Annotated in this window: 98 protein-coding genes and 1 tRNA gene (2 of these 99 only partly in view); 39 read left to right on the forward strand and 60 right to left on the reverse strand. The window is 70.8% G+C overall.

Annotation, left to right across the window (positions count from 1 at the left end; translation table 11 throughout):
- A protein-coding gene (locus ACFYZA_RS26250) for an endonuclease/exonuclease/phosphatase family protein (RefSeq protein ID WP_388493058.1) crosses the window boundary here: on the forward strand, positions 1-1,667 show its 3' portion. It extends 169 nt beyond the left edge of the window; 1,667 of the gene's 1,836 nt are visible here — the last part of the coding sequence; its start codon lies beyond the left edge, outside the window; the stop codon is at positions 1,665-1,667.
- A gap of 107 nt (positions 1,668-1,774) precedes the next feature.
- Entirely contained in the window at positions 1,775-2,191 is a 417-nt protein-coding gene (locus ACFYZA_RS26255) for a PPOX class F420-dependent oxidoreductase (RefSeq protein ID WP_382598844.1), read from the forward strand.
- A 150-nt stretch (positions 2,192-2,341) separates the two neighbouring features.
- Here the strand turns inward: ACFYZA_RS26255 and dapD are convergent, their stop codons facing one another.
- Complete coding sequence (gene dapD / locus ACFYZA_RS26260; protein ID WP_382598842.1) at positions 2,342-3,337, reverse strand: 2,3,4,5-tetrahydropyridine-2,6-dicarboxylate N-succinyltransferase; 996 nt, start codon at positions 3,335-3,337, stop codon at positions 2,342-2,344.
- A 10-nt stretch (positions 3,338-3,347) separates the two neighbouring features.
- Entirely contained in the window at positions 3,348-4,583 is a 1,236-nt protein-coding gene (locus ACFYZA_RS26265) for an MFS transporter (RefSeq protein ID WP_388493059.1), read from the reverse strand.
- Between the two features lie 182 nt (positions 4,584-4,765).
- Here ACFYZA_RS26265 and ACFYZA_RS26270 point away from each other — a divergent pair, with 182 nt between their 5' ends.
- Positions 4,766-5,650 (forward strand): winged helix-turn-helix transcriptional regulator, encoded by an 885-nt coding sequence (locus ACFYZA_RS26270; protein ID WP_382598839.1) that lies wholly within the window; start codon positions 4,766-4,768, stop codon positions 5,648-5,650.
- A gap of 8 nt (positions 5,651-5,658) precedes the next feature.
- Here the strand turns inward: ACFYZA_RS26270 and ACFYZA_RS26275 are convergent, their stop codons facing one another.
- Together ACFYZA_RS26275 and ACFYZA_RS26280 are read right to left on the reverse strand one after the other, a co-directional pair.
- On the reverse strand, positions 5,659-5,982 hold the full coding sequence (locus ACFYZA_RS26275) for a DMT family transporter (protein ID WP_382598838.1): 324 nt from the start codon (positions 5,980-5,982) through the stop codon (positions 5,659-5,661).
- A gap of 91 nt (positions 5,983-6,073) precedes the next feature.
- Positions 6,074-6,610 carry a TetR/AcrR family transcriptional regulator gene (locus ACFYZA_RS26280; protein ID WP_388493061.1) on the reverse strand — a complete coding sequence of 179 codons (537 nt, stop codon included), beginning with the start codon at positions 6,608-6,610 and terminating at the stop codon, positions 6,074-6,076.
- A 144-nt stretch (positions 6,611-6,754) separates the two neighbouring features.
- Between ACFYZA_RS26280 and ACFYZA_RS26285 the strand changes: the two genes are divergently transcribed.
- On the forward strand, positions 6,755-7,888 hold the full coding sequence (locus ACFYZA_RS26285; RefSeq protein WP_388493062.1) for a hypothetical protein: 1,134 nt from the start codon (positions 6,755-6,757) through the stop codon (positions 7,886-7,888).
- A gap of 7 nt (positions 7,889-7,895) precedes the next feature.
- On the opposite strand, the gene ACFYZA_RS26290 is transcribed toward ACFYZA_RS26285, so the two are convergent.
- From ACFYZA_RS26290 to ACFYZA_RS26335, 10 genes are all read right to left on the reverse strand, one after another.
- On the reverse strand, positions 7,896-9,218 hold the full coding sequence (locus tag ACFYZA_RS26290; protein WP_388493198.1) for a DUF3616 domain-containing protein: 1,323 nt from the start codon (positions 9,216-9,218) through the stop codon (positions 7,896-7,898).
- Positions 9,219-9,488: 270 nt separating this feature from the next.
- Positions 9,489-9,827 (reverse strand): metal-sulfur cluster assembly factor, encoded by a 339-nt coding sequence (locus ACFYZA_RS26295; protein ID WP_328313581.1) that lies wholly within the window; start codon positions 9,825-9,827, stop codon positions 9,489-9,491.
- Entirely contained in the window at positions 9,824-10,288 is a 465-nt protein-coding gene (sufU, locus tag ACFYZA_RS26300) for a Fe-S cluster assembly sulfur transfer protein SufU (RefSeq protein ID WP_382598831.1), read from the reverse strand. The genes ACFYZA_RS26295 and sufU overlap by 4 nt, the downstream gene beginning before the upstream one ends.
- An 11-nt stretch (positions 10,289-10,299) precedes the next feature.
- Complete coding sequence (locus tag ACFYZA_RS26305; RefSeq protein ID WP_382598829.1) at positions 10,300-11,571, reverse strand: cysteine desulfurase; 1,272 nt, start codon at positions 11,569-11,571, stop codon at positions 10,300-10,302.
- The gene (gene sufC / locus ACFYZA_RS26310) at positions 11,568-12,332 is read right to left on the reverse strand and encodes a Fe-S cluster assembly ATPase SufC (RefSeq protein ID WP_382598827.1); all 765 of its coding nucleotides are present in this window, start codon (positions 12,330-12,332) and stop codon (positions 11,568-11,570) included. The genes ACFYZA_RS26305 and sufC overlap by 4 nt, the downstream gene beginning before the upstream one ends.
- A 7-nt stretch (positions 12,333-12,339) precedes the next feature.
- Positions 12,340-12,657, reverse strand: a complete 318-nt coding sequence (locus ACFYZA_RS26315) for a bifunctional 3-phenylpropionate/cinnamic acid dioxygenase ferredoxin subunit (RefSeq protein ID WP_100574415.1) — start codon at positions 12,655-12,657, stop codon at positions 12,340-12,342.
- Positions 12,657-13,838: a Fe-S cluster assembly protein SufD gene (sufD, locus tag ACFYZA_RS26320; protein WP_382598825.1), complete on the reverse strand. Its 1,182-nt coding sequence runs from the start codon at positions 13,836-13,838 to the stop codon at positions 12,657-12,659. The genes ACFYZA_RS26315 and sufD overlap by 1 nt, the downstream gene beginning before the upstream one ends.
- Before the next feature lie 62 nt (positions 13,839-13,900).
- Positions 13,901-15,322, reverse strand: coding sequence for a Fe-S cluster assembly protein SufB (gene sufB / locus ACFYZA_RS26325; RefSeq protein ID WP_100574417.1), 1,422 nt, complete (start codon positions 15,320-15,322; stop codon positions 13,901-13,903).
- Positions 15,319-16,071, reverse strand: coding sequence for a helix-turn-helix transcriptional regulator (locus ACFYZA_RS26330; protein ID WP_382598822.1), 753 nt, complete (start codon positions 16,069-16,071; stop codon positions 15,319-15,321). Before ACFYZA_RS26330 ends, sufB begins: the two co-directional genes overlap by 4 nt.
- 380 nt (positions 16,072-16,451) lie before the next feature.
- Positions 16,452-17,222 carry a formate/nitrite transporter family protein gene (locus ACFYZA_RS26335; protein ID WP_382598820.1) on the reverse strand — a complete coding sequence of 257 codons (771 nt, stop codon included), beginning with the start codon at positions 17,220-17,222 and terminating at the stop codon, positions 16,452-16,454.
- A 111-nt stretch (positions 17,223-17,333) separates the two neighbouring features.
- Here ACFYZA_RS26335 and ACFYZA_RS26340 point away from each other — a divergent pair, with 111 nt between their 5' ends.
- The 3 genes from ACFYZA_RS26340 (at position 17,334) to ACFYZA_RS26350 (ending at position 20,267) form a co-directional block, all read left to right on the forward strand.
- Positions 17,334-18,314: an ABC transporter ATP-binding protein gene (locus tag ACFYZA_RS26340; protein WP_388493066.1), complete on the forward strand. Its 981-nt coding sequence runs from the start codon at positions 17,334-17,336 to the stop codon at positions 18,312-18,314.
- A 94-nt stretch (positions 18,315-18,408) separates the two neighbouring features.
- Entirely contained in the window at positions 18,409-19,176 is a 768-nt protein-coding gene (locus ACFYZA_RS26345) for an ABC transporter permease (protein ID WP_382598816.1), read from the forward strand.
- Between the two features lie 95 nt (positions 19,177-19,271).
- On the forward strand, positions 19,272-20,267 hold the full coding sequence (locus tag ACFYZA_RS26350) for a heme A synthase (RefSeq protein WP_388493068.1): 996 nt from the start codon (positions 19,272-19,274) through the stop codon (positions 20,265-20,267).
- Here ACFYZA_RS26350 and ACFYZA_RS26355 read toward each other — a convergent pair.
- The 3 genes from ACFYZA_RS26355 to ACFYZA_RS26365 all read right to left on the reverse strand — a co-directional run bounded on the left by ACFYZA_RS26355 (position 20,264) and on the right by ACFYZA_RS26365 (position 22,795).
- Positions 20,264-21,334 carry an amidohydrolase gene (locus tag ACFYZA_RS26355; RefSeq protein ID WP_388493069.1) on the reverse strand — a complete coding sequence of 357 codons (1,071 nt, stop codon included), beginning with the start codon at positions 21,332-21,334 and terminating at the stop codon, positions 20,264-20,266. The genes ACFYZA_RS26350 and ACFYZA_RS26355 overlap by 4 nt on opposite strands.
- A 76-nt stretch (positions 21,335-21,410) precedes the next feature.
- A complete protein-coding gene (locus tag ACFYZA_RS26360; RefSeq protein ID WP_382598810.1) occupies positions 21,411-21,752 on the reverse strand; it encodes a hypothetical protein in 342 nt (113 codons plus the stop codon).
- Positions 21,753-21,841: 89 nt separating this feature from the next.
- Complete coding sequence (locus ACFYZA_RS26365) at positions 21,842-22,795, reverse strand: heme o synthase (RefSeq protein WP_382598808.1); 954 nt, start codon at positions 22,793-22,795, stop codon at positions 21,842-21,844.
- A gap of 307 nt (positions 22,796-23,102) precedes the next feature.
- On the opposite strand from ACFYZA_RS26365, the gene tkt reads away from it, so the two are divergent.
- Genes tkt through pgl form a run of 5 tightly spaced genes read left to right on the forward strand, consistent with a single transcriptional unit; the run spans position 23,103 to position 29,705 of the window.
- On the forward strand, positions 23,103-25,205 hold the full coding sequence (tkt, locus tag ACFYZA_RS26370; protein ID WP_388493071.1) for a transketolase: 2,103 nt from the start codon (positions 23,103-23,105) through the stop codon (positions 25,203-25,205).
- A 35-nt stretch (positions 25,206-25,240) separates the two neighbouring features.
- Positions 25,241-26,359, forward strand: coding sequence for a transaldolase (gene tal, locus ACFYZA_RS26375; protein ID WP_382598804.1), 1,119 nt, complete (start codon positions 25,241-25,243; stop codon positions 26,357-26,359).
- 3 nt (positions 26,360-26,362) lie between these two features.
- Positions 26,363-27,886 (forward strand): glucose-6-phosphate dehydrogenase, encoded by a 1,524-nt coding sequence (zwf, locus tag ACFYZA_RS26380; RefSeq protein ID WP_382598802.1) that lies wholly within the window; start codon positions 26,363-26,365, stop codon positions 27,884-27,886.
- Positions 27,883-28,926, forward strand: coding sequence for a glucose-6-phosphate dehydrogenase assembly protein OpcA (gene opcA, locus ACFYZA_RS26385; protein WP_382598800.1), 1,044 nt, complete (start codon positions 27,883-27,885; stop codon positions 28,924-28,926). Before zwf ends, opcA begins: the two co-directional genes overlap by 4 nt.
- Positions 28,923-29,705, forward strand: a complete 783-nt coding sequence (gene pgl, locus ACFYZA_RS26390) for a 6-phosphogluconolactonase (protein WP_382598798.1) — start codon at positions 28,923-28,925, stop codon at positions 29,703-29,705. The genes opcA and pgl overlap by 4 nt, the downstream gene beginning before the upstream one ends.
- 105 nt (positions 29,706-29,810) lie before the next feature.
- Here pgl and pgi read toward each other — a convergent pair whose 3' ends face one another.
- The 14 genes from pgi to ACFYZA_RS26460 form a co-directional block, all read right to left on the reverse strand.
- A complete protein-coding gene (gene pgi / locus ACFYZA_RS26395) occupies positions 29,811-31,463 on the reverse strand; it encodes a glucose-6-phosphate isomerase (RefSeq protein WP_388493200.1) in 1,653 nt (550 codons plus the stop codon).
- 65 nt (positions 31,464-31,528) lie between these two features.
- Complete coding sequence (locus ACFYZA_RS26400; RefSeq protein WP_388493073.1) at positions 31,529-32,752, reverse strand: MFS transporter; 1,224 nt, start codon at positions 32,750-32,752, stop codon at positions 31,529-31,531.
- Between the two features lie 166 nt (positions 32,753-32,918).
- Positions 32,919-33,254 (reverse strand): RNA polymerase-binding protein RbpA, encoded by a 336-nt coding sequence (locus ACFYZA_RS26405; protein ID WP_003976875.1) that lies wholly within the window; start codon positions 33,252-33,254, stop codon positions 32,919-32,921.
- Positions 33,255-33,367: 113 nt separating this feature from the next.
- The gene (gene secG / locus ACFYZA_RS26410) at positions 33,368-33,601 is read right to left on the reverse strand and encodes a preprotein translocase subunit SecG (protein WP_161247466.1); all 234 of its coding nucleotides are present in this window, start codon (positions 33,599-33,601) and stop codon (positions 33,368-33,370) included.
- 107 nt (positions 33,602-33,708) lie between these two features.
- On the reverse strand, positions 33,709-34,485 hold the full coding sequence (gene tpiA / locus ACFYZA_RS26415) for a triose-phosphate isomerase (RefSeq protein ID WP_388493075.1): 777 nt from the start codon (positions 34,483-34,485) through the stop codon (positions 33,709-33,711).
- A 6-nt stretch (positions 34,486-34,491) separates the two neighbouring features.
- Positions 34,492-35,703: a phosphoglycerate kinase gene (locus tag ACFYZA_RS26420; protein WP_382600669.1), complete on the reverse strand. Its 1,212-nt coding sequence runs from the start codon at positions 35,701-35,703 to the stop codon at positions 34,492-34,494.
- Between the two features lie 121 nt (positions 35,704-35,824).
- Positions 35,825-36,835, reverse strand: coding sequence for a type I glyceraldehyde-3-phosphate dehydrogenase (gene gap / locus ACFYZA_RS26425; RefSeq protein WP_388493078.1), 1,011 nt, complete (start codon positions 36,833-36,835; stop codon positions 35,825-35,827).
- A gap of 211 nt (positions 36,836-37,046) precedes the next feature.
- Entirely contained in the window at positions 37,047-39,995 is a 2,949-nt protein-coding gene (locus tag ACFYZA_RS26430) for a M14 family zinc carboxypeptidase (protein ID WP_388493079.1), read from the reverse strand.
- A 160-nt stretch (positions 39,996-40,155) separates the two neighbouring features.
- On the reverse strand, positions 40,156-41,145 hold the full coding sequence (gene whiA, locus ACFYZA_RS26435; protein WP_161247460.1) for a DNA-binding protein WhiA: 990 nt from the start codon (positions 41,143-41,145) through the stop codon (positions 40,156-40,158).
- Complete coding sequence (gene yvcK, locus ACFYZA_RS26440; RefSeq protein WP_382600674.1) at positions 41,136-42,158, reverse strand: uridine diphosphate-N-acetylglucosamine-binding protein YvcK; 1,023 nt, start codon at positions 42,156-42,158, stop codon at positions 41,136-41,138. The genes whiA and yvcK overlap by 10 nt, the downstream gene beginning before the upstream one ends.
- Positions 42,155-43,099 (reverse strand): RNase adapter RapZ, encoded by a 945-nt coding sequence (gene rapZ / locus ACFYZA_RS26445; RefSeq protein WP_382600676.1) that lies wholly within the window; start codon positions 43,097-43,099, stop codon positions 42,155-42,157. Before rapZ ends, yvcK begins: the two co-directional genes overlap by 4 nt.
- On the reverse strand, positions 43,096-45,276 hold the full coding sequence (gene uvrC / locus ACFYZA_RS26450) for an excinuclease ABC subunit UvrC (RefSeq protein ID WP_388493081.1): 2,181 nt from the start codon (positions 45,274-45,276) through the stop codon (positions 43,096-43,098). The genes rapZ and uvrC overlap by 4 nt, the downstream gene beginning before the upstream one ends.
- A gap of 434 nt (positions 45,277-45,710) precedes the next feature.
- Entirely contained in the window at positions 45,711-46,532 is an 822-nt protein-coding gene (locus tag ACFYZA_RS26455; protein WP_382589233.1) for a hypothetical protein, read from the reverse strand.
- A gap of 5 nt (positions 46,533-46,537) precedes the next feature.
- On the reverse strand, positions 46,538-47,146 hold the full coding sequence (locus ACFYZA_RS26460) for a papain-like cysteine protease family protein (protein ID WP_388493082.1): 609 nt from the start codon (positions 47,144-47,146) through the stop codon (positions 46,538-46,540).
- A 238-nt stretch (positions 47,147-47,384) separates the two neighbouring features.
- Between ACFYZA_RS26460 and ACFYZA_RS26465 the strand changes: the two genes are divergently transcribed.
- The gene (locus tag ACFYZA_RS26465) at positions 47,385-48,308 is read left to right on the forward strand and encodes a hypothetical protein (protein ID WP_382588878.1); all 924 of its coding nucleotides are present in this window, start codon (positions 47,385-47,387) and stop codon (positions 48,306-48,308) included.
- A 110-nt stretch (positions 48,309-48,418) separates the two neighbouring features.
- On the opposite strand, the gene ACFYZA_RS26470 is transcribed toward ACFYZA_RS26465, so the two are convergent.
- Positions 48,419-48,847 carry a Rieske (2Fe-2S) protein gene (locus ACFYZA_RS26470; protein ID WP_161244424.1) on the reverse strand — a complete coding sequence of 143 codons (429 nt, stop codon included), beginning with the start codon at positions 48,845-48,847 and terminating at the stop codon, positions 48,419-48,421.
- A 180-nt stretch (positions 48,848-49,027) separates the two neighbouring features.
- Here ACFYZA_RS26470 and ACFYZA_RS26475 point away from each other — a divergent pair, with 180 nt between their 5' ends.
- On the forward strand, positions 49,028-49,924 hold the full coding sequence (locus ACFYZA_RS26475; protein ID WP_388493085.1) for a carbohydrate kinase: 897 nt from the start codon (positions 49,028-49,030) through the stop codon (positions 49,922-49,924).
- 368 nt (positions 49,925-50,292) lie between these two features.
- On the opposite strand, the gene uvrA is transcribed toward ACFYZA_RS26475, so the two are convergent.
- Complete coding sequence (gene uvrA, locus ACFYZA_RS26480; protein WP_382588883.1) at positions 50,293-53,307, reverse strand: excinuclease ABC subunit UvrA; 3,015 nt, start codon at positions 53,305-53,307, stop codon at positions 50,293-50,295.
- Positions 53,308-53,524: 217 nt separating this feature from the next.
- Here uvrA and ACFYZA_RS26485 point away from each other — a divergent pair, with 217 nt between their 5' ends.
- From ACFYZA_RS26485 to ACFYZA_RS26495, 3 genes are all read left to right on the forward strand, one after another.
- Positions 53,525-54,214, forward strand: coding sequence for a maleylpyruvate isomerase family mycothiol-dependent enzyme (locus ACFYZA_RS26485; protein ID WP_388493087.1), 690 nt, complete (start codon positions 53,525-53,527; stop codon positions 54,212-54,214).
- A gap of 21 nt (positions 54,215-54,235) precedes the next feature.
- A complete protein-coding gene (locus ACFYZA_RS26490) occupies positions 54,236-54,892 on the forward strand; it encodes an MBL fold metallo-hydrolase (RefSeq protein ID WP_382588887.1) in 657 nt (218 codons plus the stop codon).
- 234 nt (positions 54,893-55,126) lie between these two features.
- The gene (locus ACFYZA_RS26495) at positions 55,127-56,413 is read left to right on the forward strand and encodes an MFS transporter (RefSeq protein ID WP_388493201.1); all 1,287 of its coding nucleotides are present in this window, start codon (positions 55,127-55,129) and stop codon (positions 56,411-56,413) included.
- A 20-nt stretch (positions 56,414-56,433) separates the two neighbouring features.
- Here ACFYZA_RS26495 and ACFYZA_RS26500 read toward each other — a convergent pair whose 3' ends face one another.
- From ACFYZA_RS26500 to ACFYZA_RS26520, 5 genes are all read right to left on the reverse strand, one after another.
- Complete coding sequence (locus ACFYZA_RS26500; protein ID WP_388493089.1) at positions 56,434-57,414, reverse strand: TerC family protein; 981 nt, start codon at positions 57,412-57,414, stop codon at positions 56,434-56,436.
- Between the two features lie 278 nt (positions 57,415-57,692).
- Positions 57,693-59,612, reverse strand: a complete 1,920-nt coding sequence (locus ACFYZA_RS26505) for a TerD family protein (protein WP_388493090.1) — start codon at positions 59,610-59,612, stop codon at positions 57,693-57,695.
- A 174-nt stretch (positions 59,613-59,786) separates the two neighbouring features.
- Positions 59,787-60,365, reverse strand: coding sequence for a TerD family protein (locus tag ACFYZA_RS26510; RefSeq protein ID WP_382588893.1), 579 nt, complete (start codon positions 60,363-60,365; stop codon positions 59,787-59,789).
- 169 nt (positions 60,366-60,534) lie between these two features.
- Complete coding sequence (uvrB, locus tag ACFYZA_RS26515) at positions 60,535-62,667, reverse strand: excinuclease ABC subunit UvrB (protein WP_388493092.1); 2,133 nt, start codon at positions 62,665-62,667, stop codon at positions 60,535-60,537.
- A 51-nt stretch (positions 62,668-62,718) separates the two neighbouring features.
- Positions 62,719-63,585, reverse strand: a complete 867-nt coding sequence (locus ACFYZA_RS26520; protein ID WP_382588897.1) for an MHYT domain-containing protein — start codon at positions 63,583-63,585, stop codon at positions 62,719-62,721.
- Between the two features lie 238 nt (positions 63,586-63,823).
- On the opposite strand from ACFYZA_RS26520, the gene ACFYZA_RS26525 reads away from it, so the two are divergent.
- Together ACFYZA_RS26525 and ACFYZA_RS26530 are read left to right on the forward strand one after the other, a co-directional pair.
- Entirely contained in the window at positions 63,824-64,375 is a 552-nt protein-coding gene (locus tag ACFYZA_RS26525; RefSeq protein ID WP_382588899.1) for a methylated-DNA--[protein]-cysteine S-methyltransferase, read from the forward strand.
- A 73-nt stretch (positions 64,376-64,448) separates the two neighbouring features.
- Positions 64,449-65,747 (forward strand): MFS transporter, encoded by a 1,299-nt coding sequence (locus ACFYZA_RS26530; protein WP_388493094.1) that lies wholly within the window; start codon positions 64,449-64,451, stop codon positions 65,745-65,747.
- 43 nt (positions 65,748-65,790) lie between these two features.
- Here ACFYZA_RS26530 and ACFYZA_RS26535 read toward each other — a convergent pair whose 3' ends face one another.
- A complete protein-coding gene (locus ACFYZA_RS26535; RefSeq protein WP_382588903.1) occupies positions 65,791-66,201 on the reverse strand; it encodes a cupin domain-containing protein in 411 nt (136 codons plus the stop codon).
- A gap of 182 nt (positions 66,202-66,383) precedes the next feature.
- Here ACFYZA_RS26535 and ACFYZA_RS26540 point away from each other — a divergent pair, with 182 nt between their 5' ends.
- Together ACFYZA_RS26540 and ACFYZA_RS26545 are read left to right on the forward strand one after the other, a co-directional pair.
- Complete coding sequence (locus ACFYZA_RS26540; protein ID WP_388493095.1) at positions 66,384-67,298, forward strand: pseudouridine-5'-phosphate glycosidase; 915 nt, start codon at positions 66,384-66,386, stop codon at positions 67,296-67,298.
- Positions 67,295-68,215 (forward strand): carbohydrate kinase family protein, encoded by a 921-nt coding sequence (locus tag ACFYZA_RS26545; protein ID WP_388493096.1) that lies wholly within the window; start codon positions 67,295-67,297, stop codon positions 68,213-68,215. Before ACFYZA_RS26540 ends, ACFYZA_RS26545 begins: the two co-directional genes overlap by 4 nt.
- 182 nt (positions 68,216-68,397) lie before the next feature.
- Here the strand turns inward: ACFYZA_RS26545 and ACFYZA_RS26550 are convergent, their stop codons facing one another.
- Both ACFYZA_RS26550 and ACFYZA_RS26555 read right to left on the reverse strand, forming a co-directional pair.
- Positions 68,398-69,060, reverse strand: a complete 663-nt coding sequence (locus ACFYZA_RS26550) for a uridine kinase (RefSeq protein ID WP_388493097.1) — start codon at positions 69,058-69,060, stop codon at positions 68,398-68,400.
- A gap of 553 nt (positions 69,061-69,613) precedes the next feature.
- Entirely contained in the window at positions 69,614-70,345 is a 732-nt protein-coding gene (locus ACFYZA_RS26555; RefSeq protein ID WP_388493098.1) for a hypothetical protein, read from the reverse strand.
- A gap of 105 nt (positions 70,346-70,450) precedes the next feature.
- Between ACFYZA_RS26555 and ACFYZA_RS26560 the strand changes: the two genes are divergently transcribed.
- From ACFYZA_RS26560 to ACFYZA_RS26570, 3 genes are all read left to right on the forward strand, one after another.
- Positions 70,451-71,170: a DUF2293 domain-containing protein gene (locus tag ACFYZA_RS26560; RefSeq protein WP_388493202.1), complete on the forward strand. Its 720-nt coding sequence runs from the start codon at positions 70,451-70,453 to the stop codon at positions 71,168-71,170.
- Between the two features lie 139 nt (positions 71,171-71,309).
- Positions 71,310-72,656: an MFS transporter gene (locus tag ACFYZA_RS26565; protein WP_382588913.1), complete on the forward strand. Its 1,347-nt coding sequence runs from the start codon at positions 71,310-71,312 to the stop codon at positions 72,654-72,656.
- 103 nt (positions 72,657-72,759) lie between these two features.
- Positions 72,760-73,302 (forward strand): hypothetical protein, encoded by a 543-nt coding sequence (locus tag ACFYZA_RS26570; protein ID WP_382588915.1) that lies wholly within the window; start codon positions 72,760-72,762, stop codon positions 73,300-73,302.
- A 42-nt stretch (positions 73,303-73,344) separates the two neighbouring features.
- On the opposite strand, the gene ACFYZA_RS26575 is transcribed toward ACFYZA_RS26570, so the two are convergent.
- From ACFYZA_RS26575 to ACFYZA_RS26595, 5 genes are all read right to left on the reverse strand, one after another.
- Entirely contained in the window at positions 73,345-74,589 is a 1,245-nt protein-coding gene (locus ACFYZA_RS26575) for an SWIM zinc finger family protein (RefSeq protein ID WP_388493100.1), read from the reverse strand.
- Positions 74,586-77,699 carry an SNF2-related protein gene (locus ACFYZA_RS26580; RefSeq protein ID WP_388493203.1) on the reverse strand — a complete coding sequence of 1,038 codons (3,114 nt, stop codon included), beginning with the start codon at positions 77,697-77,699 and terminating at the stop codon, positions 74,586-74,588. The genes ACFYZA_RS26575 and ACFYZA_RS26580 overlap by 4 nt, the downstream gene beginning before the upstream one ends.
- A 117-nt stretch (positions 77,700-77,816) precedes the next feature.
- Positions 77,817-79,271 (reverse strand): carboxylesterase/lipase family protein, encoded by a 1,455-nt coding sequence (locus ACFYZA_RS26585; protein WP_388493101.1) that lies wholly within the window; start codon positions 79,269-79,271, stop codon positions 77,817-77,819.
- Complete coding sequence (locus ACFYZA_RS26590) at positions 79,271-80,326, reverse strand: alpha/beta fold hydrolase (protein WP_388493102.1); 1,056 nt, start codon at positions 80,324-80,326, stop codon at positions 79,271-79,273. Before ACFYZA_RS26590 ends, ACFYZA_RS26585 begins: the two co-directional genes overlap by 1 nt.
- Positions 80,327-80,336: 10 nt before the next feature.
- A complete protein-coding gene (locus ACFYZA_RS26595; protein WP_388493104.1) occupies positions 80,337-81,641 on the reverse strand; it encodes an esterase/lipase family protein in 1,305 nt (434 codons plus the stop codon).
- 341 nt (positions 81,642-81,982) lie between these two features.
- Between ACFYZA_RS26595 and ACFYZA_RS26600 the strand changes: the two genes are divergently transcribed.
- Complete coding sequence (locus ACFYZA_RS26600) at positions 81,983-82,354, forward strand: hypothetical protein (protein ID WP_382588926.1); 372 nt, start codon at positions 81,983-81,985, stop codon at positions 82,352-82,354.
- Between the two features lie 53 nt (positions 82,355-82,407).
- Here ACFYZA_RS26600 and ACFYZA_RS26605 read toward each other — a convergent pair whose 3' ends face one another.
- On the reverse strand, positions 82,408-83,307 hold the full coding sequence (locus ACFYZA_RS26605; protein ID WP_388493106.1) for an acyltransferase domain-containing protein: 900 nt from the start codon (positions 83,305-83,307) through the stop codon (positions 82,408-82,410).
- Between the two features lie 184 nt (positions 83,308-83,491).
- On the opposite strand from ACFYZA_RS26605, the gene ACFYZA_RS26610 reads away from it, so the two are divergent.
- The gene (locus ACFYZA_RS26610; RefSeq protein WP_382588930.1) at positions 83,492-83,761 is read left to right on the forward strand and encodes a DUF6343 family protein; all 270 of its coding nucleotides are present in this window, start codon (positions 83,492-83,494) and stop codon (positions 83,759-83,761) included.
- Between the two features lie 31 nt (positions 83,762-83,792).
- Here the strand turns inward: ACFYZA_RS26610 and ACFYZA_RS26615 are convergent, their stop codons facing one another.
- The 5 genes from ACFYZA_RS26615 to rpsA form a co-directional block, all read right to left on the reverse strand.
- Entirely contained in the window at positions 83,793-84,218 is a 426-nt protein-coding gene (locus ACFYZA_RS26615) for a tetratricopeptide repeat protein (RefSeq protein WP_382588932.1), read from the reverse strand.
- Positions 84,219-84,274: 56 nt separating this feature from the next.
- On the reverse strand, positions 84,275-84,661 hold the full coding sequence (locus ACFYZA_RS26620; RefSeq protein WP_388493108.1) for a DUF3592 domain-containing protein: 387 nt from the start codon (positions 84,659-84,661) through the stop codon (positions 84,275-84,277).
- 175 nt (positions 84,662-84,836) lie between these two features.
- Entirely contained in the window at positions 84,837-85,436 is a 600-nt protein-coding gene (gene coaE / locus ACFYZA_RS26625) for a dephospho-CoA kinase (RefSeq protein ID WP_388493109.1), read from the reverse strand.
- Between the two features lie 189 nt (positions 85,437-85,625).
- Positions 85,626-86,564: a PAC2 family protein gene (locus ACFYZA_RS26630; RefSeq protein ID WP_382588938.1), complete on the reverse strand. Its 939-nt coding sequence runs from the start codon at positions 86,562-86,564 to the stop codon at positions 85,626-85,628.
- A 250-nt stretch (positions 86,565-86,814) separates the two neighbouring features.
- Positions 86,815-88,314 carry a 30S ribosomal protein S1 gene (gene rpsA, locus ACFYZA_RS26635; RefSeq protein WP_100574468.1) on the reverse strand — a complete coding sequence of 500 codons (1,500 nt, stop codon included), beginning with the start codon at positions 88,312-88,314 and terminating at the stop codon, positions 86,815-86,817.
- Positions 88,315-88,689: 375 nt separating this feature from the next.
- Between rpsA and ACFYZA_RS26640 the strand changes: the two genes are divergently transcribed.
- Positions 88,690-89,529 (forward strand): class I SAM-dependent methyltransferase, encoded by an 840-nt coding sequence (locus ACFYZA_RS26640; RefSeq protein WP_388493112.1) that lies wholly within the window; start codon positions 88,690-88,692, stop codon positions 89,527-89,529.
- A gap of 216 nt (positions 89,530-89,745) precedes the next feature.
- Positions 89,746-92,241, forward strand: a complete 2,496-nt coding sequence (gene hrpB / locus ACFYZA_RS26645; RefSeq protein WP_388493113.1) for an ATP-dependent helicase HrpB — start codon at positions 89,746-89,748, stop codon at positions 92,239-92,241.
- A gap of 46 nt (positions 92,242-92,287) precedes the next feature.
- Here hrpB and ACFYZA_RS26650 read toward each other — a convergent pair whose 3' ends face one another.
- The 4 genes from ACFYZA_RS26650 to polA all read right to left on the reverse strand — a co-directional run bounded on the left by ACFYZA_RS26650 (position 92,288) and on the right by polA (position 98,309).
- A complete protein-coding gene (locus tag ACFYZA_RS26650) occupies positions 92,288-93,283 on the reverse strand; it encodes a DUF3068 domain-containing protein (protein WP_388493115.1) in 996 nt (331 codons plus the stop codon).
- 87 nt (positions 93,284-93,370) lie between these two features.
- Positions 93,371-93,526, reverse strand: a complete 156-nt coding sequence (locus ACFYZA_RS26655) for an SPW_0924 family protein (protein ID WP_107488360.1) — start codon at positions 93,524-93,526, stop codon at positions 93,371-93,373.
- Positions 93,527-93,663: 137 nt separating this feature from the next.
- Positions 93,664-95,367 carry a lytic transglycosylase domain-containing protein gene (locus tag ACFYZA_RS26660; protein ID WP_382588948.1) on the reverse strand — a complete coding sequence of 568 codons (1,704 nt, stop codon included), beginning with the start codon at positions 95,365-95,367 and terminating at the stop codon, positions 93,664-93,666.
- Positions 95,368-95,594: 227 nt separating this feature from the next.
- Entirely contained in the window at positions 95,595-98,309 is a 2,715-nt protein-coding gene (gene polA / locus ACFYZA_RS26665; protein ID WP_388493116.1) for a DNA polymerase I, read from the reverse strand.
- 245 nt (positions 98,310-98,554) lie between these two features.
- Between polA and ACFYZA_RS26670 the strand changes: the two genes are divergently transcribed.
- The 8 genes from ACFYZA_RS26670 (at position 98,555) to ACFYZA_RS26705 (ending at position 108,057) form a co-directional block, all read left to right on the forward strand.
- The gene (locus tag ACFYZA_RS26670; protein WP_388493118.1) at positions 98,555-100,846 is read left to right on the forward strand and encodes an FdhF/YdeP family oxidoreductase; all 2,292 of its coding nucleotides are present in this window, start codon (positions 98,555-98,557) and stop codon (positions 100,844-100,846) included.
- A gap of 110 nt (positions 100,847-100,956) precedes the next feature.
- Positions 100,957-101,424: a PaaI family thioesterase gene (locus tag ACFYZA_RS26675; protein ID WP_382588957.1), complete on the forward strand. Its 468-nt coding sequence runs from the start codon at positions 100,957-100,959 to the stop codon at positions 101,422-101,424.
- A gap of 137 nt (positions 101,425-101,561) precedes the next feature.
- Complete coding sequence (locus tag ACFYZA_RS26680; RefSeq protein WP_382588960.1) at positions 101,562-102,023, forward strand: hypothetical protein; 462 nt, start codon at positions 101,562-101,564, stop codon at positions 102,021-102,023.
- Between the two features lie 411 nt (positions 102,024-102,434).
- Positions 102,435-103,652 (forward strand): branched-chain amino acid ABC transporter substrate-binding protein, encoded by a 1,218-nt coding sequence (locus ACFYZA_RS26685; protein ID WP_388493204.1) that lies wholly within the window; start codon positions 102,435-102,437, stop codon positions 103,650-103,652.
- 97 nt (positions 103,653-103,749) lie between these two features.
- Positions 103,750-104,679, forward strand: a complete 930-nt coding sequence (locus tag ACFYZA_RS26690) for a branched-chain amino acid ABC transporter permease (protein ID WP_167153982.1) — start codon at positions 103,750-103,752, stop codon at positions 104,677-104,679.
- Between the two features lie 5 nt (positions 104,680-104,684).
- Entirely contained in the window at positions 104,685-106,478 is a 1,794-nt protein-coding gene (locus ACFYZA_RS26695; RefSeq protein ID WP_388493119.1) for a branched-chain amino acid ABC transporter permease, read from the forward strand.
- A gap of 5 nt (positions 106,479-106,483) precedes the next feature.
- Complete coding sequence (locus tag ACFYZA_RS26700) at positions 106,484-107,344, forward strand: ABC transporter ATP-binding protein (RefSeq protein ID WP_382589248.1); 861 nt, start codon at positions 106,484-106,486, stop codon at positions 107,342-107,344.
- Positions 107,341-108,057, forward strand: coding sequence for an ABC transporter ATP-binding protein (locus ACFYZA_RS26705; protein ID WP_382588967.1), 717 nt, complete (start codon positions 107,341-107,343; stop codon positions 108,055-108,057). Before ACFYZA_RS26700 ends, ACFYZA_RS26705 begins: the two co-directional genes overlap by 4 nt.
- A 90-nt stretch (positions 108,058-108,147) precedes the next feature.
- On the opposite strand, the gene ACFYZA_RS26710 is transcribed toward ACFYZA_RS26705, so the two are convergent.
- Positions 108,148-108,801, reverse strand: a complete 654-nt coding sequence (locus ACFYZA_RS26710; RefSeq protein ID WP_382588970.1) for an ANTAR domain-containing response regulator — start codon at positions 108,799-108,801, stop codon at positions 108,148-108,150.
- A gap of 95 nt (positions 108,802-108,896) precedes the next feature.
- Between ACFYZA_RS26710 and ACFYZA_RS26715 the strand changes: the two genes are divergently transcribed.
- Positions 108,897-108,979 (forward strand) — tRNA-Leu (locus ACFYZA_RS26715).
- An 83-nt stretch (positions 108,980-109,062) separates the two neighbouring features.
- A complete protein-coding gene (locus ACFYZA_RS26720) occupies positions 109,063-109,851 on the forward strand; it encodes a helix-turn-helix domain-containing protein (protein WP_388493121.1) in 789 nt (262 codons plus the stop codon).
- A gap of 69 nt (positions 109,852-109,920) precedes the next feature.
- Here the strand turns inward: ACFYZA_RS26720 and pyk are convergent, their stop codons facing one another.
- Together pyk and ACFYZA_RS26730 are read right to left on the reverse strand one after the other, a co-directional pair.
- On the reverse strand, positions 109,921-111,357 hold the full coding sequence (pyk, locus tag ACFYZA_RS26725; RefSeq protein ID WP_382588977.1) for a pyruvate kinase: 1,437 nt from the start codon (positions 111,355-111,357) through the stop codon (positions 109,921-109,923).
- Positions 111,358-111,523: 166 nt separating this feature from the next.
- Positions 111,524-112,216: an SIMPL domain-containing protein gene (locus ACFYZA_RS26730; protein WP_382588980.1), complete on the reverse strand. Its 693-nt coding sequence runs from the start codon at positions 112,214-112,216 to the stop codon at positions 111,524-111,526.
- A gap of 179 nt (positions 112,217-112,395) precedes the next feature.
- Here ACFYZA_RS26730 and ACFYZA_RS26735 point away from each other — a divergent pair, with 179 nt between their 5' ends.
- On the forward strand, positions 112,396-114,216 hold the full coding sequence (locus ACFYZA_RS26735; RefSeq protein WP_388493122.1) for a bifunctional metallophosphatase/5'-nucleotidase: 1,821 nt from the start codon (positions 112,396-112,398) through the stop codon (positions 114,214-114,216).
- Positions 114,217-114,235: 19 nt separating this feature from the next.
- Here ACFYZA_RS26735 and ACFYZA_RS26740 read toward each other — a convergent pair whose 3' ends face one another.
- Positions 114,236-114,553, reverse strand: the final stretch of a protein-coding gene (locus tag ACFYZA_RS26740; RefSeq protein ID WP_382588986.1) for a lysine N(6)-hydroxylase/L-ornithine N(5)-oxygenase family protein. The gene runs 1,092 nt beyond the window's last position; the window shows 318 of its 1,410 coding nt (coding positions 1,093-1,410); its start codon lies beyond the right edge, outside the window; it ends in the stop codon at positions 114,236-114,238.

Genomic DNA, 114,553 nt, shown 5'->3' on the forward strand with positions numbered 1-114,553 from the left:
CGGGCGTGACCGGTGTCGTCACCGGTGTGCGCGCCTACGGGTCCTCCAAGGGCTTCTGGTTCCAGGACACCCAGCCCGACAGGAACCCCGCGACCAGCGAGGGCGTCTTCGTCTTCACCGGCTCCAACCCGACGGTCGCCGTGGGCGACGCGGTGGAGGTCTCCGCCACCGTCACCGAGTACGTGCCCGGCGGGGCGGCCTCCGGGAACCAGTCGGTGACCGAGCTCTCCAAGCCGACCGTCACGGTCGTCTCCTCGGGCAACGCGGTGCCCGCGCCGGTCGTCATCAACGCCCGCTCGGTGCCCGGCCGGTACACGCCGAACGGCGACCCGGCGGCCGGCAACAGCGTCAACGGCCTGGCCCTCCAGCCGAAGAAGTACGCCACGGACTACTACGAGTCCCTCGAGGGCATGAACGTCCGCATCGGCACCTCGCGGGTGGTCGGCGCCACGGACCCGTACTCCGAGCTGTGGGTCACGGTGAAGCCGCAGGAGAACCGGACGGCCCGCGGCGGCTCCCTGTACTCCTCGTACAACGACCAGAACACCGGCCGGCTCCAGATCCAGAGCCTGATCCCGACCGCGCAGCAGCCCTTCCCCACCGCGAACGTCGGCGACACCCTGACCGGCAGCACCGAAGGCCCCCTGGACTTCAACCAGTTCGGCGGCTACACGATCACCGCGCGCACGCTCGGCACGGTCAAGGACAATGGCCTCAAGCGGGAGATCACCCGCAAGCAGCGCACCGGCGAGCTGGCGGTGGCCACGTACAACGTGGAGAACCTGGACCCGACCGACCCGCAGTCCAAGTTCGACGCGCTGGCGCAGGGCGTGGTGACCAACCTCGCCTCGCCGGACATCGTGGCCCTGGAGGAGATCCAGGACAACGACGGCGCGAAGAACGACGGCACCGTGGACGCCTCGGCGACCGTGAAGAAGTTCACGGACGCGATCGTCGCGGCCGGCGGCCCGGCCTACGAGTGGCGTTCGATCGACCCGGAGAACAACAAGGACGGCGGCGAGCCCGGCGGCAACATCCGCCAGGGCTTCCTGTTCAACCCGGCGCGGGTCTCCTTCACCGACCGTCCCGGCGGCGACTACAAGACCGCCGTCGGCGTCACCGGCACCAAGGGCCACCCGGCCCTGACCCTTTCCCCCGGCCGGATCGACCCGGCCAACGCGGCGTGGGGGGACAGCCGCAAGCCGCTGGCCGGCGAGTTCGTGTTCAAGGGGAAGACGGTCTTCGTGATCGCCAACCACTTCGCCTCGAAGGGCGGCGACGAGGGCCTGGTGTCGCAGCACCAGCCGGTGCCGCGCTCCTCGGAGGCCAAGCGGCTCCAGCAGGCGCAGGCCGTCAACGCCTTCGTGAAGCAGCTGCTCGCGGTCGACAAGCACGCGGACGTCCTGGCCGTCGGCGACATCAACGACTTCGACTTCTCGGGCACGACCAAGGCCCTGGAGGACGGCGGCGCGCTGCGCTCGGCCTACCGCACGCTGCCCAAGAAGGAGCGCTACTCCTACGTCTACCAGGGCAACACCCAGGTCCTGGACCAGATCCTGACCAGCCCCGCGATCCGTGGCTTCGACTACGACAGCGTGCACATCAACGCGGAGTTCGCGAACCAGACCAGCGACCACGACCCGCAGGTCATCCGCTTCCGCCCGTAGCGGTACGCGCTCGGGCGGGCGGCCGTCGGCAGCACGACGGCCGCCCGCGCGAGCGGCGGGGCGGTCAACTCCCGCCCCTGGATCCGGCGTTGATAGCGTCCTGGTCCATGACGACCAAGATCCCGAACGACACCGCCTCCGTGATCCCCGCCGGCCACGAGGACCTGCTGACCCGTCCCCTCTTCGTGCACCTCGCCACCAAGGGCCCGAACGGCGTCCCGCACGTCAACCCGGTCTGGCAGGTGTGGGACGGCGAGTTCCTGCGCTTCACCACGACGACCACGCGCCGCAAGTACAAGAACGTCGTCGCCGACCCCCAGGTCTCCGTCTCGGTCAACGACCCCGACGAGCCCTACCGCTATCTGGAGGTCCGGGGCACGGTCGAGCGCATCGACCCCGACCCGACGGGCGCGCTCTTCGACGTCCTGGCCCAGCGGTACGGGCTCGCGTACGAGAAGCCGCTGGACGACGCCGAGCACCGGGTGGTCCTGGTCGTGCGCCCGGAGCACACCACCTCGCAGTGACCCCGGGCGCCCCGCTCACACCAGGTTGCCGCCGCCGCCCACGAAGAGCACCTCGCCCGTGATGTTCGGGCGGACACCCGCGGGCGGGTGGGCAGGCCCCCGGGGTCCGGGGCGTAGCCCCGGGGGCCCCGGACTTCCGGGCGGCTCCGGCTAGTTGTGGGCGTGGAGAACCTCGTTCAGGCCACCCCACACCGCATTGTTCGGCCGCGCCTCGACCGCCCCCGTGACGGAGTTCCGCCGGAACAGGATGTTGGACGCGCCCGACAGCTCGCGGGCCTTGACGATCTGCCCGTCGGGCATGGTGACCCGGGTACCGGCGGTGACGTAGAGCCCCGCCTCCACGACGCACTCGTCGCCGAGCGCGATCCCGACCCCCGCCTCGGCACCCACCAGGCACCGCTCACCGATGACGATGCGGACGTTGCCGCCGCCGGACAGCGTGCCCATCGTGGACGCGCCGCCGCCGATGTCGGAGCCGTTGCCGACCACGACGCCGGCCGAGATGCGGCCCTCGACCATGGACGTGCCGAGCGTGCCCGCGTTGAAGTTGACGAAGCCCTCGTGCATCACGGTGGTGCCTTCGGCGAGGTGCGCCCCGAGGCGTACCCGGTCCGCGTCGGCGATGCGTACGCCCTTGGGCGCCACGTAGTCCGTCATGCGCGGGAACTTGTCCACGGACGTCACCTGGAGGTGCAGCCCCTCGGCGCGGGCGTTGAGGCGGACCGTCTCCAGGTCGTCGACCGCGACCGGGCCGAGCGAGGTCCAGGCGACGTTCGCGAGCAGCCCGAAGAGGCCGTCCAGGCTCTGGCCGTGCGGCTTGACGAGCCGGTGCGAGAGGAGGTGCAGCCGCAGATAGGCGTCGTGCGCGTCCAGCGGCTTGTCGTCGAGCGAGGCGATGACCGTACGGACGGCGACGACCTCGACCCCGCGGCGCTCGTCGGCGCCGACGGCCTTGAGCGCACCCGCGCCGAGCAGTTCGGCGGCGCGCTCGGCGGAGAGGCGCTCGGTGCCGGCCGGGCCGGGCTCGGCGACGGCCACGAGCTCGGGGGCGGGGAACCAGGTGTCCAGGATGGTGCCGTCGGCGGCGATGGTGGCGAGTCCGGCGGCCGCGGCGCCGGTCGTAGCAGTAGCAGTCGTGTCGGTCATGACCCAAAACCTAACCGGCCGCGGCCCGCCGGGGCGAACCGGTCTCAAGTGCCGGGCCCGTGTCCAGTCCGGCGGCCCCGCCGGGCAGCCGCCGCGCCCACAGCACGGCCAGGCCCGCGAGCGCGGCGAGCAGGGCGCACAGCGGCCAGAGCAGACCGGGCGCGCCGGCGTAGAGGGCGCCGCCGAGCGGCGGGGCAAGGACCTGGCCGCTGATGGAGGCGCCCGCGTACAGGCTCTGGAAGCGGCCCTGGGCGTGGGCGGGCGCCTGGTCGGCGACGTACGCGGTGGCGGTGGTCTTGTAGAGGATCTCGCCGAAGGTGAGCGACACCATCAGGGCGACGGCCGCGCCGAGCGAGGCGCCGGGCACCAGGGCCGTGTATCCGAGCCCGACCAGGAGCAGCCCGGCGCCGATCACGGGCAGCGGGGCGCGCCTGCGCAGGGCGTGTGCGGCGGGGAGTTCGAGGCAGAGGATGACGCCGCCGTTGAGGGCGATGAGCCAGCCGTACACCCGGGCGTCGAGGCCGTGGTCGCCGAGGAAGACGGGCAGGGTCGAGTACTGCTGGCGGTAGACGAGGTCGACGCAGACGATCGCGGCGAGCAGCACGAGGACCGCGGGCCGGGCCCGCAGTTCGGCGCGCAGCGGCTGCGCGTCGGCGGCGTGCGGCCGCCGGGGCGCCCCGGCGGCGCCGTGGCCGGGCAGCACCCGGGCCGCGTACGCCGCGAAGAGCAGGGTGGCGATGCCGTCGGCGACGAAGAGCCAGCCGTAGGAGAACCGGGCCGCGATCAGCGCGCCGAGCGGCGGCCCGATGGTGAACCCGGCATTGCTCGCGAAGCGCATGACGGCGAAGCCCTGGCGGCGGCCGCCCTCGGCGACGCTGACCGCGATGAGGGCGGAGTTGGCGGATCTGACCACGCCTGCGGCGTACTGGGCAAGGGGCAGCGCCGCGTAGAGCGCGGCGACCGGCAGCAGGGCGATGACGCACAGGACGCCCCCGCTGACGACGGCGCCGGCGAGCAGCGCGCGCCGGTGGCCGTAGGCGTCGCCGAACCAGCCGCCGGTGAAGTTCCCGGCCACCAGGCCGACGCCGCCGATGCCGCTGAGCACTCCGGCCTGGGCCACCGTCATCCCGCGCGGGCCGGTCAGCCAGACGAAGAGATAGATGAAGGTGAAGCTGACGACCGCGTTGAAGAAGATGCCGCAGCACAGCAGTCGCACGCTTCTTGGCACTGCGCGCAGTGTGTTCACTCCGCCCGCCCCCCGAGCTCGATACCTGAACCGGTCGTAGTGGATTCCCCTCGGAGGTGCTCGGCGAGCCCCCAGTGAGTTCCTTATGGGAACGGACTATGGCAGCATGGCCCCCGCAGGTCAACGGGGGTCGCCCAGCGGGCCGGAGACGGCCCGCTGGGCGGGCGCGAAAGGATGGGCGCATGCCTCAACGCACCCGGCTCGACGACGAGCACTGCGCCATCGCCCAGGCCCTGGACGTGGTGGGCGACTGGTGGACCCTCCTGATCGTGCGCGACACGGCACGCGGAGTGCACCGCTTCGACGCGCTCCAGCGGGAGCTCGGCATGTCCCGCAAGGTCCTCGCCGAGCGTCTGAAGCTGCTCGTGGAGTGCGGGGTGCTGCTGCGCGAGCCGTACCAGGAGCGCCCGGTGCGCCACGAGTACCGGCTCACCCCGCGCGGCCGTGCCCTGCTGCCCGTACTGATCGCGCTCCAGGACTGGGGAGACACCTGGGTGCTGGGGGAAGGAGAGACGATGGCCACCTCGACTCGGACGTCGGGCGAGACGGAGCGGGTGCGGGAGCTGGTCGGCACCCGGCTGCCGGAGCTCCAACTGACGGACTTCGACGGGGAGTTGAGGGATCCGGTCGCGTCCTCGACGCCGTACACGGTCCTGTACTGCTTCCCCGGCGCCTACGCCCGCGCCGAGTCGTACCCGCCGGGCTGGGCCGGGATCCCCGGCGCGCGCGGCTGCACCCTGGAGTCCTGCACCTTCCGCGACCAGCTGGCGCGGTTCACGGCCGCGGGCGCGAGCGTGCACGGGGTGTCCACCCAACGCCCGGACGAGCAAAGGGCGTTCGCCGACAAGGAGGCCCTGCGCTTCCCGCTGCTCTCGGACACGGACCTCGACCTGACGGCCGCACTGCGCCTGCCGACCTTCCGCACGGCCGGGGTGAGCCGGCTCAAGCGGCTGACCCTGGTGGTCGACCGGGACCGTACGGTGATCGAGGCGATCTACCCGATCACCGACATCGAGGAGAGCGTGCGGGCCGCGCTGGCCGCGGTGCTCCGGGCGGCGGGGAACTGAACCCGGCTTCAGTGCGCGGCGCCGCCGAGGTTGAGCAGCACCACTCCGCCGATGATGAGGGCGATCCCGGCGACCTTGGCGGCGGTCATCGCCTCCCCCATGAACACCATGCCGATGGCCGCGATGACGGCCGTGCCCACGCCGGACCAGATCGCGTAAGCGGTGCCCACGGACATCGACCGCAGCGTCAGCGACAGCAGGAAGAAGGCGAGCACATAGCCGGCGCCGGTGATCAGCGAGGGCCAGAGCCGCGTGAAGCCCTCGCTGTACTTCAGCGCGGACGTGGCGACGATCTCCGAGCCGATGGCGCAGGCGAGCAGGACGTAGGGCATGCGGAACAGGATATCCGGCGATGCGTACGCCCGTACACATCGTATGACCCCCGGTTTTCGGCGGACTGTCGGGGCCGGGTGCCGCCCGGGTCTACCGCAGCAGCCGGGCGAGCAGGTCGCGGGCCTGGGCCTCGTCGTACGCGCCGCCGGTGAGCAGGGCCTGGAGGCAGATGCCGTCCATCACGGCGACGAGCCCGCGCGCGGTGACCGGGTCGGTGTGGCGGGCCAGCAGTTCGGCGACGGAGTCGGTCCACTCGGCCGCGACGGGCCGCAGCGCGGGGCGGCGCAGGGCGGCGAGGTAGAGCTCGTACTCCAGCTCGGCGCGGGCCCGGTCGCCGGTCAGCCACTCGCCCATCAGGCGGGCCAGTTCGACGGCCAGGTCGGCGCCGGGTTCGTCGAGCCGCACACAGTCGCGCACCGCCGTGGCGAAGCCCTCGTTGGCCTGGCGCAGCGCCGCGACGAGCAGCTCGTCGAGCGTCTTGAAGTGGTACGTCGTCGAGCCCAGCGGCACATCGGCCTCGGCCGCGGCCGTGCGGTGGCTGAGCCCCGCGATGCCGCGCTCGGCGACGACCTGGATCGCCGCGTCGATGATGCGCCGGCGCCGGTCGGGGTCGTAGCGGCGGGCCATCAGCGGTCCCCGGTGGTTCCGGCGGTGGTCCCGGCCTGGTCACAGAGCATGCCCCCGACCGTACCCGCAGGCCGTGCGGACTACGGTAAGGCGATCGATCAGGGGACGGGACGTACGGAGACGTGCGGGAAGTGCGAGGCAGCGGTGACGCAGGACATGGGGTGGGGCCCGGGCGCCCAGGGCGGACCGCCGGGACCGCCGCCCGGCTGGGGGCCCGGCTGGGGGCCCGGCTGGGGCGGTGCCTGGATGCCGCCGCCGCCGAAGCCGGGGGTGATCCCGCTCCGGCCGCTGAACCTCGGTGACATACTCGGCGGCTCCTTCGCCGCTCTGGGCCGCCACTGGAAGCAGCTCATCGGCATGGCCCTGGTGGCCTACGGGATCGCGGCGCTGGTGCTCGGCGGGGCGGCCGCGATCGCGGTGGCCTCGGTGCACGACCACTTCGATCCCGTCTTCAACCCGGACTACGACGTGAACCCGGCGCGTTCCGACGTCGAGCCGCTGGTGATCGCCGGGGCGATCGTCGTCGTCGTGGCGATCGCGCTGTGGCTCCTGTCGATGGCGCTGATGTACTCGGCGGTCCCCGCCGTCCTCCAGGACGCGGTCCTGGGGCGCCGCAGCACCTTCGGCGCGGTGTGGCGCACGTCCTGGTCCCGGTTCCCGGCCGTGCTCGGCACCCTCGCGATCCAGATGGGAGCCATGCTGGCCGCGATGCTCCTGTTCATCGGCCTGCTGGTGACGACGGTCCTGGCGAGCTCCGGCGCCGGTCACGACGCCCCGCCGGCCGCCCTCCTCGTGCTGTTCGCCGTGGGGTTCCTCGCCCTGATCCCGGTCGGCATCTGGCTGTGGGTGCGCTACGGCTTCGCGCCGGCGGCCGCCGTCCTGGAGAACCAGGGGCCCGTCGAGGCGCTGCGCCGCTCGGGCCGCCTGGTGAAGGACGCCTGGTGGCGCACCTGCGGCATCCTGATGCTGGTCGGCATGATCAGCGGGGTGATGGGCTACTTCATCCAGCTGCCGTTCACCTACGGCGGGGTCTTCGCGGCCATGCCGCTCGCCCTGTCCGACGACTCGCACGGCGCCAAGGCCGCCGCCGTCGTCATCATGGTGGTGCTCTATCTGATCGGCATGGTGATCAGCCAGTTCCTGTCGACCACGCTGCCGCAGCTCGGTGCCGGCCTGCTCTACATCGACCAGCGCATCCGCCGCGAGGACCTGGCCCCCGCGCTCGCCACGGCGGCGGGTGTCCCGCCGGTGCCGGCCGGCCCGGCGGGGACCCGGTAGCGGCGGTTCAGCCGGTCACGGTGAACCAGGTGGCCCGGGACTTCTTCCACTCGGCGTGGGAGAGGTCCTTGGCCTCGGTGCCGTCGCCGTAGAGGTCGGCGGAGCCGTCGTCGGTGATGAACTGCGCCCGGGCCCCCGCCTGGTTCAGGTCCGGCACGTCCACCACGGCCTCCCAGCCGCCGGGGTCGCTGGTCGGCAGGTCGGCCCGCTTGACGGGGGCGTGCCCGGCGACGCCGTCCCAGGAGTAGACCGCGTACGGGTCGGAGTTGTCGTCGGCGGCCCACGACCCGGCGACGATCAGATACTGGTCGGCGGCGTTCTTGCGGATGTCGCGGATGCTGAGCCCGCCCAGGTCGAGCTGGACGGCGGCGCCGAACACCGGCTTGGCGCCGCTGCCCACCACCTTGTCGAAGTTGGTGACGGGCACGATCAGCGCCTTGCCGCCGTTCGCCGGCGGCACGAGCGGCGCCCGGAACCCGATGTACGCGGTGCTCGTGGAGCCCGGCGCGAACTCCAGGCCCTCCACGTTGAACCCGTCGATCTGCTTGGGCACCTGGCCGTCGGCGGTCGCGGCGGCGAACCCGAAGCGGTCCCCGTTGGAGCGGTCCCAGGCCACGAGGTCGTCCCGCAGCTTCTTGTACGAGCCGCCGAGCGCGAGCTGGGTGGCGGCGCCCGACCCGGTGACGGTGGTGGTGAAGACGGTGTTGCGGTCGGCCTTGTACTCGCCGTCCTTGTTGTTGCCGAGCGAGCCGGTCCAGTAGATCGTGTTGCCGACGCGGGCCGCGCCCTCGATGTCGATCTCCTTGGAGACGCCGAGCTTGGAGCTGAAGTCCCAGGTCTTCACGGGCGCACCGGAGGCCGAACGGTCGTACAGGCGCAGCGTGTTGGACTCGTCGTCGGCCACGACGGCATAGCCGCCGCCCACGTCCACGGCGGCCGAGGCGTCGCTGGAGCCGGTGAGGTAGCGGGTGTCGGCGGCGTTCCGCACGGCGGCCGAGGCCGCGTAGTGCAGCGTCTTGGTGGCGGTCTTGCCGCCGAGCCCGGTGACCTTGATGGTGAGGTCCGTGTAGCCCTGCGCGTGCGCCGCGACGGCCAGCTGCCGGCTGCCGCCGCTCCCGGTGACGGCGACGTCCCCGGTCCCGGCCACCGAACTCCTGCTGCTCGCGGAGGCGGCGACGGTGAGCGCCGAGGCGTCGGCCCCGCTCTGCGCGACGGTCACGTTGACCACGGGGTCACCGGTGGCTCCCACGGCCCCCGACAGGTAGGAGGCGGAGAGCGAGATGGTCGGCGTACCGTAACTGGCGGCGTGTGCGAGGGAGTTGGGGCCCATGACGGCCAGCGTCAGCACGCCGGACGCGGCCGCGAAGGTCCTGGCACGGCGGAGCGATGGGTGGTGCGGCACGGGGATGGCCTCTCGTCGGCGGGGTGTCGCCGAGTAGGTTCCGGTCACCCCGCCAATTGCGGGCGTACGCCACGGGTACGGCAGGCGAACGTCAGCCGATCAGGCTCCCCACCGGTGCGGCAGGCGTCCGAACAGCCCCCCGACACGAAGAGGCCCCCGGCACCGTGGGTGCCGGGGGCCTCAAGTGACAAAAGGGGCTCAGACGTTGAAGCCCAGCGCGCGCAGCTGCTCGCGGCCGTCGTCCGTGATCTTGTCGGGGCCCCACGGCGGCATCCAGACCCAGTTGATCTTCAGCTCGCTGGCGAGGCCGTCGGTCGCGGACTTCGCCTGGTCCTCGATCACATCGGTCAGCGGGCAGGCCGCCGACGTCAGGGTCATGTCCAGCGTGACGACGTTGGAGTCGTCGATGTGGATGCCGTAGATCAGGCCGAGGTTGACGACGTCGATGCCCAGCTCGGGGTCGACGACGTCGTACAGCGCCTCGCGGATCTCTTCTTCGGTCGCCGGCTTGATCGCCGCCTCCGCGTTCTCGGTCATGCCGTCTTCCTTTCGGCGAGCTCGCCCAGAGCCTGGGCCGTCGCGTCCTTCCAGGCCATCCAGCTCAGCAGGGCACACTTCACACGGGCGGGGTACTTGGAGACGCCGGCGAAGGCCACCGCGTCCTCCAGGACCTCCTCCATCGCGTCGTCGGGCTCCAGCTGGCCCTTGGACTGCATCAGCTCCAGGAACGTCTCCTGGATCCGCCGCGCATCGGCCAGGTCCTTGCCGACCAGCAGGTCGTTCAGGACCGAGGCGCTGGCCTGGCTGATGGAGCAGCCCTGGCCCTCGTACGAGACGTCCTCGATGCGCGAGCCGTCGTACTTCACCCGGAGGGTGATCTCGTCGCCGCACGTCGGGTTCACGTGGTGCACCTCGGCGTCACCGTCCCGCAAGCCCCGGCCGTGCGGGTGCTTGTAGTGGTCCAGGATGACGTCCTGGTACATCGAATCAAGCTTCACGTCTCTAACCCCTAGCCGAAGAAGTTTCGTACGTGCTCCAGACCGTCCACCAGGGCGTCGACCTCGGCGGGCGTGGAGTACAGATAGAAGGACGCCCGCGTGGTCGCGGGAATTCCGTAGCGCAGGCAGACCGGGCGCGCGCAGTGGTGGCCGACGCGGACCGCGATGCCCTCCTCGTCGAGGACCTGGCCCACGTCGTGCGGGTGGATGTCGCCGAGCGTGAAGGAGATCGCCGCCCCGCGGTCCTCGGCCGTGGTGGGGCCGATGATCCGCAGGTCGGGCACCTCGAGGAGGCGCTTGACCGCGTACTCGGTGATCGCGTGCTCATGCGCGGCGATCTTGTCCATGCCGATCGACGACAGGTAGTCCACGGCCGCGCCCAGGCCCACGGCCTGCGCGATCGGGGGCGTGCCCGCCTCGAACTTGTGCGGCGCCGGAGCGTAGGTGGAGGAGTGCATCGAGACCGTCTCGATCATCTCGCCACCGCCCAGGAACGGCGGCAGGTCCTCCAGGAGCTCCTGGCGGCCCCACAGGACGCCGATGCCGGTCGGGCCGCACATCTTGTGGCCGGTGAAGGCCACGAAGTCGGCCTGCAGCGCCTGCACGTCGAGCGGCATGTGCGGGGCGGCCTGCGAGGCGTCGATGCAGACCAGCGCGCCGACCTGCTGCGCACGGCGGACGATCGCCTCGACCGGGTTCTGGGTGCCGAGCAGGTTGGAGACCAGCGTGAAGGAGACGATCTTCGTCTTCTCGGTGATGATCTCGTTGATGTTCGACAGGTCGAGCCGGCCGTCGTCGGTCAGGCCGAACCACTTCAGCTTCGCGCCCGTGCGCTGCGAGAGCAGCTGCCACGGCACGATGTTGGAGTGGTGCTCCATCTCCGTGATGACGATCTCGGTCTCGTTGTCCACGCGGTAGGGCTCGTCGGCCCAACCCAGCATGTTGGCAACGAGGTTGAGCGACTCCGAGGCGTTCTTGGTGAAGATGACCTCGTCGCGGCTCGGCGCGTTGATGAAACGGGCGACCTTGTCACGGGCACCCTCGTACAGCGCCGTGGCCTCCTCGGCGACCAGGTACACGCCACGGTGCACATTGGCGTTGTGCTGCTCGTAGTACTCGTTGAGCGCGTCGAGCACCTGACGCGGCTTCTGCGAGGTGGCAGCGCTGTCGAGGTAGACGATCTTCTTCCCGTCGTGGACCACACGGTCCAGCAAGGGGAAGTCCTTGCGGATCGCCTCGTCCAGGAGATCGGACTTGGTGAGGAGGCCCGGCAGCTGTGTCACTCGGAAGCGCCACCCTTCGTGTACGACTCGTAGCCCTCGGACTCGAGCTTGTCGGCCAGCTCGGCGCCGCCGGACTCGACGATGCGGCCGGCCGCGAAGACGTGCACGTAGTCGGGCTTGATGTAGCGCAGGATGCGCGTGTAGTGGGTCACCAGGAGGGTGCCGACCTCGCCGTTCTCACGGACGCGGTTGATGCCCTCGGAGACCTGGCGCAGCGCGTCGACGTCGAGGCCGGAGTCGGTCTCGTCGAGGATCGCGATCTTCGGCTTGAGAAGCTCCAGCTGGAGGATCTCGTGGCGCTTCTTCTCACCGCCGGAGAAGCCCTCGTTGACGTTGCGCTCGGCGAAGGCCGGGTCCATCTGGAGCTGCTCCATCGCGGACTTGACCTCCTTCACCCAGGTACGCAGCTTGGGGGCCTCGCCGCGGATCGCGGTGGCCGAGGTGCGCAGGAAGTTGGAGACCGAGACACCGGGGACCTCGACCGGGTACTGCATGGCGAGGAACACGCCGGCGCGGGCGCGCTCGTCGACGGACATCTCCAGGACGTCCTCGCCGTCCAGCGTGACGGTGCCGCTGGTGATCGTGTACTTGGGGTGACCGGCCAGCGAGTACGCCAGGGTGGACTTGCCGGAGCCGTTGGGGCCCATGATGGCGTGGGTCTCGCCCTGCTTCACGGTCAGGTCGACGCCCTTGAGGATCTCCTTCGTACCGTTCTCGGTGTCGACGGAGACGTGCAGGTCGCGGATTTCAAGCGTTGCCATGGGGAACTCAGGACTCCTGGGTGACGGAGACGAGCACATCGTCCCCTTGGATCTGTACGGGGTATACGGGCACGGGGCGCGTCGCGGGAAGGCCGGACGGCTTGCCGGTGCGGAGGTCGAAGCTCGAGCCGTGCAGCCAGCACTCGATGGCGCAGTCCTCGACCTCGCCCTCCGAGAGCGACACGTTCGCGTGCGAGCAGATGTCGTTGATCGCGAACACCTCGCCCTCGGTCTTGACGAGGGACACCGGCGTGCCGTCGATCTCCACCCGCTTGGGGGTGTCGCTCTCCAGCTCGCTCAGCGCACAGGCTTTGACGAAGGCCATCAGACGGAAGCCTCCAGCTCCGTCTCGATCTTGGCGAGCAGGCGCTCCTCGACGTCCGGCAGACCGATCTGCTGGACGAGCTCCGCGAAGAAGCCGCGCACGACCAGGCGGCGGGCCTCCATCGGCGGGATGCCGCGGGACATCAGGTAGAAGAGCTGCTCGTCGTCGAAGCGGCCGGTGGCGGACGCGTGACCGGCGCCGGCGATCTCGCCGGTCTCGATCTCCAGGTTCGGCACCGAGTCGACGCGGGCGCCGTCGGTCAGAACCAGGTTGCGGTTCATCTCGTAGGTGTCCGTGCCCTCGGCCGAGGCCTGGATGAGGACGTCACCGATCCACACCGCGTGCGCGTCGTCGCCCTGGAGGGCGCCCTTGTACACGGCGTTGGACTTGCAGTGCGGGGTGTTGTGGTCGACCAGGAGGCGGTGCTCCTGGTGCTGGCCCTTGTCGGTGAAGTACAGGCCGAAGAGCTCGGCCTCACCGCCGGTGCCGGCGTAGGCGACCCGCGGGTGCAGCCGCACGAGGTCGCCGCCGAAGGTGACCACGAAGGACTTGAAGGTGGCGTCGCGGCCGATCAGCGCGTTGTGCTGGGCGACGTGGACGGCCTTGTCGTCCCAGTCCTGCACGGAGACGACGGTCAGCTTGGCGCCGTCACCGAGGACGTAGTCGACATTGGCAGCCAGCACCGCGTCACCGGTGTGGTCGATGACCACGACGGCCTCGGCGAACGCGCCGACCTCGATGACCTGGTGGCCGTAGGCCACGCCGCCCTCGCCGTGCACGGCGATCCGGATCGGCTCGGCGAGCACGGTGTCCTTGGGGACGGTCACGACGGAGGCCTGCGTGAAGGACGAGTACGCCTGGGCCGCGATGCGGTCCACCGGTGTGCCGGCCTTGCCGAGCCGGGCGTCGTCGCGCCCGACGGTCTCGACGACGACGCCCTCGGGCGCCTCGACGACGACCTTCACGCCGTCGCCGGTGGCGACCGCGGTGCCGTCGTGCAGCCCGCGCAGCCGCTCCAGCGGCGTGAACCGCCACTCCTCCTCACGGCCGTGCGGGACCGGGAAGTCACCGACGTCGAAGGACGGGGGGGCGCTCATGCGGGTGGCGACGGTCGACTCGGCGGCCACCGCGATGGATCCGGCGGTGGTGGAGCCCACCGGGATGTTCTGAGCCTCAGCCATGGCTGTCGTAGTGCTCTCTTCCTGAATCAGAATCTGCTCAACTGCCGGACGGGGGACGGTCGTTATCCGACCGAGCCCTCCATCTGCAGCTCGATCAGCCGGTTGAGCTCAAGGGCGTACTCCATCGGGAGTTCCTTGGCGATCGGCTCGACGAAGCCGCGCACGATCATGGCCATCGCCTCGAACTCCGTCAGACCGCGGCTCATCAGGTAGAAGAGCTGGTCCTCGGAGACCTTGGAGACGGTCGCCTCGTGGCCCATGGACACGTCGTCCTCGCGGACGTCCACGTAGGGGTACGTGTCCGAGCGGGAGATCGTGTCGACGAGCAGCGCGTCGCAGAGCACGTTCGACTTGGAGCCGTGGGCGCCCTCGCCGATCTCGACGAGACCGCGGTAGGAGGTGCGGCCGCCGCCTCGCGCCACCGACTTGGAGACGATGTTGGAGGAGGTGTTGGGCGCCATGTGGACCATCTTGGAGCCGGCGTCCTGGTGCTGGCCCTCGCCCGCGAAGGCGATGGAGAGCGTCTCGCCCTTGGCGTGCTCGCCCATCAGGTAGACGGCCGGGTACTTCATCGTCACCTTGGAGCCGATGTTGCCGTCGACCCACTCCATGGTCGCGCCCTCGTACGCCACGGCGCGCTTGGTGACCAGGTTGTAGACGTTGTTCGACCAGTTCTGGATGGTCGTGTAGCGGCAGCGGCCGCCCTTCTTGACGATGATCTCGACCACGGCGCTGTGCAGCGAGTCCGAGGAGTAGATCGGGGCGGTGCAGCCCTCGACGTAGTGGACGTAGGCGTCCTCGTCGACGATGATCAGCGTCCGCTCGAACTGGCCCATGTTCTCCGTGTTGATGCGGAAGTAGGCCTGCAGCGGGATGTCCACGTGGACGCCCTTGGGCACGTAGATGAACGAGCCGCCGGACCACACCGCGCTGTTCAGCGACGCGAACTTGTTGTCGCCGACCGGGATGACGGTGCCGAAGTACTCCTGGAAGAGCTCGGGGTGCTCCTTCAGGGCGGTGTCGGTGTCGAGGAAGATGACGCCCTGCTCCTCCAGGTCCTCACGGATCTGGTGGTAGACGACCTCGGACTCGTACTGGGCCGCGACACCGGCCACCAGGCGCTGCTTCTCCGCCTCGGGGATGCCGAGCTTGTCGTACGTGTTCTTGATGTCCTCGGGCAGGTCCTCCCAGGACTCCGCCTGCTTCTCCGTGGAACGCACGAAGTACTTGATGTTGTCGAAGTCGATGCCCGACAGGTCGGAGCCCCAGTTCGGCATGGGCTTCTTGTCGAAGAGGCGCAGACCCTTGAGGCGCAGCTTCAGCATCCACTCCGGCTCGGACTTCTTCTGCGAGATGTCGCGGACGACAGCTTCGGAGAGACCGCGCTTGGCAGCGGCGCCGGCCGCGTCGGAGTCGGCCCAGCCGAATTCGTACGTACCCAGGCCCTCGAGTTCGGGGTGGGCAGTCTCCGTGGGGAGCGTCATGCGGGGTTCCTCCCGGCTGTACTTGCGGATGCTTGCTGATGTGTGGTCTGTGGTGGCGCGCCGTGCGGGATGAACGTGGTGCAGACGCCGTCGCCGTGGGCGATCGTCGCCAGGCGCTGCACATGTGTTCCCAGGAGGCGGGAGAAGAACTCCGTCTCCGCCTCGCACAGCTGCGGGTACCGCTCGGCGGCGTGGGCGACCGGGCAGTGGTGCTGGCAGAGCTGCTCGCCCCGCTGCGGGAGAGGCGCGCCGCGCGCCGTAGCAGCGTACCCGTCGGCGCTCAGGGCCTTGGCCAGGGCTTGGGTCCGCTCCTCAGGCTCCACGGCCTCGATCGCGTCCCGGTACGTCCCGGCTTGAGCTTCGATCCGGGCCCGCGCGAACGCCGCGACGGCCTCCTCGCCGGCCGCGCCGCCGCCCGCGGACTGCTCGATCCAGTGCAGGGCGTCGACGGCGAGCTTGTCGTAGGACTGCTCGAAGGCGTCCCGGCCGCAGTCGGTGAGCGCGAAGACCTTGGCCGGACGGCCACGGGTGCGCGCCCCGTACACGCGCTGCTCGCGCGGCACGACGACCTCGTCGGCCACCAGCGCGTCGAGGTGGCGGCGGACGGCGGCCTGGGTGAGGCCCAGGCGGTTCGCGAGGTCCAGGGCGGTCGAGGGCCCGTGGTCCAGGATCGACCGCGCGACCCGGTTGCGGGTGGACCGCTCACCGGTCGCGAGTTCCTCCTGGGGAGCCTCGCCGATGTTTTTCACAACGCCATTGTTGCGTAATTCCTCAGAGCCTGACAACCCACGTCGCGATCATCGGCCGGTGCGGTGCATCACTTAGGCAAACCTAAGCTGACCTGCGGAAACGATCTTTGATCGATCAGAACGCCCCCGCATTCCCGGAATTCCCCGACCCGTGAAACGGGCCTCCGGCAGACCCATTTCCTCGGCCCGCACCCCCTGTGACCGGCCCTTTGTGCCCGCGCGGCCCACTCGCCGCCGGCCCGTGCGGACCGGGGGTGCGGCCCGGGCGCGTCGCCGGCCGCCCCGGGCCGCGCCCTCGCGGTCGCGGACGCGGCCGCCCGCGCCGGACACGGGTGCCCGCGCATCGGCCGTACGAGGAGCGGGACGGGAATCCGGGCGGCTCAGGCCCGGCGCGCCCCGCTGGTGAACCAGTACGTACCGGCCACCAGCACCCCGCCGCCGACGATGTTGCCCGGCACGGTGAACGCCAGGTTCCGCAGCAGCTCCCCGAACGTGGCGCTCCCCTCGAAGAGGCCGAGGCTGAACAGGGCCATGTTGGCCACGCAGTGCTCGAAGCCCACCGCCACGAACACCAGCACCGGCAGCCACAGCACGAAGACCTTGGCCCCGTCCCCCTTGGCCCGCGAGAACATCCAGATGCCGAGGCAGACCAGCATGTTGCAGAGCACCGCCCGCCAGAAGAGCTGACCGCCGTCCAGCGCGTTCTTCGCGTCCAGCATCTCGGTGAGCATCGCGCGGGCCGGGCCCGACGAGGTGACCCCCGAGGCGTGCACCATCGCGCCGAAGGCCAGCGCGCCGGCCAGGTTCCCGGCCAGCGACAGGACCCAGCTCGCCACCAGGTCGCGCGGCCCGGTGCGCCCCGAAAGGGCGCCCATCAGCATCACCATCACGTTGGACGTGAACAGCTGCGCACCGGCGAACATCACGATCGTCAGGGCGATCGGGAAGACCGCCCCTTCGAGCAGCCGGGTCGCCGCCGAGTGCGCGGCGACGAACGGCGAGATCGCGACGAGCAGCAGGACCTCGCCGACCCCGATGTAGGCGCCGGCCAGCATCGCGGAGACGAAGTAGCGCGGCGGGTTCCCCAGGTCGTGCGCCTTGTGGGCGGCCTGACCCGTGGTCTGTTCGACGTTCTCCGCGAGGGTTATCACCCTTCGACGCTACGGTCCGCGCACGGCCGCCGACGGCCGAAAAGGTCACCACTGCGAGGACCCGGGCCCCCGCGCCGGAGGGACCTTGGACCCGGCCTAGACTTGCCGTTCATGAAGAGCGAGCCCGCCCTGCCGTCTCCCGGCCACCGCCCCTCAGGGAGACCCCGCGGGTCGCATCCCGTCGTCGAGGTCAGCGGCCTGGTCAAGCGGTACGGACCCAAGACCGCCGTGGACGGCCTCGACCTCACGGTCGGCGCGGGCACCGTGACCGCCGTCCTCGGACCCAACGGCGCAGGCAAGACCACCACCATCGAGATCTGCGAGGGCTACCGCCGCCCCGACGCGGGCACCGTCCGCGTCCTCGGCCTCGACCCGGTCGCCGACGCGGCACTGCTCAAGCCCCGCGTCGGCGTGATGCTCCAGTCCGGCGGCGTCTACTCCGGCGCCCGCGCCGACGAGATGCTGCGCCACATGGCGAAGCTGCACGCCCACCCGCTGGACGTGCCCGCCCTCATCGAGCGCCTGGGCCTCGGCAGTTGCGGGCGTACGACCTACCGCAGGCTCTCCGGCGGCCAGCAGCAGCGCCTGGCGCTCGCGATGGCCGTCGTCGGCCGGCCCGAACTGGTCTTCCTCGACGAGCCGACCGCGGGCCTCGACCCGCAGGCCCGCCGCGCCACCTGGGACCTGGTGCGCGAACTGCGCGCCGACGGCGTCTCGGTGGTCCTCACCACGCACTTCATGGACGAGGCCGAGGCCCTCGCGGACGACGTGGCCATCGTCGACGCGGGCAAGGTCGTCGCCCAGGGCTCCCCCGAGCAGCTCTGCAAGGGCGGCGCCGAGAACACCCTCCGCTTCACCGGCCGTCCGGGCCTCGACCTCGGCTCGCTCCTCAAGGCCCTGCCGGACGGCACCGCCGCGGCCGAGCTGACCCCGGGCGCCTACCGCATCACCGGCACCATCGACCCCCAGCTGCTCGCCACCGTCACCACCTGGTGCGCCCAGCACGGAGTGATGCCGGACGGCATCTCGGTCGAACGCCACACGCTTGAGGACGTCTTTCTTGAGCTCACGGGCAGGGAGTTGCGCGCATGATCCGGGTCCACACCGACACCGCGACCGGCCGGGGGTCCGGGGGTTGTCCCCCGGGAGAACACAGTCTTGAGCTCACGGGCAGGGAGTTGCGCGCATGAGCGCTGGTACGTACGCGCCGAAGCCGGGGGCGGCCCCGCTCGGGCGGATGATCGGGGCGCAGACCGCCCTGGAGACGCGGATGCTGCTGCGCAACGGGGAGCAGCTGCTGCTCACCGTGATCATCCCGAGCCTGCTGCTCGTGCTGTTCTCCACCGTCGACATCATCGACACCGGGCGGGGCAAGTCCGTCGACTTCCTCGCGCCGGGGATCCTCGCGCTCGCCGTGATGTCGACCGCGTTCACCGGCCAGGCCATCGCGACCGGCTTCGAGCGGCGGTACGGGGTGCTCAAGCGGCTCGGGGCCTCGCCGCTGCCGCGCTGGGCGCTGATGGCCTCCAAGACGCTGGCCGTCCTGGTCACCGAGGTGCTCCAGGTCGTCCTGCTCACCGTGATCGCCTTCGCGCTCGGCTGGTCCCCGCACGGCAGCCCGCTCGCGGTGCTGCTCCTGCTGGTGCTCGGCACCGCCGCGTTCTCGGGGCTGGGTCTGCTGATGGCCGGCACCCTGAAGGCCGAGGCGACACTGGCCGCGGCCAACCTGGTGTTCCTGCTGCTCCTGGTGGCGGGCGGGGTGATCGTACCGATGGACAAGTTCCCCGGCGGCGTCCAGTCCGTGCTGAACCTGCTGCCCATCTCGGCCCTCTCCGGCGGGCTGCGCGACGTGCTCCAGGACGGCGCGTCGATGCCGTGGGGCAACCTCGCGATCCTCGCGGTGTGGGCGGTCCTCGGGCTCGGCGCGGCCGCTAAGTTCTTCCGCTGGGAGTGAGCCCTGAGCCGGCCCGGGAGTGACCTTCGTCCCGGTCCGGCCGGGTAGGCCCCCCTCGTGAAAACATGCACAAACAGGCGCCTACGATAGGGCCCATGCCGAAATGGACCCGGGCCGATCTGGCCGAGGCGGCGCGCAATCCGCTCGCCTACATCGCCGAGCGCTGGACGCCCACGCGGCGGACCGTGGAACGCGCCGCGCTCATCGCCGTCGTCATGGCCGTCGTCATCGTGGTGACCGGCGGCGCCGTCCGGCTCACCGGCTCCGGGCTCGGCTGCCCGACCTGGCCGCGGTGCACCGACCAGAGCCTGACGCCGACCGACGCGATGGGCTTCCACGGCATCATCGAGTTCGGCAACCGCATGCTGACGTACGTGCTGTGCGCGGCGGTCGGCTGGGCGATCATCGCGGCCCGCGCCGCCAAGCCCAGGCGGCGCTCGGTGACCCGGCTCGGCTGGGCCCAGTTCTGGATCGTCATGGGCAACGCGGTGCTCGGCGGCATCGTCGTCCTGGTCGGCCTCAACCCGTACACGGTGGCCGCGCACTTCCTGCTGTCCACCGCCCTGCTGGCGGTCGCCGTACTCACCTGGCAGCGCGCCCGCGAGGGCGACGGCGCCCCAAGGCCCTTGGTGGGCAAGGCAGTTGTGCAGCTGACCTGGCTGCTCGTGGCCGCCGCGGGCACGCTGATCGCGGTCGGCACCATCGTCACCGGCGCCGGCCGGCACGCGGGCGACACCAGCGAGGTGTACCGCATCCCGCTCGACTGGACGATGATCACGCAGCTGCACGCGGACCTCGCCTGGATCGTGGTGGCCCTCGCCGTCGCGCTCTGGTTCGTCCTGAAGGCCGTCGACGCCCCGGCCGGGCCGCGGTCCCGGGCCCGTGACCTGTTCCTGGTGCTCATGGGCCAGGGCGTGATCGGTTACGTCCAGTACTTCACCAAGACGCCGGAGATCCTGGTCGGCCTGCACATGTTCGGCTCGTGCCTGGTGTGGATCGCCGTGCTGCGCGTGCTGCTCGCGCTGCGCGAGCGCCCCGAGGCCACCGCCGAGGTCCCGGCCCCGGCGGACTCCGCCCTGGCCAGCGCCTAGAGCCCGTAGACGCGGCGGGCATTGCCCGCCGCGATCAGCCCGGCGACCCGCTGGGCGTCGGCGCGCGACCAGGCGCCGTCGCCCACCCAGCCGCCGAGCACCCGGCCGAGCGCCTCCGAGAAGAGCCGGGCGCCCACCACGTGCAGCTCGGGCAGGCCGCGCGCCCCGCTGGAGTAGAGCAGCTTCCCGAACGGGGCCAGCTCCAGGATCTCCGCGAGCACGGCCGCGGCCCGCGCCCCCGTCCGCACCAGGGCGGGCCCCACGTCCGCGTACACATGCGGGTGGACGGCGGCGAGGTGGGCCGTCTGGCGGTGGTACGGGTAGCCGTGCAGCAGGACCAGATCGGTGCCCAGCCCGGCCGTCGCGGTCGCGAATCCGGCGAGCAGCATCGGGTCGCTCATCCCCACCTGGAGCTGGAGCGGCCGCCCGGCCGCGACCGCGCTCCACAGCAGGTGGCGCAGGAGCACGGGGTCCTCCAGGCGGCCGTGCTTGCGCCGGCCCGCCAGCCACCGCCCGGCCGCCCCGCGCACCTCCCCCGGGCCCGGCGGCTCCGGGTCCAGGTCCTCGCGCCCGCCCGCCACCGAGGCGAACGCGACGGCCGTGTGGGCCGCGGTGTGCACGGCCTCGGCGAGGTTGGCGAGGAAGGACTCGACGGTGCCCGAGGTGTCGGCGACCTGCTCGGCGAGGAGTTCGAGGCGGACGATCTCGTGGGCGTCGGCCGCGCCGGCGGCGGCGATCTCGTGCGGGGACGTCAGGTCGCCGGGCAGCCCGGTGTCCACCAGATAAGTGGAGATCCCGGAGCCCCTCAGCAGGCGCCTGCCCGACTCCAGTACGCCGAGTTCACGACGGCGGGCCAGATAGCGGGCCGGGGCGCAGTGCGGCTCCAGGTCCAGGAGCGGGGGGCACCAGCGGCGTACCGCGAAGCCGGTCTGGGTGTCGAAGAACGTGGTGCCGGGCGCGGGCAGGGTTCCGGTGCGGCCGAGCGCCGTCTCGAAGGTGCCGAGGCCCAGCTCGGTGCGCAGCACGCCGTGGCAGTACTGGTCCACCAGGGTCGGGGTGTCGATCATCCGGGGCTCCCTGCGGTGGAGGCGCTAGTACCCCTCCTAACGGGTGAGCCCCGGATCGGTGTTGCTCGGCTGCCGCTCAGCTGTTCTTCGGACCGCCGAGCTGAATGCCGGCCATGCGGCTCCACTCGTACGGGCCGGTCCTCACCTTGGCCGCGAACTCCCCGTCGAAGTCCTCGTGGACGGTGATCCCGGACTTCTCGACGGCGCTCCGGGCGATGGCGTCGCTCGGGGCCACCAGGTCGCCCCAGCCGCCGTCCTCGCCGACCAGGACGATGCGTGCGCCCTTCTCGCCGATGTACGCGATCTGGCCCTCCGCGCCGCCGTGCTCCTTGGCGAAGGAACCGATCTGCCGGGCCAGCCGGTCCGCCCGCTTCTCGGCCCGGGCGGCCTGCTTCTCGTCAACCTGGGTGTCTGCCATGCCGCGATGCTACTAGCGGGTAGCCCCGGGAGCGACAAGAGGGGCCAGTGGCTTGCGCCACGGCCCCTCAAGGGATGCGAACGGGTGGGTCAGCGCAGGAACGGGTCCACCGCGACGGCCACGAACAGCAGCGACACATAGGTGATCGACCAGTGGAACAGCCGCATCTCCTTCAGCTTGGTGCCGGTCGCCTCGGACTTGGCGCGGTTCTGCAGCGCGTGCGCCTCCCACAGCCACCAGCCGCCGGAGACCAGCGCCACCGCGGTGTAGAACCAGCCGGTGTAGCCGAGCGGGGTGAGCAGCAGCGAGACGGCGACCATCACCCAGCTGTAGATGACGATCTGACGGGCCACGACCTTGTTGGAGGCGACCACCGGCAGCATCGGCACGCCGACCCGCGCGTAGTCCTCCTTGACCTTCATGGACAGCGGCCAGTAGTGCGGCGGCGTCCAGAAGAACATGACGAGGAACAGGATGACCGGCGCCCACGACATCGAGTTGGTGACCGAGGACCAGCCGATGAGCACCGGCAGGCAGCCCGCGATGCCGCCCCAGACGATGTTCTGCGAGGTCCGGCGCTTGAGGATCATCGTGTACACGACGACGTAGAAGAGCAGCGCGCCGAGCGACAGGGCCGCCGACAGCCAGTTGACCAGGAGGCCGAACCACAGGGTCGAGATGACGGCCAGCGAGATGCCGAACACCAGGCACTCGCGCGGCGAGACCATGCCGGTCACCAGCGGGCGCTGCGAGGTGCGGTCCATCAACGCGTCGATGTCGCGGTCGATGAACATGTTCAGGGCGTTTGCGCCGCCCGCCGAGAGGTATCCGCCCAGTGTGGTCGCGAAGACCAGCCACAGCGGAGGAACGCCCTGCTCGGCCAGGAACATCACCGGAATGGTGGTGATGAGAAGCAGTTCGATGATTCGTGGCTTGGTCAGCGCCACAAAGGCCTTGACGCGGGCCCCGAATGGCCGATGGCCCCCCGGGCTGGGAGTCAAGACGACCCCTGCGGGTCGGGACTCGACGGCCGTCACGCACACCCCTGACAGAGAATTCCCAGCAAGTCCCCGGTGATCCGGGACGTTCCCGGACGTGAAGGCCCGGTAAAGACTTGCGCGTACCACGCCACTGTAGACGTTGCCCATACGCCGCCATCCCCGGGGGTGGGGTCGTGTTGAGGGTGGTTCGCCGAGAGGCGGATTTCGCCGGTCCCCGGCACCCTGAAGGTGTCCGTCTCAACGTGCAGTCAGTCGAAAAAATGAGCGTTCCGTCAGGGGTAGGCTCGACAGCGCCCGGTGCGCCCTCAGTCACCGGGATTCGACATGTGGAGAGGAGCCCTGACTCAGGGTGAGCACCAAGCCGACCACCACAGACCTCGAGTGGACCGAGCTGGACCAGCGGGCCGTCGATACCGGCCGAGTACTGGCCGCGGATGCCGTACAGAAGGTCGGCAACGGCCATCCCGGTACGGCGATGAGCCTGTCCCCGGCCGCGTACACCCTCTTCCAGAAGGTGATGCGCCACGACCCGGCGGACGCCGACTGGGTCGGACGCGACCGGTTCGTCCTTTCCGCGGGCCACTCGTCACTGACCCTCTACATCCAGCTGTACCTGGCCGGCTTCGGCCTGGAGCTGGACGACCTCAAGGCCTTCCGCACCTGGGGCTCCAAGACCCCCGGTCACCCGGAGTACGGCCACACCACCGGCGTGGAGACGACGACCGGCCCGCTGGGCCAGGGTGTCGCCAACGCGGTGGGCATGGCGATGGCCGCCCGCTACGAGCGCGGCCTGTTCGACCCGGAGGCGGCCCCCGGCACCTCCCCGTTCGACCACTTCGTGTTCGCCATCGCCGGTGACGGCTGTCTCCAGGAGGGCATCTCCTCCGAGGCGTCCTCGCTCGCCGGCCACCAGAAGCTCGGCAACCTGGTCCTTTTGTGGGACGACAACCACATCTCGATCGAGGGCGACACCGAGACCGCCGTCTCCGAGGACACCCTCAAGCGGTACGAGGCCTACGGCTGGCACGTCCAGCGCGTGGCCCCGAAGCCGGACGGCGACCTGGACCCGGAGGGCCTGTACGACGCGATCGAGGCCGCGAAGGCGGTGACCGACAAGCCGTCGTTCATCGCGATGCGCTCGATCATCGCCTGGCCCGCGCCGAACGCCCAGAACACCGAGGCCGCGCACGGCTCGGCCCTCGGCGACGACGAGGTGGCCGCCACCAAGCGCGTCCTCGGCTTCGACCCGGAGAAGTCCTTCGAGGTCGCCGACGAGGTGCTCGCGCACACCCGCGAGGCTCTTGACCGCGGCCGTGAGGCCAAGGGCGAGTGGGAGAAGACCTTCGCCGCCTGGCGCACCGCGAACCCGGAGCGCGCCGCCGACTTCGACCGCATCAACGCGGGCGAGCTGCCCGAGGGCTGGGAGTCGCACCTCCCCGTCTTCGAGACGGGCAAGGCGGTCGCCACCCGTGCCGCCTCCGGCAAGGTCCTCCAGGCGCTCGGCGCGGTCATGCCCGAGCTGTGGGGCGGCTCCGCCGACCTCGCCGGCTCGAACAACACGACCATCGACAAGACGTCGTCGTTCCTGCCGGCCGGCAACCCGCTGCCCGGCGCCGACCCGTACGGCCGCACCGTGCACTACGGCATCCGCGAGCACTCCATGGCCGCGGAGATGAACGGCATCGCGCTGCACGGCCACACCCGCATCTACGGCGGCACCTTCCTGGTGTTCTCCGACTACATGCGCAACGCCGTGCGTCTGTCCGCCCTGATGCACCTGCCGGTGACGTACGTGTGGACGCACGACTCGGTCGGTCTCGGCGAGGACGGCCCCACCCACCAGCCGGTCGAGCACCTGGCCTCGCTGCGCGCGATCCCCGGCCTCAACGTCGTCCGCCCCGCGGACGCCAACGAGACCGCCATCGCCTGGCGCGAGGTCCTCAAGCGCTACACCAAGGTGTTCGGCAAGGGGGCCCCGCACGGCCTCGTGCTGACCCGCCAGGGCGTGCCGACCTACGACGTCAACGAGGACGCCGCCAAGGGCGGTTACGTACTCCTCGACGCCGAGGGGCCCTCCGGACAGACCACGGACCCGCAGGTCGTGCTCATCGGCACCGGTTCCGAGGTCCAGCTCGCCGTCGGCGCGCGCGAGGAGCTCCAGGCCGCCGGCATCCCGACCCGCGTGGTCTCGATGCCGTGCGTCGAGTGGTTCGAGGAGCAGGACCAGGCGTACCGGGACAGCGTGATCCCGCCGTCGGTCAAGGCGCGGGTCGCGGTCGAGGCCGGCATCGGCCTGACCTGGCACCGCTTCGTCGGTGACGCGGGCCGCATCGTCTCGCTCGAGCACTTCGGTGCTTCCGCCGACGGCAAGGTGCTGTTCAAGGAGTTCGGCTTCACCGCCGAGCACGTGGCCGCCGCCGCCCGGGAATCTCTCGCCGCCGCCGCACGCTGACGCCGGTACACGAACTAGTAGGAGATGCATTTCTCATGACAGACGCACTCAAGCGCCTCTCCGACGAAGGCGTCGCGATCTGGCTCGACGACCTGTCGCGCAAGCGGATCACGTCCGGCAACCTGGCCGAGCTGATCGACCAGTCGCACGTGGTGGGCGTCACGACCAACCCGTCGATCTTCCAGAAGGCGATCAGCCAGGGTGACGGCTACGACACCCAGCTGACCGACCTCGCGGCCCGCAAGGTGACCGTCGAAGAGGCCATCCGCATGATCACGACGGCTGACGTGAGGGACGCCGCCGACATCCTGCGCCCGGTCTTCGACGCCACCGACGGCCAGGACGGCCGGGTCTCCATCGAGGTCGACCCGCGCCTGGCGCACAACACCCGGGCGACCGTCGCCGAGGCCAAGCAGCTGGCCTGGCTGGTGGACCGCCCCAACACGCTCATCAAGATCCCGGCCACCAAGGCGGGTCTGCCGGCGATCACCGAGACCATCGGTCTCGGCATCAGCGTCAACGTCACGCTGATCTTCTCGCTGGAGCGCTACCGCGAGGTCATGGACGCCTACCTGTCCGGCCTGGAGAAGGCCAAGGAGCGCGGCCTGGACCTCTCGAAGATCCACTCCGTGGCGTCCTTCTTCGTGTCCCGCGTGGACACCGAGATCGACAAGCGCATCGACGCCCTGGGCACCGACGAGGCCAAGGCCGCCCGCGGCAAGGCCGGTCTCGCCAACGCGCGGCTCGCCTACGAGGCGTACGAGGAGGTCTTCTCCTCCGACCGCTGGAGCGCGCTGGACAAGGCGCACGCCAACAAGCAGCGCCCGCTGTGGGCCTCGACCGGCGTCAAGGACAAGGCGTACAAGGACACCCTGTACGTGGACGACCTGGTCGCGCCCAACACGGTGAACACCATGCCGGAGGCCACCCTCGAGGCGACCGCCGACCACGGCCAGATCACCGGTGACACGGTGACCGGCACCTACGAGCAGGCCCGCGCCGACCTCGACGCCGTCGAGAAGCTCGGGATCTCCTACGACGAGGTCGTGCAGCTGCTCGAGGACGAGGGCGTCGAGAAGTTCGAGGGCGCCTGGAACGACCTGCTCAAGTCCACCGAGGCGGAGCTCAAGCGCCTCGCACCCTCGGAGGCGTAAACCTTGTCAAGCAGCAATCCGCTGCGTGACGCCGCAGACCGACGGCTCCCGCGCATCGCGGGGCCGTCGGGCCTGGTGATCTTCGGCGTCACGGGCGATTTGTCCCGTAAAAAGTTGATGCCCGCCGTCTATGACCTCGCCAACCGCGGTCTGCTGCCGCCGGGCTTCTCCCTGATCGGCTTCGCCCGCCGCGAGTGGCAGGACGAGGACTTCGCCCAGGAGGTGCACGACGCGGTCAAGGCGCACGCCCGTACGCCCTTCCGCGAGGAGGTCTGGCAGCAGCTCATCCAGGGGATGCGCTTCGTCCAGGGCGACTTCGACGACGACGACGCGTTCGAGACGCTGAAGTCGACGATCGAGGAGCTCGACAAGGCGCAGGGCACGGGCGGCAACTTCGCCTTCTACCTCTCGGTGCCGCCGAAGTTCTTCCCCAAGGTCGTCCAGCAGCTCAAGAAGCACGGGCTCGCCGACCAGAAGGCCGGCTCCTGGCGCCGCGCGGTCATCGAGAAGCCCTTCGGCCACGACCTGATCTCCGCGGAGGAGCTCAACCAGGTCGTGCACGAGGTCTTCCCGCCCAACGAGGTCTTCCGGATCGACCACTACCTGGGCAAGGAGACCGTCCAGAACATCCTGGCCCTGCGGTTCGCGAACACCATGTTCGAGCCGCTGTGGAACCGCTCCTACGTCGACCACGTGCAGATCACGATGGCCGAGGACATCGGCATCGGCGGCCGGGCCGGCTACTACGACGGCATCGGCGCGGCCCGTGACGTCATCCAGAACCACCTGCTCCAGCTGCTCGCGCTGACCGCGATGGAGGAGCCCGCCTCCTTCGACGCGGACGCGCTCGCGGCCGAGAAGACCAAGGTGCTCGGCGCCGTGCGGCTGCCCAAGGACCTCGGCAAGGACACGGTCCGCGCGCAGTACGCGGCCGGGTGGCAGGGCGGCGAGAAGGCCGTCGGCTACCTCCAGGAAGACGGCATCGACCCCAAGTCGAAGACCGACACCTACGCCGCGATCAAGCTGGGGATCGACAACCGCCGCTGGGCGGGCGTCCCGTTCTACCTGCGCACCGGCAAGCGTCTCGGCCGGCGCGTCACGGAGATCGCGGTGGTCTTCCAGCGCGCTCCGCACTCCCCCTTCGACCACACCGCGACGGAGGAGCTGGGCCAGAACGCCCTGGTCATCCGGGTGCAGCCGGACGAGGGCGTGACCGTGCGCTTCGGCTCCAAGGTGCCGGGCACCTCGATGGAGGTCCGGGACGTCTCGATGGACTTCGCGTACGGCGAGTCCTTCACGGAGTCGAGCCCCGAGGCCTATGAACGCCTCATCCTGGACGTCCTGTTGGGCGACTCCAACCTCTTCCCGCGCGTGGAGGAGGTCGAGCTGTCCTGGAAGATCCTCGACCCGATCGAGCAGTACTGGGACAAGCACGGCAAGCCCGCCCAGTACCCCTCGGGGACCTGGGGTCCCGACGAGGCGGACGAAATGCTCGCACGAGACGGACGGAGCTGGCGTCGGCCATGAAGATCGACCTTACGGACACCACTGCCAGCAAGATCAACAAGGCGCTCGTGCAGGGCCGCCGAGCGGTCGGCACACCGGCCGTCGGCATGGTGCTCACCCTCGTCATCGTCACCGACGAGGAGAACGCCTACGACGCCCTGCGCGCCGCCGGCGACGCCTCGCGCGAGCACCCCTCGCGCACCCTCGTCGTCATCAAGCGCGTCTCGCGCTCGCCCCGCGACCGCACGAGCTCGCGCCTCGACGCCGAGGTGCGGGTCGGCGCGGACGCGGGCACCGGCGAGACGGTGATCCTCCGGCTGTACGGCGAGGTGCTCAACCACGCCCAGTCGGTGGTCCTGCCGCTGCTCCTGCCGGACGCCCCGGTCGTCGCCTGGTGGCCGGTGAACGCGCCGACCGACCCGGCGCAGGACCCGCTGGGCGCGCTCGCCCAGCGCCGGGTGACCGACACCTACGCGGCCGAGCAGCCCATCCAGGAGCTGACCGCCCGCGCCGAGGCGTACACCCCCGGCGACACCGACCTGTCGTGGACCCGCATCACGCCGTGGCGCTCGATGCTGGCCGCGGCCCTCGACCAGGTCGCCTGCAAGGTGACCGCCGTCGAGGTGGAGGGCGAGGAGTTCAACCCGAGCTGCGAACTGCTCGGGATGTGGCTGGCCGACCGGCTGGACGTGCCGGTCAAGCGCTCCCTGTCGGCGGGCCCGGGTCTGACCGCCGTACGGCTGGAGACGGACGGCGGCCCGATCGTCCTGGACCGCGCGGACGGCTCGCTCGCCACGCTGTCCATGCGGGGCCAGCCGGACCGCGCGGTGGCGCTGAAGCGCCGCGAGACCTCCGAGCTCATCGCGGAGGAGCTGCGCCGGCTCGACCCGGACGACACCTACGCGTCCGCGCTGAAGTACGGCGTCGACAAGCTCGGCGAGGGCGTCGAGGAGAAGACCGCGGCTAACGCCAAGGACAGCTCCGCGAACGCCGACGGCGCGGAGGCCAAGCCGGCTCCCGCCAAGAAGGCGGCCCCGGCCAAGAAGGCAGCGGCCAAGTGAGCACGCCGCAGCTCGTGGTCCACCGCGACAAGGAGCTGATGGCCCAGGCCGCGGCGGCGCGGCTGATCACGAAGGTCGTCGACGCGCAGGCCGCCCGCGGCACCGCGTCGGTGGTCCTCACCGGTGGCCGCAACGGCAACGGGCTGCTCGCGGCGCTGGCCTCCTCCCCCGCCCGGGACGCGATCGACTGGTCGCGCCTGGACCTGTGGTGGGGCGACGAGCGCTTCGTGGCCGAGGACGACCCGGAGCGGAACTACACCCAGGCCCGCGCGGCGCTGCTCGACGCGGTGCCGCTCGACCCGAAGCGGGTGCACGCGATGCCCGCCTCGGGCGGGTCCTACGGCAACGACGCGGACGCGGCGGCCGCCGCCTACGCGGCGGAGCTCGCGGAGGCGGCCGGTCCCGAGGACCACGGGCCGGTGCCGACGTTCGACGTTCTGATGCTGGGCGTCGGGCCGGACACCCATGTGGCCTCCCTGTTCCCGGAGTTGCCCGCGGTGCGCGAGACCGAGCGGACGGTCGTCGGGGTGCACGGCGCTCCGAAGCCGCCGCCCACCCGTATCTCGCTCACCCTCCCGGCGATCCGGGCGGCCCGCGAGGTGTGGCTGCTCGCGGCCGGCGAGGACAAGGCGCACGCGGCCAAGATAGCCCTGTCGGGCGCGGGCGAGGTGCAGGCCCCGGCGGCAGGCGCCTACGGCCGGGCCCGCACGCTGTGGCTCCTGGACGCGGCCGCCGCGTCCGAGCTGCCGCGCTCGCTGTATCCGCCGGCGTCCGCCTGACGGCACGAGAAGACCGGCCCGGTCCGCCCCTCGGAGGGGTGGACCGGGCCGGTCTTCTCTGTTCGTGAGGCCGGGCCCGCTGGGTGCGGGCCCGGCCTCACGGTCTCAACGGCCGCGCAGGGTGCGGTACTTGGCGACGAGCGCCTTGCTGGACGCGTCCAGGCCCGGCACGTCCGCGCCCTCGGTCAGGGCGGGCTCGACGCGCTTGGCGAGGACCTTGCCGAGCTCGACGCCCCACTGGTCGAAGGAGTCGATGTTCCAGATGGCGCCCTGGACGAACACCTTGTGCTCGTAAAGGGCGATCAGCTGGCCGAGGACCGACGGGGTCAGCTCCTTGGCGAGGACCGTGGTGGTGGGGTGGTTGCCCTTGAACGTCTTGTGCGGCACGAGCTCCTCGGCCACTCCCTCGGCGCGCACCTCGTCGGGCGTCTTGCCGAAGGCGAGCGCCTGCGTCTGCGCGAAGAAGTTGGCCATCAGGAGGTCGTGCTGGGCGACCAGGCCCGGCAGCAGGTCGGCGACCGGCTCGGCGAAGCCGATGAAGTCGGCCGGGATGACCTTGGTGCCCTGGTGGATCAACTGGTAGTACGCGTGCTGCCCGTTGGTGCCCGGGGTGCCCCACACGACCGGTCCGGTCTGCCACTCGACCGGGTTGCCGTCGCGGTCCACGGACTTGCCGTTGGACTCCATGTCCAGCTGCTGGAGGTACGCGGTGAACTTGGACAGGTAGTGCGAGTACGGCAGCACCGCGTGCGACTGGGCGTCGAAGAACGCCCCGTACCAGACCCCCAACAGGCCGAGCAGCAAAGGCACGTTGGACTCGGCGGGGGCGGTGCGGAAGTGCTCGTCGACGAGGTGGAAGCCGTCGAGCATCTCGCGGAACCGGTCCGGGCCGACCGCGATCATCAGGGAGAGACCGATGGCCGAGTCGAAGGAGTAACGGCCGCCGACCCAGTCCCAGAAGCCGAACATGTTGGCCGTGTCGATGCCGAACTCGGCGACCTTGTCGGCGTTGGTCGACAGGGCCACGAAGTGCTTGGCGACGGCGTCCTGATCGGCCTTCAGCTCGGCGAGCAGCCAGTTGCGCGCCGAGGTGGCGTTGGTGATGGTCTCGATGGTGGTGAAGGTCTTGGACGCGATGATGAACAGCGTCTCCGCCGCGTCCAGGTCGCGGACGGCCTCGTGGAGGTCGGCGCCGTCCACGTTGGACACGAAGCGGACCGTCAACTCCCGTTCGGTGAAGGCCCGCAGGGCCTCGTACGCCATCGCCGGGCCGAGGTCGGAGCCGCCGATGCCGATGTTGACGACGTTCTTGATGGGCTTGCCCGTGTGCCCGGTCCACTGGCCCGAGCGGACCTTCTCGGAGAACCCGGCCATCTTGTCGAGCACCTCGTGGACGCCCGGCACCACGTTCTCGCCGTCGACCTCGACCACCGCGTCCCTGGGGGCGCGAAGCGCGGTGTGCAGGACCGCGCGGTCCTCGGTGACGTTGATCTTCTCGCCGCGGAACATGGCGTCCCGCAGTCCCGCGACATCGGCGGCCGCGGCCAGCTCGCGCAGCAGCGCGAGGGTCTCGTCGGTCACCAGGTGCTTGGAGTAGTCGAGGTAGAGATCGCCGACCCGCAGGGTGTATGCGGTGCCGCGGCCGGGGTCGGCGGCGAACAGCTCACGCAGATGGGTGTCGCCCAACTGCTCCCGGTGCTTGCCCAGTGCGGTCCACTCGGGCATCTGGTTGAGCCTGGTACGGCTTCCTGCGTTCATCTCCGACATCAGCCCACTTCTCTCGTACTTGCGTACCTGCCCCGCTGCCCCTCCAACCTAATTGATCAGGCGGCGCGGGCAGGAATCAGCGCGGCGACGGCGGCGACGAACAAGCCGGACGCCAGCAGCGCCGGAGTGTTGAGGCCCCAGGACGCCGCCGCCGCGCCGCCCATGACGGCGCCCAGCGGGGCGCCCGCCACGGCCAGCGTCCGGAACGCGGCGCTCATCCGTCCCAGCATCGCCTCCGGCGCGCGCTCCTGCATCAGCGTCGCCGCGTTCACGTTCCACACCATGCCCAGGAGCCCGAACAGGGCCATGGCGGCGACCGTCACCCCCAGCGCGCGCACGCTGCCGATGGCCGCCAGGCAGCCGGTCTGGACGACCCCGGCCAGCAGGACGCAGCGTGTGCGCCCGAGCCGTCGGGCCAGCGGCTGGGCGAGCAGGCCGCCGGCCACGCTGCCGGCCCCGTACGCCGTGACGGTCGCGGCATAGCCGCCCTGCCCGGCGCCCAGCCACCCGGTGATGTCGAGGACGAGGGTCGCGATGAGGGCGCCCATGCCGATGTTGCAGACGGTCGTGGCCGCGCAGAGCCCGCGCAGGGTTCGGTCGGCCCACAGGGCCCGCAGCCCTTCGGCCACCTCGGCCCGCAGGGTGGCCCCCGGCTTCCTGGCCGCCCGCTCCGGAGCGGCGGGCCGCAGCGAGGCGACCAGGGCGGCGGCGAGGACGTAACTGACCGCGTCCACCCCGTAGGGCGCCGCCGCCGACACGGTGAGCAGCACCGGCACCAGCGGGGCCGCCAGGAAGCTGCCCGCTATCTGCTGGCCGGTCATCACCCGGGCGTTGGCACTCCCCAGAGCGGCACTGGGCACGAGCGAGGGCAGCAGGGCGGTCGCCGCGTTGTCGAAGAGGGTTGCCAGGGAGGTCAGCGCGAAGGCGAGCGCCATCAGCAGGGGTACGGAGGCGTGGCCGGTGCCCACGGCCACGGCGAAGGCGGCGACCAGGGCGGCGCGGACCACGTCGACGGCCCACATGGCGCGGCGCTGGTCCACCCGGTCGGCGAGCGCGCCGCCGAGCAGCCCGAAGAGCAGCCACGGCACATAGCCGCAGGCGGTGACGAGCGCGATGAGGAAGGGATCGGAGGTGAGGGTGACGGCGAGCAGGGGCAGCGCGGCGGTGCGCAGCGCGTCACCGAAACGGCTGACGACGGCGGCCGTCCACAGCCTGCCGAATCCCCCGCGCCAGGCGGGTCTCGCCGGCGACGCGCCCTCCACGGCCTGCGCTGCTGCCACAACTCCCCCTCGTGATCGGCTGCTTCACAAGGTAGGGGGCACCACTGACAATGGGCGCTGACCTGCGCCTTCGCTCTCCGGGCCGGGGGCGTGAACGCTGATGGGGCCTGGACACACCGAAGGGCCCTGCGGGGGAACCTGGTTCACCCTGTGGGCCCTTCAACTGTCAGATCTCGCCCCGGAGTTTGGCGAGCGCCTCGGCGAGGATGGCCTCGCCGTCCGCGTCGCTGCGCCGTTCGCGCACGTACGCGAGGTGCGTCTTGTACGGCTCGGTGCGCGGCGGGTCCGGCGGGTTGTCCCGGTCCTGTCCTGCGGGGAATCCGCAGCGCGGGCAGTCCCACGTCTCCGGAACCTGTGCGTCACTGGCGAAGCTCGGCTGCGTCTCGTGCCCGTTCGAGCACCAGAAGGAGATGCGGAGGCGCGGCGCGGACTCGCCCCGCTCGGCCTCGCCCATCGGCCCCGCTCCGACCCGGCTTCCCCGGATCGCGTTGCCACTTGCCACGGTCGTAACTCCCTGCGTGATGGTGCTCGAAGATGCCCCAGTCTACGTAAGGCCCAACGCGCGTCCAGTGATTGGAGTTACACCCCACCCCCGAAACGCCGAACGACGACGGCTTACTTGAGCTTCATCAGCAGACCAAGTACGACAATGCACGCGAACCACAGCAGACCGACCACGATGGTGATGCGGTCGAGGTTGCGCTCGGCGACCGAGGAACCGCCGACGGAGGACTGCATGCCACCGCCGAACATGTCGGAGAGGCCGCCGCCCTTTCCCTTGTGCATCAGCACCAGCAGCATCATCAGCAGGCTGAAGACGATCAGGGCAATCGAGAACCCGACAATCACGGCTGGACCAACTTCCTAGGACTGAATGGCGACGGGGGCCGGGGGGACATTCCACAATCCCTGTCCCGGCCCCCGCAAGGGTACGACGGATCCGCGCTACCGCATACTTACTGGTCGCGGAAGCGGACGATCTTGACGAACTCGTCGGCGTCCAGGGCGGCGCCGCCGACCAGGGCACCGTCCACGTCCGGCTGGGCCATGATCGCGGCGACGTTTCCGGACTTCACCGAGCCGCCGTACTGGATGCGCACCTTGTCGGCGAGCTCCTGCGAGTACAGCTCGGCCAGGCGCCCGCGGATCGCTCCGCACACCTCCTGGGCGTCCTCGGGCGTGGCGACCTCGCCGGTGCCGATCGCCCATACGGGCTCGTACGCGATCACGATGGACTCGGCCTGCTCGGCCGGCACGTCCTTGAGGCCGCCGTCGAGCTGGGCGAGCGTGTACGGGACCTGCTGGCCGGCCTTGCGGACGTCCAGGCCCTCGCCGACGCAGAGGATCGGGGTCAGGCCGTTCTGGTAGGCGGCCTTCACCTTGGCGTTGCAGAGCTCGTCGCTCTCGGCGTGGTACTGGCGGCGCTCGGAGTGGCCCACGGCGACGTAGGCGCACTTCAGCTTGGCCAGCATCGAGCCCGAGATCTCGCCGGTGTAGGCACCGGACTCGTGCGCCGAGATGTCCTGGGCGCCGTACTTGATCTTGAGCTTGTCGCCGTCGACGAGGGTCTGCACGGAGCGCAGGTCGACGAAGGGCACCAGGACCGCGACCTCGACGGCCTCGTAGTCCTTGTCGGCGAGCGCGAAGGCGAGCTTCTGGACGTGCGCGATGGCCTCGAGGTGGTTGAGGTTCATCTTCCAGTTGCCCGCCATCAGCGGGGTACGGGTGCTCACGGGTGTTCAGTCCTCCAGTGCGGCGAGGCCGGGAAGCGTCTTGCCCTCGAGGTATTCGAGGCTGGCGCCGCCACCGGTCGAGATGTGGCCGAACTTCGTCTCGTCGAAGCCCAGGTTGCGGACGGCGGCGGCGGAGTCGCCACCGCCGACCACGGTGAAGCCCTTGCTGTCGAGCAGGGCCTGCGCGATGGCGGTGGTGCCACCGGCGTAGTCGGGGTGCTCGGCGACGCCGACCGGTCCGTTCCAGAACACGGTCTCGGCGTCGGTGATCTTCGAGGCGAACAGCTCGCGGGACTTGGGGCCGATGTCCAGGCCCTCCTCGTCCGCGGGGATCTTGTCCGCGTCGACGGTCTGGAAGGTCGCCGGGGCCTTGGTCTTGAGGTCGGGGAAGTCCTTGGAGACGAGCACGTCGACCGGGAGGACCAGCTCGACGCCGCTCTTCTCGGCGCGCTCCATGTACTCCTTGACGACCGGGATCTGGTCCTCCTGGAGCAGCGAGATGCCGACCTCGTAGCCCTTGGCCTTCAGGAAGGTGTAGGCCATGCCGCCGCCGATGAGCAGGCGGTCGGCCTTGCCGAGCAGCTCGTCGATGACGGCGAGCTTGTCGGAGACCTTGGCGCCGCCGAGTACGACGGTGTAGGGGCGCTTGACGTCCTCGGTCAGCTTCTTGAGGACGCCGACCTCGGTGGCGATGAGGTAGCCCGCGTAGTGCGGGAGCCGCGCCGGGAGGTCGAAGACGGAGGCGTGCTTACGGTGCACGGCTCCGAAGCCGTCGCCCACGTACACGTCGGCGAGGGCCGCCAGCTGGTCGGCGAACTCGCCGCGCTCGGCGTCGTCCTTGGCCGTCTCACCGGCGTTGAAGCGCAGGTTCTCGATGACCGCGACCTGGCCGGGCTGGAGGCCGTTCACCGCGTCGTGGGCGGCGGGGCCGACGGTGTCCTGGGCGAACGCGACCGGGGCGCCCAGGAGTTCACCGAGCCGCTCGGCCGCGGGAAGCAGCGAGAACTGCGGGTCCGGGGCGCCCTTGGGGCGGCCCAGGTGCGAGGCCACGACGACCTTGGCGTCGGCGGCGACGAGCGCCTTGATGGTCGGCAGCACGGCGCGGATGCGGCCGTCGTCGGTGATGAGGCCTTCTGCCAGCGGCACGTTGAGGTCGGCGCGGACGAATACCCGCTTGCCCGCGACCCCTTCGGCGAGAAGTTCGTCGATCGTCTTCATGTGAGAGGTGACTCCTTGGGAGGTACGTGACGGACGGTCTGGACAGGCGACAGGGCCCGTACAGCGCGTCATTGCGCTGCCCGAGCCCTGTAGCTCACATCAGGTGCCTACCGGACCGAGGTCAGAGCTGGCCGCCGACGAAGACGGTCAGGTCGACGAGGCGGTTGGAGTAACCCCACTCGTTGTCGTACCAGCCCAGGATCTTCACCGTCTTGCCCTCCTGGACCATGGTCAGGGAGGAGTCGAAGGTGCAGGAGGCCGGGTCGCCCACGATGTCCGAGGACACGATCGGGTCCTCGGTGTAGTAGAGGATGCCCTTGAGGTCGCCGTCACCGGCGGCCTTCTTGAACGCGGCGTTGACCTCGTCCTTGGTGACCTCGCGCTGCAGCTCGACGACCAGGTCGGTGGCCGAACCGGTCGGGACGGGCACGCGCATCGCGATGCCGTCGAGCTTGCCCTTGAGCTGCGGCAGGACCAGAGCGGTCGCCTTGGCGGCACCGGTCGTGGTCGGGATGATGTTCTCGGCGGCGGCGCGGGCGCGGCGCAGGTCCGAGTGCGGGAAGTCCAGGATCCGCTGGTCGTTCGTGTACGCGTGGACCGTCGTCATCAGGCCCTTGACGATGCCGAAGTTCTCGTCCAGAACCTTGGCCATCGGCGCCACACAGTTGGTGGTGCAGGAGGCGTTGGAGATGACGTGGTGGTTGGCCGCGTCGTACTTGTCCTGGTTGACGCCCATCACGATCGTGATGTCCTCGTCCTTGGCCGGAGCCGAGATGAGGACCTTCTTGGCGCCACCGGCGATGTGCTTCTCGGCGTCGGCCTTCTTGGTGAAGATGCCGGTCGACTCGATGACGATGTCGACGCCCAGCTGACCCCAGGGGATGTCGGCCGGGTTGCGCTCGGAGAGCACCTTGATGGTGTGACCGTCGACGGTGATGGTGTCGGCGGCGTGGGTGACCTCGGCCTTGAGGCGACCCAGAATGGTGTCGTACTTCAGCAGGTGCGCAGTGGTCGCGGTGTCACCAAGGTCGTTGACAGCCACGATCTCGATGTCTGCACCCTGCTCAAGGAGCGCCCGGAAGTAGTTGCGCCCGATGCGGCCGAAGCCGTTGATGCCTACGCGGATCGTCACGAACCGATCTCCTCGTTAGGTACGCCGGGTTTCTCGACGCCGGCGAGTTGTATGGGATGTCCCCGACCGGTTACGACCCTACCTCCCCGGGGCCTTGGAAGTGACATCGAGCGCGTCCGGATGGTTCCGAAATGCCGCCCGGAACGGCCCGGTGGCCCGTACCTACCTGCGGGTACGGACCACCGGGGACCTTCGGCCCCACTACGGGGCGTCAGCGGTGCAGCGCGCTGAGCGCCTTCCCGATGACCTGCTTGCGGTCGGCGGCCGACGCCACGTTCTCCAGGCCGAAGCCGAGCAGGACGGTGTCCCGCGTAGCGACGGCGGCCGAGGAGTGGAACAGCGCCTGGGAGCGGGCCCAGTCGCCGCTGTTGCCGGGGCTGCCGGCCGGTGCTCCCGGCACGCTCCAGGGGCCGAGCGAGGTCTCGAAGCCCTCGGCTCCCGACGCGGTGCCGCCGACGACGAGCCGGGTGTCGTCGACGAACGCGCCGAGTCCTCCGGTGCCGGGGTCGGAGACGTAGGAGACGGCGACCTCGACCTGCTTGCCCGCGTACGCGCTGAGGTCGAGGGACACCTGCTGCCAGCCGTTGGACGAGCCGGTGAAGCGGTTCCAGGCGCCGCTGCTGCCGGTCGCCGCGCAGGCGGGCGAGCCGGCCGTGAGGTAGTGCGTGAGGAAGGGGTGCTCCTGGAGGAGGTAGCCCTGTTCGCACTGGCTCGGCACGCTGGTGGTGCTGGCCCCGTTGGCGTCCGGCAGGGTCGTCCAGTCGTCCTGGCCGACCGTGTGGGCCTCGACGATCACCTGGTCGTAGCCGGGCTCGGTGTCATAGCTGAGCTGGAAGTCCAGGCTCGGCCTCGCCGCGGCCGGCGTCTGGGCCAGGTCGACGGTGCGGGCGAGCCGCATATAGGCGTCGTCGCGGTGCCGGGCCGCCGCGAACCAGGAGCCCTCGGCGGGTTCGAACGGGGTGCGGACCCCGGGGTAGTCGCCCGCGGAGGCACTCGTGAACTGCGGGAACTGCTGGGGCTTGAGGGTGTCGGACGTGATGGTGTACGCCCCGGCCGCGGTCAGCGGACTGCCCGGGCCCGCGGCGAGCGAGGCCTTGGCGCCCGCGAGCTTTCCGGCCCCGGCGAAGGCGGGCGGGGACTTGAGCCCGGCCTTGTTGTAGGCGCCGAGGTAGTACTGCGAGAAGTCGTCCGACAGGGCGCCGCCGCCGAGGTCGACACTGCCGCCGGCCTGCTCACCGGCGTTGACCAGCTTGCCGCCCTCGTTGACGAAGTCGCGCACCGCGAACATCGTGGCCGCCTTCGGCTGGGCGCTGCCGGTGTACCAGACGACGTACCGGAAGTGGCTGAGCACGCCGAGCGCGCTCGGGGTGCCCTGGGTCGCCACGTCCCAGACGGCCGCCTTCTTGCCGTTGTCGGCCAGCGCCTTGGTGTAGAGCGCGGCGTTCCTGGCCGCACCGGTGCCGCCCTCGTCGGCGAGCACCAGGGTGTCCCCCTTGGGCCGCTGCGCCACGGTGTACGTGAACGGGGTGCTGGACGTCTTCCTGCCCGCGGCGGTCCGCCCGGTGAACCACACCTGGACCCGGTCACCGGCGTTCGCGTCCTCGACCTTGGCGCGGTACTGGTCGAAGCGGATGTTGTCGTGTCCGCCGTAGACCTCGCCGCCCTTCCAGGGCTCCAGCTCCTCGGTCTGCGTACGGCCGTTGTTGATGCGGTAGTTGAGGGTCTTGTCCCGCACCGACTTGCGTACGGTGACGGCGACTTCCTGGTCGTCGTCCCGCGTGTACGAGGTGGCGAAGGTGTCCGGCGTGAAGTCGGGGGCGTCGATCCCGACCGACGAGGAGGGCTGGTCGGGGTGGGCCGAGGTCTCGGCCACGGAGAGCGCGAAGGGGATGTTCTTCTCGAACTCGCCCTGGATCAGCTTCTCGCTGTCGGGGAAGTTGAAGTCGGAGGGGCAGTCCGCCGCGTTCCACTCGTCACCCGGGTCCACGTTGGAGGCGGTGGTGCAGGTCGACATCTCCGGGGTGAACATCATCGTGCCGTTGACGTTCGCCGCGTGGCCGTCGGCCTCGCCGTTGGTGGTGTACAGCGCGGAGGAGACCTCCGACAGGTAGCCGGGGATGGCCGGCTTGTCGGGGGTGCCCGCGAGCGACTTGTAGATGACGTCGTCGGGGGTCGGCGTGGCGACCTGCCAGCCCACTCCGTACAGCAACAGCTCCGCCGCGGAGTGGTAGTTGATCGCGTAGTTGAAGTGGACGCGCTTCTCGAAGGAGTCGAGCGCCTTGGTCTCGGGCTCGCTGCCTGCGCTCGGGCCCCGGTAGGTCTCGTTCGACGGGTCCTCGGACGAACCCTCGTTGTCGTAGCCCCACTTGTAGGGGAAGTTGCGGTTCGGGTCGACGCCGTCGACGGACGTGATCTTCCCGTCGCCGTTGTTGTCGCGGAGGTTCTTGCGCCACAGCCGGTTGCCGGGCGTGAAGGTGTAGTCGTAGCCGTCCGGGTTGGCGGAGAGCACGAACCACAGCTCGGTGGAGTCCACGATCTTGGTGGTCCGCGGGTCCTTGCCGTAGTTGTCGAGGTAGTAGTGCATCAGCCGCCGGGTCATCTCCGGAGTGATCCACTCCCGGGCGTGCTGGTTGGACAGGTACAGCGTGGCGGGCTTGGAGCCGTCCCTGGACTTGTTCGCGCCCTTGGTCAGCTTGAGGGCGAGGATGTCCTGGCCGTCCGTGGTCTTGCCGATCGACTCGACCTTGGTGAGGTTCGGGTTGGCCTTGCCCGTGTCGAGGATCTCCTGCTTCAGCCCGTTCTTGCCGCTGTACGGGCGGAACACCCCGTCGCCCGCGGCCTTGAGCCGGTTCTGGGCCTGCGCGGAGACCTTGCGCTCGGACAGGGTGACGCCCTTGCCGCGCAGGGCGGCGGCCTGGGACTTGGTGAGGTAGAGCTCGACTCCCGCCGAGCCCTTGGCGGGCAGCTCGGCGCCCAGTTCCTGGGCGTCGGCGCCGGCTTCCAGGAGCAGCGGCAGCTGTGCGCGGCTGACCTGGGCGTTCCAGACGACGATGCCCTCGCCGTCGGCTCCGCTCTGACTGGCCTGGGCGACGGGTGCCGCCACGAGCCCGGCCGTCATCAGTGATGCAGCGGCGAGGATCGCTCTCGCTCTGCGTCTCATAAGCCCCCCTTGCTGTTGTCTGCCACGAAAGTGGACCGACGCCAGGCTCATGACACTTCATGATCATGTCAATACCGCAGCCTCCCGCGACGTCTGTGCGAAAACGGAACCGGCGCCCACCAAGTGGGCGCCGGTTCAGGCGAGTTGGGGCGAGCCGGACTCAGCCGACCAGGCCGTCCGCCATCTCCTCCGTCAGGTTGGACTCGGTGCCCGGGATGCCCAGGTCCTGGGCCCGCTTGTCGGCCATCGCGAGCAGTCGGCGGATCCGGCCCGCGACCGCGTCCTTGGTCAGCGGCGGGTCGGCGAGCGCGCCCAGCTCCTCGAGGGAGGCCTGCTTGTGCTCCATGCGCAGCCGGCCGGCCGCCGCGAGGTGCTCGGGGACCTCCTCGGCGAGGATCTCCAGGGCGCGCTGGACGCGGGCCCCGGCGGCGACCGCGGCCCGCGCCGAGCGGCGCAGGTTGGCGTCGTCGAAGTTGGCGAGCCGGTTGGCGGTGGCGCGGACCTCGCGGCGCATCCGCCGCTCCTCCCAGGCCAGCACCGACTCGTGCGCGCCGAGACGGGTGAGCAGCGCGCCGATCGCGTCACCGTCGCGGACGACCACCCGGTCCACACCGCGGACCTCGCGTGCCTTGGCCGCGATCTGGAGCCGCCGTGCGGCACCGACCAGGGCGAGGGCCGCCTCCGGGCCCGGGCAGGTCACCTCGAGGGACGAGGAGCGGCCCGGCTCGGTCAGCGAGCCGTGCGCCAGGAACGCGCCGCGCCAGGCGGCCTCGGCGTCACAGGTGGCCCCCGAGACCACCTGGGGCGGCAGGCCGCGGATGGGGCGGCCGCGCCCGTCGACGAGGCCGGTCTGGCGGGCCAGCTGGTCGCCGCCCGCCACGACCCGTACGACGAACCGCGAGCCTCTGCGCAGGCCGCCCGGAGCCATCACGATCAGCTCGGAGCTGTGCCCGAAGATCTCCAGAATGTCCCGCTTCAGCCGGCGTGCAGCCATCGCGGTGTCCAGCTCCGCCTCGATCACAATGCGGCCGCTCACCAGGTGCAGCCCGCCCGCGAATCGAAGAATCGCCGAGACCTCCGCCTTCCTGCAGCAGGTCCGGGTGACGGGCAGCCGGGAAATCTCGTCCTTCACCGCCGGCGTCATCGCCATGGGCCGATCCTTCCATGCATCCGAAAAATACGGTCGTACGCGGCGGCCAACAGCTCCGGATCGTGCTTCGGAGAACCATCGGGCCTGGCCACCGGCGCCAGCTCGACCTCGGCTCCGAGCCGTTTCGCGGCTTCGGTCAGGCTCCCCCGGTCGGGCACGGCGGCCTCGTCGGCCAGCACCACGTCGAAGGCGAGTTTAGGGGCGTGTCGTCCCAAAACCTCCAAATGACGCTGCGGAGAGAAGCCATCGGTTTCACCCGGTTGTGGCGCGAGGTTCAGCGAGAGGACCTTGCGGGCCTTGGTCTCGATGAGCGCGTCGAGCAGTTCGGGCACCATCAGATGCGGAATGACGGAGGAGAACCAGGAGCCGGGACCGAGCACCACCCAGTCCGCGTCCAGGACCGCGGCGACCGCTTCGGGGACGGCCGGCGGGTCGTGCGGGACCAGCTGCACCGAGAGCACCTCGCCGGGCGTGAGCGCCACCGTGGCCTGGCCGCGCACGGTGTCCACGTCCTCGGGACGCCCCGGGTCGTGACCCCGTACGAGGGCCTCCAGCTCCAGCGGCACGGCCGACATCGGCAGCACCCGGCCCTGGGCGCCGAGCAGCTTGCCGACCAGGTCGAGGGCCTGGACATGGTCGCCCAGCTGCTCCCACAGGGCGACGATCAGCAGGTTGCCCACCGCATGCTCGTGCAGCTCGCCCTTGGACTGGAAGCGGTGCTGGATGACCCGGGACCAGGTCTGGCCCCAGTCGTCGTCGCCGCACAGCGCGGCCAGCGCCTTGCGCAGGTCGCCCGGCGGCAGCACGCCCAGCTCGGCGCGCAGGCGGCCGCTGGAGCCGCCGTCGTCGGCCACGGTGACGACGGCCGTCAGGTCGCCGGTGATCCGGCGCAGCGCGGCGAGCGAGGCCGACAGGCCCATGCCGCCGCCGAGCGCGACGACCTTGGGCTGGGCGCCCCGCTTGCGGCCGGTGCGCAGCACCGGTCCGGCGGTGCGCCGGCGGTACACCTTCACTCGCGCCCCATGTCCCGGTGTACGACGACGGTCTCGATCCCCTCGGAGGCGAGGCGGGCGGCGAGCTTCTCGGACATGGCGACCGAGCGGTGCTTGCCGCCCGTGCAGCCCACCGCGATCGTCACGTACCGCTTGCCCTCGCGGCGGTAGCCCGTCGCGATCAGCTGGAGCAGCTCGCTGTACTGGTCGAGGAACTCCTTGGCGCCCGGCTGGCTGAAGACGTAGCCCGACACCTCCTCGTTGAGGCCGGTGAAGGGACGCAGCTCCGGCACCCAGTGCGGGTTGGGCAGAAAGCGGCAGTCGACCACCAGGTCCGCGTCGACCGGCAGGCCGTACTTGTAGCCGAACGACATCACCGTGGCGCGCAGCTCCGGCTCCTCGTCGCCGGCGAACTGGGCGTCCATCTTGGCGCGCAGCTCGTGGACGTTGAGGCTGGAGGTGTCGATCACCAGGTCGGCGTCGCCGCGCAGCTCGCGCAGCAGATCGCGCTCGGCGGCGATGCCGTCGACGATCCGGCCGTCGCCCTGGAGGGGGTGCGGGCGGCGCACCGACTCGAAGCGGCGCACCAGCGCGTCGTCGGAGGACTCCAGGAACACGATCCGCCGGGTGACCTCCTTCGCGTCGAGGTCCGCCAGGGACTCGCGCAGATTGTCGAAGAACCGGCGGCCGCGTACGTCGACGACGACGGCGATGCGCGCCACGTTGCCCTGCGAGCGGGCGCCGAGCTCCACCATGGTGGGGATCAGTGCGGGCGGCAGGTTGTCGACGACGAACCAGCCGAGGTCCTCCAGGCACTTGGCGGCGGTGCTGCGCCCGGCACCCGACATTCCGGAGATGATCACCAGCTCGGGGATGGGCGCATCGGCCCCGCCGGCCTCGGTCGTCGTGCCCGTACTCACGTCTACTCCTGCTTCTCGGTCTTCGTCGTGCTGCTCAGTCATGTCGTGCTGCCCCCGTCGTCCTCTTCCATGATCTCTCCTGTCGCCGTGTTGACGGCGGGTGCGGCCGGGGCCGCTTCGGCGAGGGCCGCGGCAACGGTCTCGGCCGTCTTGCGGCCTATGCCGGGGACCTCGCAGATCTCGTCGATTGTCGCCGACCGGAGCTTCTTCACCGAGCCGAAATGCTTGATCAGGGCCTGCTTGCGGGTTTCGCCGAGGCCGGGCACGGCATCCAGCGGCCCCGCCTTGAAGCGCTTCGTCCGTTTGGCCCTCTGATAGGTGATGGCGAAGCGGTGGGCTTCGTCACGCACCCGCTGGAGGAGGTAGAGCCCCTCGCTGGAGCGGGGCAGCACCACCGGGTCGTCCTCCTCGGGCACCCAGACCTCTTCGAGGCGCTTGGCGAGCCCGCAGACCGCGATGTCGTCGATGCCCAGCTCGTCGAGGGCCCGCTTGGCCGCGGCGACCTGCGGCTGGCCGCCGTCGACGACGAGGAGCTGCGGCGGATAGGCGAACCGCTTGGGCCGTCCGTCCTCCTCCTGCAAGGCGGACACCTCCCCGGACACCGGCCCGCTCGGCTCCCCGGACACCGGCCCGCTCGGCCCGCCGTTCTCCCGGCCGGGCACGGGCCCGGACGGGCCGTCGGCTTCCCGCCCCGGCAGGCCGTCGGCCTCCTGACCGGACGACGGCCCGGTCGAGGCCCCTTCCGCGTCCTGGCCCGAGTCCTGGCCGGAACCCTCCGTGAGCTCCTGGCCCTCCTCCTCGCCCCACTCCCCCGTGCGGGACTGCTCGGCGAGGTAGCGCTTGAAGCGGCGGCTGATCACCTCGTGCATGGACCGGACGTCGTCCTGGCCCTCGAAGCCCTTGATCTGGAAGCGCCGGTACTCGCTCTTGCGGGCGAGGCCGTCCTCGAAGACCACCATGGACGCCACCACGTCGTCGCCCTGGAGGTGGGAGATGTCGAAGCACTCGATGCGCAGCGGCGCGCTGTCGAGCTCCAGGGCCGTGGCGATCTCCTCCAGGGCCCGCGAGCGCGTCGTCAGGTCGGAGGCGCGCTTGGTCTTGTGCAGCGTGAGGGCCTGCTGGGCGTTGCGCGCGACCGTCACCATCAGGGCCTTCTTGTCGCCGCGCTGCGGAATGCGCAGCGAGACGTTGGAGCCGCGCCGGCTCGCCAGCCAGCGGCTCACCGCGTCCTCGTCCTCGGGCAGTGCCGGGACCAGGACCTCCTTCGGCACGGAGTCGCCCGTCTCCTCGCCGTACAGCTGCTGCAGCGCGTGCTCGACCAGGCCCGCGGTGTCGACCGCCTCGACCTTGTCGGTGACCCAGCCGCGCTGGCCGCGGACCCGGCCGCCGCGCACGTGGAAGATCTGGACGGCCGCCTCCAGCTCGTCCTCCGCGACCGCGATGAGGTCGGCGTCGGTGGCGTCGTTGAAGACGATCGCGTTCTTCTCCAGGGCCTTCTTGAGCGCCCCCAGGTCGTCGCGCAGCCGGGCCGCCCGCTCGTACTCCATGTCCTCGGCCGCCGCCATCATCTGCTGCTCGACACGGCGCAGATAGGCGCCGGTGCGGCCGGCCATGAAGTCGCAGAAGTCCTCCGCCAGTTCGCGGTGTTCCTCGGGGGTGACGCGGGCGACGCAGGGGGCCGCGCACTTGCCGATGTAGCCGAGCAGACAGGGCCGGCCGATCTGGGCCGAGCGCTTGAACACGCCGGCGGAGCACGTGCGGACCGGGAAGACGCGGAGCATCAGGTCGACCGTCTCGCGGATCGCCCAGGCGTGCCCGTAGGGGCCGAAGTAGCGCACGCCCTTCTTCTTGGCGCCGCGCATGACCTGGACCCTCGGGAACTCCTCGTTCATCGTCACCGCGAGGTAGGGATAGCTCTTGTCGTCGCGGTACTTGACGTTGAAGCGGGGGTCGAACTCCTTGATCCAGGAGTATTCGAGCTGGAGCGCCTCGACCTCGGTGGCGACGACGGTCCACTCCACGGCCGCGGCCGTGGTCACCATCGTGGCCGTGCGCGGGTGCAGACTCGTCAACGGCTGGAAGTAGTTGGCGAGCCGCTGCCGCAGGGACTTCGCCTTCCCGACGTAGATCACCCGGCGGTGCTCGTCGCGGAATTTGTAGACCCCCGGCGAGTCGGGGATCTGTCCCGGCTTGGGGCGGTAGCTGGAGGGGTCTGCCATGGCCACCACCCTACTGGCGGGCGCTGACAACCCGGCGTCCCCGGGGCGTCCCCCCGCCAAACCCCAGGGTCTCCGCCCCAGACCCCGCTCGCGCGTTCTCCCACCCAGCCCCCGGTGCTGCCAGGGGCGCGAGGAACTGCGCGAACGGCGACACACGGTCCGCAGACAAGAGCGGGGTTTTCAGGGGCGCGGGGAACTGCGCGAGCAACCACACATGGCGGACGGACGAGAACGGGGTTCTCAGGGGCGCGGGGAACTGCGCGAACGCCCCCCACGGCCCGCGGACGAAGGCAGGGTTCCCAGGGGCGCGGGGGAACTGCGCGAGCAACCCGGCGCGGGGAACGGCGCGGGCCGCCGTCCGCGGGCCGTCGGCAAAAGGCGTGGGGCGGGCCGGTGCGGGGGCACTCCGTTGGGCCCCCGCACCGGCCCGGGGGCTAGCCCCGACCAGCCGCGCGGCGCCGCCGTACGGCCGCCCCCGTCAGCCCGAGGACGAGCAGCGCGCCCGCGCCGGACAGCACCGTCAGGGAGGTGTCGCCGTGCCGGGACGCGACGGCCGCGGCCTGGGCGGCCTGGGCCCGGGACTCCTCCGCCGTCTCGGCGTAGCCGCCCGCCTTGCCCGACCGGTCGTAGGCCGAGCCCGGCAGCTTGTCCCCGTACGCCGTCGCGACGCGCTTCTGGTAGGCGGCGAGCGTGGTGCCGCCCGCGCCGACCGCCTTGACGGCGTCCTCGTCGAGCGGCAGCACCTTGCTGCCCTTCTCCACGTACCAGGCGTTGATCTGCGGCTCCTGGAACACGGTGCCGCCGGGGAGCTTCGCGGCGCCGGCCGCCGCGTAGCGGGACTCGTCGTCGCCGGTGGCTATGTTGACCACCTGCCAGGACGAGCCCTCCTTGACCGTCCACAGCGAGGCCTTCTGGCCGTCCGACGAGACGGCCGTGGCGGCGAGGTATTCCACCTGTGCGACGGGGGCGCCCGCCTTCCCCGCCACGAACTGCGGGGAGAGCGTGTAGACGGGCACGGCGTCGCCCTCGATGTGCGGGGCGGCGGCCTTGAGCGCGACCTTGCCGTCCCGCGCGAAGAAGCGGGAGAGCGTGTCGAGGGTGGCGGGAGCGGACGCGGCCTGGCGGGCCGCGGCCCTGGAGTCGGCGGAGGCGAGCGGCGCCTGGTCGGCGAACGCGCCCGGGGCCGCGAGGCCGACGAGCGCCACCGCGAGGACGGCGGGTGCGATGCCCGTGGGTGCGAGGCGGGTCAACTTCATCGTCGTCACGCCCCGATCCGGTACAGCGAGTGGGTCCAGGAGAAGGAGTTGTTGCTGACGTACCAGTCGTGCGAGGCCCAGTTGTAGCGGGTGCTCGACGGCCAGGGGTCGCCCCAGTACACCCAGCTGCTGGCGTCGTCGTAGCCGTACAGGACGTGCATGTGACCGCCGCCGCTCGACCACTGGATGCGGGTCTCGATCGGGCGGTTGTTGTTGATCTCGGTCTGCACGGTCGAGTAGCGCAGCCAACCGGTCACGTAGGAGCCCGAGTTGATGCCGGCCCAGTTCAGGGCGTTCTGCACATTGCCCAGGTCCGCCTGCCAGTTGGGGCAGTCGTAACCCTGGGCCCGGCCGAAGGCCGCGTTGCAGAACTGGTTCTGCGTGTAGTTGCGGCCGAACCAGGTGGCGATGGTGTTTCCGCTGCCGGCCCAGCACCAGTTGTCCTTCTGCTGGGACTGCATCGTGATGTTGAGCCGCTTGGAGCTCGCCGCGGCGGCTGCGGCGGGCACCGGCTTGTCGTTGTGCGGGGCGGCGGTGGCCGTTGCCGTGGGGGCGGCAAACAGGGCCGCCACCACGAGGGTGAGGGCGGACAGCCGTCTCTTCTTGCTGCGCATCGCGTTCCTCCCATGGCGGGGTGGGGGGTTGGGGATGGTGGAGGATCGCGTCCGGACGCTTGTGGTCGAGCATCGGCCGTTGTCGAGAACAGGTCAACGCGCTTCAATGCGGGGTGGTACGCGGGTGTGAACGAAGTGGCCGGAGTGTGAACAACTCCTCCCCCGCCACCAGGTTTTCCCCGACCTGTCGTCGCCCCGCGCCCACCCCCCACCGTGAACGTTCACTGAGGAGTCCCCCATGCTCCACTCCGAGGCCGACCTGAAGCAGGCGCTGCACACCGGCCCGTTCCATCTGGCGCTGCGCGCCGCCCTGTCCGTACGGGGCCTGCCGCTCCAGCGGGTCCAGCACCATCTGGCCGGGCGCGGCATCAAGGTCGGTGTCACCAGCCTGAGTTACTGGCAGCAGGGCGCCCGCCGGCCGCAGCGCCCGGAGTCGCTGCGTGCGGTGCGCGGGCTCGAAGAGGTGCTCGGCCTGCCGTCGAACTCCCTGCTGCGGCTGCTTGACGACGCCTCGATCGCCGATGTCGAGCGGCCCGCCGGGCGCTCGTACCGTTCGCTCGTCGAGGCGTCGGGGGTCGTGGAACAGCTCATCGCCGGCCTGGAGGTACCGGTGGACGGCGGCCTGCACACCGTCGGCCACCACGAGCGCATCCACATCGGCGCGGGCCGGGAGATGCGCGGCCGCGACTCGCAGCATGTCGTACGGGCCCATCGTGACGGCGTCGACCGCTATCTGGCGATCCACCGCGGGGACGCCGGCTGCGATCCGGCCCGGGTCGAGGTGCGCGCGGGCGAGAACTGCCGCACCGGCCGGGTCCGCTGGGACGCCACCAGCGGGGTCCTGGTCGCCGAGCTGCTCTTCGACACCCGGCTGCGGGCAGGCGAGACGTACTTGTTCGGATACGGCTTCGAGGACGGCACGGGCGGCCCGAGCCGGGAGTACGTCCGCGGCTTCGCCTTCGCCGGCGGGCAGTACGTCCTCCAGGTGCGGTTCGACGAACAGGCCCTGCCGGCCCGCTGCCGTCGCTTCGCCCAGACCTCCACGGGCGCCACCCGCTCCGGCCGCAGCGACCTCACCCTCAGCGGGCGGCACCGCTCGGTGCACCTGGTGGAGCAGGGGGTGCGGCCGGGGATCCTGGGGATCGACTGGGACTGGGAGTGAATCCCCGGCCCGGCGAGGCCACGCGATTCCAAGAGTCGGGAGAGGCCACGCGATTGCAGAGTGCGGAGAGGCCACGCGCACTCTGGCCCACTGAGGCCGTGCGTCGGGTCTCAGGCGTCGGGGCCCGCCACCAGCTGGCCGTCCTTGAGCTTCACCGGCACCGAGGGCAGCGGCACGGTGGCCGGTCCCTGCACGGGCTTGCCGGTCATCACGTTGAAGCGGCTGCCGTGGCACGGGCAGTTCGCGTGGCCGTCCTCGATCTTCTCCAGGAGGCAGCCGGCGTGCGTGCACTGGGCGCTGAACGCCTTGTACTCGCCCTTCGCCGGGCAGCTCACCATGACGCGCTGCTCGCGGTAGAGCTTGGCGCCGCCGACGGGCACCGCGTCGGGCGTGCCGAGCGGCTCGGGAGCGGTGGGCGTGGGCGTCTCGGCGTGGCCGAGCTTGGAGTCGGTGGAGCAGGCGGCCACGCCGACCCCCGCGGCCCCGGCGAGGGCGGCGCCTTTCAGCACGGTGCGACGGGCGGCGGGCTGGCCGGTCATGGGCTATCTCCACTGATCACTGGTCTTGTCCTGGCCGGCCGTCCGTACGGCCGACCCGGCCGCCGCAACCGACCCGGGTTGCGCCATCGACGATACCGGCGCAGATCGGCCGCCCCGCGCCGGGGCTCACCCTGCGGCGGGGCTGCCCCCGCGGCCCGGGAATGGGTTACGTTCTGGGCCGTGATCGTCGTCGCCGGAGAGTCCCTCATCGACCTGGTGCCGCAGCATCCCGAGGATCCGCTGGGGCCGCTGGCGCCACGGCCCGGTGGCGGCCCGTACAACACCGCGGTGGCCCTGGGCCGGCTCGGCGCGGGGGCCGCGTTCTGCTCCCGGATCTCCACGGACGGCTTCGGCGAGGCCCTCCTGGCCGGGCTGCGCGCGGCCGGCGTGGACACGTCCCTGGTGCAGCGCGGCCCCGAGCCCACGACGCTAGCCGTGGCGACGCTGGGGCCGGACGGCTCGGCGGGATACGGCTTCTACGCCGACGGCACCGCGGACCGCCTCTTCGCCCTCCCGCCCCAACTCCCGCCCGGGGCAACGGCGTTGGCCCTCGGCACCTGCTCCCTGGTGCTGGAACCGGGTGCCACCGCGTACGAGGCCCTGCTGCGCAGGGAGTCGGCCCGAGGCCTGTTGACCCTGCTCGACCCCAATATCCGCCCCGCCCTGATCCCCGACCCCGACGCCTACCGCGCCCGCTTCAGGAGCTGGCTGCCGTACGTCTCCCTCCTGAAGCTCTCGCGGGAGGACGCCCAGTGGCTGGGCGGCACCCCCGAGGAGTGGCTGGCGGCGGGCCCGGCGGCGGTGGTCCTGACGAACGGCGCGGCGGGCCTGACGGCGTACACGTCGCAAGGCGCGGAGCACTCGGTGCCGGCGGAACGGCTGAAGGTGGTGGACACCATCGGCGCGGGCGACACGGTGAACGCGGCGCTGCTCCACCACGTGCCGACGCGGTCCGCCCTGCGCACGGCGGACTGGCCCCGCGTCCTGCGTTACGCGGCGAGAGCCGCGGCCCTGACCTGCACGAGGGAGGGCGCCCAGCCGCCCACGTCTGCTCAGGTAGGGGCATCCCCTTCCTGACCGCCCCCTGCCGGGGGGGTGCGGCTTCCGCCCGCGGGGTGGCGTGGTGCGGGCGCGCGGTGGGTTGCTCGAGCAGTTCCCCACGCCCCTGGACGGGTCCGTTCTCAGGTGCCGATCGTGCGTGGCCGGTCGCGCAGTTCCCCGCGCCCCTGAAAACCCCGGTCTAGTCTGCGGACCGTACGCGGCCACTCGCGCAGTTCCCCGCGCCCCTGGCCGTGCCGGTGCTGGTCCGCGTCGGCATCTTCAGCCCGTCCGGCGTTTGAGGACGAGCGTCGTTCAGGCGCGAACGGGGGCTGGGGCGGAGCCCCGGGACGCCCGCCCCTCCCCACCCCCGGAGGGTCTAGGGAAGGGGCGGGGAGGGGAAAAACTCAGGCCTTCCGAGCCCGCACCGCCTTCTTCGCCGGCGCCGCCTTCTTCGCCGCACCAGCACCCCGCGCAGCCACCTTCGGGGAGGCCACCTTGCCGGAGGCCGCCGCCTTCTTCGCCGGCGCGACCCGCTTCGCGGACTTCCGCCCCGGCGAAGACGCCGCGTCACTGATCCGGTCCGCCCCCAGAATGTCCCGCAGGAACTTCCCGGTGTGGCTGGCCGGCTCCGAGGCGACCTCCTCGGGCGTGCCCTCCGCGATGACCAGGCCACCCCCGTTGCCGCCCTCGGGGCCCATGTCGACCACCCAGTCCGCCGTCTTGATGACGTCCAGGTTGTGCTCGATGACGATCACCGAGTTGCCCTTGTCGACAAGACCCGAAAGCACCTTGATCAGCTTCGAGATGTCCTCGAAGTGCAGCCCGGTGGTGGGCTCGTCGAGGACGTACACCGTGCGCCCCGTGGACCGCTTCTGCAGCTCGGACGCCAGCTTCACGCGCTGGGCCTCACCGCCCGAAAGGGTCGGCGCGGACTGCCCGAGCCGGACGTACCCGAGCCCGACCTCGTTCAGCGTCCGCAGGTGACGGGCGATCGTCGGAACGGCCTCGAAGAACTCCAGGCCCTCCTCGATCGGCATGTCCAGGACCTCGGCGATGGACTTGCCCTTGTAGTGGACCTCCAGGGTCTCCCGGTTGTAGCGCGCCCCGTGGCAGACCTCGCACGGCACGTACACGTCCGGCAGGAAGTTCATCTCGATCTTGATCGTGCCGTCGCCCGAGCAGTTCTCGCAGCGGCCGCCCTTGACGTTGAAGGAGAACCGGCCCGGCAGATAACCCCGGACCTTCGCCTCCATCGTCTCGGCGAACAGCTTGCGGACGTGGTCGAAGACGCCGGTGTACGTCGCCGGGTTGGACCGGGGCGTACGGCCGATCGGCGACTGGTCCACGTGCACGACCTTGTCGACCAGGTCGTCGCCGTCGACCCGGGTGTGCCGCCCGGGCACACTGCGCGCCCCGTTCAGCTCGCGGGCCAGGTGCGTGTAGAGGATGTCGTTGACCAGCGTCGACTTGCCCGAGCCGGAGACGCCCGTGACGGCGGTCAGCACACCGAGCGGGAAGGAGACGTCGATGTCGCGGAGGTTGTTCTCCTTCGCGCCGTGCACGGTGAGCCGGCGCGAGGGGTCGACGGGACGGCGCACGTCGGGCAGCGGGATCGACCGCTTGCCCGCCAGGTACTGCCCGGTCATCGACTCCTTGTTGGTGAGCAGCTGCTTCAACGGCCCGCTGTGGACGACCTTTCCGCCGTGCTCACCGGCGCCGGGGCCGATGTCGACGACCCAGTCGGCCACCTTGATGGTGTCCTCGTCGTGCTCGACCACGATCAGGGTGTTGCCCATGTCGCGCAGGCGGACCAGCGTCTCGATCAGACGGTGGTTGTCGCGCTGGTGCAGCCCGATCGACGGCTCGTCCAGGACGTAGAGCACGCCGACCAGGCCGGAGCCGATCTGGGTGGCGAGCCGGATGCGCTGGGCCTCGCCGCCGGAGAGCGTGCCGGCCGCGCGGTTGAGCGAGAGGTAGTCGAGGCCGACGTCGACCAGGAACTTCAGCCGCTCGTTGACCTCCTTCAGGACCCGCTCGGCGATCTTCTTGTCGCGGCTGTTGAGCTTGAGCTTCGCCAGGAAGTCGGCGCAGTCGCTGATCGACATCGCGGCGACCTCGGCGATGGACCGCTCCATCACGGTGACCGCGAGGACCAGGGGCTTCAGGCGCGTGCCCGCACAGGTCGGGCAGGGCACCTCCCGCATATAGCCCTCGAAGCGCTCGCGGGCGCCGTCGGTCTCCGCCTCGGAGTGACGCCGCTTGACGAACGGCACCGCGCCCTCGAAGGCGGTGGTGTACGCCCGCTCGCGCCCGTACCGGTTCCGGTAGCGGACCTCGATCTGGGTCTTGTGGCCGTACAGGAGCGCCTTCTTGGCGCGCTGCGGAAGGCCGGCCCAGGGGATGTCGGTGCGGAAGCCCAGCTCCCCGGCGAGCGCCCCCACCAGGCGGGCGAAGTAGTCCTTGGTGTGGCCGAGCGACCACGGCGAGACCGCGCCCTCGTCGAGGGACTTGTCCTCGTCCGGGATGATCAGGTCGGGGTCGACCTCCATGCGGGTGCCGATGCCGGTGCAGTCGGGGCAGGCGCCGAACGGCGAGTTGAAGGAGAAGGAGCGCGGCTCCAGCTCCTCGAAGGACAGGTCGTCGTAGGGGCAGTACAGGTGCTCCGAGTACATCCGCTCGCGCTCGGGGTCGTCGGCCGCCAGGTCGACGAAGTCGAGCACGACCATGCCGCCGGACAGGCCGAGCGCGGTCTCCACCGAGTCGGTCAGGCGGCGCTTGGCGCCGTCCTTCACGGTGAGGCGGTCGATGACCACCTCGATGGTGTGCTTCTCCTGCTTCTTCAGCTTCGGCGGCTCGGCGAGCTGGATGGTCTCCCCGTCGACCCGGGCCCTGCTGTAGCCCTTGGTCTGGAGGTCGGCGAACAGGTCGACGAACTCGCCCTTGCGCTCGCGGACCAGCGGCGAGAGCACCTGGAAGCGGCTGCCCTCCGGCAGTTCGAGCACCTTGTCGACGATGGCCTGGGGCGACTGGCGCGAGATGGGCCGGCGGCACTCGGGGCAGTGCGGCTTGCCGATGCGCGCGAACAGCAGACGCAGGTAGTCGTAGACCTCGGTGATGGTGCCGACCGTCGAGCGCGGGTTGCGCGAGGTCGACTTCTGGTCGATGGAGACCGCGGGCGACAGGCCTTCGATGAAGTCGACGTCCGGCTTGTCCATCTGCCCGAGGAACTGGCGGGCGTACGAGGACAGCGACTCGACGTACCTGCGCTGACCCTCCGCGAAGATCGTGTCGAAGGCGAGCGAGGACTTGCCCGACCCGGAAAGACCCGTGAAGACGATGAGGGAGTCGCGCGGCAGGTCGAGCGAGACGTTCTTGAGGTTGTGCTCGCGCGCGCCACGGACGATGAGACGGTCGGCCACGCCGGTCCGCACCTTTCATAGGGAGAGGGAGCTGCAGGACCCCCGTCCAGGGTAGGGGGGCCGCCGCGGTGATGTCGTTGATTCTTGGATGAATCCGGACAGGTTCCCCAACACTTCCGAGGAGGAACCCATTCCCGAGCGTATAGCACGTGCATTCGATTTACGGACTCGTCCGCCCACCTTCACCCGGACGAGTGGCGGGGCTATCGTCGGCGCCATGATTGATCACGCGCGCGACCTGGCCTCTGTACGCGAAGCCACCGAACGGCTGCTCACCGCAGCCGCCGCACTGGACAACGCCTCCGTCGCCGAGCCGTCACGGCTGCCCGGCTGGAGCCGCGGCCATGTGCTGGCCCATATCGCACGGAACGCGGACGCGCTCGTCAACGTCCTGGCCGGGCGGCCCATGTATGCGGACGCCGAGACCCGGGACGCCGACATCGACCGCGACGCGCCCCGCCCGCTGGACGTCCAGCTCGCGGACGTGCGCGACAGCGCGGCCGGCTTCCAGGCGGAGGGCGAGCGGCCCGCCGACTGGTCCCGCACCGTCGAGCTGCGCAACGGCGTGACGGACGCCGCGGCCCGCGTGCCCTTCCGGCGGCTCGTCGAGGTCGAGCTGCACCACGTGGACCTCGGGATCGGCTATGAACTCGAAGACCTCCCCGAGGACTTCGTCCGCCGCGAGACCGACTTCCTCACCGCGCGGTTCGCCGGCCACAAGAGCCTTCCGTCGATCGCCCTGAGCGACGACACCGGCCGCACCTGGACCACCGGCGGCGGCGCCGGGGGCGGCCCCGTCCAGGTGAGCGGCCCCGCCGCGGACCTCGTCGGCTGGCTCGCCGGACGACGCGACGGCGCCGCCCTGAAGGCCACCGGCGGAACGCTGCCCGCCCTGCCCCCGCTGTGACCCCGGCGCTAGGCTGAGGCCATGACGTACAGCGGAGCGGTGAAGGCCGGCGGTCCCGCCGATGTGCACGAGTTGACCGACCTGATGATCTCCAAGGTGGAGGTCGGCGCGATGGGCAACAACGCCTATCTGCTGCGCTGCCGCAACACCGGCGAGCAGCTGCTCATCGACGCGGCCGCCGACCCGGCGACGCTGCTCACGCTGATCGGTGACGACGGCATCGCGTCCGTCGTCACCACGCACCGCCACGGCGACCACTGGCAGGCGCTCGCCGAGGTCGTCGCCGCGACGGGCGCGCGCACCTATGCGGGCCGCTACGACGCCGAGGGCATCCCCGTGCCGACCGATGTGCCGGTCGAGGACGGCGACACGATCAGGGTCGGCCGCGTCGAGCTCACCGCGCGCCACCTCGTCGGCCACACGCCGGGCTCGATCGCCCTGGTCTACGACGACCCGCACGGGCACCCCCATGTGTTCACCGGCGACTGTCTCTTCCCGGGCGGCGTGGGCAACACCTGGAAGGACCCGGAGGCCTTCGCGAGCCTCATCCGCGATGTCGAGACCAAGCTCTTCGACACCCTGCCGGACGAGACCTGGGTCTACCCCGGCCACGGCAACGACACCACGCTCGGCGACGAGCGCCCGCACCTGCCGGAGTGGCACGCGCGCGGCTGGTAGCCACCGCCCGGCGGCGGGCTCCGCCGCCGGTCCCGGGGAGGGAACCGGCCCGTTCGGTGCGCCGAAGATGTCCATGCCCCGATGGTGGCACCCGCCACTGACAATCGGCCGGGCGAGCGTGCTCCCGCCCGCCGCCCGCCGAGCCCCCGCGCGCCCCCGTAACGCATGATCACCCCGGGTAGTTGGCGCGACATGCGCACCACCACTCCCCCGCGGTCCCCCGCTCCCCCTTCGATGCTCCGCCTCGCGGCGGCCTCGCTCGCGGGCACCGCCATCGAGTTCTACGACTTCTTCGTCTACGGCACGGCGGCCGCCCTGATTCTGGGCCCGCTGTTCTTCCCCACGTTCTCCGCGGTCGCGGGGACCCTGGCCGCCTTCGGCACCTTCGGGGCCGGCTTCCTGGCCCGCCCCCTCGGCTCGGTCGTCTTCGGGCACATCGGCGACCGCTACGGGCGTCGCCCGGTCATGTTCGCCTCGCTCACCCTGACCGGCCTCGCGACGGTCGCGGTCGGCTGTGTGCCCTCGTACGCCTCGATCGGCATCACGGCGCCCGTACTGCTCCTGGTGCTGCGCTTCCTGCAAGGGCTGGGGCTCGGCGGCGAGTGGGGCGGCGCGGTGCTGCTCACGGCCGAGCACGCGCCCGCCCACCGGCGCGGTCTGTGGACGAGCTTTCCGCAGATCGGCCCGTCCCTCGGCTTCCTGCTGGCCAACGGGATCGTCCTCGCCCTGTCCGCCGGTCTGACCGACGCCCAGTTCCGCGACTGGGGGTGGCGGGTGCCGTTCTGGGGTGCCGGGCTGCTCGCGCTCGGCGGTCTGCTGCTGCGGACCTCGCTCGCCGAGACCCCGCAGTTCCACGCGATGGGCGAGCCGGCCGGGCTGCCGCTGCTCGAAGTGGTGCGCGGGCACTGGCGGTTGGTGCTGCTGACCGCGGGCGCCCTCGCGATCGGGTACGCCGTCTTCTATTCGGTGTCGACCTGGTCGCTCGCGTACGCGACCGAACGCCTCGGAGTCGACCGCACCGTGATGCTGACGTGCGTCATGGCCGCCGTCGCGATCATGGGCGTACTGACACCGTTCGCGGCGCTGCTCGGCGACCGCTACGGGCGCAGGCCGCTCTGTCTGGTGGGCTGCGCCGCGACGGTGGTGTGGATGTTCCCGATGGTGGCGCTGCTCGCGACCGCCCAGCCGCTGTTGATGTTCGCCGGGTTCCTCGGTGCGATGCTCGCGTTCATCTCGATGTTCGCGGTGATCGCGGCGTATCTGCCGGAGCTGTACGAGCCGAGGGTGCGCTGTACGGGCGCCGCGGTCGGCTACAACCTGGGCGGGGTCCTCGGCGGCGCCCTCACCCCGATCGTGGCGACGGCTCTGTCCCGCGGCGACGGCCCGCCGTGGGGCGTCGCCGCGTATCTGACCGGCATCGGGCTGCTGAGCCTGGCCTGTTTCGCGCTGCTGCCCGAGACCCGGCCCGCGCCGGTGGCGCAGCCGGGTCCCGGGGCGGAGCCGGAGGCGGCCCCGGCGTAGGGGCCGCCTCGCTGCCGAGGTCAGGCGCCGATGCTGTCCTTGTGCGGCTCCTCGGCCGCCGCCTGCTTCTTGGCGGCGACGAGGCTGGTGATGGTGGTGATGACCAGCACACCGCAGATGACGCCCAGCGAGACGGGGATGGAGATCTCCGGAACGTTCACCCCGTTCTCGTGCAGGGCGTGCAGCACCAGCTTCACGCCGATGAAGCCGAGGATCACCGACAGGCCGTAGCTGAGGTGGACCAGCTTCTTGAGCAGTCCGCCGATCAGGAAGTACAGCTGACGCAGACCCATCAGGGCGAAGGCGTTGGCGGTGAAGACGATGTACGGGTCCTGGGTGAGGCCGAAGATCGCGGGGATCGAGTCCATCGCGAAGAGCACATCGGTGGTGCCGATGGCGAGCATGACGACCATCAGCGGTGTCATGACCTTCTTGCCGTTGTTCCGCACGAACAGCTTGGTGCCGTGGTACTTGTCGGCGACGCCGAACTTCTTCTCGACGGACTTCAGGAGGCGGTTCTCCTCGAACTCCTCCTCCTCGTCGCCGGAGCGCGCCTCCTGGATGAGCTTCCAGGCGGTGTAGATGAGGAACGCGCCGAAGATGTAGAAGACCCAGGAGAAGTTCGCGATCACCGCGGCACCGGCCGCGATGAAGATCGCGCGCAGTACGAGGGCGATCAACACGCCGAAGAGCAGCACCCGTTGCTGGAGGTGCGAGGGCACCGAGAACTTCGCCATGATCAGGATGAAGACGAAGAGGTTGTCGACGCTGAGCGACTTCTCGGTGATGAAGCCCGCGAAGAACTCGCCCGACGCCTGGCCGTTGCCGAAGAACAGCAGGCCGAGGCCGAAGAGCGCGGCCAGCACGATCCAGACCACGGTCCAGATGCCGGCTTCCTTGACCGATACGTCATGGGGCTTGCGCCCGATGAAGAAGTCGGCCGCGATCAGGGCACACAGACCAAGGATGGTCAGTACCCACAGGGTCATTGAAACGTCCACTGCGCCTCCGGCGTCGTACGGCTACTGATCAGCGTCGTCGCTGCCGGAGGTCTCTTCCACCCGGGCGCCTTCCCTCGCACCGCGGGCCGGCGCCCCGGGACCCGTCCCGTGGGTCCGTATTGACGGGAACGCCGCAGTCGGGAGTACTCCCCTCCGCTGGGAAGAAGCCTACCCGAATAACCAAGAGAAGGTAAAGAGATTGGTAAAGAAAGGCCAAATGGCCAGGTCAGAGGCGGCCGGTCTGGTCCTGACGGCGGAGTGGGCCGGCGGGCGGAACCTCAGCGCGGCCAGGCCTCGCGGGCCTCGCCGACCTGGCCCAGGACCTGCTCCACCACGCGGCTGCCGGGCGGCGCGAGGGGCGGCTCGTACGTCCAGGCGTGTCCCACCCACGGGTCGGCGAGGTGATCGTCCGGGACCGGCGTCAGGCGCAGCAGCGAGCGCCACAGCGGCTGGAGGACCGGTCCGTACTCGCTGGCCTCCTCGCGGTCGGCGACCATCAGCAGATGCACGCCGACCGAGGGTCCCTCGTCGGCGAGATAGCGCAGCTGGTTGAGGGCGCGGTCGTCGAAGCCGTGCGGAAAGTCGTTGACGATCAGCAGTTGCTCGGCGGTGTCCATGCCGGGCGGCAGCGCGTCCGCGCCCGCCCCTGCCCGCACCGCCATCTGGACCAGGTCGACCCGCTCGGTGAGCCTGGCGAGGACCTCGGACACTCCGGCCGCGCCGGCCGCGGGCGGCGCGGCGAGCACCCCGGACCGGGTGAGCGGGGCGAGCCGGGCGGCGGCGGAGCCTGCCGGGTCGATGACGTGGACGGCGAACTCGTGGGCCGGATAGACCGCGAGCAGCCGGGCCGCGACCGCCACGGCGGTGTCCACCGCGAGGCCCTTGATCTGGTCGGGGTCCATGAAAACGGCCTCGTCGGAGCCACCGCGCCCGGAGTCGATCCACAGACCGCGCTCAAGGGGCAGCCGGACCAGCATCGGAATGCGCAGCTCCGGCTGCTCGGGCAGCCGCAGATCGCCGATGCGCAGGGCCATCGGAAGCTCCATCGGCACCCGGTAGGCATGCCACACCGGGTTGTCCCAGCGGGCGTACGCGGGCGGAAGCGCGGGCTCGACGACCTCGGACTCGGCGCTCAGCTGGGCTAGATCGCGGTCGAGCGCCTCCTTGGCCCGCCCCACCAGGTCCTCCCGCTTGACCCGGGCCTCCTCGCGCGCCCGGTCCCCGGCGACGCCCATCCGGCCGCGCGGATCGGACAGGGCGCGGTCCAGCTCCTGCTCCATCCGCGAGTCCGCGAAGTCGACGGCACTGCGATAGGCGGCGACGGCCCGGGCCAGGTCCTCGAACATGCCCCACACCTGGTTGTAGAGCCGCTCGTCCATCGACCAGCCACCGGCGTCCCCCGCGACGGGCCGGGCGGGCTCGCCGGGGGCCGCGGGCGGCGCGACCGGGGCGGGCGCCGGAGGCGTGCTGGTCTGGCGCCTGGGGTGCGCGTAGTTGATGGGGCCGCCGTCCCCGACGGCCTGCGGCGCCAGGCCCGCAGGCGGCTCGGCGCCGACCGGAGCGGGCCCGCCGGCCGCGCCGGGCCCGGGCGTCCGCACCCGAGCGTCGTCACTCGTACGGGGTGGCGGGGCGGCCACCGAGCGGGAGGCGCCGAGCGCGATCGCGTCCTGGATGGCGGCGGCGAGGGGGCCCGCCTCGGGCAGGCCCTGGTCGGCCAGCAGATCGGCGAGCCCGCCCGCGTACCCCTGGCCGATGGCGCGGATCTTCCAGGCGCCCTGGCGGCGGTAGAGCTCCAGGGCCACGACGGCCGACTCGGCGCCGAGGCCGGTGAGGGTGAAGCTGGCGATCTCGGTGCCGTCCAGGCCCGTGACGGCGACGAACGGCGCGGCCACCGCCGCGAACCGGCTGGGCCCGGCCGTGCCGAGCGGCAGCGCGAGCAGCACGTTGACCCGGTGTACGCCCTCGCCCAAGGCCTCCAGGTCCACCGCCAGGCGGTGGTCGGCCGCGGCCTGCCGGGAGACCTCGAGGCCGGGCAGGGTCGGTGCGCCGGGATGGGCGACGCGCTCCACCCCGTGCACCCTGCCCTGCTCGTCGCCGAGGGTGGCACCGGCCACGATCGGGGTGCCGGCCGACACCCGGATCTCCAGTCGGGTCTGGGGCAGGGGGTGATTCTGCCCCCGTACCAGCTCGGCCGTCATCGCCTCTGTCCCCTCGTCGAGTTGATGGTGGTGCGGGTGCCGCGCGGGCGGTTGTGGTGCAGCTCCCGGCGGCGTCGTGCCTCCGGGAGCTGCGGTGCTGCGGTGCTGCGATGTTCGGTGCCGCGGTGCCGTGTTCGGTGCAGCGATGTCCGGTACCGCTGTACCGGGGTGCGGTCAGAGGTGCGGCAGGATCGCCGGCATCAGGTCCTGGAAGGTGCGGCCGTTGGCCGGGTTGCCGATGGCGGTCATCTGCCAGCCGCCGCCCGCGCGGTGCACCTTGGCCATGATCTGCGCCGTGTACTGACCGCCGCCGTCCAGCGTGTAGCGGGCCAGCTCCTGGCCGTTGGTCTCGTCGACCAGGCGGCAGAACGCGTTCTGCACCTCCTGGAACGTCTGGCCGGTGAACGAGTTCACCGTGAAGACGATCTGGTCGATGTGCACCGGCACGCGCGAGAGGTCGACCAGGATCGACTCGTCGTCACCACCCTGCCCGGCACCGCCCACGAGGTTGTCACCGGTGTGCCGGACCGAGCCGTCGTCGCTGACGAGGTGGCGGAAGAAGACCACGTCGACGGGCTGCTTGTCGGCGAAGAGCACCGCCGAGGCGTCCAGGTCGATCTCCTGCGTCCGCTTGCCGAACAGGCCCCGGCGCGGAGCCGCCTGCCAGCCGAGCCCCATCCGCACCGCGGTCAGGGTGCCGCCACCCTGCTTCTCCAGGCTGATGGCCTGACCCTTGGACAGATTGACCGTCACGCGCTGTCCCCTCTCCCCATGTGTCGTTCTTGACATGCTTTGCGTTGTTGTACGTTCTCGCGCCCGACCCTACGCAGTCGCGCGGGCCGCGCGCCCGCGCGGGGGCCATTTTGTGGCGGTGTTGCAACACACCGCGCAGGCACGGCACCGGCCCCCGCAACCGGACGCGTCAGGCGAGACCCGCCTCCTTCATCTGGCGGAGCTCCTTCTTCAACTCGCCGACCTCGTCGCGCAACCGGGCCGCCACCTCGAACTGGAGATCCGCGGCCGCCGCCCGCATCCGGTCCGTCATCTCCTCGATGATTCCCGCCAGTTCGGCCGCGGGCCGGTCGGTGAGCTCCTTCTTGGCGCCCTTGGCGCCCTTGGCGCCCTTGGCCGCCTTGCCGCCGAGCGAGGGCACCGGCGCCTTGGCGGCCTTGCCCTCCTTGCCCTGGCGGTATCCGGTGCCGAGCAGCTCCTCGGTGTCGACCTCCTCGCGCGCGATGGTCGCGGCGATGTCGCTGATCTTCTTGCGAAGGGGCTGCGGGTCGATCCCCTTCTCCTTGTTGTACGCGATCTGCTTCTCGCGGCGCCTGTTGGTCTCCTCGATGGCCTTCTCCATCGCCGGGGTGACGCGGTCGGCGTACATGTGGACCTGGCCGGAGACGTTTCGCGCCGCACGGCCGATGGTCTGGATCAGCGAGGTGCCCGAGCGCAGGAAGCCCTCCTTGTCGGCGTCGAGGATCGACACCAGGGAGACCTCGGGCAGGTCGAGGCCCTCACGCAGCAGGTTGATGCCGACCAGGACGTCGTACTCGCCGGCCCGCAGCTCGCGCAGCAGCTCGATGCGGCGCAGGGTGTCGACGTCGCTGTGCAAGTACCGCACCTGGATGCCCAGTTCCAGGAAGTAGTCCGTGAGGTCCTCGGCCATCTTCTTGGTCAGGGTGGTGACCAGGACCCGCTCGTCCTTCTCGGTGCGCTGGCGGATCTCGTGCACCAGGTCGTCGATCTGGCCCTCGGTGGGCTTGACCACGACCTCCGGGTCGACCAGGCCGGTCGGGCGGATGATCTGCTCCACGAAGCCGTCGCCACGGGAGAGCTCGTACTTGCCCGGGGTGGCCGACAGATAGACGGTCTGGCCGATGCGGCCGAGGAACTCCTCCCACTTCAGCGGCCGGTTGTCCAGCGCGGAGGGCAGCCGGAAACCGTGGTCGACCAGGGTGCGCTTGCGCGATGCGTCGCCCTCGTACATCGCGCCGATCTGCGGCACCGTCACGTGCGACTCGTCGAGGACGAGCAGGAAGTCCTCGGGGAAGTAGTCGATCAGGGTGTTGGGCGCGGTGCCGGGGTCGCGGCCGTCGAAGTGCATCGAGTAGTTCTCGACGCCGGAGCAGCTGCCGATCTGGCGGAGCATCTCCAGGTCGTACGTGGTGCGCATGCGCAGCCGCTGGGCCTCCAGGAGCTTGCCCTGCTTCTCCAGCTCCGCGAGCCGCTGCTCCAGCTCCTTCTCGATGCCGTTGACGGCCTTCTCCATGCGCTCCGGGCCCGCCACGTAGTGGCTCGCGGGGAAGACGTACAGCGACTGGTCCTCGCTGATGATCTCGCCGGTGATCGGGTGGAGGGTGGACAGGGCCTCGATCTCGTCCCCGAACATCTCGATGCGGACGGCCAGTTCCTCGTAGACCGGGAAGATCTCGATGGTGTCGCCGCGTACCCGGAAGGTGCCGCGGGCGAACGCCATGTCGTTGCGCGTGTACTGGATGTCGACGAAGCGGCGGAGGAGCTGGTCGCGGTCGATCTCCTCGCCGACCTTGAGCGGGACCATGCGGTCGACGTACTCCTGCGGGGTGCCGAGGCCGTAGATGCAGGAGACGGAGGCGACCACGATCACGTCACGCCGGGTGAGCAGCGAGTTGGTCGCCGAGTGACGGAGGCGCTCGACCTCCTCGTTGATCGAGGAGTCCTTCTCGATGTAGGTGTCCGACTGCGGGACGTACGCCTCGGGCTGGTAGTAGTCGTAGTACGACACGAAGTACTCGACGGCGTTGTTGGGCAGCAGCTCGCGGAACTCGTTGGCCAGCTGGGCGGCCAGCGTCTTGTTCGGCGCCATGACGAGCGTGGGGCGCTGGAGCTTCTCGATCATCCAGGCAGTCGTCGCCGACTTTCCGGTACCGGTCGCGCCGAGCAGGACGACGTCCTTCTCACCTGCACGGATGCGCTTCTCCAGCTCGGCGATGGCCGCCGGCTGGTCACCGCTGGGCTGGTAGGGACTGACGACCTCGAAGGGCGCCACCGTACGTTCGATCTTGGAAACGGGCCGCATGCAACCACCGTACGACCCGCCACTGACAATCGCGGTCCGACCGGGATCCGCTCACCAGTCGTGCGGTGAGGCGGAGCCCTCGCGCGGGGGCTCGGACGGCGCCCAGCTGGTGCGCTCGGGGAAGGACGGGCGGTGCCGGGGCACGGGGATCGCACGCGGCGGGCGCTTCTCCCAGTCCGGCTTGCCCATCACCACCAGCGGGTCGAACATCACGACGACCCCGGCCAGGACCAGGAAGGCGACCGGCCCGATCAGCATGGGCGCGAGCAGCGCGGCGGACGACTCCCCGCCGGCCGGCGCGCCGGCGCCGCCGCCGTGCAGCTGGACGCTGAGCGCGGCCATCCCGGTGTAGTGCATGCCGCTGACCGCGACGCCCATGACGAGGCTGGCCCCCAGGCTGGCGAGGAAGCCGTGCACGGAGACCGCCGCCCACAGGGCGGTGGTGGCGGCCACCACCGCGATCACCACGGAGACGCTGACGACGACGGTGTTGTACTGGAACTCGCCGTTCATCCTGATCCCGGCCATGCCCAGGTAGTGCATGGTGGCGATGCCGAGGCCCGTGATGGTGCCGCCGGTGACCAGCGCCATGGGGGTGGCGCCCCGGTAGCCGACGATGAAGACGCCGATGCCCACCATCACGATCGCCACGGCCAGGCTGGCGAAGGTGATGCCCCGGTCGTAGCCGAACGGCACCTCGTGGACCGAGAAGCCCATCATCGCGATGAAGTGCATGGTCCAGATGCCCGACCCTATGGACGTGGCGCCGAGCGCCAGCCAGGCGGCCTTGAAGGAGCGCCCGGCCCGTAGCGACCGCGCGGTGCAGCGCAACCCCAGCGCTCCTCCGAGGCAGGCCATGATGAACGCCGCCACCGGCGTCACAAGGCCGTAGCTGAATCCGTCGACCGTCCCGTGCATACTCGTGTGCCCTTCACCCCGCGCCGACTGAAGAGGCCCTACTCCTGGTGCGACCCTGGCTCGGGGCGACATTAGGGCTCGCTGCCCGACAGGCAAACATTCTCCGGGCAATTTATCGACTCCGGGCACACATGGCGTCGCCATCCGGACGGATCCGTTCGCTTCGGGACCCCCGCTGCCGGGTCACGGGGCCGCCGGGCACCCGGCGTTGTCAGTGGCCGGTCGTACGGTGGTCGGCATGAACAGCAATGCTCGGTTCGTCGAGTGGGCCGTCGTCGGGAGCGACATCGGCCCCCTGTTCCTGGCCGCGACCGGCCAGGGCCTGGTCAACGTGGTGTTCCACGCCGATGAGACCGTACGCGACCGGGCCCTGCGGGCCCTCGCCACCCGGTTCGGCACCGAGCCGGCCCCGGCCGTGCCCGGCGGCCCGGGCCCCCTGGAGGAGCCCATACGCCAGGTCGAGGCCTACTTCGACGGCACGCTGCGCGCGTTCACGCTGCCGCTGGACTGGTCGCTGTCGTCCGGCTTCAACCGCGAGGTGCTGCGCGAGCTCGCGGCCGGGGTGCCGTACGGGACGGTGGTGGGGTACGGCGACCTGGCCGACCGGGTCGGCAAGTCCGGTGCGGCGCAGGCGGTCGGCGCGGCCATGGGGTCGAACCCGCTGCCCGTGGTGGTCCCCTGCCACCGCGTGGTCGAGAGCCACGGCGGCCTCGGCGGATTCGGCGGCGGCCTGGAGACCAAGCGGCAACTGCTCGCCCTCGAAGGGGTACTTCCGCAACCCCTGTTCTGAGCCGTATCGCGCGCCTCCGCACTCCCCCGGCCCAGCCGTTTCCCGTGCCCGGCCGGGCTGGCACACTGCGCCGGTGACCACACTCCCCGACGCCCGCCGTGCGGTGCCCGACGCGACGGCGCTGCCCGCCGTGCGGCGCCGCATAACCGCCGTACTGATCGCGAGCCAGATACTCGGCGGGCTCGCGAACGCCACGGGGATCGCCCTGGCCGCGGTGCTGGCCGCCGAGACCAGCGGCAGCCAGGCCCTGGCAGGGCTCGCCTCCGCGGCCATGGTGGCGGGGCCCGCGCTCCTCGCGATGCCGCTGGCCGCGCTGATGACCCGGCGCGGGCGCCGGCCCGGCCTGGTGCTCGCCTATCTCCTCGGCGTGCTCGGAGCGGCAGTCGTGGTCACCGGCGCCGTGCTCGTCAGCTTCCCGCTGCTGCTGATCGGCATGGCCGTCTTCGGTGCGGGCTCCCTGGGCAACCTCCAGGCCCGCTACGCCGCCGCCGACCTCGCGGAGCCCGAGCGGCGGGCCCGGGCCATCTCCACCGTGGTCTGGGCGACGACGATCGGCGCCGTGCTCGGCCCGAACATCGCCGCCCCCGCCGGCCGCAGCGTCACCCGCTTCGGCATACCGGCGGCCGCCGGCCCGTTCGTCTGGGCGGCCGGCGTGTTCCTGCTGTCCGCCGTGCTCGTCGGCGTACTGCTGCGGCCGGACCCGCTCCTGACCGCGCGGGCCCTGGACGGCGGCGCCGCTCACTCCGCAGCGGCCCGGTCGCTGCGGGCCGGGGTGAACGCGATCAGGCAGTCGCCGCGGGCCCGCCTCGCGCTCGTCACGGTCGCCGTGTCGCACACCGCCATGGTGTCGATCATGTCGATGACGCCGGTCGCCCTCACCCGGCACGGCGCGGACATCCAGCTGATCGGGCTCGTCATCAGCGTCCACATCGCGGGCATGTACGCGTTCTCACCCGTGATGGGCCGGCTCGCCGACCGGCTCGGGCGCCTCTCGGTGATCGGCCTGGCGGCCGGACTGCTGTGCTGCGCCGCCCTGTTGGCGGGCACGGCGGGCGCGAGCCACGGGCAGACCATGGCCGGGCTCTTCCTGCTCGGCCTCGGCTGGTCGGCGGGGCTCGTCTCCGGCTCGGCCCTGCTGACCGACTCGGTGCCGGGCCCCGCCCGCGCCGCCGTGCAGGGCCTGTGCGATCTGACCATGAACGTGTCGGCGGGCCTCGGCGGCCTCGCCGCCGGCCTGATCGTGGCCCGCGCGGGCTACGGCTGGCTGAACGCGGCCGGAGCCGCGCTCCTGCTGCCGATGGCGGCCCTCGCCCTGCTCACCTCAAGGCGCCACGGCACGCCGGACAAGGACCGGGCGCCCGCCGCGGACTGAACACCAGGGGCCCGACCGCCCTCGGACTGGACGCGACGGCCCGCTACAGACTGATGTGGTACGCCTTGCGCAGCGTCTCGTGGACGGTCCATGTGGTGCGGTCGCCCTCGCGCAGCACGCAGGCGCTCCCGGGGCCGACCTCCAGGGTGTCGCCGCCCGCCACCTCGATGGTGGCCCGCCCGCTGACGACCACGAACAGCTCGTCGGCCTCGGTGTCGGTCACCACGCCGGGCGTGATCTGCCAGATGCCGCGGATCTGCTTACCGTCCGCCGACTCCCACAGCACCTTCCCCGTCACCTCCGGCGCGCCGGACACGATCTGCTCCGGGTCGAGCGGCTCGGGCTCCAGCTCGGCGTCGGGGATGCGTACGGCGAAGGACGCGGGCCCGAGCGGGCCCCGGTCCTGGGGCTCGGGGCTCGTGGATGCGTCGGGGGCCTGGTCCGTGGTGCTCATGACCGGTCAATGTAGCCGTGCCCGGCCCGGTCTTTGACCGACAGGACGACCAGGTCCCCGGGCCGCCGCACGACAGTCTGTCCAGCGCGTCCCCTCACCCGGTGCGGGGGCGATGAAACCGGGTTCTTCGGAGCGGAGTTGAGAAACGTTTACCCGTCTTCCGGACGTGCCAGGGATGGGGCATGCCTTTTGACGACGTACGTGATGAGACAGCGGTGTCGGAAGAAGTGAGGACAGCTCTTGACGAGGGGCGGCCGGTCGTCGCTCTGGAGTCGACGATCATCTCGCACGGCCTCCCCCGGCCGCGCAATCTGCGCGTCGCCCGCGAACTGGAGCAGCTGGTACGCGACCGGGGCGCCGTTCCCGCGACCATCGCGGTTCTGGACGGGCGGCCCCTGGTGGGCCTGGACAAGGCGCAGTTGGAGCGGGTGGCCAACGAGGAGCTGCGCAAGCTCGGGCACCGCGATCTGCCGATGGCGATCGCGGCCGGCGCGAGCGGGGCCACCACCGTGTCGGCCACCGCGTTCCTTGCCGCGCGGGCGGGCCTGCGCGTCTTCGCGACCGGCGGCCTCGGCGGCGTACACCGGGACTGGACCGAGACGCAGGACGAGTCCGCGGATCTGCGCCTGCTCGCCACGGCTCCCCTCGCGGTGGTGTGCGCGGGCGTGAAGTCGATCCTCGATGTGCCGGCCACGTTGCAGCGCCTCGAAACGCTCGGGGTCCCGGTGGTCGGCTACGGCACGGAGCGCTTCCCCGGGTTCTACCTGACCAGCTCCGGCGAGCCGGTCGACTGGACCGTGCGCACCCCGCAGGAGGCGGCCGGCGTCCTGCGGGCCCATCGCTCGCTCGGGCTCGAATCGGCGGTGATCGTGGCCAACCCCGTCCCGGAGGCCGACCAGCTCGACCCCCGGCTGCACGACGAGGTGCTCGCGTCGGGCCTCGCCGCCTGCCGCGCCGCGGGCATCACGGGCCAGGCGGTCACGCCCTTCCTCCTGCGCCACCTGGTCGAGCACACGGACGGGGCGTCGTTGGAGGCGAACGTGGCGGCGGTACGCGGGAACGTGCGGCTCGCGGCGGACATCGCGGCGGCGCTGTGAGCGGAGCCGCGGGCGGCCACGCGGGTGGCGGGCTCCTGGTCGTCGGGGACGTGGTCACCGATGTGGTGGCCCGCCACCGCGGCCCCCTCGCGCCGGCCACGGACACGCCGGCCGACATCCGCACGGTGCCGGGCGGGGCGGGCGCCAACGCGGCCTGCTGGGCGGCCCGTTCGGGCTGTCCGGACGTGCGGCTGCTGGCCCGGGTGGGCCAGGACGCGGCCGGCTGGCACGACCTGCGGCTGCGCCGCTCCGGCGTACGCCCTCTGCTCATCCCGGACGCCGACGCATCCACCGCGACCGTGATCTCCCTGGTCGACACGGCGACGGCGGAACGCACCTTCCTCACGGACAGCGGCGCGGTCCACCGGATGAACCCCGCCGACTGGTCGCCCGACCTCCTCGACGGCGTCGCCCACCTCCACCTCTCCGGCTATCTGCTGTTCGCCGAACCGTGCCGTCAACTGGCCGTCCTGGCGCGGGAGTCGGCCCGTGCGGCCGGTGTCACCGTGAGCCTGGATCCGGCGTCGACCGGCTTCATCGGCACACTGGGCGTAGAAGAGTTCCTGGCCCTGGCCCAGGGAACCGACGTGCTGCTCCCCAATGCGGACGAGGCGTCCTTCCTCACCGGACTGCCCGAACCGGCCGACGCGGCGGTCAAGTTGAGCCGCCGGTTCCCTCTGGTGGCGGTCACCCTGGGCGCGGCCGGAGCACTGGTGGCCGTGGCCGGGGAGGTCGTCGCGAGGGTGGCGGCGCCGGAGGCCCGTGCGCTGGACTCCACGGGCGCGGGCGACGCGTTCACCGGCGGCTTCCTCGCCGCCCGCCTGCGCGGCGCGACCCCGGCGGCGGCCGCCGAGGCGGGATGCCGGGCGGGTGCGCTCGCGGTGGGGGTGGTGGGCGGGCGGCCGGGGGCGGAGTAGGGGGTGCAGTGAGAACGCGGGTTGGGTGGTAGCGGGAGCGTCCGGCTGACGGATGTCAGAGATCAGAATCTGTCATCCGTCATCCGCCCACGCACATCCGCCATCCGTCAGCCCTCGGCCGCGCCCTCCGCCTCCCCGCACTCGGCCTCCCCGCCCTCGGCCCTCCCCGCGCTCCGACCCCGTCACCCCTCGTCCGCCCCTCCCGCCCCTCCCGCCCCTCCCCAAGCCGGATGCCGAGGGTCGTCGACCCGCACCACGACATCGGCCGCCTCGGTCGGCCGCACCTGCGACTCGTACCGCTCGAAGGCCGTCAGCGTCCAGCGCTCGCCCTCCTCGGTCCGGCGGCGCAGCGCGGGCGGTGACAGGCGCAGATGGACGGTGAGGTCGAAGGGGAACCAGTGGCCCAGGAGCAGCGGGCCGTGCACGAGCAGGATGCCTCCCTCGGGGAGGGTCGTGTACGGGCTCCGGGTCGCCCGGTCCGTCGCCGGGTCCCACAGGTCGGGCAGCACCCTGCCCGTGCCGCCCGGGTCCAGCGGCCCGAAGACCTCCCGCCACAGGGCGCCCGTGTCGAACCAGCCGTCGTAGTAGGTGTCCGGGTCCTGGCGCCCGAATTCGAAGCGCAGCGAGGCGGGCCGCAGGAAGCCCTCGGTGGAGAGGGCGAGGACCGGCCGGCCGCGGGCCCTGAGGACTTCGGCGATGCGCCGGGACAGCTCTTCGGGGTGGGCGGCGGGCGCCCCGTCGATGGCGATGCGCAGCCAGGGGCCGCCGTCGGCCGCCTTCAGGCCCGTGGCCCGTTCGGCGAGGGCGTCGGTCAGCCGTTCCCAGGTGATCGCTTCGAATCGCACGCCCCCATCATGCGCGGTGACCGGGTGTGCGGGCCTCGGAAGGACGGCGGGCCCGGAGACGACGGCGGGCCCGGAAGAACGACAGTGGGCCCGGGAGAACCGCAGTGGGCCCGGAATCGAGGGCGAGCGTCCGGAACAGGAGCGGGCCCGGAGGCGTAGCCGGCCCCCGGGCCCTGGGTGGTGCCACCGCGACTGCACACGCCGGTCCGCTTGAGACCCAGGTCAGTCTTAAGGCGTCGCGTCCTGCCTTTGGACCACCGCGGATCGGTAGGGAATGCGACTGGAGCTCCGCGGGCCGGACTTGAACCGGCAATTCGACGCACAGCGGCCTGGGCCGGTTGGTTCCGGCGATCGGTGGCGCTTGCTGAGTCTGGAGCGAGAGTCTGAGATTGATGGCGGACGCGTGATGCGCGGCCGTACCGTCACGACGAGCTTCAGTTTCAGCTTTGCGCTCCTGGCGCACCCGGCCGTGCTGTGCACGGCCGGGAGTCTTGGGTTATCGCGTGCTGACGCGACAAGGCGTGCTCATCGGAAGAAGCTCATCCGAAGAGGCTCATCCGAAGAGGTAGCCGAACACGGCGTCGCCGACCCGCTGGTCGGTGACGTCGATGCCGTTGGCCTCCTCGCGTGCGAACTTCACCGCCTGCTGCAACTTCTCGACGCGGGCGACGAGTTCATTGACGCGGCGGGCGGGCAGTGCGCCGGAGAATTTCACGGTCGTCCAGTATCCGACCGGCACGTCCTCGTAATACACCTCGACCTGTGCCGGATGTTTGTCGGTGGCTTCCGCCTTGACGTGGTTGCGGGGCACCTTCTTGGTGCGCAGCGTCCGTACCGGCTCGGTCTTCCAGGAGTCGGTGGAGGGGTCCTGCACCCACGATTCGGCGGCGTCGAGCACGGGAAGCCGGCGCACGAAGGCGTTGATGTCCGTCAGCTGCTTCTCCAGGAAGAGCAGGTACGAGACGGGCGCGGCGGCCAGGAGGACCCGCCCGTCGACGGTGATGTCGGCGCGCGCCTCGCAGTTCGCCCAGTCCTTGGTGGCGGTCACGTCGAAGAGCCGGGTCAGGGTGGCGGCGGTGTCGCGCAGGACGTCCTCGGACTTCACCTGTACCCGGGTGGACTCGGGCGGGAGCTGCTCGCCCTCTTCGTCCTTGGGCTGATAGGTGCGGGAGATTCCGGCCAGCAACGCGGGCTTGTGCAGCCCGTGCTGAGCGGCCGTCAGGTCCTGGTGGGACTTCGACTTGATTCCCTTTTCGACTGCGATGATCTGATTGAGTTTCGCCACGTGGGAAAACGTAGCAATCTCAATCGGGCTCGTTCCACTGGTTATTGGGCGGGGAATGACAGAAGGGAACGACAGGGCAAGGGAGTTGCGCAAGGAGGGGTCCCCATTCTCGTCATACAGCCCCGGCACCACCATCGGTGCGGTGGATGCGGCCGCGCCCCGCTGAGGCATCTCGTCGTGGAGTCGGGGTCGCCGCTCTGTCTGGACTGTGCGGACCTGGGTCATCTGGTCTTCCTGCCGCGCGGCGACGCCGCGCTCACCCGCCGCGCCCGGGCGGGCAGTTCGCTCTCGGCCGTCGTGGTGCGCCGCGACCGGCGTCGGCGGCGCTATGAGCGCCAGGGTGTCTTCGTCGAGGAGCCGGCGCTGGCCGCGGCGGAGGCCGCCTGTCTGGCCGACGCGGAGGCGCGGGCCCGTCGGCGGGCCCGGGACGCGGAGCGCCGGGCGGCGCGGGACGTGCTGTTCACCGCGGCTCTGGCCGCCGAGATCCTGCGTCTGTTTCCGGGTTGTCCACCCGAGCGGGCCCGTGACATCGCCGGGCACGCCTCGGTGCGGGGAAGTGGCCGGGTGGGCCGGTCGGCGGCGGGGCGGGCGCTGGACGCGGAAGCGGTGACGGCCGCGGTGCGGGCGTCCGTCCGGCATCTCGACACGGAGTACGACGCGCTGCTCATGGCGCGTGTTCCGCACAGCAAGGCGCGGGCGCGGGTGGCCGCCGCGATCGACGCGGTCCTGGCCGCCTGGGCGGCGGGCGGGGTGTGCGAGCTGCCCGCCGGGGCGCCGGACGAGGTAGCCTCCAGGGTCGCGGAAGGCCAGCCTCCAGTTGCGTAAGAATTCCATTCACTCACAGTTCTTTCGCATAGAACGATTCCCATCCGGGGCTCGGTCAGGGCAGGATGGCTGCGCTCGACCCAAGCCGCCCGTCCCCCGCCGCCCCGGCGGGCCCATGCCCAAGGCGAGGTAACAGCCGATGCCGAAGCCGGCCACCGTGGAATCCGATCCACCAGAGCAGCTCGCCCCGTCGCTCGACGAGGCCCCCCTGCGCCCGTTCCACCTGAGGGTGACGGCGACCACGTTCGGGGCGAACTTCTCCGACGGCTACGCGCTCGGCATGATCGGCGCGGTGCTCGCCACCCTCACCGACGCCCGGCACCTTTCGGGCGTCTGGCAGGGCCTGCTCGGCGCCTCGGCGCTGATCGGGCTCTTCTTCGGCAGCATCGTCCTCGGCCGGGTCGGCGACATCATCGGCCGCCAGAAGCTGTACATCTACAACTTCGTCCTGATCACCGTCGCCTCCGCGCTCCAGCTGTGGGCCCGGGACCCGGCGCTGCTGTTCACCCTGCGCGTGCTGATCGGCTTCGGGCTCGGCGCGGACTACGCGGTCGGCCCGACGATGCTGTCCGAGTTCGCACCCCGCAGACTCCGGGGCGTGCTCCTCGGCTCCCTCACCGTGATGTGGACCGTCGGTTACGTGATCGCGGGCATCCTCGGCACCTATCTCGGGAAGTCGGAGGGCTCCGCCTACCTGCTGCTCGCGTCGGGCGCGGTGCCCGCGCTCCTGGTGCTGCTGCTCCGCTTCGGTACGCCGGAGTCGCCGAGCTGGCTGATCAGCCAGGGGCGGGTCGCCGAGGCGCGGGCCATCGCCCGCAGGTATCTGAAGGCGGAGCTGGGCACGGCCGAGACGGCCCCGGCCGAGCGGCGTACGAGCACGACGGCCGCGTACCGGGAGCTCTTCTCGCCGGGCCAGGCCAAGCGGACCTGGTTCGGCACGGTCTTCTACAGCGCGCAGGTGCTGCCCTACTTCGCGATCTACACCTTCATGCCGACCATCCTGGCCGCCCTGCACGTCCCCGACCCGGACCTGCAGAATCTGCTCCTCAACCTCTTCCTGCTCGGGGGCGGTGTCATCGGCCTCTGGTTCCTCCAGAAAACGGGCCGCCGCCCCTTGACGATCGTCACGTTCGGCATCATGACGGCGGCGCTGACGCTGATGGGCGCCTTCGCGCATGCCTCCACGATCGCCCTCATGGTGCCGTTCCTCGTCTACACCTTTGTGATGGCCGGCGCTTCAAACCTCACCCAGGTGTATCCCGCCGAGCTCTACCCCACGCATCTGCGGGCCACCGGCGTCGGCTTCCTCAACGGCACGAGCCGCATCGCGTCGGCCGTCGGCACGTTCATCCTGCCGGTGAGCCTGGAGCACCTCGGCCTCAGCGGCTCCATGTACTGGCTGGCGGCGGTGCTGCTCGTCGGCATGCTGGTATCGCTGGCGTGGGCCCCCGAGACACGGGAGTCGGTGACGACGTCCGGGGGCTGACCGCCTCGGGCCGGGCCCCGCGCCGCCGCGAGCGGACGCCCGCGCTCCACAACTGCCCAACGCAGCAAGGAACTTGAGCAACCGGCATGGGTATCCCTCCCCCATGACGACTGCGCCGGACCGCCCGCTGCTGCTCCTCGACGTGGACGGCCCCCTCAACCCCTACGCGGCCCGCCTGCCCCATCTGCGCGGCTACCGCACCCACCGGCTCCACCCCTCGTCCTGGCTCTCCCGCCAGACTCCGGGCACGCGCGCGCACCGGCTCGGCCTGCGCGTCTACCTCAACCCGGCGCACGGCCCCCGGCTGCGCTCGCTGCCCTACGAACTGGCGTGGGCCACCACGTGGATGAACGAGGCGAACGAGATGATCGCCCCCGTCATCGGCCTCCCCCCGGACCTCCCCTTCATCGCCTGGCCCGAACTGTTCGCCACCGACCCGGACGGCCTGTACTGGAAGACCCGACCGCTCCTGAAGTGGGCGGCGGGCCGGCCGTTCGCCTGGGTCGACGACATGATCACCGATCTGGACGAGACGTATGTGCACGACCACCATGACGCCCGCGCCCTGATGGTGCGCGTACACCCCCGACGGGGCCTGCGCGAGGCCGACTTCGAGCGACTGACCCAGTGGGCGGCCGCCGCATGAGGCGGGCTGCCCCATAGCGCGCGCCCCTGGCCCCCACCCCGGTCAGGCGCCGAGGCGGGCCGTGAGTGCGCCGACGGGGTCGGTGTCGGGGGTGCCTCGGGGCCACCAGTCGTCGCGGCCGGGGTCGGACTCGTAGCCGTACCAGAGGCCGTCGCGGCCGTAGCGGAGTTGGACGGAGGGCGTGGAGAGGCGGTTGCGGCTGGGGCGGAAGTCGGGGAAGCCCGCGGCGCTCAGCGCGGGGCGGGCCCGGTCGAAGGGGCCGGCCGGTGGATCCCAGGGGGCTTCGAGGACGGCGAGCGCCTCGATGCCGCCCTGGCGCCAGGCGGCCACCGCCCGTGCCAGGTCGGCGGGGGTGCGGTCGGTGGCCCGGGTCAGTGAGGTGTAGAGGGCTCGGGTGGCCGAGGTGAGGCCCGAGCCCGGGTGCGCGGCGGCGAGGCGGACCGCGTCCTGCCAGGTGGACAGGGGCGCGATCGGGTCCGCTCCGGTGACCAGGAGGGTGTGGGCGCGCATCGCCGCCTCGGTGGCCAGGAGGTCGAGGGACAGCGGGTCGGGGCCGCCGTGCACCTCGGGGAAGGCGGGCGGATGGCCCGGCCGCGCGGGGGTGGGGAACGGTGGCGGGAGCGGCGCGAGCGTGCGCGGCTGGACCGCCGTGCGGGCCTGGACGGTGGGGAGTCGGGGCGGCGGGGCGGCCCGTTCCACGGCCATGCGGGTGGCGTTGTGCCGGGTGAGCGCGGCGAGGACTTCCTGCTCGCCCCGCCCGCGCATGAGGAGCAGCACGAACGGGTCCTCGTCCAGGAGGCGGGCGGCCTGGTAGCAGAGCGCCGCCGCGTGCTTGCAGGGGTAGCCGTCGTCGGGGCACGAGCAGTCGGGGATCAGGTCCCCGTAGGCGGGCAGCAGGGCCGCCTCGTCGGCCAGCGCGTGCGGCAGGTCCTTGTCGAGGAGCGCCGCGATGTGGGCGGGCTCCTGGGCCGCGGTGTCGAGGAAGTCCTCCCACGCCTGGTCGGGCAGGGTGCGCAGCCGAAGCTCGGTGCGGTAGGGGCGGGGGCGGGAGCCGTGTACGTAGGCGGTGATGCGGCCCGGGGTGACGGTGATCGCGTCGACCTGGCCGGCTTCCGCGTAGGCACGTCCGCGCGCCAGCCGGGCTGCGTCCAGGGCGAGTTCCTCCAGGGCCTCCACCCAGGCGTCGCCCCACCAGGTGCCGGTGCGCTCCGAGCGGGCGCCGAGCGCGGGGTAGGTGCGCCGGCGGTCGTCGTGGCGCGGGGTGCGGGCGGGCGGTCGGGCGTTCACGGGGCCCTCCGCAGGGAGATCAGGTCGGCCAGTTCGCGGTCGGTGAGTTCGGTCAGCGCGCTTTCGCCGGAGCCGAGGACGGCCTCGGCCAGTTGGCGTTTTTGCTCCAGCATGTCGGCGATGCGGTCCTCGACGGTGCCTTCCGCGATGAGGCGGTGGACCTGGACCGGCTGGGTCTGGCCGATGCGGTAGGCGCGGTCGGTGGCCTGTTCCTCGACGGCCGGGTTCCACCAGCGGTCGTAGTGGATGACGTGGCCGGCGCGGGTGAGGTTGAGGCCGGTGCCGGCGGCCTTGAGGGACAGGATGAAGACGGGGACCTCGCCGCTCTGGAAGACGTCGACCAGGCGGTCGCGCTCGGCCACCGGTGTTCCCCCGTGGAGCAGTTGGGTGGGCACGCCGCGGGCAGTGAGGTGGCTGGAGAGCAGCCGGGCCATGGCGACGTACTGGGTGAACACGAGGACGGAGCCGTCCTCGCTGAGGATGGTGTCCACCAGCTCGTCAAGGAGGGCCAGTTTTCCCGAGCGCGCGGCCAGGCGCGGGGCGTCCTCCTTCAGGTACTGGGCGGGGTGGTTGCAGATCTGCTTCAGGGCGGTGAGCAGCTTCATGATCTGGGCGCGGCGGGCGATGCCCTCGGAGGCTTCGACGGCGGCCATGACCTCGCGGACCACCGCCTCGTAGAGGGCTACCTGTTCGCGGGTGAGCGGCACGGGGTGGTCGGTCTCGGTCTTCGGGGGCAGTTCGGGCACGATGCCCGGGTCGGACTTCTTCCTGCGGAGCAGGAAGGGGCGGACCAGGCGGGACAGGCGCACCGCCGCGTCGTCGTCCTCGCCGTTCTCCACCAGGCGGGCGTGCCGGGCGCGGAACGCCTTCAGGGGGCCGAGCAGCCCGGGGGTCGTCCAGTCGAGCAGTGCCCACAGCTCGGAGAGGTTGTTCTCCACGGGGGTGCCGGTGAGCGCGATCCTGGCCGGGGCTGGGATGGTGCGCAGCGCCTTGGCGGTCGCCGAGAACGGGTTCTTGACGTGTTGTGCTTCGTCGGCGACCACCATGTTCCAGGTGTGTGCGGCCAGTTGGGGGGCGCTGCCGCGCATGGTGCCGTAGGTGGTGAGGACGAATCCGCCTTCGCCGCCTTCGAGGCTGCGGCTGCTTCCGTGGAAGCGGCGCACCGGGACGCCGGGGGCGAACCGGGCGATCTCGCGCTGCCAGTTGCCGAGCAGGGAGGCCGGGCAGATCACGAGGGTGGGCTCGGGGCGGGCGCGGCGCAGGTGCAGGGCGATCACGGTGATGGTCTTGCCGAGGCCCATGTCGTCGGCGAGGCAGCCGCCGAGGCCCATGGACGTCATCATCTCCAGCCAGGCCAGGCCCCGCAGTTGGTAGTCGCGCAGCGTCGCGTCCAGGCCCGGCGGCTGTTCGGCGGCGGCGGGGCCTTCGAGGAGGCGGTCGCGGAGCAGGGCGAGGGCTCCGGCCGGGACCGCCTCGACGCTCTCGCCGTCGACTTCGGCGGTGCCGGTGAGGACGACGGACAGGGCGTCCACGGGGTCGAGCAGCCCCAGGTCGCGCTTCCTGGCCTTGCGGACGAGGTCGGGGTCGGCCACCACCCACTGGTCGCGCAGGCGCACGATCGGGCGGTGGGACTCGGCGAGCACATCCATCTCGGCGTTGGTGAGCGGTTCGTCGCCGAGGGCCAACTGCCAGTTGAAGGCGAGGAGTTCGCCGGCGTCGAAGAAGGAGGTGCCGTCGGTGGCCGAGCCGGGTGCCGGCCGTACGACGGCGGTGGCGCTGAGCGTACGGGCCAGTTCGCGCGGCCAGTGGACGGTGACGCCTGCCGCGGCAAGCCGTGCCGATGCCTCGCCGAGCAGCTCGTACAGCTCGGTCTCGGTGAGCGCCAGCACGTCGGGGACGGCGCGCTCCAGGAGCTGGCCGAGGGGCGCCCAGACTCGGGCGGCCCGGCGCAGCGCGAGCAGCGCGTCGATCCGGGCGCGCGGCCCGAACGCCTCAACTGCGGCTGCGGTACTGCCTGTTGACGCTTCGGTGCGGTGGGCGGTCCTGCCCGTCGCGGCTCCGGCCCGGGCGGCGGCCCTGCCTGTCGCGGCTGCGGATCGTCCGGCCGTACGCCCTGTCGCGGGCCGGTCCGGGCCGGCGGCGCTGCCTCTCGCGGACCCGGGGGGATCTTCGGCGCCCCCGTCCGACCAGAGGCGGGCGGCGTCGACGACCAGGGTGGGGTCGGCGAGGCTGTGCACCTGGACGATCGCCGAGCCGGCGCGTCGTGCCTCTCCCTCCTCGTCGGACGCCGTGTCGAACAGCTCGAACCCGGACAGGTCCAGGCGCAGCGAGACCCGGACGCCGGCGTCCATCCCCGCGGCCGCCTCCGCGGCCCAGGCGCGGGCGGTCGGCAGGTGCTGTGCGGTGGCCGCGGCGAAGGGCGCTCCGGCCGCGTGGGCGGCGGCCGGGGTGCGCGGCAGGCTGTCCGCGACCGCGTCGAGGAAGGCCCTCACCAGGGCTTCGGGGTCCGGGAGTTGGAGGGCGCCGCGGCCGGGGACGGGCACCCCGTACGCCTCGTAGGGCATGGCCGCGGCGATGGCGCGCAGCTGGGCGATGTCGTCGGCGTCCAGCGGCCCGGCGCGCCAGGCGTCGTGGTGGGTGGAAGTGAGCCCGGGCAGGAGTCTGCCGCGTGCGACGAGGTGCAGGGCGTGCAGCGCGGCGGCGCCCCAGCAGGCGGCCGCCGGGTGCGCGCCGGGGTGGCGGCGGGCCCGGACCAGGAGGGGGAGGGCTTCGGTGACCGGCAGGACGAGGGCCGCGACCTTGCGGCTGCGGGCGCCCCCGCCGTGGCGGCGCACCACGGTCAGCTCGGTCACCTCGGCGCCGGGCGGCCCCGGGGGCAGCGGGCCCTGGCCGGGGTCCCAGAAGGCGACCTTGCCCTCGCGGGGCAGCCCGGCGGGCAGGAACACGGCGGCGGCGGACAGCGCGGGCCACTGCGCCCCGGTCTCCGTCGCGTGCCGGAGCGCGGGGCTCCGGCCCGGCTCGGGGGGCCGGGGGGTGCCCGGGGGCTGGTCGCGGCGGGCGGGCGCGGGGCCGCGCGAGGCGGCCGGCGCCCGCTCCTCGGGGTGCCACATCGGTGTCGGCCGGTTCACCGCCGGTCACCTCCTTCGTCCGCACGGTCGTGGTCCGTCGCGTGGTCCGCGACTGATCTACGACCTTACGGGCGAGGTCTGACAATGGGCCTCACGGCCTCAGCGCACCCCCTCCCACAAGGCACGTTCCTCGCCGCGCGGGTCGCTCTCGACGCTCGGCACGCTGTCGAAGACCCGGGTCGTGCGGGTTTCGCGGTCGTACGGCGCCCAGCCCGGGTCGCCGGTCTTCGCGAAGGCCACCCAGGCGCCGTGCATGGCGTCCGCGAGGGCTTGCGGCGGCCCCTCGCCCAGGATCGGGGCGTAAGTCGGGTCGTCGAGCCGGTCGAAGACGTAGGCGAGCTCGGAGGCGTGACAGGCCCCGAGGCGGCCGCCGAGGGCCGGGGACCGGTGGGCGAACTCGTACACGTGGGAGCCGGGCACGGCCTCGGCGAGGCGCAGGGCCGGGATCCGGTAGAACCAGTCGGTGGTGACCGCGTCGAACAGTTCGCCGGGCACCGCCTCGGGGCGGCGCTCGGCGTACACGGGCAGCGCCTTGTCGGGGTCGAGGCCGTAGGCCGCCGTCGCCGCGCGCAGCTTGGGCTGCGGCAGCACGTCGAGGCGTTCGGTCGGCACCAGGAACAGCCGGTACTCCTCTCGGTTGCTGCCGGCCAGGAGTTCCACGCCGCAGTCCGCCGTGGGCAGCGGCAGCTCGTCGAGGACGGGCTCGAACGGCATCATGTTGAGCGCCGCCTCGCCCCACAGGGCCGGGTCGGGGCGGGCCCCGACCTCGCCGCGCAGTGCGGCCTGGGCGGGCAGCAGCTCCTCCAGGGGGATCTCGGCGAACTCCTCAGCCGTCGCACCGATGCCGAGCTTCTCGGCGAGCCGCGCGGTGATCAGGTCGGCGGAAGCGGGCCGCAGGAAGTGGTGGGCGGCGCCGCTCTGCAGGATCGCGCGCCGGAAGAGTCCCCGGGCGCGGGGCATGGAGAGCAGCGCGCCGATGCTCATGGCGCCCGCCGACTCTCCGAAGACGGTCACCTGGCCGGGGTCGCCGCCGAAGGCCTCGATGTTGTCGCGGACCCACTCCAGGGCGGCGATCTGGTCGAGCAGGCCGCGGTTGTCCGGCCGGCCGGGCAGCCGCAGGAAGCCGTCGGCGCCGAGCCGGTAGTTGATGCTGACGTACACCACGCCATCGCGCGCGAAGGTGCTTCCGTCGTACGCGGAGGCGGATCCGGAGCCGTTGGCGAAGGCTCCGCCGTGGATCCACACCATCACCGGCAGGCCGCTGCTGGGGGCCGGGTGCGGGGTCCAGATGTTGAGGTTGAGGCAGTCCTCGCCCTGGGGTCCTTCGTCCGGGATGAGCACGTCGAAGGGCGGCGCGTAGGGCGCCCTCGGCACGCTCGGCCCGTAGGAGAGCGCGTCGCGCACCCCGTCCCAGGAGGCCGCGGGCCCCGGCGCGCGAAAGCGTGCCTCCCCGAAGGGGGGCGCGGCGAACGGGATGCCGAGGAAGGCGGCCACGTCGTCGGCGACGAGTCTGCCGCGCACCGCGCCATGACGGGTCGTACGGATGGGTTCCATCAGGTTGGTGCGCCTTCCGACAGGGTTTCGAGCAGTGCCGCGCCGAATTCCCGGGGACGTTCGACATGGACCGCGTGCCCGGCTCCGGGCAACGCAATCTCTCGTACCCTGCCGCCGGCCCGCGCGTAAAGACCCAGTGCGTGCCGGGTCTGGGCGAGCATCGGCTGGGCGGGGGTGCCGTCCCAGCCGGGCAGGGCGCCGGTCGCGCCGAGGTGGGCGAGGTCGAACAGGGAGGTGTCGGAGACGATGACGTCGTCCTCGCCCCGGATCCAGGTCACCGGCGGCAGGACGGGCAGCGTGTGCAGGTCGTCGATGCGGAAGTGCGTCGGGGCGAGGCAGTTGAGGACGCCGCGGTTGCCGGGTGCCACCCCGGGCCAGCTGTCGCTCGTCGTGCTGTCGCCCGGATAGTGGTCGTCGCCCACCCGGGTCGTCAGCATGGACGCGACCAGGTCGTCCTCGTGGGCGGGCCGCGTCGGGGGCTTGACGTAGCAGGTCGCGAGGACCTGGCGGGGCGAGAGCGGGGAGCTCTCGCCGCTCTCGCCCGCGCGCAGCAGCCGTACGAAGTCGGGGTTGGCCGTACCGCCTCCGGAGCCGGCCCCGTCCGGCGCGTTGAGCAGGCCTTCCTCACCGTGGGTGCCGCCGAAGCCGTAGGGCGAGACCGGGTTGACGAGGGTGAGCGACCCCACGGCGGACGGCCGGTCGCGCAGATACTGCAGCACCACGCCACCCCCCATGGACCAGCCCACCAAGTGTGCGCGGGCCACATGCAGGGCGTCGAGGAGCGCCGCGAGGTCGTCCGCGTAGTCGCGCAGGCCCCGGGTCGCGTCCACGGGCAGCGGGTCGCTCCCGCCGAAGCCGCGCAGGTCGACCGCGATCGGCCGGTAGCGCTCGGGGAGCGCCGTGAGGGTGTCGCGCCAGAACACCGAGGACGAGACGTTGCCGTGGACGAACACGACGGTCTCGCGCGGGCCCTCGAAGGCCGGGTCGGGCTCGGCTTCCAGGATCTGCTGGGTGAGGCGGGCCGTGTCCACACGGCGGGTGTGCGGGGTGCGCATCGGTGGTTCCTCAGGGGAATGCGAGCCAGGCGGCGACCTGGGCGGCGGACGTGCTGTTCCAGCCGAGTTCGAGGTGGTTGGCGGCCGCCACGGTGGCGGTGGCGCCCACGGTGGCGATGCCGGTGGTGTCGAGGGCGCTGGAGATGAAGACGACTCCGTCGCTGGGGCCCCGGTTCTCGTTGACGATGCCGACGACGTTCGGGGTGGCTCCGGCCAGCAGATAGGTGGTGACGGACGCGGGCACCCCGGCCCGCTGCAAAGGCGCCACGAGCGATCCGCTGTCAACCGCCTTCTGGATGCCGTCTCCCGCCGTGTAGAAGCCCTGGCCCCCGTAGTAGGTGGTGTACCAGTCCTGGGCGGACTGGTCGACGCCGTAGACCGAGTCCCAGCGGGCCAGCATCTGGCGCTGGCCCGGGTAGTCGTCGTATCCGGCGGCGGGCGTCATGGAGTACTCGGGGTGCGCGGTGTACGTGCCGTAGCAGGTCATCTTCGTGTGCGGCGACGGCGCGTTGATCTTGCCGCCGCATTCGGGCCAGATGGAGAAGTCGTGCGCCCAGCCGTGCGCGTACGGGTAGTCGTAGCCGCCGTTGGGGCCGCCGAGCGTGATCAGTTTCCGTACGTCCCCGGCGTAGGCCCGCCCCCAGGACGGCTTCAGCGACGACACGTAGGCGCGGGCCGACATCTCGCCCTTGCTCCAGCCGACCAGGTCCACCTTGGTGACGCCGAGCTTGGCCTTGACGGCGGCGACGGCGTCGCCGACGGCCTGCGCCTGCATGAGGTTGTCGCCCTGCTTGTGGGCGAACCCGATGGCGAAGACGCGCTGCCCGCGCGCCGACAGGTACTGCATCAGTCCCGTGGTGGGGCAGGACAGCGCGCCGCAGCCGTAGCCGCCGGACTCCCCCGGGTTGGCCCAGGCCCGGTCGGCGGTGTCGTTCGCGCCGTGCACGAGCAGCACCGGGACGGTCTTGGCGCCGGTGTTCCAGCCGGGCGCCGAGTACAGCAGGAAGCGGTCCGACGTCGGGCGCGCGACCCCGCCGAAGTACGTCACGCGTACGCCGTCCTGGTCACCGCGGCCGTCCGGCGGATAGCCCTCGGCGGCGCCGGTCGAGAAGCCCGCGGTCGTGTCGCGGAAGCGCTCGACCTTCTCCCAGCCGTTGGTGACGGTGCCCGCCCCGTAGCTCGCCTCCAGCGAGAGGTGAGCGGGATACGCGGTGGGGCCCGCCGCGCTCGCGGTGGCGCCCCCGCCGAGCAGCCCCGCCAGCACCGCGACGACGGCGGCGGCCACTCCCCACCCGGCACGCTGTCCATGGCGCACGATCCGGTCCCCCTCTGCCTCGACACCTCGTCGGCCACCCCCGGACGGGGCCGGGCCGCCGTGCTCCACGCACCCGGCCCGACGGCCGGTCGCGTCCCTGTCCGCGTAGACGCTAGGCAGCGCGCGGCCCCAGGGGTGATGTGTGCGGACCACACAAGGCAGCGGCGAAGTGTGGGGTGCGGATCTCCGGGGGCCGGAGAACACGGGAGAAGTGCCGGTTGCTCGGCGTCCGGTCGCCCGGGCGGGCTATCCGGGCGGCGCACCGGATGCCGGACGCCGGGGCACGGGGCAGGCTGGCGACACTGACCGCCGCAGCCATGCCGTACAGACGAGGACCGCTCATGTCCGTGCCCGCGTCCCAGTCCCCCAACCCGGCCTCGCGCCGCCGTCGCCACCAGCGCGTCGCGGCCGGGGCCGTGCTGCTCGCCCTCGCCACCACGGCCTGCTCCAGCCTGGGGCGCACGGCCGTCGGCACCGTCTCGTACGCGATCGGGCCCGAGACGGCGGTCACGCTGACCAGCCCGGGGGTGCGCGGCTGCCACCGGCTCCCGCCGTCCGGCACGACCCAGGTGTACAACAACACGCTGGTCGACATGGTGATGTACCGGACGCCCAACTGCACCGGCAAGGACACCGTCTACCTCGGCAGCAGGCTCGCCAACAACGTGGCCCCCCGGGCCCTGCCGTGGCGCAGCTACAGCTTCGTGCACTGAGCCGTTCCACCCCGGCACGCGGGGGAAGGCGGGCCGGTTCCGGCCCGCCCCGCCTACAGCTCGAACCACCCGTGGCCTGCGTACCAGTGGCCGCCGTCCAGGAGGTGGCGAGCGACCGCGCGCTGCAAGGAGGTGCGCTGCGGGAGCCCTGCCACGGGCAGCTCGGGATCGCCGAAGACGAAGCCGACGGGTTCGCCGTCGGACGGCTTGTCGTCTCTGTACGCGGTACGGAACAGACCCTGGAAGCGCACGATGTTGGAGCTCTGCGGAAGATGAGCGCGCAGCTGCTCGTCGAGCAGCCAGGAGTGGCAGACGGCCACCCGGTAGTGCTCCTCGGGGAAGTACCGCGCGAAGAACTCCCGGGCCCGGACGAGGGACTCGGCGCACGCCTCGGGCGTCAACGGGCCCAGAAAGTCCGGGATATGAAGGTTCAGACAGGGGTCGCCGGGCTCCGCGTCGAGGCCCGCCTCCCCAAGGGCCAGGCTCGTACGCTCGCCCAGCCGTGAGCGCTGGAACTGGAGCCGGCCGAGCTGGTAGAGCTCCCCCCGGAAGTGCAGCCGCAGCCAGCCCGGCACGGCCAGACCGCCCCACCCCCGCCGCCGGTGGTGCAGCGCGATGTGCCGCCCGAGGTCGGCGAGCGTACGGCGGGCGACGTCGTCGGGGATGCCGTGCTCGCGGTGGTACGCCCACGTGTACGGCAGCGCGGCGACGGCGACGTATACCGGGAACCAGCGCTCCAGGTCGTCGCCAAGACCCTCGGGCAGGGTGGGCGGTTCGGGCCGGATGCCGATGGTGCCGAGGTCCTGGACGAGTGTCCGCGCGGCATGCTCGAGGAGTTCGCCGAGCTCCGGCTGGGTGGTGAACCGCGTTGCCAGCGCGGTCAGTTCGTTGATGTCCTCGTGCGGTACGGCGAGGTCGAGCAGCGTCTCGGGGAGGTCATCGGGGAGCGGCATGCGCGCCACACTAGCCACCGCGTTCCTCCCGCGCCGCCGCTTTCCGGACGCGCCGCCCGGCCCCGCCCGACGTCCGTCACACCTGGCACGGGACCTGTCACGCCAGGTATCGCCCGACAGGTCGCGGCGCCCCGTGGCTTTCACTTCCGCCCCAGCGGGTACACCCCCTATAGAGGCGATCATCATGCTGCGTACCGGTAACGAACCGGCCACCGCCCGCAGCCCCCTGCGGATGCGGCTGTGGCTGAGCATCTGGGGCCTGGTCTGGACTCTGGGCGGCACGGCGGGCTTCGCGCTGGAGGGGCGGCCGGGGTGGATGGCGGCCTGCGCGGCGCTGTCGGCGGTGATCGTCGTCGACCTGTTCATGATCATCCGCCATATCCGGCAGGGCCCCCACTACCAGCCGGGCCGCGACGTCCCCCCGTACGAGCCGCCCCGCACCCGCATGCCGTGAGGCCCTGGCGAGATCCCCGGGGCAGCCCGCGCTACGCGCTCTCGCCGCTCCCCGCCTCGTCGTCGAACCGCGCCGCCGCGAGGTACTCGGGCTTCGGGTCCAGGGCCGCGGCCAGCCGGAAGTGGCGCTTGGCCTGATCGGGGCGGGCCTCGCGCTCATAGGTGCGGGCCAGCGCGAAGTGCGCGAAGGCGTTGTCCGGCTCGCGTTCCAGAACGAGCTGGAACTCCAGCTCGGCGGAACGGAGTTGGGCCGCGGCGAAGAAGGCCCGGGCCCTCAGCAGGCGGGCCGCCGTGTTCTCGGGGTGGGCCGCGATGACCGAGTCGAGGAGCTTCACGGCACCACGCGGGTCCCGGGCGGCCAGGAGCTGCTCGGCCGCGCGGTAGTCGATGACGTGTGTCTCGGGGGTGCTTTCGGCCACGTGCCTGTCCTTTCCCTCGCTGCGCGATGTCAACGCCATGCCCAGCTCCGGTATTCCGTACGCATGCGAAGACGATCGTGCCCGGACGGTACGGCTCAGAGCGCGGCCGCCGCCAGGGTCAGGCCGAGCAGCACGATCGTCCCGCCCGCGGCCATGAACGCCCGGTCCAGGGCGGTGCGTTGACGGCCCAGGAGCACCACGGTGCGCGGATCCGCCGGGTCGTAGGACAGCCGCACACTGCTGCCGGGCGGGAGCGGCTCGCGGCGGCTCGGCGGGACCGGTGAGGGGAGTTCGAGCACCTGGCCGTCGGCCGTCTCGAACTGCAGCAGGGGCCGGGTCGCGCCCTGCGGGGCCCGCTTCACCAGCGCCCACGCGAGCGCTCCGGCCCGCTCGGCACGCCGGTTCTCCCGCAGCCCGTATGCCCCGGCGACCAGCGCCACCAGACCGCCGATCACCGTGAAACCCGCCAGTACGAAGAGCACGTTTCGGATCGTAATCCGCACCGGCCACGAGCGACGTGCCAAGCCGGCGAAACCCAGCTTGATGAGGGAATCCATACGGTTCGCCTACGCGCCGGCGGTGGGCCTCCCCCGCGCGTGAGCCAGCTGCCCCGCCTTCATGCCCGGCCGGCCGGGGGCAGGCCTCGCCGAGCGATCCCTATCGCCCCGCCCGCTCCACCAGGTCCGCCCACACCTTGCGCACCTGCGGCTCCAGCGCCTCCAGGGGGCCGTCGTTGTCGACGACGACGTCGGCCACGGCGAGGCGCTGGGCGCGGTCGGCCTGGGCGGCCATGCGGGCGCGGGCCTCCTCGGGCGTCATCCCGCGCAGGCGCACGAGCCGGTCGAGCTGGGTCTCGGGGGCCGTGTCGACGACGACCACCAGGTCGTACAGCGCCGCCAGCCCGTTCTCCGCCAGGAGGGGGACGTCGTGGATGACCACGGAGTCGGGTCCCGCGGCGGCTTCCAGCTCCGCGGAACGTGCCCCGACCAGTGGGTGCACGATCCGGTTCAGGGTCGCGAGCTTTTCCGGATCGGAGAAGACGATGGCTCCGAGACCGGGGCGGTCGAGGGTGCCGTCCGTGGACAGGATGCCGGGTCCGAACGCCTCGACCACCGCCGCGAGGCCCGGTGTTCCGGGCTCGACGACCTCGCGCGCGATCCTGTCCGCGTCGATCAGTACGGCTCCGTACGAGACGAGCAGCCGTGACACTTCGCTCTTGCCGGCGCCGATACCGCCGGTCAGGCCCACCTTCAGCATGAGCGGAAGCTTAGGGCCTGTCCGGCGGATCTTGTCTGGGATGCGGGGGTCTGGCACGCCCATCTGCGGCGTAAAGCCGAAGCCCGCCGACGGCGACCAGATCCGCCGGACAGACCCTAGGCGCCCGCCCCTGCGCGGCGCCCACCACCTCCGAAGGAGGCCGAAGCCCCCCTCCGCGTGCGGCCGGCCTTACGCGTCGCCCTCCCGCTCCGCGAGGAAGCGCTCGAACTCGCGGCCCAGCTCCTCCGCCGACGGCAGGTCCGCCGGTTCGGCGACCAGGTTGCCGCGGGTTTCCGCGCCCGCCACCGCGTCGTACTGGTGCTCAAGTCCCTGTACCAGGCTGACCAGTTCCTCGTCGCCCTCGCCGATCTGGCGCTCGATCTCGGTCTGGGTGCGCTGCGCCTCCGTGCGAAGGCCGTGGGCAACGCTGGGCAGGACCAGGCCGGTTGCCGCCGTGACGGCCTCCAGGGCGGTCAGTGCCGCGTCCGGGTAGGCCGAGCGCGCCACGTAGTGCGGCACGTGGGCCGCGACGCCGAGGACGTCGTGGCCGGATTCCATGAGGCGGTACTCGATCAGGGACTCGGCGCTGCCGGGCACCTGCGCCTCGTCGAACGGCGAACGGTGGCCGGGCATCAGGTCCGTGCGGTTGCCGTGCGGGGTGATGCCGACGGGGCGGGTGTGCGGCACGCCCATGGGGATGCCGTGGAAGTTGACCGAGAGGCGCACGCCGAGGCGCTCGACGATCTGCCGGACGGCGAGCGCGAAGCGCTCCCACTCGACGTCCGGCTCGGGGCCCGACATCAGCAGGAAGGGCGCGCCCGTCGCGTCCTGCACCAGGCGCACTTCCAGCGCGGGCACCTCGAAGTCCGTCCAGCGGTCGCGCCGGAACGTCAGCAGCGGGCGGCGGGCGCGGTAGTCGACGAGCCGGTCGTGGTCGAAGCGGGCCACCACCTGGTGCGGCAGCGTGTCAAGGAGCTTCTCGACGATCTGCTCGCCGGTCTCACCCGCGTCGATGTAGCCGTCGAAGTGGTACAGCATGACCAGGCCGGCCGACTCCTGCGCGAGCGCCATGTCGACGACGGCGAGGCCCTTCGGCTCCCATTCGTACAAACTCTGCGGATCAAGCACGATTACCGCTCCTCCTCGTGTTCATCAGGAAGAACGACCGCCGACACGCGTGCATTCCCGGCCACACCGCTTTCGCGGAAAGGGCGCCCCCTGGCGCACAACCGGCTTGCCCGCCAGGGGAGTTGGGACGTGCCGACCGCAACGCGACAGGGCCGCTCCCCCATGGCGAGCGGCCCTTCATGAAGTAAGGCCCGCCCCCCAATGGGGAGCGGGCCTTACTTTCAGCTATCTACCAGCTGGGGTCAGAGCGTCAGCTCTGGCCGCCCGCCAGCTTCTCGCGCAGGGCAGCCAGCGCCTCGTCCGACGCCAGGGCGCCGGAGTTGTCGTCCGACTCCGAGGAGTACGAACCGCCGGAGACGCCCGCCGGGGCACCGGCCGGGGCGGCAGCGCCCTCGGCAGCGGCGGCCTCGTCGGCCTCGCGGGACTTGATGACCTGGGCCTGGTGCTGCTCGAAGCGCGACTGCGCCTCGGCGTACTGGCCCTCCCACGCCTCGCGCTGGGTCTCGTAGCCCTCGAGCCAGTCGTTGGTCTCGGGGTCGAAGCCCTCGGGGTAGATGTAGTTGCCCTGGTCGTCGTAGGACGCGGCCATGCCGTACAGGGTCGGGTCGAACTCGACCGACGCCGGGTCGGCACCGAAGGACTCGTTGGCCTGCTTCAGGGACAGCGAGATCCGGCGACGCTCGAGGTCGATGTCGATGACCTTGACGAAGATCTCGTCGTTGACCTGGACGACCTGCTCCGGGATCTCCACGTGGCGCTCGGCCAGCTCGGAGATGTGGACCAGGCCCTCGATGCCCTCGTCGACGCGCACGAACGCACCGAACGGAACGAGCTTGGTGACCTTACCGGGGACAACCTGCCCGATCTGGTGCGTACGGGCGAACTGCTGCCACGGGTCTTCCTGCGTCGCCTTCAGCGACAGGGAGACACGCTCGCGGTCCATGTCGACGTCGAGGACCTCGACGGTGACTTCCTGGCCGACCTCGACAACCTCGGACGGGTGGTCGATGTGCTTCCAGGAGAGCTCGGAGACGTGGACGAGACCGTCGACGCCACCCAGGTCCACGAAGGCACCGAAGTTGACGATCGAGGAGACGACGCCGGAGCGGACCTGACCCTTCTGCAGGGTGGTGAGGAACGTCTGGCGAACCTCGGACTGGGTCTGCTCGAGCCAGGCACGGCGGGACAGGACCACGTTGTTGCGGTTCTTGTCCAGCTCGATGATCTTCGCCTCGAGCTCCTTGCCCACGTAGGGCTGGAGGTCGCGGACGCGGCGCATCTCGACGAGGGAGGCCGGCAGGAAGCCACGGAGGCCGATGTCGAGGATGAGACCACCCTTGACGACCTCAATGACGGTACCGGTGACGATGCCGTCTTCTTCCTTGATCTTCTCGATGGTGCCCCAGGCACGCTCGTACTGAGCGCGCTTCTTCGAGAGGATCAGGCGGCCTTCCTTGTCCTCCTTCTGGAGAACCAGGGCCTCGATCTCGTCGCCGACCTTGACGACCTCGTTCGGGTCGACGTCGTGCTTGATCGAGAGCTCGCGGCTCGGGATCACACCTTCGGTCTTGTAACCGATGTCGAGCAGGACCTCGTCCCGGTCGACCTTCACGATGACGCCGTCGACGATGTCGCCGTCGTTGAAGTACTTGATCGTCTCGTCGATCGCGGCGAGGAAGGCTTCCTCGTTACCGATGTCGTTGACCGCAACCTGCGGGGTGGTGGCGGTGGTCTCGGTGCTGCTCGTCATGTGGGAAAGGGCTCCGGTTACGGACAGAAAGTCGTAGGTACTGCCACGCCGAGAGCCCGTATCGCCTCTGCAGAAGCCGGACAGCCTGGGAAGCGCCGATCCGGGTCGGTCCGGATGGCGCCTCGACAACCGAGGGGACATACAACAGATGGAAGCGCGCCTGCTACGTCTGAGGTGCGCAGGCTCGCAGCGCAACTTGTAGCATACGGGGGCAGCCGGACACGGTCAATGCGCGAAGGCGCACACCCGGGGCGGATCCCCGCATTACCGGCACAACTAAGGTTCCCCGAGGCCACGATGGGCCCCGCAGACCTCTTTCGAGAACCCTTCGCGAACACGAGGTCGCGTTCCGCGCAAACTACAACGACGGACACGATGAGCCAAGAGATCCAAGCGTACGAGTCCGAGGACAGGCCCGATTTCGAGCCGCAGGCGACCCGGCGTACCGCCGGGGACACGGAGAGCAGCCGGGCCAGCCGCGGCTGGTGGGACAGCAACGCCGACGAGTACCAGACCGACCACGGAGCGTTCCTCGGCGACGACCGGTTCGTCTGGGGACCCGAGGGCCTGGACGAGGCGGACGCCCGGCTCCTCGGCCCGGCGGAGTCCCTGAAGGGCCTCGACGTCCTGGAGATCGGCGCGGGCGCGGCCCAGTGCTCGCGCTGGCTGGCCGCCCAGGGCGCCCGCCCGGTGGCCCTCGACCTCTCGCACCGCCAGCTCCAGCACGCGCTGCGCATCGACGGCGGCACGTTCCCGCTGATCGAGGCGGACGCCGGCGCCCTGCCGTTCGCGGACGGGTCCTTCGACCTGGCGTGCTCGGCGTACGGGGCGGTCCCCTTCGTGGCGGACCCGGTGAAGGTGTTCCGAGAGGTGCGCCGGGTGCTGCGGCCGGGCGGCCGCTGGATCTTCTCGGTCACCCACCCCATCCGCTGGGCGTTCCCGGACGAGCCGGGCCCCGAGGGCCTGTCCGTCGCGGCCTCCTATTTCGACCGCACGCCCTACGTCGAGCAGGACGAGAGCGGCGAGGCGGTCTACGTGGAGCACCACCGCACGCTGGGCGACCGGGTGCGGGACGTGGTGGCGGGCGGCTTCCGCCTGGCGGACCTGATCGAGCCGGAATGGCCGTCCTGGAACACCCAGGAATGGGGCGGCTGGTCCCCGCTGCGGGGCAATCTGATCCCCGGGACCGCGATCTTCGTGTGCGAACGGGACTGACGCGCACCCGCCGCGACACACCTCCGCACGGACACTCCGCACGGCCGCGAACCCCGCCGCGACCCACGTCCGGTACGGCCGCACATCCCGCTCCGGCGCTCGGCCCGGTCCGGGCTCCCCGGCTCGGCCGAGCATTACCCAGGGTTAGTCGTACAAGCGCACCGCCCCTGTGGACAGAGCGGCACACGGCCCGGCGGGACGTACGACACTGAGCGCATGATCCGAACCGCCGCACTCGATGCCCTCCCCGTACGCGAGGCCGTGCCCGAGCTGCTCGCCGCACTCGACGGGCACGGCACGGCCGTGCTGTGCGCCCCGCCCGGCACGGGCAAGACCACCCTGGTGCCGCTCGTGCTCGCGGGGCTCGTCGGAGGTGGCCCGGCGCGGCGCGTGATAGTCGCCGAGCCGCGCCGGATCGCGGCCCGGGCGGCCGCGCGCCGGATGGCGTGGCTGCTCGGTGAGCGGACGGGCGAGCGGGTCGGGTTCACCGTGCGCGGCGAGCGTTCCGTTGGCGCGGGCACCCTCGTCGAGGTCGTCACCACCGGCGTCCTCCTCCAACGCCTGCAACGCGACCAGGAGTTGACCGGAGTCGACGTCGTCGTGCTCGACGAATGCCACGAGCGCCATCTCGACGCGGACACCGTCGCCGCCTTCCTCCTCGACGTACGGGCGGCCCTGCGGCCGGAGCTGCGCCTGCTCGCGGCGTCGGCGACGACGGACGCCGAGGGCTGGGCCAGGCTGCTCGGGGACGCGCCGGTCGTCGAGGCGGCCGGAGTCGCGCACCCCGTGGAGGTGGTGTGGGCGCCCCCCGCCCAGCCGGTCCGGCCGCCGCACGGGATGCGGGTGGACCCGGCGCTGCTCGCGCACGTGGCCGCCACGGTGCGCCGCGCGCTGGCCGAGCGGGACGGCGACGTGCTGTGCTTCCTGCCCGGCGTCGGTGAAATCGGCCGCGTGGCACGGCAGTTGGGGGACCTTCCCGGTGTCGAGGTGCTCCAGGTGCACGGCCGGGCCCCGGCCTCCGTGCAGGACGCGGTGCTCGCCGGGGCCTCGGGGCGGCGGGTGGTGCTCGCCACCGCTGTCGCCGAGTCCTCGCTGACGGTGCCCGGGGTGCGGGTGGTCGTGGACTGCGGTCTGGCCCGCGAACCACGGGTGGACCATGCCCGTGGTCTCGGCGCGCTGACGACGGTGCGGGCCTCGCAGGCGGCGGCCCGCCAGCGCGCGGGCCGGGCCGGCCGCGAGGAGCCGGGCGCGGTCTACCGCTGCTGGACCGAGGCGGAGAACAGCCGTCTTCCCCGCTTCCCGGCCCCCGAGATCAAGGTCGCCGACCTCGCCGCCTTCGCCCTCCAGGCCGCCTGCTGGGGCGACCCGTCGGCGGAAGGCCTCGCCCTGCTCGACGCACCGCCGGCGGGCGCGATGGCGGCGGCCCGTTCCGTCCTGACGGCGATCGGCGCGGTGGACCCGCAGGGCCGCGCCACCGACCGGGGCACCCGCATGGCCCGCCTCGGCCTGCACCCCCGGCTCGCCCGGGCCCTGCTCGACGGCGCGGCGGAGGTCGGCGGCCGACGGGCCGCCGAAGTGGTGGCCCTGCTCAGCGAGGAGCCGCCCCGGGAGTACGGGGACGACCTGGCGGCGGCCTGGCGCACCGCGCGCCGGGGCGGCGACGGGTACGCGGCCCGCTGGCTCCAGGAGGTGCGGCGCCTGGCCTCCGCCGCCGGAAGCCACCCCGAGCGAGGCTCCGCCGAGTCCGCCGCGGGGCTCGTCGCGGCCCTCGCCTTTCCGGAACGGGTGGCGCGGGCGCGCGGCGGCGGCTCCTTCCTCATGGCGTCCGGCACGGGCGCCGAGGTCGGCCAGGGCTCCGGGCTCGCCACGGCGGGCTGGCTGGCGGTGGCCGTCGCCGACCGGCCGGTGCAGGCGGCCTCCGCCCGGGTCCGGCTCGCCGCCGTCATCGACGAGGCGACCGCCCGGCTCGCCGCGGGCCATCTCCTGGCCGAGGGCGAGGAAGTGCACTGGGAGGACGGGGACGTCGTCGCCCGCCGGGTGGCCAGGCTCGGCGCGGTCGAGCTGTCCGTCCGCCCGTTGAAGAACGCGGATGCCGCGCTCGTGCGCGACGCGCTGCTCGACGGCCTGGCGCGCGACGGCCTCGGCCTGCTGCGCTGGACCCGTGACGCGCAGGGCCTGCGGGAGCGGCTCGCCTTCCTGCACCGGGTGCTCGGGGAGCCCTGGCCCGATGTCCGCGATGCGGCGCTGCTGGCCCGGCCCGACGCATGGCTGGAGCCCGAGCTCTCGCGGGCCCGGCGCCGGGCCGACCTCGGGCGAATCGAGGCGGGGGCGGCGCTCAACCGGCTGCTGCCGTGGGCGACCGGGGAGGCGGCCCGGCTCGACGAGCTGGCCCCCGAGCGCATCCAGGTGCCCAGCGGGTCACGGATACGGGTGGAGTACGGAGGTGAACAGCCCGTCCTGGCCGTCAAGTTGCAGGAGATGTTCGGCCTGGACGGCACACCGGAGGTGGCCGGCGTGCCCGTGCTCGTCCATCTGCTCTCCCCCGCCGGACGGCCCGCCGCCGTCACCGCCGACCTCGCGAACTTCTGGCGCGACGGCTACCGGGCGGTCCGCGCCGAGCTGCGCGGCCGCTACCCCAAGCACCCGTGGCCGGAGGATCCGACGGCCGCGGAGGCGACGCGATTCACGAAGGCGCGGCTGAAACAGCAGTAGGGAGGGGAGCGGCTCGGGCAGTGCCCGGTGGGCAGCGGGGCGCGGCTCAGGCGATGACGGGATCGAGACGCTCGGTGACGGCGGGCGGCGGGTCGCTGGGCCGGCGGCCGCGCGCCTCCAGCCAGAGCGAGAGGGCCAGGAGGACGACGGCCAGGCCGAGGAATCCCCAGGGGAGGTAGGAGGTGAGCAGCAGGACCAGCACGCGGTTCTTCTTGACCAGGTCGACGGTGTAGTTGACGTAGTCGTCGCGCATCTTGACGTCGCCGGCGAACACGGTGACCTTGTCGCGGCCCCCGAGGAGGGTGCCGCCGCGCATCTCCTCCTGGTTGACCTCCTCACCGTTGACCGGGGCACCGGTGACGGGGTCGATCCAGAACTTGCGGGTGGTGGTGTACCAGAGGGAGGTGCCGGTGGATTTCTCCAGGGTGCTGGAGTCGATTCCGGGCAGCGGCATCTTCTTCGGGTAGGGCACCTTGGTCCACGGGATGGTCTGCTCGAAGTAGTACACGTCGAGGCCGTGGAACTTCTGGGTGCCCTTGTAGTGGATGGGCGCGGAGGTGCGGGCCTGGAAGTCGAAGTACTCGTAGTCCCGCTTCTCGGTCAGGAAGGGCCACTTGAACTCGATGCCCTTGCGCTGCACGGGGTCGCCGTCGACCATCTCGCCGGTGGCGTGCACGGGTGCCTGGCTGTGTGCGTCGAAGATGTACCGCTCGGGTATCTGGGAGACCATCTTGCCGTCGGGTCCCTGGACGTAGGAGAGGGTGTCCCACACCACGACGTCCTTGCCGGCGCTCTTCTCGATCTCCTTGGCCGCCTCCACGTTGCCCTTGAGCGTCTGGACGACGGTCACCTTGGGGACCGTCTTGGACTGCATGGTGGCGTAGTCGATGAGGGTGGCGTTCTTCGCTTCGAGAACCGCTTCCTGGTACTGGCTGGGCGGGATCTTCGCCAGGCGGGGGAAGGCGTACCAGCGCAGCAGGGGTGACAGGGCGCCGAAGAACACGGCGAAGGCGAGCAGGACGAGACTGGCTTTGCGTCGCATGGACCTGCTCTCCCTCTACGTGCTCTACGTGGCGTGGCGCTCGGTCCGGCTCCACGGGCTCTACACGGCGCGGCTTTCGGCCGGGCGCTACTTGGTCTGGGTGATCTTTCCCGGGGCGCTGGGCACGGTGGTCAGCAGCGGCTTCGGCGAGGTCTTGCCCTCGGGAGCGCCGATGGCCGAGACCGTCAGGACGATGGCGAGGGCGGCGGCCAGCCCGATCGCGGCGGCTATCAGGGCACGCATGCTCGGCCTCCGGGAGCTGATGGGTCGTCAGGAGTGGGCACCGTAGCAACGCCCGGCCGAGATGAGAACACGTCGAACAGCCCCTCTGCCGTCGGACGGCAGAGGGGCTGCTGGGGAGAGCGGGAGCGGGAGGTGCCTCAGGAGGCGGCGGCCACCGTGAGCTGGAGGGTGATCGCGGCGCCGCCCTCGGTGGTGACGCGGAGCGAGAACGTGCCGGTCTGGGCGTCCGCGTACATCTTCGGCAGGACCAGGAGGCCGTTGGCGTCGGTCTTCAGGTCCTTGAGTTCGCGGACCGGGTTGCCCTTGGCGTCCTTGAAGTACGGGCCCTTGTCGTTGACCTTGGGCGCGGCCTTCGGGTCGGCGCCGGCCGCCGGGGTCACGATCAGGGCCGCGGATGCCGCGACGCCGGAGGCGACAGCGCCCTTGTAGGTCGCCTTCACGGACACCTGGTTGGCGAACTCGCCGGACGGTGCGGCCGTCAGTGCCTTCTCGTCGGCGCGGAGCAGCTGGTCGGCCTGCCGGGCGACGACCGTCGCCTTCCACTCGACGGCGGACAGGACGGACGCGGAGAGGGTGGCCCGCACGGTGAACGTGCCGGTCTTCTCGCCCGCCTTCAGGGCCGGGGCCACGGCCGTGCCGTCGGCCGCGGTGGTCACGGTCACGGAGGTGGCACCGCCGGTGAAGCGGGTGTCGGTGTCGCCGACGATCTCGAACTTCACCGAGAGCTTCGCCATGGCCTTGCCGGAGTCGTCCTTCACCCGCGCCGTGGGCTGCCCGCCGAACGCGCCGCCCGCGAACGCGGTGAGTTCCTGGGATCCGGTGCTCTCGAACGTCTTGGCGCGCGGCACGGGCGTCGGCGTGGTGTCGCCGCCGGGCTTGGTGGGCGGCACAGGCGGCTTGACCGGCGGGACGGTCGGCTTCGTCGGCTTGGGGGCCGGCGGCTTGGGGCTCGGCTTGGTGCTGGGCGGCGTCGACGGCGTGACCGGCCCCTGCTTGGCGGGGGTGCGGTTGCTGGGCGTCTGGTCGCTGCGGCGGCTGGGCAGCGAGCCCGTGCCGTCGGGGACCTCGTGGGTGCCGCGCCGGTAGAAGTCGAACCAGGTGGTGACCGTGGTCAGGTACTCCTGCGACTGGTTGTAGCTGAGGATCGCCTTGTCCAGGTCGGCCTTCACCGCGACGTCGCGGCCGTTGCCGCACAGGTAGAAACCGGCGGCGAGCGCCGCGTCGTACACGTTGTTGGGGTCCTTGACGCCGTCGCCGTTGCCGTCCCGGCCCGAGGACGCCCAGGTCGACGGGATGAACTGCATCGGCCCCACCGCGCGGTCGTGCACCTTGTCGCCGTCGTAGGCGCCGCCGTCGGTGTCGGTGATGTTCGCGAACCCGGCACCGTTGAGCACCGGGCCGAGGATCGGGGTGAGCGTGGTGCCGTTGACGTCGACACGGCCGCCGTTGGCGTGGCCCGACTCGACCTTGCCGATGCCGCCGAGCAGTTGCCAGGGAAGATGGCAGTTCGGCCGGTCCGTCGCGAGCGTGGCCGCGGCCCGCTTGTACGCGTCCAGGACGGTGGCCGGTATGCCCTGCTGGTCACCGGTGGGAAGCGTGCCCGTCGACGCGTTCGGCGGCGGCGTGGGCGACACGAGCGGCGGAAGGTCGGTGTAGTACGGGGAGTTGCCGGAGGCCGGGGCTTGCGGGGTCGGGGTGGCGCTCGACGCCGCATCGGAGGCCGCCTGGTCGGTCGGGGTGGTCGCGTGCACGACCCCCGGCGCCTGCGACGCGGAAAGCGCCGCCACCGCCAGCGCGGCCACCGCTGTGGTGCCCGCTCCCTTGTACAGTCGTCGGCCCATGTGCGGTGCCATACGTCAAGTCCCTCCCCGTACTCGGCTGTCCGCGCTCCCCAGCGCGAGACTCACGTGACACTACGGCAACCGATGGCGCCATGACACCGCGGGCTGACCGGTTTTCACTGATTCGCCACCCGCACGTTGCCTGCCGATGGGGAGCGGACCGGCCCGAGCCGCCGAGGCAGCCCGGCCCGGGCACGCGCGCTTCCGGGCCGGTGCGGCCGCCGTACCTAGTGGGCCGCCGACTCCCAGTCGTGGCCCGCGCCCACCGACACGTCCAGCGGGGCGCGGAGTTCGACCGCTCCCGCCATCTCCCGGCGGACCAGGGCCTCGACCTTTTCGCGCTCGCCCGGCGCGATCTCCAGGACGATTTCGTCGTGGACCTGGAGCAGCAGGCGTGAGGTGAGGCCGGCTTCGGTCAGCGCGCGGTCCACGTTCAGCATCGCGACCTTGACGATGTCGGCCGCCGTGCCCTGGATCGGGGCGTTGAGCGCCATCCGCTCGGCCATTTCGCGGCGCTGGCGGTTGTCGCTGTTGAGGTCCGGCAGGTAGCGGCGCCGGCCGAGCATCGTCTCGGTGTAGCCCGTCGCGCGGGCCTCTTCGACGGCGCGCTGCAGATAGTCCCGCACCCCGCCGAAGCGCTCGAAGAACGTGTCCATCAGGCCGCGTGCCTCGCCGGCCTCGATGTTCAGCTGCTGGGAGAGGCCGAAGGCGGAGAGACCGTAGGCCAGGCCGTACGACATCGCCTTGATCTTGCGGCGCATCTCCGGGTCGACCTGGGTCTTGTCGACGCCGAAGACCTGGGAGGCGACCGTGGTGTGGAGGTCCTCGCCGGAGGTGAACGCCTCGATGAGGCCCGCGTCCTCGGACAGGTGGGCCATGACGCGCAGTTCGATCTGGCTGTAGTCCGCGGTGAGCAGCGACTCGTAGCCCTCGCCGACCACGAAGCCCCGCCGGATCGCGCGGCCTTCGTCGGTGCGGACCGGAATGTTCTGCAGGTTGGGGTCGGTGGAGGACAGGCGGCCGGTGGCGGCGACGGTCTGGTTGAACGTGGTGTGGATGCGGCCGTCCGTCGCGATGGTCTTGATCAGGCCTTCGACGGTGACGCGCAGTTTGGCCTGTTCGCGGTGGCGCAGCATCAGGACGGGCAGTTCGTGCTCGGTCTGGGCGGCGAGCCAGGCGAGTGCGTCGGCGTCCGTGGTGTAGCCGGTCTTGGTCTTCTTCGTCTTGGGCAGGGCCAGTTCGCCGAAGAGGACTTCCTGGAGCTGCTTGGGCGAGCCGAGGTTGAACTCGTGGCCGACCGAGGCGTGCGCCTCCTTCACGGCCTGCTGCACCGCGCCGGCGAACTGCTGCTCCATGGCTTCCAGGTGGGCGCGGTCGGCGGCGATGCCGTTGCGCTCCATGCGGGCCAGGAGGAGGGAGGTGGGGAGCTCGACGTCGGTCAGCAGTTCCGCGGCGCCGACTTCCTTGAGGCGTTCGGTGAACGCGGCGCCCAGGTCGAGGACGGCGCGCGCCTGGGTCATGAGGGCGGCGGCTTCGGCTTCGTCGTCCGCGCCGAAGGCGAGCTGGCCGTCGGCGGCGCCGGCCGGGGCCAGTTCGCGACCGAGGTATTCGACGGACAGCGCGTCCAGGGCGAAGGAGCGACGGCCGGGCTTGACGAGGTAGGCGGCGAGCGCGGTGTCCATGGTGACGCCCGCGATGTTCCAGCCGTGCTCGGGGAAGACCCGCATCGCGGCCTTGGCGTTGTGCATGACCTTGGGCCGCTCGGCGTCGGCGATCCAGGCGGCGAAGGCCCGCTCGTCGGCCTCGTCGATCTGGGCCGGGTCGAACCAGCCGGCGGCCCCGCCGGCCGTGGCCAGGGCGATCTCGGTGACGCTGCCGGAGCCGAGGGCCCAGGTGTCGACGGTCGCCACGCCCAGGATCTGCGCCGCGTGCTCGGCGAGCCAGGGGGCGAGCTCGCCCGCGCCGAGCACGGTGCCGTCGACCTCGACGCCGGCGGCGGGCGCGGGGGCCGTCTCGGCGTCGGCCGCGCCCGGGTCGACGGCGAGCAGCCGCTCGCGCAGGGAGGGGTTGCGGATCTCCAGGACGTCGAGGACGCCGGTCACCGCGCTGCGGTCGTAGGGGGCGCGCTCCAGCCCGGCCGGGCCCTTGGGCAGCTCGACGTCCTTGACCATCTCGGTGAGGCGGCGGTTGAGCTTCACCGCGTCGAGGTGGTCGCGGAAGTTCTGTCCGGCCTTGCCCTTGATCTCTTCGGCGCGCTCGACGAGTTCCGCGAACGAACCGAACTGGTTGATCCACTTGGCGGCGGTCTTCTCGCCGACGCCGGGGATGCCCGGCAGGTTGTCCGACGGGTCGCCGCGCAGGGCCGCGAAGTCGGGGTACTGCTGCGGGGTGAGGCCGTACTTCTCCTCGACCTTCTCGGGGGTGAAGCGGGTCAGCTCGGAGACGCCCTTGGTGGGGTAGAGGACGGTGACGTTCTCGGAGACGAGCTGGAAGGAGTCGCGGTCGCCGGTGACGATGAGGACTTCGAAGCCGGCCGCTTCGGCCTGGGTGGCGAGCGTGGCGATGATGTCGTCGGCCTCGAAGCCGTCGGTGGCGAAGCGGTCGACGTGCATCGCGTCGAGGAGCTCGCCGATCAGCTCGACCTGGCCCTTGAACTCGTCGGGGGTCTTCGACCGGTTCGCCTTGTAGTCGGGGAACTCCGTGGAGCGCCATGTCTTGCGGGAGACGTCGAACGCGACCGCGAAGTGCGTGGGCGCCTCGTCACGCAGGGTGTTCGCCAGCATGGACATGAAGCCGTAGACCGCGTTGGTCGGCTGGCCCGTCGCGGTCGTGAAGTTCTCCGCGGGCAGCGCGAAGAACGCCCGGTACGCCAGGGAGTGCCCGTCCATGAGGAGCAGGCGCGGTCGGTTGTCCGGGGTCTTCTTCGATGCTGTCTCAGCCATGCCCACGATCCTGCCACGCCCCACTGACAATCCTGGCCAGTCCCGGGCGCGGCCGCCGGTCGTGGGGGCGTTCGCACCTGCCCGGCGCGGCTGTCGGTGGCGCGTGGCAGGATCGGTGGTGTACGCATCCCGGGGCCGCATGCCTGTCCTCGGGGTGCCGGCATCACAGGTCCGCACGACGTGCTCGCTCGCAGTGTCCGATCGGCACAGCCGCACGACGTGTTCGCTCGAAGGGGAGCAGCGCCATGGCCAGCAAGCCGCCCACAGGTGATCCGGTCCAGGACGCGCCGCAGGTCGAGGCGCCCAAGCACGCGGCGGCCGGTCTGCCGGCGATCGGGCACACGCTGTTGATGGCGCAGCAGCAGATGGGGTTGCGGCGCACGGCGCGAACGCTGTTGAAGGTCAACCAGAAGGACGGTTTCGACTGTCCGGGCTGCGCGTGGCCGGAGGGCGAGAAGCGGCATACGGCGGAGTTCTGTGAGAACGGCGCGAAGGCGGTCGCCGAGGAGGCGACGCTGCGCCGGGTGACGCCCGATTTCTTCGCGGCGCACCCGCTGGCCGACCTCGCGGCCCGCAGTGGGTACTGGCTGGGTCAGCAGGGCCGTATCACGCAGCCGATGTATCTGCCGGAGGGCGCCGACCGGTACGAGGCGGTCACGTGGGAGCGGGCTTTCGAGATCATCGCCGAGGAGCTGACGGCGTTGGACTCGCCCGACGAGGCGTTGTTCTACACCTCGGGGCGTACCAGCAATGAGGCGGCGTTCTTGTTGCAGTTGTTCGCCCGCGAGTTCGGTACGAACAATCTGCCGGACTGTTCCAACATGTGCCACGAGTCGTCGGGTTCGGCGCTCAACGAGACGCTGGGCGTCGGCAAGGGGAGCGTGTCCCTGGAGGATCTGCACCAGGCCGATCTGATCGTGGTCGCGGGGCAGAATCCGGGGACGAACCATCCGCGGATGTTGTCGGCGCTGGAGAAGGCGAAGTCCGCCGGCGCGAAGATCATTTCGGTGAATCCGTTGCCGGAGGCGGGACTTGAGAAGTTCAAGAACCCGCAGACCCCGCAGGGCATGATCAGGGGCGCCGCCCTCACGGACCTGTTCCTGCAGATCCGTATCGGCGGCGACCAGGCCCTGTTCCGTCTCCTGAACAAGCTGATCGTCGAGACGGAGGGTGCCGTCGACGAGCTGTTCGTGCGCGAACACACCCATGGATTCGAGGAGTTCAGGGCCGCGGCCGAGGAGGCCGACTGGGAGGCGACGCTCAAGGCGACGGGCCTGACCCGCCCCGAGATCGAGCGGGCGCTTTCGATGGTGCTCGACTCGAAGCGCACGATCGTGTGCTGGGCGATGGGCCTGACCCAGCACAAGCACTCGGTGCCGACGATCCGCGAGGTCGTCAACTTCCTTCTGCTGCGCGGCAACATCGGCCGCCCGGGCGCCGGCGTGTGCCCGGTGCGCGGGCATTCCAATGTGCAGGGCGACCGCACCATGGGCATCTTCGAGCGGCCCGCGCCGGCTTTCCTGGACGCGCTGGAGAAGGAGTTCGGCTTCGCTCCGCCCCGCCATCACGGCTATGACGTGGTGCGGTCCATCGAGGCGCTGCGTGACGGCAGGGCCAAGGTGTTCTTCGCGATGGGCGGCAACTTCGTGGCGGCGACGCCCGACACGGACGTCACCGAGGCGGCCATGCGCCGGGCCTCGCTGACCGTTCACGTCTCCACCAAGCTCAACCGTTCGCACGCGGTCACCGGGCGCCGGGCGCTGATCCTGCCGACGCTGGGCCGCACCGACAAGGACGTGCAGAAGGGCGGCCGCCAGTTCGTGACCGTCGAGGATTCGATGGGCATGGTGCACGCCTCGCGCGGCAACCTCACTCCGGCCGGGCCCCTGCTGCTGTCGGAGCCCGCCATCGTGGTGCGGATGGCCCGGGCGACGCTCGGCGCCAGGTCCGCCATCGACTGGGCGGAGTTCGAGCGGGACTACGCCACCGTCCGCGACCGCATCGCGCGGGTCGTGCCGGGTTTCGAGGACTTCAACGCCAAGGTCGCCCGCCCCGGCGGCTTCCAGCTGCCCCACGCCCCGCGCGACGAGCGGCGTTTCCCGACGGCCACCGGCAAGGCCAACTTCACGGCCGCGCCGGTGGAGGTTCCCGAGGTGCCCGAGGGCCGGCTGCTGCTGCAGACCCTGCGCTCGCACGACCAGTACAACACCACGATCTACGGTCTCGACGACCGCTACCGCGGCATCAAGGGCGGCCGCCGGGTCGTGCTGGTCAACCCGGAGGACGCGCGTCAACTGGGCCTCGCGGACGGCTCGTACACGGATCTGGTCAGCGAGTGGCGGGACGGGGTGGAGCGGCGCGCGCCCGGTTTCCGGGTCGTGCACTATCCGACGGCGCGCGGCTGCGCCGCCGCCTACTACCCGGAGACGAACGTGCTGGTGCCGCTGGGTTCGACGGCCGATGTCAGCAACACCCCGGCCAGCAAGTCGGTGGTGGTGCGGTTCGAGCGGGCGGCCGCCCCGGGGAATGAGAGCTGAGTCCTAAGCGTTTGCTCAGTCATCTGGTATGACGGTGCGGATACAGCCATGACGGTGCGGTCGCGGCACCGCGACCGCAGACGAACCGCAGACGAACGGAGCCGGGGCCCATGGGAGAGCAGCGCAGCGTGAAGTTTCCGCCGGAAGTCGTCGAGGAGTACGCGGCCCTCGGCGTGGACCTGCCCGCCATGTTCTCCGCCGGGCACCTGGGCACCCGCATGGGCGTGCAGATCATCGAGGCCTCCGCCGAGAAGGTCGTGGGCACCATGCCCGTCGAGGGCAACACACAGCCGTACGGGCTGCTGCACGGCGGCGCCTCCGCGGTGCTCGCCGAGACCCTCGGCTCGGTCGGTTCGATGCTGCACGGCGGCATCTCCAAGATCGCGGTGGGGGTGGACCTGAACTGCACCCACCACCGCGGGGTGCGCAGCGGCCTGGTCACCGGGGTCGCCACCCCCGTGCACCGCGGCCGCTCCACGGCGACGTACGAGATCGTCATCACCGACGAGCAGGACAAGCGGGTGTGCACGGCGCGTCTGACCTGTCTGCTGCGGGACGCGGAGGGCCTCAAGGGCTGAGCCCGCCGGGCGGCACACCGCCGCGCCGTGGAGTGGTCAAGTCCATTTGGCGGCGGGCGAGTTGAGGGATGCATGGCCGGTGAGTCGGGGACTCACCGGCCATTGTCACGTCGCGGGCCGCGTTCTAACGTCGTGTCATGAGGACCCGAGCGCGGCCCCGGGCACGAGCAGGGATCGCGCTGGTGTGCGCGCTCGCCGCGGCGGGCGGTCTCGCGGGCTGCTCGTCCTCCGGCGGACCGGCGCCGCACGGAACCCCCTCCTCCGCCACTGCGTCCCTCAACTCACCGTCACCGCACGCCACTTCACCGGCCGAGCTGTGCACGCATCTGATCACGTACTGGGCGAAGCAGGAGCTGGACGAGGGGCAGGGCTCGGGGCTCGACTACCAGGAGAAGGGCCTCTCGGACGGGCAGAACGCGATTCTCCTGGCCACGCTCGCCGCGGCCCGCACCGAGCGCGCGGCCCATGGCGCGGCCGCCGGTGACCGGCTCATCGAGCAGCGGGCGCAGGAGGGTTGCGCCCAGCGCTATCGCAACGGCACGCCCACGACCGACCCTTGGGCGCAGACGAAGCTGCCCACCCCGTCCGGCTCGTCGTAACGCAGCGTAACGATCGCGCGGGGGGCCACGGGCGAGAGTCGGCCATGGGACAGCGCCCTCCCGGCCAGTGCCCGACTTCCGGACGCCCTGCGGGCTGTCAGCAGCATGATCCCCTCAAGCCCCTTAGCGGAACAGGGCGTTCTCACCATGCGAGAAATCCCGCCGTCACGAAATGCACAAATTGTCCGCACTGCACCACCAAGGTTTGGCCTTGGCATAACAAGAAAGTCACATCCTGTCCCGGCTGCTCCCCACCCCCCTCAGCTGCGCTTAGAGTCACGGCCAGTCACCGCGCCGCCGGGTGCGACTGCTGCACGGCCCTTACCAACCAGTACGGCCCGGCGACCGACACGGCACCTCACTCACGAGGAGGCCGCGCCAGGGAAAGGACCCATCGTGCGACACCGTTCCTTGCTCATCCTCACTACAGTGCTCACCACCGGCGCACTCACGCTCACCGCCTGTGGTTCGCGCGACAAAAGCGGCGGCGACGACAGCAGCGGCAAGAAGCAGACCGTCGTCATAGGCGTCGACGCACCCCTCACGGGTGACCTGTCCGCCCTCGGCCTCGGCATCAAGAACTCCGCCGACCTCGCCGCCCAGACGGCGAACAAGCAGAACCTCGTCCCCGGCGTCGAGTTCAAGACCCAGCCGCTCGACGACCAGGCCCAGCCGTCCGTCGGCCAGCAGAACGCCACCAAGTTCATCGGCGACAAGACCGTCGTCGGCGTCGTCGGCCCCCTGAACTCCAGCGTCTCGCAGTCCATGCAGAAGCCGCTGAACGACGCAGGCCTCACCCAGATATCCCCCGCCAACACGGGCACCGAGCTGACCCAGGGCGACGGCTGGAAGACCGGCAACAAGGTCCGCCCCTACAAGACCTTCTTCCGCACCGCCACCACCGACCAGGTCCAGGGCGCCTTCGCCGCCAACTACCTGTTCAAGAACGCCAAGATCGACACGGTCTACCTCATCGACGACCAGAAGACCTACGGCGCCGGCCTCGCCGCCTCCTTCAAGGACACCTTCACCAAGCTCGGCGGCAAGATCGTCGGCTCCGACCACATCAACCCCGACGACCGCGACTTCAACGCCATCGTCGCCAAGGTCAAGAGCACCGGCGCCAAGGCCCTCTACTACGGCGGCGAATACCCCGCCGCCGGCCCCCTGAGCCAGCAGCTCAAGGACAACGGCACCAACATCCCGCTCATGGGCGGCGATGGCATCTACAGCGCCGACTTCATCAAGCTCAACAAGAAGGCGGCCGGCGACCTCGCCACCTCCGTCGGCAAGCCCGTCGAACAGCTCGACTCCGCCAAGAGCTTCATCGCCAACTACAAGACGGCCGGCTACAAGGACGCCTACGAGGCCTACGGGGGCGGCACCTACGACGCCACCTGGGCCATCATCCAGGCCGTCAAGGACGTCGTCACCGCCAACAGCGGCAAGCTCCCCAGCGGCGACCTGCGCGCCAAGGTCCTCGACGCCGTCGGCAAGGTCAAGTTCGACGGAGTCACCGGCCCCGTCTCCTTCGACCAGTACGGCGACACCACCAACACCATGATGACCGCCTACAAGGTCACCGACGGCGCCTGGAAGCCCGAGCTCAGCGAGGCCTACAAGCCGTAACCCGGCGACATCCCGCCACACGCACACAGGACCGCGCGGGAGCGCCACCAGCGCTCCCGCGCGGTGCCATATCCGATCACTTCACGGAGGCCCCGCGGTGCACGAACTGCCGCAACAGCTGGCCAATGGACTCATCCTCGGCGCGATGTACGGACTGATCGCGATCGGGTACACGATGGTCTACGGCATTGTCCAGCTCATCAACTTCGCCCACGGCGAGATATTCATGGTCGGGGGCTTCGGGGCTCTCACCGTCTTCCTCGCACTCCCCTCAGGCTTCTCGCTCCTCGCCGCCATCCCCCTCATGATCATCGGCGGCGTCATCGTCTCCGTACTCGTCGCCACCGCCGCCGAACGCTTCGCCTACCGGCCCCTGCGCAACGCGCCCCGCCTGGCCCCCCTCATCACCGCCATCGGCCTCTCCCTCGCCCTCCAGCAGGCCGTATGGAAGTGGTACCCCGACGCCAAGAAGGACCGCTCCTTCCCCCAGTTCGACGGTGCCCCCTTCCACGTCCTCGGCGCCAACATCCAGCGCGGCGACCTCTTCATCCTCATCGCCGCACCCGTCTGCATGATCGCCCTCGGGTTCTACGTCACCAAGACCCGCACCGGCCGCGGCATGCAGGCCACCGCCCAGGACCCCGACACCGCCAAACTCATGGGCATCAACACCGACCGCATCATCGTCATGGCCTTCGCCATCGGCGCCGCGTTCGCCGCCATCGCCGCCGTCGGCTACGGCCTCCACAACGGCCAAGTCGGCTTCCGCATGGGCTTCATCATGGGCCTCAAAGCCTTCACCGCAGCCGTACTCGGCGGCATCGGCAACATCTACGGAGCCATGCTCGGCGGCATCGTCCTCGGCCTCGCCGAAGCCCTCGCCGTCGGCTACGTCGGCAACATCCCCAGCATGGAACTCTTCGGCGGCGGCGCCTGGAAGGACGTATGGGCCTTCGTCCTCCTCATCGTCGTCCTCCTCGTGCGACCCCAAGGCCTGCTCGGCGAACGCGTCGCGGACAGGGCGTGAACACCATGACCACCAACACCACCCACCGCGACAGCGGCACCCCGCTCATCCCGCTGCCCACCAGCCTCGCCCGGCACACCGTCACCGCCGGCGCCGCCATCGCCCTCATCGGCACCTTCATGGCCTGGACCTGGACCAGCGACTTCCCCGGCGACCTCACCGTCGACGGCTACCCCGGCGGCCTGCAACTCCTCACCCTCACCACCGCAGCCCTCACCGTCCTCTTCGCCCTCTCCACCTACGGCACCCCAGGACTGCGCTGGCTCACCCCCGCAGGCACCAACGCCCCCCTGCGCCTCCTCACCCTCGCCACCTTCGGCACCACCGGCTACACCCTCGGCGCCATATCCGACGAACTCGGCGGCATCGTCAACCTCGAACCCGGCGCCTACGTCTCCGGCATCGGCGCCCTCATCGCCCTCATCGCCGCCTTCGCCCTCCCCGGCGACACCCCCGGCACCGACACCACCGGCGACAACCCCTGGCAACGCCTCCGCCACACCCTCGCCGCCCCCAGCCCCCGCCCCGCCCAGACCATCCCCGACTGGGCCGGCATCCTCATCATCGTCGCCGCCTTCGCCATCGGCCTCTACGTCTTCGCCTACGGCATCGACACCGCCTACACCGAACTGTTCATCGGCTTCCTCATCACCGCCGGATTCACGTTCGCAGCCCTCACCCAAGCAGGCCTCCTCGCCCGCCTCTCCGCACTCACCGCACAACACCGCACCGTCACCCTCAGCGCCGCCTTCGTCGCAGCCATCGGCTTCCCCTTCACACAATCCAGCGACGAATACGCCCTCATCGGCGCCAACATCCTCATCTTCGCCACCGTCGCCCTCGGCCTCAACGTCGTCGTCGGCCTCGCCGGCCTCCTCGACCTCGGCTACGTCGCCTTCCTAGGCGTCGGCGCCTACGCCGCAGCCCTCGTCTCCGGCGCAAGCCAGTCCAGCCTCGGCGTCCACTTCCCCTTCTGGGCCGCCATCCTCGTCGGCGCCGGCGCATCCCTCGTCTTCGGCGTCCTCATCGGCGCCCCCACCCTGCGCCTGCGCGGCGACTACCTCGCCATCGTCACCCTCGGCTTCGGCGAGATCTTCCGCATCACCATGAACAACCTCAACGGGAACAGCGGACCCAACGTCACCAACGGCTCCCGCGGCATCCCCGCCATCCCCGACATCACCATCTTCGGATACGACCTCGGCATCAGCCACGACGTCGCCGGCTTCACCCTCGGCAAACCCGGCAACTACTACCTCCTGATGCTCGTCATCACCCTCGTCGTCGTCACCGTCTTCCGCCGCAGCGCCGACTCCCGCATCGGCCGCGCCTGGGTCGCCATCCGCGAAGACGAAACCGCCGCCACCGCCATGGGCATCAACGGCTTCCGCGTCAAACTCATCGCCTTCGCACTCGGCGCCACCCTCGCCGGACTCGCCGGCACCGTACAAGGCCACCTCACCAGCACCGTCACCCCCGAGCAGTACCAGTTCGCCGGATCCGTACCCCCGAACTCGGCCTTCCTGCTCGCCGCCGTCATCCTCGGCGGCATGGGAACCATGAGCGGCCCCCTCATCGGCGCCGCCCTGCTCTACCTCATCCCGGCCAAACTCCAATTCATGCAGGACTACCAGCTCCTCCTCTTCGGAGTAGCCCTCATCGTCCTCATGCGCCTGCGCCCCGAAGGCATCATCGCCGACCGCAGGAAAAAGCTCGAATTCCACGAGACCGGCCAACTCGACACACCCGAAACAAGCCTCACCGACACACCCGTCGGCGTCACCAAGGCGGGGGCGTGACCAGCATGACCACCACGACCAACACCGTCCTCCACGCCAGCGGCGTCACCATGCGATTCGGCGGACTCACCGCAGTCCGAAACGTCGACCTCACCGTCAACAGCGGCGAAATCATCGGCCTCATCGGACCCAACGGCGCAGGCAAAACCACCTTCTTCAACTGCCTCACCGGCCTGTACGTCCCCACCGAAGGAAAAGTGACCTACAAAGGCACCGTCCTTCCCCCCAAACCCCACCTCGTCACCAAAGCCGGCGTCGCACGCACCTTCCAGAACATCCGGCTCTTCCCCAACATGACCGTCCTGGAAAACGTCCTCGTCGGCCGCCACACCCGCACCAAAGAAGGCCTCTGGTCCGCACTCCTGCGCCTCCCCGGATTCAAAAAAGCAGAAAACGCATCCCGCGAACGCGCCATGGAACTCCTGGAATTCACAGGACTCGCCGACAAAGCCGACCACCTCTCCCGCAACCTCCCCTACGGCGAACAACGCAAGCTCGAAATCGCCCGCGCCCTCGCCAGCGAACCCGGACTCCTCCTCCTCGACGAGCCCACCGCCGGCATGAACCCCCAAGAAACCCGCGCCGCCGAAGAACTCATCTTCGCCATCCGCGACCAAGGCATCGCCGTCCTCGTCATCGAGCACGACATGCGCTTCATCATGAACCTCTGCGACCGCGTCTCCGTCCTCGTCCAAGGCGAAAAACTCGTCGAAGGCACCCCCGACATCGTCCAAGCCGACGAACGCGTCATCGCCGCCTACCTCGGCACCCCCTTCGAAGGCGCACCCGGAGACGAGGAACTCGCCGAAGTAGAAGCCGCCGAAACGGCGCAGAGCACCACCAGCACCGAGGGAGACACCCAGTGACCGCACTCCTCGAAGTCGAGGACCTCCGGGTCGCCTACGGCAAGATCGAAGCCGTAAAAGGCATCTCCTTCAGCGTCGAAGCAGGCCAGGTCGTCACCCTCATCGGCACCAACGGCGCCGGAAAGACCACCACCCTGCGCACCCTCTCCGGCCTCCTCGAACCCCTCGCCGGAACCATAAAATTCGACGGCAAACCCCTCAAGAACGTCCCCGCGCACAAAATCGTCGCCCTCGGAATGGCCCACTCCCCCGAAGGCCGCCACATCTTCCCCCGCATGACCATCGAGGACAACCTCCGCCTCGGCGCCTACCTCCGCGACGACAAAACCGGCATCGAAAAAGACATCAAACGCGCCTACGACCTCTTCCCCATCCTCGGAGAACGCCGCAAACAAGCAGCCGGCACCCTCTCAGGCGGCGAACAACAAATGCTCGCCATGGGCCGCGCGTTGATGTCCCAGCCAAAACTCCTCATGCTCGACGAACCCTCCATGGGCCTCTCCCCGATCATGATGCAGAAAATCATGGCCACCATCACCGAACTCAAAGCCCAAGGCACCACCATCCTGCTCGTCGAACAGAACGCCCAAGCCGCGCTCTCCCTCGCCGACCAGGGCCACGTCATGGAAATCGGCAAAATCGTCCTCTCCGGCACCGGACAGGACCTCCTCCACGACGAATCAGTCCGCAAGGCCTACCTCGGCGAAGACTGAACCCCGCACCACACAAAAGTGGCCCGCACCCGGAACTGCCTCCGGATGCGGGCCCTTTACGTGCGCGTCGGGTTGCGTGCGCGTCGGGAACTACTCCCCCTTCGCCGCCTTCTTCTCCTCGGCGTCCTCAATAACCGCCTCGGCCACCTGCTGCATCGACATCCGACGATCCATCGACGTCTTCTGAATCCAACGGAACGCCGCCGGCTCCGACAACCCGTACTGCGTCTGCAACACCGACTTCGCCCGGTCCACCAACTTGCGCGTCTCCAGACGCTGCGAAAGGTCCGCGACCTCCCGCTCCAGCGCCTTCAACTCCGTGAACCGCGACACCGCCATCTCGATCGCCGGCACCACGTCGCTCTTCGAGAACGGCTTCACCAGATACGCCATCGCACCGGCGTCCCGCGCCCGCTCCACCAGATCCCGCTGACTGAACGCCGTCAGCATCAACACCGGAGCGATCGACTCCTTCGCGATCAGCTCCGCCGCGGAGATCCCGTCCAGAACCGGCATCTTCACATCCAGGATCACCAGATCCGGCTGGTGCTCCCGGGCGAGCTCGACGGCCTTCTGCCCGTCACCGGCCTCGCCGACGACCGCGTAGCCCTCTTCTTCGAGCATCTCCTTGAGGTCGAGACGAATGAGGGCCTCGTCCTCGGCGATGACGACGCGAGTCGTCATCGGCGGGACGTGCGTCGCGTCGTCGTCTGCGGTGGGCTGGGGCGACTCGGGGGCGGTCACGGGGGCTCCTCGGTGCGGGGCATGATGCTGCTCCCCAGAAGGGTACCTAGCTGCTGTCGCGGCGGATGAGCGGGTAGACTCCTGCCAGCAACCTTGCCGGGTTGGCGGAATGGCAGACGCTGATGTCTCAAACACATCTGTCCGAAAGGACGTGCGGGTTCGAATCCCGCACCCGGTACTCCCTGTAAGCGGAGGCTCACGTTCGCGTGAACCTCCGCTTTTTGCTACCCAGTGCGACGCGTCGTCACGCAGGGTGCTCGCATGAACTTTCACGGCACAGAGGTGCGACAGAGAGCGCTCACGCTGCTGCGGGACGGAAAAAAGAACGCGGACGTAGCGCGCCAGTTGAACGTGCCGCTCGGCACGGTCTCGTACTGGCTGCACATGGACCGCTCCAAACGGGGCGAATGCCCGGGCTCGCACGACCCTAAGTGTCCGCGTTGCGACGGACGTCCCCTGGATGCCGCGGCGTATGCGTACCTGCTGGGCCTCTATCTCGGCGACGGTCACATCAGTCAGTACTCCGCGCACCGAGTGCCGAACCTGATGATCACCCTCGATGACGCCTGGCCAGGTGTGCAGGCGGAGGCCGAGACGTCGATACGCGCGGTCTTCCCCGACAACGCCACGTGCCGAGTGCGCAGAACCGGCTGCCACAACATCAAGGTCTACTCGAAGCACCTGACCTGCCTGTTCCCCCAGCACGGCCCCGGCAAGAAGCACGACCGCCGGATCGTCCTGGAAGGATGGCAGCAGGAGATAGTCGCCGCACATCCGTGGCAATTCATCCGAGGGCTCATCCATTCGGACGGGTGTCGCATCACCAACTGGACCACCCGCCTCGTGGGCGGTGAACGCAAGCGCTACGAATACCCCCGGTACTTCTTCACCAACAAGTCCGACGACATCCGCACCCTCTGCGGCGCAGCACTCGATCTCGTCGGCGTCGAGTGGACCACGCTCGCGCGCGGCAGCGATCCGTTCAACATCTCCATCGCCCGCAAGGCATCCGTCGCCCTCATGGACCAGCACATAGGCCCCAAGTACTGAGCCACGTAGGAAGCCGAGAAACCCAGGGGCCCCCTGCGAAGGGGTGGGGCAAGGGGCCCTGGCCCAGGGTTACTTGGGGCTGTCGTCCTCGCCGATGTGGTGGACGCGGACCAGGTTCGTGGAGCCCGCGACGCCCGGAGGGGAGCCCGCCGTGATGACGACGACGTCGCCCTTCTGGCAGCGGCCGACCTTCAGGAGCATCTCGTCGACCTGCGCCACCATCTCGTCGGTGGATTCGACGTGCGGGCCGAGGAACGTCTCCACGCCCCAGGTGAGGTTGAGCTGGGAGCGGGTGGCCGGCACGGGGGTGAAGGCGAGGAGGGGGATCGGGGAGCGGTAGCGGGAGAGGCGTTTGACGGTGTCGCCGGACTGGGTGAAGGCGACGAGGAACTTGGCGCCGAGGAAGTCGCCCATTTCGGCGGCGGCTCGGGCGACGGCGCCGCCTTGGGTGCGGGGTTTGTTGCGGTCGGTGAGGGGCGGGAGTCCCTTGGCGAGGACGTCTTCTTCGGCGGCTTCGACGATGCGGCCCATCGTTTTGACGGTTTCGATGGGGTATTTGCCGACGCTGGTTTCGCCGGAGAGCATGACGGCGTCGGTGCCGTCGATGACGGCGTTGGCGACGTCGCTGGCTTCGGCCCTGGTGGGGCGGGAGTTGTCGATCATCGAGTCGAGCATCTGGGTGGCGACGATGACGGGTTTGGCGTTGCGTTTGGCGAGTTTGATGGCTCGCTTCTGGACGATGGGGACTTGTTCGAGGGGCATTTCGACGCCGAGGTCGCCGCGGGCGACCATGATGCCGTCGAAGGCGGCGACGATGTCGTCGATGTTGTCGACGGCCTGGGGTTTTTCGATCTTGGCGATGACGGGGAGGCGTCGGCCTTCTTCGTCCATGATGCGGTGGACGTCGTGGATGTCGTGGCCGCTGCGGACGAAGGAGAGGGCGATGATGTCGGCGCCGGTGCGCAGGGCCCAGCGGAGGTCTTCTTGGTCTTTGTCGGAGAGGGCGGGGACGGAGACGGCGACGCCGGGGAGGTTGAGGCCTTTGTGGTCGGAGACCATGCCTCCTTCGATGACGAGGGTGTGGACGTGGGGGCCGTCGACGCGGGTGACTTCGAGGGCGACTTTGCCGTCGTCGACGAGGATGCGTTCGCCGGTGGTGACGTCGGCGGCGAGGCCTTGGTAGGTGGTGCCGCAGTGGTGGCGGTCGCCTTGTGTGTCGGGTTCGACGGTGATGGTGAATTCGTCGCCGCGTTCAAGGAGTACGGGGCCTTCGGTGAAGCGGCCGAGGCGGATCTTCGGGCCTTGAAGGTCGGCGAGGATGCCGATGTTGTGGCCGGTTTCTTCGGAGGCTTTGCGGACGTGGTGGTAGCGCTGTTCGTGTTCGGCGTAGGTGCCGTGGCTGAGGTTGAAGCGGGCTACGTCCATTCCGGCTTCGACCAGGGCTTTGATCTGGTCGTATGTGTCGGTGGCGGGGCCCAGGGTGCAGACGATTTTGGCTCGGCGCATGGTTCGAGCCTAGGGCTTACCGGTGGGTAGAGATTTGGGCTGGGGTTACTGCTCAACAACCTTTGCGTGAAGGGTGGTTGACAAGTGTTGAATTGTGCGCGGGGGCGCTCCGATGAGCATTTCGGGGCGCCCGGCGCGCGTATGCGTTACGGGCTGTGTTCGGGTGTTACAGCTGGGGCGGGGTCATGATGAAGCGGGCGTTGACGCGGGCGTGGACGGATTGGCGTTGGGGTTCGAGGTCGAGGGTGGGGGCGGGTTCTGCGGCGCCGGGGGCGGCGGCGCGGAAGGCCATGCCGCCGGCGGCGGGGCGCCCGTAGGGGGTGGGGTTTTCGGCGCCGGGGTCGGAGAGTTCGACGAGGGCGGCGAGGGTGGCGCCGAGGGCGTCGGCGTATTCGCGGGCGCGTACGACGGCTTGTTGGACGGCGCGGCGGCGTACTTCGCTGTGGGCGGGTGAGTCGTGGCGCAGGGACCACCAGGGGCCGTCGACGCGGGTGAGTTCGAGGTCGGCGAGGCGGGTGGTGAGTTCGCCGAGGGTGGTGAAGTCGGTGAGTTCGGCGTTGATGTGGACGGTGCCGTGGTAGGTGCGGACGCGTTCGCCGCGGCCGTGGCGGGTGAGTTCGGGGGTGAGGGTGAAGGCGCCGGTTTCGAGTTTTTCGATGGTGTCTCCGTAGCTTTTGATGAGGTCGATGACGTGGGTGTTGCGGCGGGTGAGGTCGTCGAGGGTGGCGCGGCGGTCGGTGCCTCGGGTGGCGATGGTGATGGTGATGCCGGCGATTTCGGGGTCGACTTCGAGGTGGGCTTCGCCGTGGACGGCGAGGCGTGGCTGTTCGGGGGTGCCGTAGGGCTGGGTGTCGGTCATGGGTCCACTGTGGCATCGCTGGGGGTGGCCGGCGGGGAGCTTGCTGTCAGGGTCCGGTCATCAGATCGCAACCTGCGGGGGGTGTTGCGGGTGGCCGGTTCTGGGTCAGAATCCCTGGGTCTACGCGCGTCACTGTCCGCACAACTTCCGCGCGTGTCATACGACTTCAGGGAGAGAGCATGCCGCTGAACCGCAGGACGTTCCTGGGCACCACGGCCGCGGCCGGGGCCGGTGTGGCCGTGGCGGGGGGTGTGGTGTCGCCCGCCGAGGCCGCGCCCCGGGGTCAGGATGTGGGGCATGGGCACGGGCGTGAGCCGAAGCGGTACGCGTTCTCGGTGATGGGCACGACGGATCTGCACGGTCATGTCTTCAACTGGGACTACTTCACGGACGCGGAGTACGACGACGCGGCGCACAACGATGTGGGGCTGGCGAAGATCTCGACGCTGGTGGATCAGGTCCGTAAGGAGAAGGGCCGTCACAACACGCTGTTGATCGACGCGGGTGACATCATCCAGGGCACTCAGCTGTCGTACTACTACGCGCGGGTCGAGCCGATCACGGGTTCGGCGGGCAAGCGGGGTCCTGAGCATCCGATGGCGCTGGCGATGAACCACATGCGCTATGACGCGGCGGCGCTCGGCAATCACGAGTTCAACTACGGCATTCCCACGCTGCGGGCGTTCCAGGACCAGTTGGACTTCCCGTTGCTCGGTGCGAACGCGCTGGACGCGAAGACGTTGAAGCCGGCGTTTCCTCCGTACACGGTGCGGCGGCTGAAGGTGCCGCACGGGCCGGATGTGAAGGTGGGGATCCTGGGGCTGACGAATCCGGGGATCGCGATCTGGGACAAGGCGAACGTGCAGGGGAAGATGACGTTCCCGGGTCTGGTGGAGCAGGCGAAGATCTATGTGCCGAAGCTGCGGGCGCTGGGGTGTGACGTGGTGATCTGTACGGATCACTCGGGTCTGGACGGGGGCACCTCGTACGGGGACGCGTTGCCGTATCCGGAGAACGCGTCGTCGTTGGTGGCGGAGCAGGTGCCGGGGATCGACGCGATCCTGGTGGGTCATACGCACAAGGAGGTGGCGTCGCGGACGGTGGTGAACAAGGAGACCGGCAAGTCCGTGGTGCTGTCGGAGCCGTACATGTGGGGCATGCGGCTGAGCGTCTTCGACTTCGCCCTTGAGTTCGCTCGGGGCCGCTGGCACGTGACGTCGGTGACGGCGGATGTGCGCAACGCGAACGCGGTGGCCGAGGACCCGGTGGTGAGGCGTCTGGTGAAGGCGGAGCACGACAAGGTCGTGGCGTACGTGAACCAGGTGGTGGGCACGAACGCGGCGGAGATGCGGTCGACGGAGGCTCCGTACAAGGATGTGCCGATCATCGATCTGATCAACCGCATTCAGGCGGAGACGGTGAAGGCGGCGCTCGCGTCGTCGCAGTACGCCTCGCTGCCGGTGCTGTCGCAGGCGGCGTGTTTCTCGCGTACCGCGGTGATCCCCGCGGGCAAGGTCACGATCAAGGACGTGGCGGGTCTGTATGTGTACGAGAACACGTTGGAGGCACGGCTTCTGACGGGTGCTCAGGTGCGGGCGTATCTGGAGTTCTCGGCGAACTACTACGTGCAGACGACGGGTCCGGTCGATCCTGCCAGGATCACGAACGCCAACAGCACGCCGGACTACAACTACGACGTGGTGAGCGGTGTGTCGTACGAGGTCGACATCGCGAAGCCGGCCGGTTCGCGGGTGTCGAAGGTGATGTTCGGCGGGAAGCCATTGGACGACGCGGCGCAGTTCGTGCTGGCGGTGAACAATTACCGGGCCAATGGTGGCGGTAATTTCCCGGGGGTGGCCACCGCCAAGCAGCTGTGGGCGAACTCCGATGAGATCCGCAACACGATGATCGCGTGGGTGAAGGCGAAGGGTGTCATCGATCAGGCGGAGTTCGCTTCGGTGGACTGGAAGCTGACGCAGAACGGTGTGCCCGTGTTCTGAGCCGTTGTCTGACGGTGTGTCACGGTTGTTCGACGAGTGGGATCAGGCCCTCCGGTTGTTGTTGGACCGGGCGGGCCTGGTTCTTTTTGTCGAGGCCGAAGGTGGTGAAGGCGGTGCGGGCCGGCTGGGGGTAGGGCTCTTTGCCGGTGAGGGAGTTGAGGATGGTGGCGCTGCGCCAGGCGGCGAGGCCGAGGTCGGGGGCGCCGACGCCGTGGGTGTGCTTCTCGGCGTTCTGGACGTAGACGTTGCCGGTGACGGAGGCGTCGAGGACGAGTTTGAAGTCGGCTTCGATGCGGGGGCGTTCGGCGTTGTCGTAGCGCATGTAGGGGTCGAGTCC

The organism is Streptomyces sp. NPDC001828 (assembly GCF_042892175.1).
In the GTDB taxonomy this organism is placed as follows: Bacteria; Actinomycetota; Actinomycetes; order Streptomycetales; family Streptomycetaceae; genus Streptomyces.

Bases quoted from the DNA above. Each gene is read 5' to 3' on its own strand.
- ACFYZA_RS26590 (WP_388493102.1), bottom strand. From the start codon at position 80,326: ATGCGCACCCCGCACACCCGCCGTGTGGACACGGCCCGCCTCACCCAG.
- ACFYZA_RS26460 (WP_388493082.1), bottom strand. From the start codon at position 47,146: ATGCGCAGCAAGAAGAGACGGCTGTCCGCCCTCACCCTCGTGGTGGCG.
- whiA (WP_161247460.1), bottom strand. From the start codon at position 41,145: ATGGCGATGACGCCGGCGGTGAAGGACGAGATTTCCCGGCTGCCCGTC.
- ACFYZA_RS26315 (WP_100574415.1), bottom strand. From the start codon at position 12,657: ATGGCCTTCGTCAAAGCCTGTGCGCTGAGCGAGCTGGAGAGCGACACC.
- ACFYZA_RS26295 (WP_328313581.1), bottom strand. From the start codon at position 9,827: ATGACCGAGAACGCGGAGGCGGCGATCAAGCCGGCGACCGAAGAAGAG.
- sufC (WP_382598827.1), bottom strand. From the start codon at position 12,332: ATGGCAACGCTTGAAATCCGCGACCTGCACGTCTCCGTCGACACCGAG.
- ACFYZA_RS26520 (WP_382588897.1), bottom strand. From the start codon at position 63,585: ATGCACGGGACGGTCGACGGATTCAGCTACGGCCTTGTGACGCCGGTG.
- ACFYZA_RS26270 (WP_382598839.1), top strand. From the start codon at position 4,766: ATGCCTCAACGCACCCGGCTCGACGACGAGCACTGCGCCATCGCCCAG.
- rapZ (WP_382600676.1), bottom strand. From the start codon at position 43,099: ATGACTGAGCAGCACGACGAAGACCGAGAAGCAGGAGTAGACGTGAGT.
- tal (WP_382598804.1), top strand. From the start codon at position 25,241: ATGACAGACGCACTCAAGCGCCTCTCCGACGAAGGCGTCGCGATCTGG.
- ACFYZA_RS26540 (WP_388493095.1), top strand. From the start codon at position 66,384: ATGCCTTTTGACGACGTACGTGATGAGACAGCGGTGTCGGAAGAAGTG.
- ACFYZA_RS26680 (WP_382588960.1), top strand. From the start codon at position 101,562: ATGAGGACCCGAGCGCGGCCCCGGGCACGAGCAGGGATCGCGCTGGTG.
- coaE (WP_388493109.1), bottom strand. From the start codon at position 85,436: ATGCTGAAGGTGGGCCTGACCGGCGGTATCGGCGCCGGCAAGAGCGAA.
- pyk (WP_382588977.1), bottom strand. From the start codon at position 111,357: ATGCGCCGAGCCAAAATCGTCTGCACCCTGGGCCCCGCCACCGACACA.
- ACFYZA_RS26695 (WP_388493119.1), top strand. From the start codon at position 104,685: ATGACCACCAACACCACCCACCGCGACAGCGGCACCCCGCTCATCCCG.
- ACFYZA_RS26675 (WP_382588957.1), top strand. From the start codon at position 100,957: ATGGGAGAGCAGCGCAGCGTGAAGTTTCCGCCGGAAGTCGTCGAGGAG.
- opcA (WP_382598800.1), top strand. From the start codon at position 27,883: ATGAAGATCGACCTTACGGACACCACTGCCAGCAAGATCAACAAGGCG.
- ACFYZA_RS26430 (WP_388493079.1), bottom strand. From the start codon at position 39,995: ATGAGACGCAGAGCGAGAGCGATCCTCGCCGCTGCATCACTGATGACG.
- ACFYZA_RS26730 (WP_382588980.1), bottom strand. From the start codon at position 112,216: ATGACCGACACCCAGCCCTACGGCACCCCCGAACAGCCACGCCTCGCC.
- ACFYZA_RS26360 (WP_382598810.1), bottom strand. From the start codon at position 21,752: ATGGCAGACACCCAGGTTGACGAGAAGCAGGCCGCCCGGGCCGAGAAG.
- ACFYZA_RS26350 (WP_388493068.1), top strand. From the start codon at position 19,272: ATGCCGAAATGGACCCGGGCCGATCTGGCCGAGGCGGCGCGCAATCCG.
- ACFYZA_RS26275 (WP_382598838.1), bottom strand. From the start codon at position 5,982: ATGCCCTACGTCCTGCTCGCCTGCGCCATCGGCTCGGAGATCGTCGCC.
- ACFYZA_RS26660 (WP_382588948.1), bottom strand. From the start codon at position 95,367: ATGGGCCGACGACTGTACAAGGGAGCGGGCACCACAGCGGTGGCCGCG.
- ACFYZA_RS26255 (WP_382598844.1), top strand. From the start codon at position 1,775: ATGACGACCAAGATCCCGAACGACACCGCCTCCGTGATCCCCGCCGGC.
- ACFYZA_RS26610 (WP_382588930.1), top strand. From the start codon at position 83,492: ATGCTGCGTACCGGTAACGAACCGGCCACCGCCCGCAGCCCCCTGCGG.
- ACFYZA_RS26465 (WP_382588878.1), top strand. From the start codon at position 47,385: ATGCTCCACTCCGAGGCCGACCTGAAGCAGGCGCTGCACACCGGCCCG.
- ACFYZA_RS26585 (WP_388493101.1), bottom strand. From the start codon at position 79,271: ATGGAACCCATCCGTACGACCCGTCATGGCGCGGTGCGCGGCAGACTC.
- ACFYZA_RS26570 (WP_382588915.1), top strand. From the start codon at position 72,760: ATGACGACTGCGCCGGACCGCCCGCTGCTGCTCCTCGACGTGGACGGC.
- ACFYZA_RS26290 (WP_388493198.1), bottom strand. From the start codon at position 9,218: ATGGGCCCCAACTCCCTCGCACACGCCGCCAGTTACGGTACGCCGACC.
- ACFYZA_RS26720 (WP_388493121.1), top strand. From the start codon at position 109,063: ATGAACTTTCACGGCACAGAGGTGCGACAGAGAGCGCTCACGCTGCTG.
- ACFYZA_RS26495 (WP_388493201.1), top strand. From the start codon at position 55,127: ATGCTCCGCCTCGCGGCGGCCTCGCTCGCGGGCACCGCCATCGAGTTC.
- ACFYZA_RS26650 (WP_388493115.1), bottom strand. From the start codon at position 93,283: ATGCGACGCAAAGCCAGTCTCGTCCTGCTCGCCTTCGCCGTGTTCTTC.
- ACFYZA_RS26655 (WP_107488360.1), bottom strand. From the start codon at position 93,526: ATGCGTGCCCTGATAGCCGCCGCGATCGGGCTGGCCGCCGCCCTCGCC.
- ACFYZA_RS26735 (WP_388493122.1), top strand. From the start codon at position 112,396: ATGCCGCTGAACCGCAGGACGTTCCTGGGCACCACGGCCGCGGCCGGG.
- ACFYZA_RS26535 (WP_382588903.1), bottom strand. From the start codon at position 66,201: ATGAGCACCACGGACCAGGCCCCCGACGCATCCACGAGCCCCGAGCCC.
- ACFYZA_RS26580 (WP_388493203.1), bottom strand. From the start codon at position 77,699: ATGTGGCACCCCGAGGAGCGGGCGCCGGCCGCCTCGCGCGGCCCCGCG.
- ACFYZA_RS26470 (WP_161244424.1), bottom strand. From the start codon at position 48,847: ATGACCGGCCAGCCCGCCGCCCGTCGCACCGTGCTGAAAGGCGCCGCC.
- ACFYZA_RS26605 (WP_388493106.1), bottom strand. From the start codon at position 83,307: ATGCCGCTCCCCGATGACCTCCCCGAGACGCTGCTCGACCTCGCCGTA.
- ACFYZA_RS26340 (WP_388493066.1), top strand. From the start codon at position 17,334: ATGAAGAGCGAGCCCGCCCTGCCGTCTCCCGGCCACCGCCCCTCAGGG.
- ACFYZA_RS26600 (WP_382588926.1), top strand. From the start codon at position 81,983: ATGTCCGTGCCCGCGTCCCAGTCCCCCAACCCGGCCTCGCGCCGCCGT.
- ACFYZA_RS26355 (WP_388493069.1), bottom strand. From the start codon at position 21,334: ATGATCGACACCCCGACCCTGGTGGACCAGTACTGCCACGGCGTGCTG.
- ACFYZA_RS26525 (WP_382588899.1), top strand. From the start codon at position 63,824: ATGAACAGCAATGCTCGGTTCGTCGAGTGGGCCGTCGTCGGGAGCGAC.
- ACFYZA_RS26505 (WP_388493090.1), bottom strand. From the start codon at position 59,612: ATGACGGCCGAGCTGGTACGGGGGCAGAATCACCCCCTGCCCCAGACC.
- sufD (WP_382598825.1), bottom strand. From the start codon at position 13,838: ATGGCTGAGGCTCAGAACATCCCGGTGGGCTCCACCACCGCCGGATCC.
- ACFYZA_RS26565 (WP_382588913.1), top strand. From the start codon at position 71,310: ATGCCGAAGCCGGCCACCGTGGAATCCGATCCACCAGAGCAGCTCGCC.
- ACFYZA_RS26420 (WP_382600669.1), bottom strand. From the start codon at position 35,703: ATGAAGACGATCGACGAACTTCTCGCCGAAGGGGTCGCGGGCAAGCGG.
- uvrC (WP_388493081.1), bottom strand. From the start codon at position 45,276: ATGGCAGACCCCTCCAGCTACCGCCCCAAGCCGGGACAGATCCCCGAC.
- ACFYZA_RS26670 (WP_388493118.1), top strand. From the start codon at position 98,555: ATGGCCAGCAAGCCGCCCACAGGTGATCCGGTCCAGGACGCGCCGCAG.
- hrpB (WP_388493113.1), top strand. From the start codon at position 89,746: ATGATCCGAACCGCCGCACTCGATGCCCTCCCCGTACGCGAGGCCGTG.
- ACFYZA_RS26700 (WP_382589248.1), top strand. From the start codon at position 106,484: ATGACCACCACGACCAACACCGTCCTCCACGCCAGCGGCGTCACCATG.
- pgi (WP_388493200.1), bottom strand. From the start codon at position 31,463: ATGAACGCAGGAAGCCGTACCAGGCTCAACCAGATGCCCGAGTGGACC.
- ACFYZA_RS26640 (WP_388493112.1), top strand. From the start codon at position 88,690: ATGAGCCAAGAGATCCAAGCGTACGAGTCCGAGGACAGGCCCGATTTC.
- ACFYZA_RS26455 (WP_382589233.1), bottom strand. From the start codon at position 46,532: ATGAAGTTGACCCGCCTCGCACCCACGGGCATCGCACCCGCCGTCCTC.
- uvrB (WP_388493092.1), bottom strand. From the start codon at position 62,667: ATGCGGCCCGTTTCCAAGATCGAACGTACGGTGGCGCCCTTCGAGGTC.
- sufB (WP_100574417.1), bottom strand. From the start codon at position 15,322: ATGACGCTCCCCACGGAGACTGCCCACCCCGAACTCGAGGGCCTGGGT.
- ACFYZA_RS26490 (WP_382588887.1), top strand. From the start codon at position 54,236: ATGACGTACAGCGGAGCGGTGAAGGCCGGCGGTCCCGCCGATGTGCAC.
- dapD (WP_382598842.1), bottom strand. From the start codon at position 3,337: ATGACCGACACGACTGCTACTGCTACGACCGGCGCCGCGGCCGCCGGA.
- rpsA (WP_100574468.1), bottom strand. From the start codon at position 88,314: ATGACGAGCAGCACCGAGACCACCGCCACCACCCCGCAGGTTGCGGTC.
- polA (WP_388493116.1), bottom strand. From the start codon at position 98,309: ATGGCTGAGACAGCATCGAAGAAGACCCCGGACAACCGACCGCGCCTG.
- ACFYZA_RS26485 (WP_388493087.1), top strand. From the start codon at position 53,525: ATGATTGATCACGCGCGCGACCTGGCCTCTGTACGCGAAGCCACCGAA.
- ACFYZA_RS26280 (WP_388493061.1), bottom strand. From the start codon at position 6,610: ATGGCCCGCCGCTACGACCCCGACCGGCGCCGGCGCATCATCGACGCG.
- ACFYZA_RS26345 (WP_382598816.1), top strand. From the start codon at position 18,409: ATGAGCGCTGGTACGTACGCGCCGAAGCCGGGGGCGGCCCCGCTCGGG.
- ACFYZA_RS26615 (WP_382588932.1), bottom strand. From the start codon at position 84,218: ATGGCGTTGACATCGCGCAGCGAGGGAAAGGACAGGCACGTGGCCGAA.